The following is a 102,469-nucleotide window of genomic DNA, read 5'->3' as shown; positions in this document are numbered from 1 at the left end:
TCAGGAGACAATATTCTTCATTGACAGGTGCCGCGCATACCAAGGCCGTTGCGGCACCTTGCGCAACAGGTTTTCGATCTTGTCGTCGGCGCCGAAGGTGATGCGCAAGGCCAGCTTCATGGTCTCCACATCCATCTCCACCGACTTGCCCAGGCGCATGCCTGGCTGCGTGCTGCAACCATGGGTATCCGGGCCCAGCCACGGATCGTCGACCTCCACCCAGCGCCCCGGGGCGAACCACGGCACGCCATTGACTTCCAGACGTCGCACCTGACCGGGGTGGTGGCGCTCATGGGCGCGGAACCAGTCGTCGATGCGGTCGTCGATCCAACCATGGAAGCCCCAGAACACTGGGTGCACATGGGATGAGAACGGATCACCGAGGAAGTCGTTCTCAGGCTCGAACCAGCGCGCGGCGAAATCCGCCTGGTCGCGGGCGAACGGTACCGGTGCGCCATTGTTGGGGTCGCGCGGCACCGATGCCCAGCACATGTGCAGCCAGTCGTGCAGGTTCATCTCCAGTTCCGAGCCAAAGGCGCCCAGGGTCAGTTTCGACAGGTACACCGGGTCCTGGTACTGCGACTCCCATACCTGGAAATTGCTGCAATAGGTTTCTCCTGCCTTGATCGCCCCGACCCACTGCCCATAGGCGTCATCGCCCGGGGCCTGCCAGCCTGGCGGCACGCAGCAGCCGTCGTGGTTATCGAAGTAGCGGGCGAAACCTGCCCGATCGAACTCGACGCTCGGCTGCGGCAGCGGGAAGCGCTGCCAGGAAGGCAGGTCCTGCAAGGTGCGCGCATACATCAGCATGTGCCGGTGCATGAACAGGAAATCGATACCGGAGCCATTGCGGTGCTTGCGCGGGCCACGGGCGTCGCGCTCACGGTCCCGTGGCCCCGGCTGCCAGCCCAGTCCACGCAGGGCATCCTGCTTTTTCTCCGGCAGTTTGTGCCACTTGTCGCGGGTGGCGTGCCAGAGCTGGTGGAACAGGCGATGTTCAGCGCCGATCACCCACTCGCGCATTTCGGGGGTATACGGCAGACGCTCGCGGGCCTCGGGGAACAGACGCTTGACCGCGACAAAACGGCTATCGGGCAGCGGCAGGGTCAGTGGTCGATCCAGGCGCTGCACGCGGCCGCTCAACGTGCCGCTGCCGGCGTTGGCGAACTCGGCCCAGACCTCGTCGAGGCTGGCCACGCACTCATAACCCGGCCCGCCGTGCTGGTTGACCAGGCGCCAACGCACCTCGGCGCTGCTGGCACCGACCAGGTCACCGAGCACACGGTAGGCAGGCTCCGCGACGCCACGCAGCCCCTCGCCGGTATCGACATATCCGCGCAGGCCACGGCCCTTGGTGGCAACGTCGAGGAACATCTCGACCCCCTGCACGGGCAGGCCGTCCAGGCCACGCTCGGCACCGTCGAAGCGAATCTCCCAAACGCCGCGCAGCTGGTCCGCCAGGACCTGCCCGGCATAGTCGGCCAGCTCCACGCTGGCTTCGCCGGGCGTGACGATATCGTCTTCAGGGTCGTGGGTCAGTTGCTTGTGCGCGTAATAGGCCGCCGTGCCTGTGGCGCCCGCCACAGCCAGGCCAGCGATGAATCCTCGTCGGGAAATTGTCATTGCGCCTCAATCCGTCTTCGCGTGCCGCGACTTCTATCCAAGCTAGGACGTAGGCGGACCGGGGAAATTTAGCCTTCTAATTAACCAACCGGCGCGCTCGTCTGTTGGGTATCTCCCGCTGACAGAGGCATAGCCATGACCTCCCTGCTCGATCGCCTGACCCAACCGGTCAAGGCCACGCCCTACCGGGTCTTCGACCTCGACCTCAAGGCCATCGAACCCTTGAGTCCTTCGCTGAGCCGCTTCATCTTCACCGGCGAGGACGTGGCGCAGATGACCACCCTGGCCCCCGACCAACGCGTCAAGCTGCTATTCCCGACGCCCGCCGGAGCGCCGCCGAGCCTGCCCAAGCACGAGCAATGGCAACAGGCCCGGCGCGAGCTGGCAGCGCAGGACATGCCACCCATGCGCACCTACACCATTCGCGCCCTGCGCCGCGATGCCCTCGAGGTGGATGTGGACTTCGTCCTGCACGGCGTCAATGGCCCGGCCTCGGCCTGGGCCACCCACGCCCGCCCGGGTGACCGCCTGCAGATGGTCGCCCCCAACCTTGCCTATAGCGATGACCCCGGCGGCTACGAGTGGAAACCACCGCACAGTGCCCGGCGCATCCTGCTGATCGGTGATGAAACCGCCCTGCCGGCCATCGCCGGCATCCTCGAGCAGTTGGCCGCGAGCGCGCCGGAACTGCTGGTGGAGGCATTCATCGAAGTGCCGCTGGAGGCCGACTGCCTCGACCTGCGCCACAGCCCGGCCACCCGCCTGCACTGGCTGCCGCGCGACCTGCTGCGCAGCGAGCACGGCCAGGGCATGCAGCACGCCGTGCGCGAGCTGGCCAGCCTGCCGGCGGTGCGCGGTGCGTCGACGGTCGAGCTGGAGGACGTGGATATAGACGAGCGTATCCTGTGGGAACAGGCCAGCGGCGAGCATGGCGACTTCCATGCCTGGATCGCCGGGGAATCGGGGACCGTCATGGATATCCGCCGGCATCTGATCAAGGAACGCGGATTGCCGAGGGAAAGCCTGACGCTGATGGGCTACTGGCGTGCCGGACGCACCTTCGACTAGTACCTGCGTCCTGTAGGAGCGGCCTTGCGCCGCGAAAGGGCCGCGAAGCGGCCCCAGGATTTCAGCGTTAATGCAAAGATCGTCGGGGCCGCTCCTACACAGGGTTTGCGTCCGGCCTTGGAGTCTCAGCCAGCCGACACCGCCGCCGCGACGGCCTCGGCAAACCTTGCAGCCACTTCATCAACCTGCTCGGCGCTGATGATCAGCGGCGGCAGGAAGCGCACCACCGCTCCGTGACGACCGCCCAGCTCGAGGATCAGGCCACGACGCAGGCATTCACGCTGCACCTTCGGCGCCAGCTTGCGGCAGGCCGGCGGATGGCCCTGGACGTCGTGCTTGCCCGCCGGATCCACCAGCTCCACCCCCAGCATCAGGCCACGGCCACGGATGTCGCCGAGCTGCGGATAGTCCTGCTGCAACCGCTGAAGGTGCCCGCGCAGGCGCTGGCCCATGGCTTCGGCGTGCTCGCACAGGCGGTGCTCCACCAGGTACTTCATCACCGCGGAGCCTGCGGCCATGGCCATCTGGTTGCCACGGAAGGTGCCGGCATGGGCGCCCGGCGACCATTGGTCGAGCCAGTCGCGGTAGACCATCACCGCCAGTGGCAGGCTGCCGCCGATGGCCTTGGACAGGGTGACCACGTCGGGCACGATACCGGCGTGCTCGAAGGCGAACATCTTGCCGGTGCGGGCGAAGCCGCTCTGGATCTCGTCGACGATCAGCGCCACCCCGGCCTGCTCGGTGATCCGACGCAGCCCGCGCAGCCATTCGATATCGGCGGGAATCACGCCGCCTTCGCCCTGCACCACCTCGACGATCACCGCCGCCGGCAGCGCCACGCCGGCCTCCGGATCGCACAGCAGGTTTTCCAGGTAGTGCAGGTTGGCGCGCACGCCCGCCTCGCCGCCAAGGCCGAACGGGCAGCGGTAGTCATAGGGATACGGCAGGAACTGCACGCCATTGTTCAACAGTGCGCCGAGCGGTTTTTTCGGTCCCAGGCTGCCCATCAGGCTCAGCGCGCCCTGGGTCATGCCATGGTAGGCCCCCTGGAACGCCAGCACGGTGCTGCGCCCGGTGACCGTGCGCACCAGCTTGAGCGCCGCCTCGACCGCGTCGGTACCGGTCGGGCCGCAGAACTGGATCTTCGCCTCCCGGCGCAGGCCCTCGGGCAGCAGGGCGAACAGGTCCTGGACAAACTGGTCCTTGACCGGCGTGGTCAGGTCCAGGGTGTGCAGCGGCAGCTCGTCGACCAGCACGCGCTGGATCGCGTCGATCACCACCGGATGGTTGTGACCCAGGGCCAGGGTGCCGGCGCCTGCCAGGCAATCGATGAACTGGCGGCCCTCGACGTCCTCGACGTACAGGCCACGGGCGCGCTTGAGCGCCAGGGGGATGCGCCGCGGGTAGCTGCGGGCATTGGATTCCTGCTGTTGCTGGCGCAGCAGCAAGGGCGAATCCTCGAATTCGTAAAGGGGGCGCGGCGCAGTGGCCGGCAGCACCTGGGCAAGGCTGGAAGCGGTCGACATCGGAAAAACCCTCGCAAGCAAGCGAATGTGCCCGCCACGCGCCCTGTAACCGGATGTGTGTCGGGTTCTTATCGTTTGAAAAACGCTTCAGCGAGGTGCGGATTTAGCGGTTGCCGTGGGATTTGTTGTGAATGTACGACCTGCATCGCGGGGCAAGCCCGCTCCCACAGACTCATGCGCCAAGCTGCGTGGGAGCGGGCTTGCCCCGCGATGGGTACAACGCCGAACTCAACTCCCCGAACGTGCCGGCACCTGCAGGCTCACCCGCAAGCCATCGGCCCGGCTGTCGAATCGCAGGCTGCCAGCGCAGCGCTGGACGATGGCCTGGACGATCGCCAACCCCAGGCCGCAACCACCGCTCTGGCCGTTGCGCCAGAAACGTTCGGTCAGGTGCTCGAGATCTTCCTGGGCAATCCCCGGCCCATGATCGCGCACCAGGAAGTCCACCTGCCCGTCCTGCGCCTGTACCTCCAGCTCCACGGCGGCATCGCCACCATGGCGCAGGGCGTTGTCCAGCAGGTTGCGCAGCGCCGCCACCGCCAGCGGCGCCGGCATGCTCAGGTAGACCTTGGCCGCGGCCTCGGGCAAACGCAGGTGGATGCGCCGGTTGTCACCGCCGCCGGCGTCCTCGATGGCCTGCCGGGCGACCTGCTCGGCACTGCACTGCACGCCATCGTCGAACGACAGGCTGCCCTCGACCCGCGCCAGCATCAGCAACTGCTCCAGGGTGCGGTGCATGCGGTCGGTGCCCTGCTCGGCATGCTCGAGCGCTTGTTCGCGCACGGCGCCATCGGTCATCCGCGCCACTTGCAGGTGGGTCTTGATGGCCGTCAACGGGCTGCGCAGTTCGTGGGCAGCGTCGTCGGTCAGGCGGCGTTCGCGCTCGATGGTCTGGGCGATACGCAGGAACAGCTGGTTCTGGGTGTCGAGCAGCGGTTGCAGCTCGCTGGGCAAGCCGGCCACCTGCAAGGGCTCGACGCTGTCGGCGCGACGCCTGCGCAAGGCGTCACGCATGCGATTGAGTGGTTCCAGCCCCTTGCCCAGACCGATCCACAACAGCCCGAGGCTGCCCAGCAAGGCCATCAGCACCGGCGCCGAGGCCGCCAGCAGAATCGACTGATTGAGCGCCTCGCGTTCCTGGTGACGGTCAGCGGTGGTGATGCGCACATCGCCATGGTTGTAGGTGAAGGTACGCCAGGAAGCGCCGTCGATGGTCTGGTCTCGGAAGCCGCTGCGCTCGTCGTCCATGGTGCCATCGTGCTTGTGGTTGCTGGCGAGGATCTCGCCACGCAGCGAGCTGACCTGACAGGCCATGCCGTCCGGCACGCTGAACTGGTCGGCGGAAAAGTGCGCGTCCTGGCCCTTGGCGGTCAACGGTTGCGGCAACTGGTCGATCAGCCCCGCGACCATGCGCGCCGACGCCACCAGGCGCTGGTCGAGGGAAAACATCATCTGCTGGCGCAGGTCGCGCAGCATCCAGGCAGCCGCCAGCGCCCAGATGACGATGAACACACTGCCGAGGATCAGTGAAAGGCGAACCCGCAGGCTCATGACGCGCGCTCCTCCGGTGCCTGGGCCGGCCCCAGGCGGTAGCCAAGGCCGCGTACGGTCTCGACGATGCTGTTGCCCAGTTTGCGCCGCAGGTGGTGGATATGCACGTTCAACGCATTGCTTTCGACCTCGTCGCTGAAACCGTAGACGCAGTCCTTGAGCTGCTCGCTGGACAGCACACGCCCCGGGTTCTGCAGCAAGGCCTGAAGCAACGCCTGCTCACGGCGCGACAGGTCCACCGCCTGGCCGGCCAGGGTCGCCGCGCAACTGCTGGGGTCGTAGCGCAGCGGGCCGTGCTCGATGACGTTCACCGCCCGCCCGGCCACACGGCGCAGCAGGGTGTGCAGGCGGGCGGCCAGTTCGCGCAGGTCGAAGGGCTTGAGCAGGTAGTCGTCGGCGCCGGCCTGCAGGCCGTCGACCCGGTCGGTGACCGCGTCGCGGGCAGTGAGCACCAGCACCGGCAGGGTCTCGCCCTGCTGGCGCAGGCGGCGCAGCAGTTTGAGGCCGTCCTCGTCGGGCAGGCCCAGGTCGAGGATCATCACGTCGAACTTCGCGGTCCCGAGCATCTGCCGGGCCTGCGAGGCGCTGGCCACCCGGTCCACGGTCAGGCCCTGGGCCGAAAGGCCGGCGCAGATGCCGCTGGCGATCAGGTCGTCGTCCTCGCAGAGCAGAACGTGCATAAGGGATCTCCTGGGTGGGGAAGCTGGCATTGCACAGGGTGGCGATTAAGGGGGGATTATGAACGGGTTTGGAGATGTTCGTCGGGCTGATAGCATCGAGGCGAACAGGGGCCAGACGCAGCCCTTGCTACGCCTGTGAGACCGAGCGCCGCGCGGGCGGCGCTCGGTCTCACAGGCACTACAACGCTCATGGCGAACACCTTTAAAGGCCTGGTCCTAAGACCAACTTAACCTTCAGTTAATAAGCCAAGGCCAGCATGGCCCTCTTCAAAGCTCTGCCAAGGCGTCGACATGCGTGTTCTCCTGCTCTTCCTGACATTCCTGCTCGCCGGCCCTCTCCAGGCCAACCCCTTTGCGGTAAAGCCGGACTTCCTGCCGGTCAACGAGGCCTTCGTCCTGACCCACGACCGCCTGGAAAACGGCCAGATGCGCCTGCATTTCCAGATCAAGGACGGTTACTACCTCTACCAGAAGCGCCTGAAGTTCGACGGCCTGCCTCCCGAGCAGCACCCGTCGCTGCCCCAGGCCGAAAACCACCACGACGAATTCTTCGGCGACAGCGCGGTCTACCGCACCGAGCTTGAGCTATTGCTCCCGGCCAACGCCAGCGGTGAGCTGCGCCTGGGCTGGCAAGGCTGCGCCGACGCCGGCCTGTGCTACCCGCCGCAGACCACGCCAATCGCCCTGGGCGGCAGCGCTGCGCCACCCGCCGCTGCCGACCAGGCCAGCGACCAGGCCCTGGCCGGTACCCTGCAACAGGACAGCTTGGCCTGGAGCCTGCTGGCATTCTTCGGCCTGGGCCTGCTGCTGGCCTTCACCCCGTGCTCGCTGCCGATGCTGCCGATCCTCGCCGGATTGGTCATGGGCAATGGCGCCAGTGCCCGGCGCGGCTGGTGGCTGGCCGGCGTCTATGTGCTGAGCATGGCACTGGTCTACGCCGCCCTCGGCGTGATCGCCGCGCTGCTGGGGGCAAGCCTGCAGGCCTGGCTGCAACAGCCCTGGCTGCTGGGCAGCCTGGCCGGCCTGTTCGTGCTCCTGGCCCTGCCGATGTTCGGCGCCTTCGAACTGCAATTGCCGGCCGCCCTGCGCGACCGCCTGGACCGCGCCGGGCAAGGCACCCGTGGCGGCAACCTGTACGGTGCGGCACTGCTGGGCGCCCTGTCGGGCCTGCTGCTGGGCCCGTGCATGACCGCGCCGCTGGCCGGCGCCCTGCTGTTCATCGCCCAGAGCGGTGACGTGGTGCAAGGCGCGCTGGTGCTGTTCACCCTCGGGCTGGGCATGGGCGTGCCCCTGCTGTTGCTGGTGACCCTGGGCAACCGCTACCTGCCACGCCCGGGTGCCTGGATGAACCTGGTCAAGGGCTTGTTCGGCTTCGTGTTCCTGGCCATGGCCCTGTACACGGTGCGTGGCCTGCTGGCGCAAACCCTGGTGCTGGCCCTGGCCGGCGCCTGGCTGATCGCCCTGGGCTGGGCCGCCTGGCCGGCCCTGCAGCGCCTGCCCGCCTTGCGCGCCATTCCCCTGCTCGGTGCCCTGTGGGGTGGCCTGCTGCTGGTGGGCGCCGCGGCCGGGGGCAACGACCTGTGGCAACCCCTGCAGCCCTTCGCCGGCAAGGGCACTGCGGCAGCCCCGGCCAACGCCCACGACACCTTCGTCACCGTGAGCGCGCCGGCCGACCTGCAACGTGAACTCGACGCTGCCAAGGCCCGAGGCCAGTGGGTGCTGGTGGACTACTATGCCGACTGGTGCGTGTCGTGCAAGGTCATGGAAAAGCAGGTGTTCGGCCGTGGCGATGTCCAGGCCAGCCTGGCCGGCGTGCACCTGCTGCGCCTGGATGTGACCGCCGACTCCCCAGCCAGCCGCGAGCTGCTGCAGCACTATCAGGTGCCAGGCCCGCCCAGCCTGATCTGGATCGGCCCGGAAGGCGACGAGCGCCGCGCCCGCCGCATCACCGGCGAGATCGATGCCGCCGGCTTCCTGCAACACTGGGCCCAGACCAGGAGCCAAGGCTGATGCTGACCGTCACCCTCGGGCCGCTGACCATGGCCCTGAACCACCTGCTGCTGCTCGCGGCGCTGGGCATCGCCAGCCTGGTCGGCTGGCGAGTGGCCAGGCGCGGCGGCGAGAACCCGGAGTCGGCGCTGTTCAACCTGTTCTTGCTGGGATTGCTGTTCGCCCGCCTGGGCTTCGTCCTGGCCTACTGGCCGATGTACCGCGACGACCCGCTGCAGGTCATCGACATCCGCGACGGCGGCTTCCTGCTCTGGGGCGGCCTGCTGGGCCTCGTCCTCGGCACCCTGTGGCAGGGCTGGCGGCGACCCGGTCTGCGCCGCCCCCTGGGCTGGGCGTTGTTCAGCGGCGCGCTGTTCTGGGGCCTCGGCAGCCTGGCCAGCCACCTGTACAGCAAGGGCACCGAGCTGCCGGACATGAGCCTGCGCGACAACCGTGGCCAGGCGGTGGCCCTGCACAGCTACCGCGGACGGCCGCTGGTGATCAACATCTGGGCCACCTGGTGCCCGCCCTGCCGCCGCGAGATGCCGGTGCTGCAACAGGCCGAGGACGACTACCCCCACGTGACCTTCCTGTTCGTCAACCAGGGAGAAACCCCGGAGAACGTCAGCACATTCATGGCCACCACCGGCCTGACCCTGTCCCACGTGCTGTTCGACGGCACCGGCGAGCTGGCCCGCAAGGTCGGCTCCATGGCCCTGCCCACCACCCTGTTCTACAACGCCGAAGGGCGGCTGGTCGGCAGCCACCTGGGCGAACTGTCGCGCGCCAGCCTGCGCCACGCCCTGGAACCCTTCGAACGCGCCGATGCGCCCGCCCCACAAGGAAACTGACATGCGACTGAATGCACTGCTGCCCCTGACCCTCACCCTGCTCGCTGCGCCCCCGCTGCACGCCGAAGAGCTACCCAAGGCGATCCAGCAACTGCAGGCCAAGGGCGCCGTGATCAAGGGCAGCTTCGACGCTCCCAACGGCCTGCGTGGCTACGCCGCCGAGTACCACAACAACGGCATCGCCCTGTACCTGACGCCCGACGGCAAGCACGTGCTGGTGGGCAGCCTGTTCGACGAACAAGGCAAGGACCTCAGCGCCGAGCCGCTGGAAAAGCTGGTGTACGCACCGATGAGCAAGGCGGTCTGGGCGAAGATGGAAAACACTGCCTGGATCCAGGACGGCAAGGTGGACGCGCCACGCACTGTCTACCTGTTCAGCGACCCAAACTGCCCCTATTGCAACATGTTCTGGCAGCAGGCCCGGCCCTGGGTCGAGTCGGGCAAGGTCCAGCTGCGTCACATCATGGTCGGCATCATCCGCGAGGACAGCCCGGGCAAGTCCGCCGCGCTGCTCGCCGCCAAGGACCCGGCCAAGGCCTTGCAGGAACATGAGAAGGCCGGCAAGGCCAGCACGCTCAAGGCACTGGACAAGGTGCCGGAGGCGGTTCAGAAGAAGCTCGAGGCGAATCTGGCCCTGATGGAAGAACTGGGCCTGGCCGCCACCCCGGCGATCTTCTATCAGGATGAGCAGGGGCAGTTGCAGAGCCAGCAAGGGGCGCCGCGGCCGGAGATGCTGGGGAGGATACTCGGCAAGCGTTAAACCGCAGTCTATCTGAAGGTGCAACGATAGCCTCTGGCGAATACCCCGACATGGCTGTCGTAACCAACCAGCAGATAGCGCTTCAAGCCCAGCGATCCTGACGGGTCGCAGAGCGCTTTGCGTTCGCTTGGGCACTGTACGCAAAGTCATGTCGTAGACACCGCCGCCAGCAAGCCCGCATGACCATTGCAGCAGAGCTTTCCGCCAGCTTGCAGTAGCGTGTATCCAGGCGGCGGTTCTCCTTCAGCCAACCAAACAGTCGTGGACAAGGAGTTACGGTCGCCAGGCCGGAGCCGTCCTTTTCAGGCTCATTGATACGCCCGCTTCACCCTCGACCTTGATCGTGCCTCAATCCATCAAGGTCTCGGAAAACATAGTGTGTATACGCCGGCAGAAATCTGATTCATCGACACTGTCCGGCAACACCAATACATAGTAAAAAATTCGATTGAAGCGCAAATTGATATCGTACGGTTCGAAATCCGAATCACCTTCAAACTCGAATAGCGTAGCGATCCCGTTCAACGCTGCTGGCTTTGCCTCAACGCCAAAGCACCCCTCGCCCGTCGCCCCCAGATTGTAACCTTGCTCAAGGTGGGCCTTCAGCATCCCCTCATCTTTATAGAAAAGAATAAACTCCTCTCCCCGAATGCACTCCTGCTGTGACTGAAACCCCAGACGTGCTGCTTTTTCCATCAATGCCGCGAGCCCCAGTTCCAGCGACGTATCGGTATAGAAGCCATACATGACACCCGACCAATCTGCCATCCCACTGTCTCCTATAGCTTGCATCCGGAAGCGCCGTGACTGACATCAGCACGAAGTCTTCTATTAGCGTCCCGGAGCTGAATATCTTCTTGTATGTAGAGCCTTAGATAAGCATTCTGCCGATCCACTTTTTTAACTTTCCCGCTATCAACTTCAAATGAAACAAAATGGGTACTTTTCTCTTTGGTCAGCCCCATTTTACCTCTTACATTGGTGCTCTCCATTTCTTCTGGCGTTAGTGTCGTCACGTAGACACCTTTGGGCTTGCCTTGAATAGCACCTCGCCCCCTGGCGCCGGGGTCACTTTGATTAATCACGCCTGTCCCCATGATTCCCTTATAACCTTCCTTGCTCGTGTAATGATAAACACGCACCACCTCCAAGCCTAACGGATCGATCCATGACAGAGGATTAGGCGCATATTGATAGAGGTTGATCCCGCCCCTCAAGCCTATCGGGTCTTGCTGGGTAAATCGCCCGATATCCGGGTCATAAAATCTGAATGTGTTGTAGTGCAGCCCAGTTTCCCGATCCAGGTACTGCCCCTGAAAACGCACATTCTGCCGACTGACCTGCTCCGGCGCATGCCATTCCTCGCAGTTGTTGCCCCATACCTGGTGCTGCCCCTGCCAGGCAGTTATCCCGTGTTCGTCGGTCAGTTGCTCTACCAGGCCGACCAGATTCGTATGAAAGTGGAAAACCTGCTCATGCCCAGGCACCCCATCTACCCTGGCCAGCGGCTCATGGCCCGCCGCGTCTGCGTACAGATAAAGACTCGGTTTGCCGTCCTGAACTTCTCGCAACAGACGCAGGCCTTGCCACTGAAACTCGGTTCGACTGACCGGCGCGTCCAGGTCGTCACGGTAGACTCGTTTGTCGATGCGCCTGCCCAAGGGGTCGTAAGCAAACTCGATCCGTTCGCGAAGCGGCCCACGCCGCTGACGGATACAGACCAGCCGATGCTCTGCATCGTATTCAAAGCGCTGGAGCAGACGATTGCCGGAGCGCTTCTCCTCGAGCCGACCAAAGCGGTCGTAGCGATAGCGTCTATCTTGGAACACCTTGACCCGGTTGTGCCGTACCCGACCGTTGACCTGATATCCCTCCAGCAGGTTGCCGGCAAGGTCGTAGCCAAAGTGCTCGACCATCGGCTGTTGCTGAGGCAACTGGCGTGACGCGCCATGGATTCGCTCGGTGGGCCCGTAGTCATAACCAATGCGCCCCTGGTAGCTGCCACGCCCACCGGCACCGGCCTGGAAACGACCGACCAGATGCTCAAGCTCCACCCCCAGCCCGCTACCAGCGCGCTGGGTCTGGGTCAGTACCTCGCCGACAAGGTTGTCCGCCGCATCGTACTCATAGTCCTTCTGCAGCAAGGGCATGCGGGTGCGCTCGCCATCCTGATATTCCACAGCCTTGCGCAGCAGGCGCCGCGTACTGTCATAACGGGTTCTGGTAAGCAATGCACCCTGGCTGCGCAAGACCTCGTCGTGTAACGCATCGCGCTCGAAGTCGCTGATCACCCGCCCGTCGAGATTGATCTGGTGCAGATGTCCGCTGCCATAGCACAGGTAGTTGATCCGGCGGGAGTCAGGCAGCGTCAAGGTCTGCAGGTTACCGAGGGGATCATAGGTGTAACCGAGTTGCCCTGGACCCTGGCTTTCGCTCAGCAATCGCCCCATGGCGTCGTAGGTGAAGTCCAACTGCTGGACCTGCCCACTACGGTGAGTGAAATGGATCGCCAGCAGATTGTCAGCAGCATCGTAGCGGTAGGTCGTCTCGCCATCGTCGGTCCGCTTGCACAGCAGACGACCGACCGCATCGTGTTCATGGTGGTGAACCTGTGCAAACACTTCGGGCTCATCCGGGCTGCCCGGCAACACGGGCTCCGCTTCGCGGCATGGATGCACGGTGCGTTGGGTGATCGCATCCAGGGCATCATAAAGCAGACTGAAACCGCCACCATCGAGGTTACGCTGACCAACCAACCGGTCTAGCGCATCCCACTGGAAGCGATAGTGCTCGCCATTCTCGTTTTCCAACTGCTGCAAGCGGCCGTAGGCATCCCAGTGCAACCGCACAGTGTGCCCCAGTGCATCAGTACGCTGCAGCAGTCGACCGCTGCCGTCATATTGCCATTGGGTCATGCGCTGCGCTGGGTCGACATGGCGGGCCAACTGACCGGCGGCATCGATCTGATAGTGCTCGACCCGGCCATCGGCCAATTCGCGCTGCTGCAGATGGCCACGCACATTGAAACGATAGCGCGTGGCGCCGCCCTCGGCATTGTGCACCTCGCTCAGGTGCCCACGCAGGTCGTAACGATAGTGAGTCTGTTGCCCCGAGCAATCGCGTGAGGCAGTCAGCTGGCCACGCCCGTTCCACTTGAACGAACGTTCCTTGCCTATGGCATCGACACTACGCACCATACGTCCCTGACGATCGTGGTCGTAACGTGTCAGTTGCCCGAGTGGATCGACCTCGGACAACAGGTTGCCCCGAGCATCATAGGTATAACGACGCTCATGCCCTGCTCCGTCGACGATACGGGTGGGCAAGGCCCAATGTTCGGTGTAGCCGATGCTTTCACGACGCCCCAACGGGTCGGCAGTGGCAACCACGCGCCCGAGCGCATCGTAGCTATAGGACCACTCGCCACCTTGTGGATCGAGGGTGCGCCGCAACAGGCCATCGACATAGTCGTGCCGCCAGCAGTATCCCAGCGCATCGATGTAGGTGTGGACCTCGTTCAGCGCGCCCCAGTGATAGTGCTCCTCACGCCCCAGGCCATCGATGACCTGGGTATGGCCATGCTCCAGGTCATAGATGAAGCGATAGTCCTCGCCGTCGCTGCCCCAGTGCCGAACCACGCGCCATTCATGCTCAGGCTGTAGCTCCAACAGCGCGGGCATGGCGTAAGGCGTGCCATCCAGACTGCACGGTTGGCGCGCCGACGGTGGCGTGAAGCGGGCCCACTCGTAGTACCGCGTAGCCCCCATGGGCAGCGTATGGCTGGCCAGCAACCCTTGGTCGGTGTAGGTAAACTGCCTCAGCAATTGCCCTTCGGCATCGGCGACAACCTCCAATTGCCCTGCCGAGGTGTAGCGATACTGCACCAGGCATTCGCGCTGCTCGACGGCAAAGGCCCGACCGGCCCGCAAGTACAATCTGTGTATCTCGGCTACCCGGCGCGGTTGCCCGTCGGCAAAGCGCAGTTCGATGAAGATCCGGGCCGAGCTGTCGCCGAGGAACTGCAATCGGCCTTGTTCGTCGTAGAACAGCTCCAGGCAATTGAGGTTGCGATCACCGACCTTGACCAGGCGCGACCGCCGACTGTCCAATGGATCGGTATGGAACACCTGGTACAACCCGCTGTTGATGTCCTCGACGATGGTGAAGCCGTTGTCCTGATGAAAAAACGCCAGGCCATCGAGAATGCTGACGAAGGCACTGCCGACCTGCAGACGCCCGAGCTCCAGCCTGGCGCCCTCATCATCGACGTAGATCCACAACTCGCCCCCCTCAGGGTGCGCGACACGCTCCAGGCGCACTTCGTAGGGCACACTCCAACCTATGCCGAACAGGCCATCGCTACGTCGGTCGTTGCTGTCATAGCGCCGCGCCCAAGTGATCGGGACCAGCGCCGCGAGTTTGAAATCCACATCCTCGGGGCCATCCTGGAATTTGCTGCCCATGGCTGGAGCCACCGGGTTGCCCACCCCGCAGCGTCGACCCTTGAGCATGCCCCGGCGACTGATGAGCATCCCGGCAATCAGGCCAATGATCTTCGCCGCAGCGCTCTTGCCGTCGTGGATGTCGCGCACGGTGGTGGTGCCGCCACCGATGCGCACATTGGGCGAATAGGTCATGCCGATCGGCCCGTCGCAGGTGGTCTTGTCTCCGACCCGCGCTGCCGGCTGGCCATTGATGAACACCTTGTCCGAGCCCTGGGCAATGAACTGTTCGGGCATTGGAGGGTGCTTGCTGCAGACCGCCTTGTCCTCGGGCTTGGGAATCGATCCGGGCGCGGCTGGCGTGGTCACCGGCGGGTTGAAGATGCTGTTGATCTCCTGCGCCAAGCCGATCACCGGCAATACCATCGAGGCGCCAACCATGGCGTAGGCCCCGATGTTTTCGAGGATCGACGGTTCATCGGCTGGGCCCGGCGCCTCGACCGGGCCACCACTCACCCCGGCGGCGCGCGCCGCGAGGATGCCGTTGATGCGGGTATTGTGCGAGCCACTGCTGATCGAGCCGTACGGCTCGGGCGGAAACAGCGAATTGCCGACCCAGTTGCTGAAGTCGCTGATATGGTCGCCAATGCTCTTGTCTTCACCGGCCGGCAGCATGGCGGCGGCACTGACCATGACCCCGGCGATCAACGGCGTGAGCACGGCGGCGGCACCGCCGGTACCGACCACCGCGACCACCGCGCCACCAATGGCGGCACCGACCGCGGCGACCGCCGCCGCATAGACGGCGGCCTCGACCAGGCCACTGACCAGCTCGGCCATCAGCGGGGGATGAAGAATGAGATCGCCCATGCGGGCGGCATGCAGGCTATCGTCCATGAAACCCGTGAAATCCTTGCGCACTGTGTGCAGCGTAGCACCGGCAAGGGTGAGGATTACAGGGTGGCCATACGCCACATCGGCGCGTCAGCGCGGGGCCTGCCTGATCCTGTGGGAACAGGCACGCCCCGCGCTGAAGGCAATGCAGTTACAACGCCTCCAGCTCCGCCATCAGGTCGCTCAACCGATCGACCTTGGCGTCATCCAGCGCGCTGTCCTGCAGCCCGCGCACATAGTCCGCCAGCTCTTGCACCGTGCTGCACTCGAACATCGCCCGCAGCGGCACGTTCAACTGCAGGGCCTTCTGCACCCGCGAGGCGATCTGTGTCGCCAGCAGCGAATGCCCGCCCAGCTCGAAGAAGTTGTCGCGCACGCCCACCCGTTCGGCCTTGAGCACATCGGCCCAGATGCCGGCGAGGGTCTGCTCCAGCTCGTCGCGCGGCGCCAGGTAAGCCTGGCTGTACTGGCCACCGATCTCGATGGCCGGCAGCGCCTTGCGGTCGAGCTTGCCGTTGGCGTTGTGCGGCAGGCTGTCGAACCAGCCCCAGTGCAGCGGCACCATGTACTCCGGCAGTTCGGCGCGCAGGCGCTGCTTGAGCTGGTCGAGCAGCGCGGCGTCGGCGGCGACGCCCTGGTGCGCCACCAGGTAGCCGACCAGGTGCTTGCCGTTGACGCCTTCCTGCACGCCCACCGCGGCATCGCGCAGTTCGGTTTGCTCGTGCAGGCGTGCCTCGATCTCGCCCAGTTCGATGCGGTAGCCGCGGATCTTCACCTGATGGTCGATACGCCCGACGTACTCCAGCACGCCGTCCGGACGACGGCGAGCCAGGTCGCCGGTGCGGTACAGGCGTTCGCCCGGTGCACCGTACGGGTGCGGGATGAAGGCCTGCGCCGTGCGCAGCGGGTCGCCGACATAGCCACGGCCCACGCCGGTACCTGCGACGCACAGCTCGCCCACCGCGCCCAGCGGCACCAGGGTCTGGTCCTCGCCGAGCAGGTACAGGCGGTTGTTGTCGGTCGGCGTGCCGATCGGCAGGTAGCTGCCCTGGGTCGACGCGGCATCGACGCGGAAGAACGCCACGTCATCCGAGCACTCCGCCGGGCCATAGGCGTTGACCAGGCCGATGGCCGGGTAGCGCTGCAGCCACTGGGCGGCCAGCTCGGGCGGCATGGCCTCGCCGGTCGGCAGCATCCAGCGCAGGCCGTCGAGGGCCTGGTGGTCGTTGGCCAGCATGCCCTGGATCAGCGACGGCACGCTCTCCAGCACGGTGATGCCGGTGGCCTGCACATGGCTCAGCAGGCCTTGCGGGTCATGGGCGATGGCGTTCGGCACGATCTGCACCTTGGCCCCGAACAGCGGCGCGGCGAGGAACTGCCACACCGAGATGTCGAAGCTCTGCGAGGCGGTCTGGGCGATCACGTCCTGCTCGTCCAGGGCCAGGTACGGCACCTTGCTCAGCTGGTTGTTGAGCATGCCGCGCTGCTCGACCATCACGCCCTTGGGCAGGCCGGTGGACCCGGAGGTGTAGATCACGTAGGCGAGGTTGTCCGGCGCGCTGTGGATGCCGGGGTTGTGGCTGGCCACGTTGCTCGCCTGCAGCTCCTCCCAGACCAGCAGCTTCGGCCGCGCCGCGCCCGCCACTTCGTCGAGCAGCTGGCGCGCCTGCTCGGCGCAGGCCGCGCTGCACACCAGCACCGGCGTGCGGCTGAGCTCGACGATGCGTTGCAAGCGCGCGGACGGCAGGCCCGGATCCAGCGGCAGGTAGCCGGCGCCGGCCTTGAAGCTGCCGACGATCATGCCCAACAGCGCCAGGCCGCGCTCGGCCAGCAGCGCCACCGGCTGGTCGATGGCCACGCCGGCCGCGACCAGGGCATGGCCGAGGCGGTTGGCCGCCACGTTCAGGCCCGCATAGTCGTAAGCGGCCGCCTCGCAGCGGGCGACGGTGCGCTGCGGGTGCGCGGCGACCCGCGCCTCGAACAGCTCGACGTAGCTCTGCTCCAGGGCGTAGCTGTGCTCGGTGCGATTGCAGTCCTCGAGCAGGAAGCGCTGCTCGTCGGCACCCAGCAGCGCCAGCTCATCCACCTCGCCATTGAAGCCCTCGACCAGCGCCAGCAGCAGGCGCTTGAACTCGGCGAGCAGGCGCTCGACGGTCGAGTAGTCGAAGTAACGCTGGTCGAACGACAGGTGCAGGCCCAGGTCATCGCCCGGGTAGCACACCGCGGTCAGCGGGAAGTTGGTGTGGGTGCGGCCCGAGTCGGAGCTGGCGTCCAGGTGCTGGGCGTGGTCGAGCACGGCGGTTTCCACCGGGGCGTTCTCGAACACGAACAGGCTGTCGAACAGCGGCTGGCCCTTGGGCAGCTCGCTGCACTCCTGGATCGCCACCAACGGCAGGTACTCGTACTCGCGCAGCTGCATGTTACGGTCGAGCAGGCCTTGCAGCCAGTCACGCACGCTGCGTCGCTCGCCGGGCTGCGGCATCTGCACGCGCAGGGCGATGCTGTTGATGAACAGGCCGACCGTGCGCTGCATCTGTGGCAGGCTCACCGGACGCCCGGCCACGGTGACGCCGAACACCACGTCGCGGTCGCCGCTGTAACGGGCCAGGGTCAGCGCCCAGGCCGCCTGGGCGAAGGTATTGACCGTCAGCTGGTGGGCCTGGGCCAGTTCGCGCAGGCGCGCGCCCTCGCTCACCTCGAGGCGGGTGTAGCAATCACCCACTACCATGCCGTCACCGGCGTGATCGTGGCGCAGCGGTCGGTCGCTGGGGATCGCCGTGGCCCGTTCGAAGCCGGCCAGGTTGGCCTGCCACCACTGGCGCGCCTCGTCGAGGTCCTGGCGCTGCAGCCAGCCGATATAGTCACGGTAGCGCGGCGGCACCGGCAGCTGGGCCTGGCGCCCTTCGCCCAGGGCCTGGTAGATCTCGAAGAAGTCGTTCATCAGCAGCGAGCGGCACCAGGCATCGATGAGAATGTGGTGGTTGCTCATCATGAACCAGTAGCGTGCGTCGTCGACGCGCACCAGGCGCAGGTGGAACGGCGCTTCGCGCAGCAGTTCGAATCCGGCCTCGCGCTCCTGCTTGTGCAGGGCCTGCAGGCGCGCTTCCTGGGCGGTCTCGTCGAGGCCGCGCCAGTCCTGGTAGTCCACCGGGGTCTTGCCGGGCTTGTGGATGATCTGCAGCATCGCTTCGCCGGCGTTCCAGCTGAACGACGCACGCAACGCCTCGTGGCGCGCCACCACGGCCTGCCAGGCCTGGGCGAAGCGCTCGGGGTCGAGGGCACTGTTGATGCGGTAGCGGTCCTGCATGTAATAGATGCCGGTGCCCGGCTCGAGCAGGGTGTGTAGCAGCAGGCCTTCCTGCATCGGCGTCAGCGGGTAGACGTCCTCGATCTCGGCGACCGGGATCGGCAGCGCGTCGATCTGCTCCTGAGTCAGTTGCGCCAGCGGGAAGTCCGACGGCGTGAAGCTGCCGTTGCCGTCCACCAGGCAGTGGCCGACCAGGGCCAGCAGTTCCTGGCGGTAGGCTTCGGCCAGACGGGCAATGGTCGCTTCGTCGTAGCGCTCGGCGCTGAAGCTCCAGCGCAGTTGCAGCGCGCCGCCGTACACCTGGCCATCGACGCTCAGCCAGTTCGGCAGCGGCGCGTCGAGGTCATGGGCCAGGCCCGCGGGGGCATCCAGCGGCTGGAACAGCGCCGCCTGGTCGAACTGCTGGTCGAACTGGCCCAGGTAGTTGAAGGTGATGCGCGCCTGGGGCAGCGCGGCCATGCGTTCGCGCCCGGCCTCGTCGGCCAGGTAACGCAGCACGCCATAACCCAGCCCCTTGTGCGGCACCTGGCGCAGCTGCTCCTTGATGCGCTTGATCGAGCCGGCACGGGCCGATTCGCCCTCACCCATCTGCGGGCTCAAGCTCAGCGGGTAGGCATTGGTGAACCAGCCGACACTGCGGGTCAGGTCCATGTCCTCGAACAAGCCGTCGCGGCCATGGCCCTCCAGTTGCACCAACACCTGTTGGTCGCCGCTCCACTGGCACAGGGTGCGCGCCAGGGCGGTCAGCAGCAGGTCGTTGACCTGGGTGTGGTAGGCCGCCGGCGCCTGTTGCAGCAGCTGACGGGTCTGTTCGACGTCCAGTTCGATGGCGATGCTGCGGGCATGGCGGTGCAGGTTGCCACCCTGGGGATGATCGCAAGGCAGTTCGCGGCGGGCGCTACCCAGTTGGGCTTCCCACCAGCCCAGCTCGTCGCGCAGCGAATCGCTGCCGGCATAGCTGGCCAGGCGCGCCGCCCAGTCGCCCATGGCATGGGTCTTGGCAGCCAGCGTTTCACCGCGGTACAGCGCCTGCAGGTCTTCCAGCAGGACGCGCCAGGACACACCATCGACCACCAGGTGATGGATGGCCAGCAGCAGGCGCTGGGCACCCTGGCCGTCGCTGACCAGCAAGGCACGCAGCAGCGGCCCCTCGGCAAGGTCGAGGCTGCGCTGCACATCGGTATAGAGCGCCTGGCAGTCCTCGAAGTCGGTCACCGTCGCGGTCCACAGCAACGGCTGGGCGCTCTGCTGGGCGTACTCACCCCGCCAGCGGCCGTTGGCCTGGTCGAAGCGCAGCCGCAGGCTGTCGTGGTGCTCGACCAGCGCGGCCAGGGCCTGCTCCAGCGCCTCAGCCTGCAATGGCTGGCGCGCCTGCAGCAGCACCGCCTGGTTCCAGTGCTGCGGTTGCGGCACTTCGCTGTCGAAGAACCAGTGCTGGATCGGCGTCAGGCCGCTGTGGCCCTCGCGCGCGCCCTGCTCGATGCTGCTCGGCGCCTCGCTGCGGGTCACCACGGCCGCCAGGGTCTGGATGGTCTGGTGCTGGAACAGGTCGCGCGGGGTGAACTGCAACCCCAGCTGGCGGGCCCGGCTGACTACCTGGATCGACAGGATCGAGTCGCCGCCCAGTTCGAAGAAATTGTCCTGCACGCCGATGCGCGACTGGTTGAGCACTTCGCGCCAGACCTGCGCCAGCTGGCTTTCCAGCTCGTTGGCCGGGGCCTGGTAGTGCTGGCGCGCCTGCTCCAGGTCCGGCGCCGGCAGCGCGCGGCGGTCGAGCTTGCCGTTGCCCATCAGTGGCAAGCTGTCGAGCAGCACCAGGTGCGCCGGCACCATGTAGTCCGGCAGATGCTGGCGGGCATCGGCCTTGACCGCCTCGCGCAGCAGGGCCTGGGCCTCGGCGTCGGCGCCGGCCTGCGGGCACACCAGGTAGCCCACCAGCTGCTTGCCGCCCGGCAGGTCAAGGGCCAGGACCACCGCCTCCTCGACGTCGGCGTGCTCCTGCAGGCGGCTCTCGATCTCGCCCAGCTCGATACGGAAGCCGCGGATCTTCACCTGCTGGTCGGCACGCCCGACATATTCCACCAGGCCATCGGCGCGCAGGCGCACCAGGTCGCCGGTGCGATACAGGCGGCCACCGTCATGGCTGAACGGGTCGGCGACGAAGCGCTCGGCGCTCAGGCCTGGGCGGTCGTGATACCCCTGGGCCAGGCCCGCGCCGCCCACGTACAGCTCACCGATGCCACCCTGCGGCAACAGGGCCAGGTCGTCGTCGAGGATATAGGCGGTGCGGGCGCCGATCACCCGGCCGATCGGCACGCTGCCGGCATCGACGGGCAGCGTGTCCGGCGCCAGGCACGCCAGCGGCATGACCACGGTCTCGGTCGGGCCATAGGCGTTGAAGAACTGTTGCGGGGCAAAAGCCTGGCGGATGCGCAGCAGGTGTTCGCCGGTCAGCGCCTCGCCACCGGTGATCACCAGGCGCACCGGCAACTGCTCGCCCTGCCCGGCCAGGTACTGGGCCAGCTGGCTGCCGTAGCTCGGGGTGAAGCCGAGCACGCTGACCTGCTGTTCACGTACCAGCTGGCAGATTTCCTCGGCGCCCCATTGGCCCTGGGCGCGCAGCACCACGCGGGCGCCGCACAGCAGCGGTACCAGCAGGCGTTCGCTGGCGGCGTCGAAGTTGATCGAATAGAAATGCAGCTCGCAGTCGTCGCTGCGCATGCCGAACTCGGCGATCACCGCCTTGCAGTGCATGGCGATTTCACCGTGGCTGACCACCACGCCCTTGGGCTTGCCGGTGGAGCCGGAGGTGTAGATCAGATAAGCCTGGTGCTGCGTCAGGTTGAGGTTGTCCAGGGCGGCGTCGCTGTAGGCGGACAGGCTCGCGGCATCGTCCTCCAGGCTCCAGCGCGCGACACCTGGCGGCAGTTCGCCCAGGGTGTCGAGCAGCGCCCGCTGGCCGATCAGCAGGCCAAGGCGGCTGTCCTCGATCATGTAGCGCAGGCGGTCGAGCGGGTATTCCGGATCCAGCGGCACGTAGGCGCCACCGGCCTTGAGAATGGCCAGCAGGCCCACCACCATCTCCAGCGAGCGCTCCAGCGCCAGGCCTACCCGCACCTGCGGGCCTACGCCGCGCTCGCGCAGGGCGCGGGCCAGGCGATTGGCCTGCTGGTCGAGCTCGGCGTAGCTCAGGTGCTGGCCGGCAAAGGTCAGGGCCAGGGCATGCGGGGTACGCTCGGCCTGGGCGGCGAACAACCCGTGCAGCGTCTGGTTCAGCTCGAAGTCCTGCTCGCCCTGGAGCTGACCGATCAGCACCTGCTGTTCGGCCTCGGCCAGCATCGGCAGTTCGCACAGGCGCTGTTGCGGGTCGTCGATCAACGCCACCAGCAGTTGCTGCCAGTGCTCGGCCATGCGGGCGATACGCGGTTCGTCGAACAGGTCGCGGCTGTAGGTGAAGCAGCAGCCCAGGCGGCCATCGAGGTCGGTGACCTCCAGGTAGAGGTCGAACTTGGTGGCGCTGGCGTCGTTGACCAGGTAGTCCACCTGCATGCCCACCAGCTCACGGCTCTGCTGGAAGGCCCAGCGCTGCACGTTGCACATCACCTGGAACAGCGGGTTGTAGGCGCTCGAACGCGGCGGCTGCAGGGCCTCGACCAGTTGCTCGAACGGCAGGTCCTGATGCGACTGGCCGTCGATGATGGTCTGGCGCACCTGGTCGAGCAACGCGCCGGCGCTCATCTGCCCGTCCAGCTCGCAGCGCAGCACCTGGGTGTTGAGGAAGGCGCCGATCAGCCCTTCGCTTTCCGGACGGATGCGGTTGGCCACCGGCGCGCCGATGCGCAGGTCGCGCTGGCCGCTGTAGCGGTGCAGCAGCGTGGCCAGGGTGGCGGTCATGGTCATGAACAGGGTCAGGCCGCGCTGGCTGTTGAAGGCATGCACGCGCTTGACCAGCGCAGGATCCAGGTCGAAGCGGTAGAGCTCGCCGCGGTGGCTCTGCACTGCCGGGCGCGGACGGTCGGCCGGCAGCGCCAGCACCGGATGCTCCTCGCCCAGACGGTCTTTCCAGTAGGCCAGCTGACGGGCGCCCTCGCCGCCTTCCAGCCACTGGCGCTGCCAGACGCTGTAGTCGAGGTACTGCACCGGCAGCGGCGCCAGCGGCGACTCGCGCTCGTCGACGAAAGCCTCGTACAGCTCGCCCAGTTCACGGGCGAAGATGTCCATGGCCCAGCCTTCGGTGACGATGTGATGCAAGGTCAGGACGAAGTAGTGCTCGCGCTCGCCGGCCTTGACCAGGCAGGCGCGCAGCAGCGGGCCGCGCTCCAGGTCGAACGGCTGGTGCGCCTGGTCGTCGGCCAGTTGCTGCAGACGTTGCTGGCGGGCCTCGTCGGCCAGGGCGCTGAAGTCGTGCCAGTGCAGTTGCAGGTGGCTGTCATCGGCCACGCACTGGTACGGCTTGCCGTCGATGCTGGGGAAGGTGGTGCGCAGGGTTTCATGGCGCACGATCAGCGCCTGCAGGGCACGCTCGAAGGCGTCCACGTGCAGCGGTCCCTGGAAGCGGGCCATGCCGCCGACGTTGTAGGCGGGGCTGTGCGGGTCCATCTGCCAGAGGAACCACATGCGCTGCTGCGAGTACGACAGTGGCACGGCCTGGCGGCGGTCGACACGGGCGATGACGCCTTGCCGGTTACGCTCGCCGCTGCCTTGCAGGCGGGCGATCTCGGCGCAGAACGCGCCCAGTTCGCTGGCGTCGAACAGGGCCTTGAGCGGCAGCTCGACATCCAGCGCCTGGCGGGTACGCGAGACGATCTGGGTGGCCAGCAGCGAGTGGCCGCCGAGGGCGAAGAAATCGTCCTGCAGGCCAACCTGCGGAAGGTTCAGCACCTCGCGCCAGATCGCCGCGACCTGCTGCTGCAGCGCGCTTTGCGGCTCGACATGCTCACGTTGCTGCCAGACCGGCGCCGGCAGCGCCCTGCGGTCGACCTTGCCGCTCGGCCCCAGGGGCATCTGCGCCAGGTGGATGAGCTGGGCCGGCACCATGTAGGCCGGCAGGCACTCCGCCAGCGCGGCCAGCAGCGCGTCGCTCTGCTCGATGCCACTGTAGTAACCCACCAGTTGGGCGCCAACGGCGTCCTGGTGAATCAGCACCAGGGCCTGGGCAACACCCGGTTGGGCCAGCAGCACCGCCTGCACTTCCTCGGGCTCGACGCGGAAACCGCGCACCTTCACCTGCTGGTCGAGGCGGCCCAGGTACTCCAGGGCCTGGCTCTGCACATGCCAGCGGGCACGGTCGCCACTGCGGTACAGGCGCGCGCCGTCGCCATCGGGCTGGGGCACGAAACGCTCGGCGGTCAGCCCCGGGCGGCCGAGGTAGCCACGGGCCAGGCCCGCGCCCCCCAGGCACAGCTCGCCGGGCACGCCCGGCGCGCTCAACTCGAACTCGTCGTCCAGCACCCGGCACAGCACGTTGCCCAGCGGGCGGCCGATCGGCGAGCGTTCGCCATCACTCGCCTGGCAGTGCCAGTGGGTGACGTTGATGGCGGTTTCGGTCGGGCCGTAGCGGTTGTGCAGTTGCACTTGCGGCAGCAGTTGCAGCACGCGGTCACGCAAGGCCGCGGACAGCGCCTCGCCACCGGAGAACAGCCGGCGCAGGCTGGTGCAGCCAGCGGCCAGCGGCTCCTGGACAAACACCTGCAACAGCGGCGGCACGAAGTGCAGCGTGGTCACCCCGTGTTGCTGGATCAGCTGGGCGATGCGCTGCGGGTCACGGTGCTCGCCGGGGCCGGCCAGCACCAGCTGGCAACCGGTGACCAGCGGCCAGAAGCACTCCCACACCGACACGTCGAAGCTGATCGGTGCCTTCTGCATCAGCACGTCGCTGGCGTCCAGCGCGTAGGTTTGCTGCATCCACTGCAAGCGTTCGGCCAAGGCCGCGTGGGTGTTGCCCACGCCCTTGGGCTGGCCGGTGGAGCCGGAGGTGTAGATCACGTAGGCAAGGTTGTCGCCGTGCAGGTGCAAGCCCGGGGCCTGGCTCGGCCAGCTGTCCAGGTGCAGCTGATCAAGGGCGATGGCGCTGACGCCGTCCACCTGCGGCAGCTTGTCGAGCAGGCTGGCGTGGCTGAGCAGCAGGCCGGCCTTGCAGTCGGCCAGCATGTAGGCCAGGCGCTCGGCCGGGTAGTCGGTGTCCAGCGGCACATAGGCGGCGCCGGCCTTGAGAATGGCCAGCAGACCGACCAGCAACTGCGGCGAACGCTCGAGGGCAATGGCCACGCAGGTGTCCGGGCCGACGCCCTTGTCGCGCAGGTAATGGGCCAGGCGGTTGGCCTGCTGGTGCAACTCGGCATGGCTGAGCTGGCCGCCCTCCCACACCAGCGCGGTGTGCTCGGGGGTCAGGCGGGCCTGTTCATTGAGTTGCTCGACCAGCAGCCGCGGCGCGCTCGCCATCGGCGCCTGCCCCCAGCCGAGCAGTTGCGCGCGGCCCTGCTCGTCGAGCAGGCGCACCTCGCCGAGGGCCAGTTGCGGCTCGGCGCAGACCTGCTCGAGCAAGGCCAGCAGATGGCTGGCCAGGCGCTTGACGGTGGCCGCCTCGAACAACCCGGCGGCGTAGTCGAAGGCCAGCGTCAGGCGGCCCTGGTGGTCTTCCTCGCTGTGCAGCTGCAGGTCGAACTTGGCCTCGCGGCTGTGCCACGGCAACTCTTCGGCCAGCAGCCCGGGCAGGCGGCGCAGGGCCGACAGGTCGCGCTGCTGGTGGTTGAACATGACCTGGAACAGGCCCTGTTCACGGGCCTGCGGCAGCGCTTCGAGCAGTTGCTCGAACGGCAGGTCCTGATGGGCCTGGGCTTCCAGGGTAGCCTGGCGCGCCTGGGCCAGCAGCCCGGCGAACGGCAGGCGGCCGTCGAGTTCGGCGCGCAGCACCTGGGTGTTGATGAAAAAGCCCACCATGCCCTGGGTTTCCAGGCGCGGGCGGTTGGCGTTGGGCACGCCGACGCGGATGTCGCCCTGGCCGCTGTAGCGGTGCAGCAGGGCCTGCCAGCCGGCCAGCAGGACCATGAACAGGCTGGCCTGCTGGTCGCGGGCCAGGTCCTTGAGGGCGCTGGTCAGCGCCGCCGGCACCTTGAGGCTGTGGCGCGCGGCGCGGGTGTGCTGCTGGCTGGCGCGGGGCTGGTCGGTGCACAGGTCGAGCACCGGCAGTTCATCACCTAATGTGTTCTTCCAGTAGTCGAGCTGACGGGCGCTCTCGCCGTCGGCCAGCCACTGGCGCTGCCACTGGCCGTAGTCGGCGTAGCCCAGCGTCAGTTCGGGCAGTTGCACGGCCTGGCCTTGGGCGGCGTACAGGCGGGCGAACTCATCCAGCAGGATATTCAGCGACCAGCCGTCGGCGACGATGTGGTGCAGGGTCACCCACAGCTGGTGCTCTTCGTCGTCCAGACGCGCCAGGGTCACCCGCAGCAGCGGGCCCTGGCGCAGGTCGAACGGCTGCTGCGCCTCGTCCTCACGGCGCGCGGCCACTTCGGCGGGCGACAGCCCTTCGAGGTCCAGATGGCGCAGGGTGAACGACGGGTCCGGCAGGATGCGCTGCACGGCCTGGCCGTCGACCTCGTCGAACAGCGTGCGCAAGGATTCGTGGCGGGCGACCAGGGACTGGAAGCTCGCCAGCAGCGCCGCTTCGTCCAGCTCGCCGCGCAGGTGCAGGCCGGCGGGGATGTTGTAGGCGGCGGACTGCGGCTCCAGTTGCCACAACAGCCACAGGCGATTCTGCGCCAGGGACTGCGGCAATGCCTGGTCGCGGTCCTGGTTGTGGATGACGCCGGCGGCGCTGCCGCCTTCGGCGAGGATGGCCGCCACGGCGGCGCTGTACTCGGCCAGGGTCGGTGCTTCGAACAGGATGCGCAGGCTCAGTTGCAGGCCCAGCTCGTCGCCCAGGCGCGCGGTCACCTGGGTGGCGGCGATGGAGTTACCGCCCAGCAGCAGGAAGTGATCGTCCGCCGCCACCGATTCGACCTTGAGCAGCTCACGCCAGATGCCAGCGATCCGTGCCTGCAGGTCGTCCCCAGCCACGCCATTACCCTGCTCCGTTTGCGCCGTCGGGAACCGCGCATAGATATCCAGGCTGCCGTCGTTCATGCGCAGGCGGCAGGCCGAGCGCTGCAGCTTGCCGCTGGAGGTCTTGGGCAGCGCGCCGGGGTTGAGCAGCAGGACCACGGCCGGGGCCTGGCGGCAGGCGTCGGCGATGACCCGGCGCAGGGTGTTGATCAGCGCCTCGGGCGTGTGCGCCTTCTGCACATTGCGGCTGATCTCCACCGCCACGCCGATGCCCTCCTCGCCCTGGTCGTCGACGGCGAATACCGCCACCCGGCCCTTGCGCAGCACCTCGACCTCACGCTCCAGGGTCTTTTCCAGGTCCTGCGGGTAGATGTTCTGGCCACGGACGATGAGCATGTCCTTCAGGCGCCCGGTGACGAACACCTCGCCATCGCGCATGAAACCCAGGTCGCCGGTGCGCAGCCAGGTCTGGCCGTCCATCTCGACGAACGTACGGGCGCTGGCCTCGGGGTTGCGCCAGTAGCCCAGGGCGATGCTCGGGCCGCCGGCCCAGATCTCGCCCACCTGGTTGTCAGCCAGCACCTGCAGCTGCTGCGGCTCGACGATGCGCACCGCGTGGCCCGGCTGCGGATAGCCGCAACTCATCAGCACGCTGCCCTTGCCCGGCTCGGCACGGTTGGCGGCGAAGGCCTCGGCATCCAGTTCCAGGGCGCCGATGCCCTGGCCACGGCGGCTGCCGCTGACGAACAGGGTGGCTTCGGCCAGGCCGTAGCTGGCGAAGAAACTGCTGGCGTCGAAGCCACAGGCGGCAAATTTTTCGGCGAAGGTGTCGAGGCTGTCCTGGCGGATCGGCTCGGAACCGGAATAGGCCACGCGCCAGCGGCTCAGGTCCAGGCCGGCGATTGCGGCCTCGCTGACCCGCTCGCTGCACAGGCGGTAGGCGAAGTCCGGGCCGCCGCTGATGGTGCCGCCGTATTCGCTGATCGCCTGCAGCCAGCGCAGCGGCCGGGCGAGGAAGTAGCCCGGCGACATCAGCACGCAGGGCACGCCACTGAAGATCGGCTGCAACAGACCGCCGATCAGGCCCATGTCGTGGTACAGCGGCAGCCAGCTGACGATCACGTCGTCCGGGTTCAGGTCGATGCCGAAGCCCTGGCGGATCAGTTGCTCGTTGGCCACCAGGTTGCCATGGCTGACCTGCACGCCCTTGGGCAGCGCGGTGGAGCCGGAGGTGTACTGCAGGAAGGCGATGTCATTGCCTTTGAGCTCAGGCTCGCGCCACTGCCCGGCCAACTGCGGGTCCAGGCGATCCACTGCCAGCAGGCCCGGGGCGTTGGCCCCTGCCAGGGCTTCGAGGCCCTGCAAACTGTCACACAGCGCTTCTACCGTCAGCAGCAGGCGCGGCTCGGCGTCGTCGATGATCGACAGCAGGCGCTCCTGGTGATGCTGACGCGAAGACTCCGGCGGATACGCCGGCACGGCGATCACCCCGGCATACAGGCAGCCGAAGAAGGCCGCGACATAGTCCGGGCCGCTGGGGAACAGCAGCACGGCGCGCTCGCCGAACCCGGCCCGGGCCTGCAACGCCGCGGCGATGGTCCGCGCGCGCTGGTCGAGGTCCCGGTAGCTGAGCACCGCCTGCTCGCCGGGCGCGTCGGCCAGGAAGCGCAAGGCAATGCGCTCAGGGGTCTGGGCGGCGCGCTGCGCCAGGGCCTGGACCAGCGAGTGCGGGAGTTCGAAGGCGTCCGTCATGGAATGTTCCTGCCAGTGTCTGGGTGAGTCGCGCCTGACTGGCCCGCGCACGACAGGCGGGCAGTGTTCGGCAGCCGAGATGTACACAGGGGAACGGATGGGCCTGGGAAGAAATTAGGCCCGTCGGACGGCCCGGGAAGGCCGGGCGCAGAGGGATGGAGTGAAGCCGTTCACAGCCTGGAGCTTAGAACCAAAATGGATCAAAACTCATTAACTTTCGTATTTGACAATCATTATCATTACGAATAGTTTGTCGCACGTCGTAGGAAGCCTCCCTCAGGGGTGCGCTCCCACTCCTCTTCGAGACAAGGTGATTTCCATGGCGGAACAACTATCCACAAGTAAGTGCGATTCACCATTACTCCAGGCATTCGTCGACAACCGCAGCATCCTGGTGAAGATCGCGGCGCGCATCACCGGTTGCCGCTCCCGCGCCGAGGATGTGGTGCAGGACGCCTTCTTCAGGCTCAGCGCCGCCCCGCAGATCACCTCTTCATTCAAGGCCCAGCTCAGCTACCTGTTCCAGATCGTGCGCAACCTGGCCATCGATCACTACCGCAAGCAGGCCATGGAGCTGAAATACACCGGCAGCGAAGAGGAAGGGATGAACGTGGTCATCCAGAACGCCTCGCCTGAAGCCACCCACATCAATCTCGCCGCCCTGGAGCACATCGCCGACGCCCTCGACGAACTGCCCAAGCGCACCCGCTACGCCTTCGAGATGTACCGCCTGCATGGCGTGCCACAGAAGGACATCGCCAAGGAGCTGGGGGTGTCGCCGACGCTGGTCAACTTCATGATCCGCGATGCGCTGATCCATTGCCGCAAGAGCAGTCGCCTGGGCTGAGCTGTTCTCCATCGATTCTGCTGGACCCTGTGGGAGCGGGTTTACCCGCGAAGAATCCAACGCGGCGCCTGGCACCGGCTGCGCCGGTGTTCGCGGCTGAAGCCGCTCCCACAGGAGCACGCGTTTGCCTCGGGCACTGCAGAATTCTGCACGCTCATTACTGAATACGCGGCAACTTCGCCGAAATTTAGTCGTGCGGCGCTTCGACGGTGATCTTGTAGGGCTTGAAGATGCGCAGCAGTTCGCCATTTTCCCGCAGCTGGCGCAACAGGCTGGCGAAGGCCTCGGGGCTGATGGCCGCACCCGGGCGCAGCAGCGCGTAGTGATGGTAGACCTGATCGACCCGTTGCGACGCCAACAACTGGCCGGCGCTGTCCGGGTTGCGCTGGAGGAAGTCGCTCAGGTACGAGCGGGTGACCAGGGCGATGTCGGCACGCCCGCGCTCGACCATGTTCAGGTTGCTGTCGTGGGAATAGGTCAGCGTGGCGCGGTAGCGCTTCTTCAGCCAGGCCGGGTCCGCGTTGAAATCGGCGAAGGCGTAGTGGTAGCCATTGAACAGCGCCAGGCGCTTGCCCTCGAGGTCGTCGAAGTAATGCTGGTCACGCCCGGCCTGCTGGCGGCTGACGAAGATCTCGGCATCCTCCAGGCCCATGTCCACCGCCTTGTGCTCGATCTCCTGCCAACCCCACTGCGGATTCTCGAAGATCGCCATGTCGGTGCGACCCTGCTGGAAATCGCCGAAACGCCGGGGAATCGAGGTGGGCACCAGGACGAAACGATACAGGGACTGCGAGCGATTGAGCGATTCCACCAACTGCGGCAGCAGGCCGGTATCGGCACCCTGCTCCGGGCGCACGGTGTAGGGCGGGAAATGCGCCGCCCCGATCTTCACTTCCCGCACCACCTCGGCCTGCGCCGCAGCACTCAGCAAAACCGTCGCGAACAGCAACAGGGCGGACGACAGCTTGGCATTGGGCAGTGGAGTCAAGTCGGGACACTCATCACGGGTAAAGGCCTGAATGCGCCTAAGCTAGGCGTTTTCCCGCACAGGCACAACCGCCGAATATGCCAAAGTGCCAGGGGATGTCGTGGGCCTCGAGTTTGGCTACGCTCTACTGGCCTGCGCACGCGCCCCGGCGAGCGCGCAGGCTTTTCTGCATTGATAGGGAGCCTGGCATGGGCCATTGGTTGGTGATCGACCTGGAAGCCACCACCGACGACGGCGGCTGGCCGGTCACGGAGATGGAAATCATTGAAATCGGCGCAAGCCTGGTCACCCGCGATGGGCGCGAGGTCGACCACTTCCAGCGCTTCGTACGGCCCCGGCGGCGGCCGCAGCTGACCCCCTTCTGCTGCGAGCTGACCCACATCGGCCAGGCCGAGGTCGATGCGGCTGCGCCCTTCCCCGAGGTCTGGGCCGCGTTCGAACGCTGGCTGGGCCATCACCAGGCACAGTTGCAGGCCTGGGTCAGCTGGGGCGACTACGATCGCAAGCAGCTGCTGCAGGAATGGCAGGCGCACCATGTGCGCAGCCTGCTCGAGCAACTGCCGCACATCAACCTCAAGCAACGCTTCGCCAAGGCCCGCCACCTGCAGCGCCCGGCAGGCCTGAACAGCGCCCTGCAACTGGCCGGCCTGCAGTTTTCCGGGCAACAGCACCGGGCCCTGGAAGACGCCCGCAACACCGCACGCCTGCTGCCCCTGAGCCTGCCGCCGGGCAGCGCCTGAAACAGATGACGCAGGGGCGGGCCTTGGGCATACTGGCCAGCCCTTTTTTCAGTCCTTTTTCAGGAGTCGCCCGATGTTCAAGGTCAATGAGTACTTCGATGGCACCGTCAAGTCGATCGCCTTCGAAGGCAAGGAAGGTCCGGCCACCGTGGGCGTGATGGCCCCGGGCGAATACGAGTTCGGCACCGCCAAGCGCGAGATCATGCACGTGGTCTCCGGCGCCCTGAGCGTGAAGCTGCCGGGCAGCGACAACTGGGAAACCTTCAATGCTGGCGACAAGTTCAACGTGGCCGCCGACAGCAAGTTCCAGCTGAAGGTCGCCGTGGATACCGCTTACCTGTGCGAGTATCGCGACTAAGCGATAGCCTGCACCGGCCTCTTCGCGGGTAAACCCGCTCCCACAGGGTTCGAGCATTGCACCGTCCCTGTGGGAGCGGGTTTACCCGCGAAGAAGGCTGCATCAATCTTTCAGGAAAGCCGCCACCCGCTGCGCCGCCGCCTGCATGTGCTGCTCATGGCTGAACCCCGACGCCTTCAACGGCTTGAGGTCATGATCGGCCGCCACCAGCCAGCTCACCTCGATCGCCGGCGATAGCTCATATCCTTGCACCGCCTCACGATTGCCCAGGGCATCCCGCTCGCCCTGCACGATCAGCGTGCGCGTGCGTAGCCCGGCCAGGTGCTCCACCCGTGGCTTCTCAGGCTTGCCCACGGCATAGAACGGATACCCCAGGCAGACCAGCGCATCGGCGCCCAGTTCGTCTGCCAGCAAGCTGGCCATGCGCCCGCCCATGGACTTGCCGCCGACAGCCAACCGCCCTGCGACCAATGGTCGCAGCTGGTCGTATACAGTCCGCCAGCATTCGAGCAACACCTTCTGCGGATTGGGCGGTCGCTTGCCACCGTTCAGGCGCCGCTCGGCCATGTACGGAAACTCGAAGCGCACCACCCCTACCCCTTGCCCCGCCAGCCTTTGCGCCATGTCCTCCATGAACCCGCTGTCCATTGGCGCACCGGCGCCATGGGCCAGGATCAGGCAGCTGGAAATGCCGCGATCCTCCGCCATTTTCGGAGGATCGCAGCGCAAGCCTGGGACATTTCCGATCTTCGCCCATTGATCCCCGTCAATACCGGCACTTTGCCCATTAATCATGCTTGCCTCGCTGTTTAGCCTGCCTATAACCGTGGATGGGAACCCATACATGAACACAACCAGCAGTACCGCCTACAACTACCAGGTGGTCCGCCAATTCGCCATCATGACGGTGGTGTGGGGCATCGTCGGGATGGGGCTCGGCGTCTTCATTGCCGCCCAGCTCGCCTGGCCCGCCTTCAACCTCGACCTGCCGTGGACCAGCTTCGGCCGCCTGCGACCCTTGCACACCAACGCGGTGATCTTCGCCTTCGGCGGCTGTGCCCTGTTCGCCACCTCCTATTATTCGGTGCAACGCACCTGCCAGACCACCCTGTTCGCGCCACGCCTGGCCGCGTTTACCTTCTGGGGCTGGCAGCTGGTGATCCTGCTGGCGGCGATCAGCCTGCCGCTGGGCTACACCAGCACCAAGGAATACGCCGAACTGGAATGGCCGATCGACATCCTGATCACCATCGTCTGGGTGGCCTATGCCGTGGTGTTCTTCGGCACGCTGATGAAGCGCAACACCAAGCACATCTACGTGGGCAACTGGTTCTTCGGCGCCTTCATCCTCACCGTGGCGATCCTGCACATCGTCAACAACCTGGAAGTGCCGGTCAGCCTGACCAAGTCCTACTCGCTGTATGCCGGCGCCACCGATGCCATGGTGCAGTGGTGGTACGGCCATAACGCCGTGGGCTTCTTCCTGACCGCCGGCTTCCTGGGGATGATGTACTACTACGTGCCCAAGCAGGCCGAACGTCCGGTGTACTCGTATCGCCTGTCGATCGTGCACTTCTGGGCGCTGATCACCCTGTACATCTGGGCCGGTCCCCACCACCTGCACTACACCGCGCTGCCGGACTGGGCGCAGTCGCTGGGCATGATCATGTCGCTGATCCTGCTGGCCCCGAGCTGGGGCGGCATGATCAACGGCATGATGACCCTCTCGGGCGCCTGGCATAAGCTGCGCAGCGACCCGATCCTGCGCTTCCTGGTCGTCTCTCTGGCGTTCTACGGCATGTCCACCTTCGAAGGCCCGATGATGGCCATCAAGACGGTCAACGCCCTGTCCCACTACACCGACTGGACCATCGGCCACGTCCACGCCGGCGCCCTCGGCTGGGTGGCGATGATCTCGATCGGCGCGCTGTACCACACCATCCCGAAAGTGTTCGGCAAGGAGCGCATGTACAGCCTCGGGCTGATCAACGCGCACTTCTGGCTGGCCACCATCGGCACCGTGCTCTACATCGCCTCGATGTGGGTCAACGGCATCGCCCAGGGCCTGATGTGGCGCGCGGTCAACAGCGACGGCACGCTGACCTACTCGTTCGTCGAAACCCTGGTGGCCAGCCACCCAGGCTTCGTCGTGCGCTTCGTCGGCGGCGTGATCTTCCTCAGCGGCATGTTCCTGATGGCCTGGAACACCTGGCGCACCGTGCGCGCCCCGGCCGCCGAGCAAGCCACCGCCAACGCCCAGCTGGCTTGAGGAGTAGAGCCTGATGAACCATGAAGTCGTTGAGAAAAACATAGGCCTGATGGCCCTGCTGATGGTGTTCGCCGTCAGCATCGGCGGCCTGACCCAGATCGTCCCGCTGTTCTTCCAGGACGTCACCAACAAGCCGGTCGAGGGCATGAAGCCCTACACCGCCCTGCAGCTCGAAGGCCGCGACATCTACATCCGCGAAGGTTGCGTGGGCTGCCACTCGCAGATGGTCCGGCCGTTCCGCGCCGAGACCGAGCGCTACGGCCACTACTCGGTGGCCGGCGAGAGCGTGTGGGACCACCCGTTCCTGTGGGGCTCCAAGCGTACCGGCCCGGACCTGGCCCGGGTCGGCGGCCGCTACTCGGACGACTGGCACCGTGCGCACCTGTACAACCCGCGCAACGTGGTGCCGGAGTCGAAAATGCCGTCGTATCCGTGGCTGGTGGCCGCGCAGGTCGACAACAGCCACACCGACGTCAAGATGCGCGTCCTGCGCGGCCTCGGCGTGCCCTACAGCGACGACGACATCGCCGGTGCCAAGGACGCGGTCAAGGGCAAGACCGAGATGGACGCGCTGGTCGCCTACCTGCAGGTGCTCGGCACCGCGATCAAGAACAAGAGGTGAGTGCGATGGAAATGGACATCGGCATGATCCGCGGCCTGGGCACCCTGGTGGTGATGATCGCCTTCATCGGCCTGTCGCTCTGGGTGTTCAACCGTCGCCGCGACCGTGATTTCGCCGAAGCGCGCCTGCTGCCCTTCGTCGACGACCGCCTGCCCCCCGCCGGGCAGGAACCTGCTGCAATGAGGAGTACCCGGCAATGACCACCTTCTGGAGTACGTACATCAGCGTACTGACCATCGGCAGCCTGATCGGCCTGACCTGGCTGCTGCTCGCCACCCGCAAGGGCCAGAGCAGTGACACCACCGACCAGACCATGGGCCACAGCTTCGACGGCATCGAGGAGTACGACAACCCGCTGCCGAAATGGTGGTTCTGGCTGTTCGTCGGCACCCTGGTGTTCTCTGTCGGCTACCTGATCCTCTACCCGGGCCTGGGCAACTGGAAAGGCATCCTGCCCGGCTACGAGAATGGCTGGACCCAGGTGGACGAGTGGCAGAAAGAGATGGACAAGGCCGACGCCAAGTTCGGCCCGATCTTCGCCAAGTACGCCGCCATGCCGGTGGAGGAAGTGGCCAAGGATCCGCAAGCGCTGAAGATGGGCAGCCGGCTGTTCGCCTCCAACTGCTCGGTGTGCCACGGCTCCGACGCCAAGGGCTCCTACGGCTTCCCCAACCTGACCGACAGCGACTGGCGCTGGGGCGGCGAGCCGGAGACCATCAAGGCCTCGATCATGAACGGCCGCCACGGCATCATGCCGGGCTGGTCCACCGTGATCGGCGAGCAGGGCGTGGCCGATGTGGCGGCGTTCGTGCTGACCAATCTCGACGGTCGCACCCTGCCGGCTGATGCCAAGGCCGACCCGGCCAAGGGCAAGGAGCTGTTCGCCACCAACTGCGTGGCCTGCCACGGGCCAGAAGGCAAGGGCACCCCGGCCATGGGCGCGCCGAACCTGACCCACCCGCAGGCGTTCATCTACGGCTCGAGCTTCGCCCAGCTGCAGCAGACCATCCGTTATGGCCGTCAGGGCCAGATGCCGGCGCAGCATGACATCCAGGGCAACGACAAGGTCCACCTGCTGGCGGCCTATGTGTATAGCCTGTCGCAGGAGCAAGTGCCTGAAACCGTAACCGCCAAGTAATACCTCGTGGGGCAAGCCTCACTCGACTGCGCTAACTTCATGCGCGACCCCTGTAGGAGCGGCCTTGTGCCGCGAAAGGGCCGCAAAGCGGCCCCGGCGATCTTTGTTCAATACTGAAATCCCGGGGCTGCTACGCAGCCCTTTCGCGGCACAAGGCCGCTCCTACAGGCTCTAGCGCAAATCCCGCCTTCCCCCTGCAAGACAGTGCTCCCAGGCACTCCCCGCCTTGCACCCCCTCCGAACACAACTAAGCTTGTTGCCACAGTGGCTCAGCTCGCAGCGACCGGAACAGACGTGGTGCACAGCCTGACATCACGCCTCGACTCCACGCTCACGAGCCTGCGGCTTTGGGATGACGCCTTGCGTGCCCGTCCCCGATTAAAAAGCTTGACCAAACGATCAGAAAAACATGGAAAACGGTACACATTACAAATATTTATTTGTGTACAATCATCCAACCCAAAAGCCGCGGGACGGCGGTGAAAAGGGTCTGGACACGGGTCGGCGCAGGTTTCCTTGCGTTGCCATAACCCTGGTGGTTATCGATACTGGCGCCGATTTACCAACCAACAAGAACACCCAAACCGTGGAACCTTAGAATGAGCACTGCAATCAGTCCGACTGCTTATAACTATAAGGTCGTCCGCCAGTTCGCCATCATGACGGTGGTCTGGGGGATCCTTGGCATGGGGCTCGGCGTCTTCATCGCCTCGCAACTGGTATGGCCCCAGCTCAACCTGGACCTGCCATGGACGAGCTTCGGCCGCCTGCGCCCGCTGCACACCAACCTGGTGATCTTCGCCTTCGGTGGCTGTGCCCTGTTCGGCACCAGCTACTACGTGGTGCAGCGCACCTGCCAGACCCGCCTGATCTCCGACAGCATGGCCGCCTTCACCTTCTGGGGCTGGCAGGCGGTGATCGTCGGCGCGCTGATCACCCTGCCGATGGGCTTCACCACCACCAAGGAATACGCCGAGCTCGAGTGGCCGCTGGCGATCCTGCTGGCCATCGTCTGGGTCACCTACGCCCTGGTGTTCTTCGGCACCATCGTCAAGCGCAAGACCAAGCACATCTACGTCGGCAACTGGTTCTACGGCGCCTTCATCGTGGTCACCGCGATGCTGCACATCGTCAACCACATCTCGCTGCCGGTGAGCCTGTTCAAGTCCTACTCGGCCTACGCCGGCGCCACCGACGCGATGATCCAGTGGTGGTACGGGCACAACGCCGTGGGCTTCTTCCTCACCACCGGTTTCCTCGGGATGATGTACTACTTCGTGCCCAAGCAGGCCGAACGCCCGATCTACTCCTATCGCCTGTCGATCGTGCACTTCTGGGCGCTGATCACCCTGTACATCTGGGCAGGTCCCCACCACCTGCACTACACCGCGCTGCCGGACTGGGCGCAGTCGCTGGGCATGGTGATGTCGATCATCCTCCTGGCGCCGAGCTGGGGCGGCATGATCAACGGCATGATGACCCTGTCGGGCGCCTGGCATAAGCTGCGCACCGACCCGATCCTGCGCTTTTTGGTGGTGTCGCTGGCGTTCTACGGCATGTCCACCTTCGAAGGCCCGATGATGGCCATCAAGACGGTCAACTCGCTGTCGCACTACACCGACTGGACCATCGGCCACGTCCACGCCGGCGCCCTCGGCTGGGTGGCGATGATTTCCATCGGCGCGGTCTACCACATGATCCCGAAACTCTACGGCCGCGAGCAGATGCACAGCGTCGGCCTGATCAACGCGCACTTCTGGCTGGCCACCATCGGCACCGTGCTGTACATCGCCTCGATGTGGGTCAACGGCATCACCCAGGGCCTGATGTGGCGCGCCATCAACGACGACGGCACCCTCACCTACTCCTTCGTCGAAGCCCTGCAGGCCAGCCACCCGGGCTTCATCGTCCGTGCCCTGGGCGGTGCGTTCTTCGCCTCCGGCATGCTGCTGATGGCCTACAACGTGTTCCGTACCGTGCGCGCCGCCAACCCGGTTCAGGCTGAGGAAGCCGCCAAGATCGTCGTCGTGGGAGCCCACTGATGAAGCATGAAGCAGTCGAGAAGAATATCGGCCTGATGGCCTTCTTCATGGTCATCGCCGTCAGCGTCGGTGGCCTCACCCAGATCGTCCCGCTGTTCTTCCAGGACGTCACCAACAAGCCGGTCGAGGGCATGAAGCCGCGTACCGCGCTGGAGCTCGAAGGCCGCGACATCTACATCCGCGAAGGCTGCGTGGGCTGCCACTCGCAGATGATCCGGCCGTTCCGCGCCGAGACCGAACGCTATGGCCACTACTCGGTGGCCGGCGAAAGCGTGTGGGACCACCCGTTCCTGTGGGGCTCCAAGCGCACCGGCCCGGACCTGGCCCGTGTCGGCGGCCGCTACTCGGACGACTGGCACCGCGCCCACCTGTACAACCCGCGCAACGTGGTACCGGAATCGAAGATGCCGTCGTACCCGTGGCTGGTGGAGAACAAGCTCGACGGCAAGGACACCGCCAAGAAGATGGAAGTGCTGCGCACCCTGGGCACGCCGTATACCGACGAAGACATCGCCGGTGCCCGCGACGCGGTCAAGGGCAAGACCGAAATGGACGCCATCGTCGCGTACCTGCAAGGCCTTGGCACCCTCATCAAAAGCAAACGGTGACGCTGATGGATATCGGGATGATTCGCGGCCTGGGCACCGTCGTGGTGCTGGTGGCCTTCGTGGGCCTGGCGCTGTGGGTGTTCAGCCCGCGGCGCAAGCAGGAATTCGACGAAGCGACGCAATTGCCGTTCGCGGACGATCCAGACGCCACCCGGCACGTCGAGCAAGCAAAAGCTTCTAGGAGCAAACAACAATGACAACCTTCTGGAGTCTGTACGTCACCGTCCTGACCCTGGGCACCATCTTCGCCTTGACCTGGCTGCTGCTGTCGACCCGCAAGGGCCAGCGCGAAGAGATTACCGACGAAGTCGTCGGCCATGCCTTCGACGGCATCGAGGAGTACGACAACCCGCTGCCGAAATGGTGGTTCTGGCTGTTCGTCGGCACCGTCGTCTTCGCCCTCGGCTACCTGGTGCTGTACCCCGGCCTGGGCAACTGGAAAGGCATCCTGCCGGGCTACGCCTACGTCGACAACGACAAGAAGACCGAGTTCTCTAACGGCCAGGCCGGCTGGACCGGCGTGCACGAGTGGGAAAAGGAAATGGCCAAGGCCGACGCCCGTTTCGGGCCGATCTTCGCCAAGTTCGCCGCCATGCCGCTGGAGGATGTGGCCAAGGACCCGCAGGCCCTGAAGATGGGCGCGCGCCTGTTCGCCTCCAACTGCTCGGTATGCCACGGTTCCGACGCCCGCGGCGCCTACGGCTTCCCCAACCTGACCGACAGCGACTGGCGCTGGGGCGGTGAGCCGGAGACCATCAAGACCACCATCATGAACGGTCGCCACGGCGTGATGCCGGGCTGGGCCACGGTGATCGGCGAGCAGGGCGTGGCGGATGTGGCGGCCTTCGTGCTGACCAACCTTGACGGTCGCAAGCTGCCCGAGGACGCCAAGGCCGACCCGGCCAAGGGCCAGCAGATCTTCGCCACCAACTGCGTGGCCTGCCACGGGCCTGAAGGCAAGGGCACCCCGGCCATGGGCGCGCCGAACCTGACCCATCCGCAGGCGTTCATCTACGGCTCGAGCTTCGCCCAGTTGCAGCAGACCATCCGCTATGGCCGCCAGGGGCAGATGCCGGCCCAGGCGCAGATGCAGGGTAATGACAAGGTGCACTTGCTGGCCGCTTATGTGTACAGCTTGTCGCATCAGGCGGAAACGGCCAAGACCGAGTAAGGCAGGCCTGGCCTCTTCGCGGGTAAACCCGCTCCCACAGGTACTTCACTGAACCTGTGGGAGCGGGTTTACCCGCGAAGAGGCGGCACTGACAGCACAATTCCTGCAGGCCTCATGACCTGAATCAATTGACACCCGCCATAACACGATTCACACCATGAACCCAACGCGACTAAAGGTCGCAGCGCGCCCCGCACGCGCCATCTCAGGCGTATCATGGGCCGCAGAGCGCTAGCAGAACGCGCGAGACTGCGGCCGGCACGCACTGGCCGCGGCATTTCTCCACTGCCGTGGGACTTGATGATGAGCAAGCAAATTCCGGTACATGACGTCACCCCGCCTGCCAGCAAAGGGAAGGATTCCGTCGACCTCTACGCCTCGCGCGAAAAAATCTACACCCGCGCCTTCACCGGTATCTTCCGCAGGCTGCGGATGGCTGGTGGCGCAGTGCTGTTCCTGCTGTACTTCGGCACCGTCTGGCTGAACTGGGGCGGCCACCAGGCCGTCTGGTGGAACCTGCCCGAACGCAAGTTCTACATCTTCGGCGCCACCATCTGGCCCCAGGACTTCATCCTGCTCTCGGGCATCCTGATCGTCGCCGCCTTCGGCCTGTTCTTCATCACCGTATACGCCGGGCGGGTCTGGTGCGGCTATACCTGCCCGCAGAGCGTGTGGACCTGGGTGTTCATGTGGTGCGAGAAAGTCACCGAGGGTGATCGCAACCAACGCATGAAACTGGACAAGGCGCCCATGAGCGCCAACAAGTTCCTGCGCAAGCTGGCCAAGCACGGCCTGTGGCTGCTGATCGGCTTCGTCACCGGCATGACCTTCGTCGGCTACTTCTCGCCGATCCGCGAGCTGGCCATCGAGTTCTTTACCGGTCAAGCCGATGGCTGGGCCTACTTCTGGGTCGGCTTCTTCACCCTCGCTACCTACGGCAACGCCGGCTGGCTGCGCGAGCAGGTGTGCATCTACATGTGCCCGTACGCGCGCTTCCAAAGCGTGATGTTCGACAAGGACACCCTGATCGTCTCCTACGACCCGCGCCGCGGCGAGACCCGCGGCCCGCGCAAGAAAGACATCGACTACAAGGCCAAGGGCCTGGGCGACTGCATCGACTGCACCATGTGCGTACAGGTCTGCCCCACCGGCATCGACATCCGTGACGGCCTGCAGATCGAGTGCATCGGCTGCGCCGCCTGTATCGACGCCTGCGACAGCATCATGGACAAGATGAACTATCCCAAGGGCCTGATCAGCTACACCACCGAGCACAACCTGTCCGGGCAGAAGACCCACATGCTGCGCCCGCGCCTGATCGGCTATGCCCTGGTGCTGCTGGTGATGATCGGCGCCCTGGCCACCGCCTTCGCCACCCGTTCGCTGATCGGTTTCGACGTGGCCAAGGACCGCGTGCTGTACCGCGAGAACGCCCAGGGCCGGATCGAGAACGTCTACAGCCTGAAGGTGATGAACAAGGACCAGCGCGACCACGTCTACGTGCTTGACGCCGCCGGCCTGCCCGACCTCAAGCTCGAAGGCCAGCGTGAGATCCGCGTGAGCGCCGGCGACATCGTCAACCTGCCGGTGCAGTTGTCGGTCGCCCCGGAACAACTGCCCTCGACCACCAACGAAATCACCTTCATCCTCAAGGACGCCGACGACAGCGCCAGCCAGGTTGAAGCCAAGAGCCGCTTCATCGGCCCACAGATCCGCTGAGAGAGAACACCAACAATGCCTGCAGCCACCGCCGCCAGCCCCTGGTACAAGCACCTTTGGCCCTGGATCATCATCGGCATCCTGGCCACCTCGGTGTGCCTGAGCCTGACCATGGTCAGCATTGCCGTGCGCAACCCGGACAACCTGGTCAACGACAACTATTACGAGGCCGGCAAGGGCATCAACCGCTCGCTGGACCGCGAACTGCTGGCCCAGACCCTCAACCTCAAGGCCAGCGTGCACCTGGACGAGCTGACCGGCGAAGTGGAAGTACGCCTGACCGGCAACAGCGACCCGCAGACGCTGGAGCTGAACCTGATCTCGCCGACCCAGCCGGACAAGGACCGCAAGGTGCCGCTGATCCGCACCGAGCAGGGCCGCTATGTCGGCCAGCTCGACGACAAGGTCCAGGGGCGGCGCTTCGTCGAGCTGCTGGGCAGCCAGGATGAGCATGTGTGGCGGTTGTTCGAGGAGGAGAAGGTCGAGCATGGGGTGACCTTGCAGCTGGGGGATGAGGCGTTGCAAGGTGCCGAGCACCAGCAATGAAGCGCCGCACCGCCGGGGCTGCCTTGCAGCCCTTTCGCGGCACAAGGCCGCTCCTACAGGGGAACGCGTGCTTCTGTAGGAGCGGCCTTGTGCCGCGAAAGGGGCGCAAAGCGCCCCCGGCCATTCCAAGCCAAAAGACAGACCCAAGATGACCCAACCCACCCCCTGCTACCACTGCGCCCTGCCCGTCCCCGCCGGCAACCGCTTCACCGCCGTGGTCCTCGGCGAGCCGCGACAGTTCTGCTGCCCCGGCTGCCAGGCAGTGGCCGAGTCCATCGTCGCCGGCGGCCTGGAGCACTACTACCAGCACCGCAGCGACACCAGCGCCAACCCCGAAGCCCTACCCCGCCAGCTCCAGGATGAACTGGCGCTGTACGACCGCAGCGACGTGCAACAGACGTTCGTTCGCCATGAAGGCGAGCTGGCCGAAACCATCCTGATGGTCGAGGGCATCAGCTGCGCCGCCTGCGGCTGGCTGATCGAGAAGCACCTGCGCAACCTTCCCGGCGTCGACGACGCCCGCCTGAACCTGTCCAACCACCGCCTGCTGGTCAGCTGGGACGACCAGCAACTGCCGCTGTCCAGGCTGCTGGCCGAGCTGCGCCAGATCGGCTACGCCGCCCACCCCTACCAACCCGACCAGGCCGCCGAACAGCTGGCCCGGGAAAACCGCAGCGCCCTGCGCCGCCTGGGCGTGGCCGGGCTGCTGTGGTTCCAGGCGATGATGGCGACCATGGCCACCTGGCCGGAATTCAACATCGACCTGTCGCCCGAGCTGCACACCATCCTGCGCTGGGTCGCGCTGTTCCTCACCACCCCTATCGTGTTCTACAGCTGCGCGCCGTTCTTCAAGGGCGCGGCCCGCGACCTGCGTACCCGCCACCTGACCATGGACGTCTCGGTGTCGCTGGCCATCGCCCTGGCCTACTGCGCCGGGATCTGGACCGCGATCACCGGCAGCGGCGAGCTGTACTTCGACACCGTCGGCATGTTCGCCCTGTTCCTGCTCACCGGCCGCTATCTGGAGCGCCGGGCCCGCGAGCGCACTGCGGCGGCCACCGCGCAACTGGTCAACCTGTTGCCGGCCTCGTGCCTGCGCCTGGACGCCAACGGCCAGGGCGAGCGCATCCTGCTTGGCGAACTGCAGTGCGGCGACCGGGTGCAGGTGCTGCCCGGCGCGGTGATCCCGGCCGACGGGCTGATCGTCGACGGGCGCTCCAGCGTCGACGAGTCGCTGCTCACCGGCGAATACCTGCCCCTGGCCCGCCGCGCCGGCGACCGGGTGACCGGCGGCACCCTCAACGTCGAGAGTACCCTCACGGTCGAAGTCCAGGCCCTGGGCCAGGACTCGCGGCTGTCGGCCATCGTCCGTCTGCTGGAGCGTGCCCAGTCGGAAAAGCCGCGCCTGGCGGAAATCGCCGACCGCGCCTCGCAATGGTTCCTGCTGTTCACCCTGGTGGCGGCCGCCGTGATCGGTGTGGTCTGGTGGCAGCTTGATGCGCCCCGGGCGTTCTGGATCGTCCTGGCCATGCTGGTCGCCACCTGCCCCTGCGCCCTGTCGCTGGCCACGCCGACCGCCCTTACCGCCGCCACCGGCAGCCTGCACAAGCTCGGCCTGCTGGTCACCCGCGGGCATGTACTGGAGGGGCTGAACCAGATCGACACGGTGATCTTCGACAAGACCGGCACCCTCACCGAGGGCCGCCTGGCCTTGCGCAGCGTGCGCCCACTGGGCCGGCTGGACGGCGACCAGTGCCTGGCGCTGGCCGCCGCGCTGGAGAACCGCTCCGAGCACCCCATCGCCCGCGCCTTTGGCCGCGCCGCCGAGGCCGCCGAAAGCGTCAGCACCATGCCGGGGCTGGGCCTGGAAGGCGAGTTGGCCGGCCAGCGCCTGCGCATCGGCCAGCCCGCCTTCGTCTGCGTCCTCAGCGGCGCCGAGGTCCCCGCCGTGCCGGAGCCACGCGGGCAATGGCTGCTGCTGGGCGACCGGCAAGGGCCGCTGGCCTGGTTCGGACTGGACGACCGCCTGCGCGACGACGCCCAGGATCTGGTGGCCGCCTGCAAGGCCCGGGGCTGGCAAACGCTGCTGCTGTCCGGCGACAGCTCGCCAATGGTTGCTGAAGTGGCCACGCAACTGGGCATCGACCAGGCGATCGGCGGCCTGCGCCCGGACGACAAGCTGACCCGCCTCAAGGCCCTGCAAGGCGAAGGACGCAAGGTGCTGATGCTCGGCGACGGCGTCAACGACGTGCCGGTACTGGCCGCCGCCGACATCAGCATCGCCATGGGCAGCGCCACCGACCTTGCCAAGACCAGCGCCGACGCGGTGCTGCTGTCCAACCGCCTGCAGGCGCTGGTGCAGGCCTTCGACCTGGCTCGCCGGACCCGCCGCAACATTGTCGAGAACCTGCTCTGGGCGACGCTGTACAATGGCCTCATGCTGCCGTTCGCCGCGCTCGGCTGGATCACCCCGGTGTGGGCGGCGATCGGCATGTCGGTCAGTTCGCTGATCGTGGTGCTCAACGCCCTGCGCCTGACCCGGCTGCCCGCCGAGGCGGCGCCGGGCGCGCGCGAGCCGACGTCGCTCGAAAGGAAACCGCTATGCCCGCCCTCTACGTGATGATCCCCGCCGCCCTGCTGCTGGTCGGCGTCGCCGTGTACATCTTCTTCTGGGCGGTGGACAGCGGCCAGTACGACGACCTCGAAGGCCCGGCCCACAGCATCCTGTTCGATGACCAGGACCCGCGCCACCAGGCCGCCGTGAAGCCCGGGGACGAACAGCCCGACGACAAGGACCCCGCGCCACGTGCCTGAACTGATTCCACTGCTGGGCTCGGCGCTGGTCCTGGGCCTGCTTGGTGGCGGCCACTGCCTGGGCATGTGCGGCGGCCTGATGGGCGCCCTCACCCTGGCCATCCCTGCTGAACAGCGCGGCCGCCGCCTGCGCCTGCTGCTGGCCTACAACCTCGGGCGCATCCTCAGCTATGCCGCCGCCGGCCTGTTGCTGGGCCTTGCCGGCGTGGCGCTGGCCAGTAGCCCGCTGGCCATCGGCTTGCGCGTTGTCGCGGCACTGCTGCTGATCGCCATGGGCCTGTACCTGGCCGGCTGGTGGAGCGGCCTGACCCGAATCGAGGCGCTCGGCCGCGGCCTGTGGCGCCATGTGCAACCGATCGCCACCCGCCTGCTGCCGGTGTCCAGCCTGCCTCGCGCCCTGCTGCTGGGCGCCCTGTGGGGCTGGCTGCCGTGCGGGCTGGTGTACAGCACCCTGCTGTGGGCGGCGAGCCAGGGCGATGCGCTGCACAGCGCGGCGCTGATGCTGGCGTTCGGCGTCGGCACCTGGCCGGTGCTGCTGGCCACCGGGCTTGCCGCCGAGCGCGTGGGTCGCCTGCTGCGCAAGCGCGGGGTGCGCATGGCCGGCGGCGTGCTGGTGATCCTCTTTGGCCTGTGGACACTGCCCGGACCTCACCAGCATTGGTTGATGGGGCATTGATCGCGGGGCAAGCCCGCTCCCACGCCAGCCCCGCGACGGCGCCAACTCACCTTGATACAAATCAACACGACTTCTTACATCCGCCCCTAGACTCCGGACACTGCAGCTCTATCCGGGGACCACCCACATGCTCGACGACCTACGCTGGGACGCCGACCTGATTCGTCGCTACGATCTGGCCGGGCCACGCTACACCTCCTATCCGACCGCCGTGCAATTGCACGGCGAAGTGGGCTCGTTCGACCTGCTTCACGCCCTGCGCGAAAGCCGCCGCGCCACGCGCCCGCTGTCGCTGTACGTGCACGTGCCGTTCTGCGCCAACATCTGCTACTACTGCGCCTGCAACAAGGTCATCACCAAGGACCGTGGCCGCGCCGCGCCCTACCTGCAGCGCCTGGAGCAGGAGATCCAGCTGATCGCCTGCCACCTCGACCCGAAACAGGTGGTCGAGCAGCTGCACTTCGGCGGCGGCACGCCGACTTTTCTCAGCCATGTCGAACTGCGCCAGCTGATGGCCACCCTGCGCCAGCACTTCCACCTGCTGGACGACGACTCCGGCGACTACGGCATCGAGATCGACCCGCGCGAGGCCGACTGGTCGACCATGGGCCTGCTGCGCGAGCTGGGCTTCAACCGCGTCAGCCTCGGCGTGCAGGACCTCGACCCGGCCGTGCAGCGCGCGGTCAACCGCCTGCAGAGCCTGGAGCAGACCCGCACCCTGATCGAGGCGGCGCGCACCCTGCAATTTCGCTCGATCAACCTCGACCTGATCTACGGCCTGCCCAAGCAGACCCCGGAGGGCTTCGCCCGCACCGTCGACGAGGTGATCCGCCTGCAGCCCGACCGTCTGTCGGTTTTCAATTACGCGCACCTGCCCGAGCGTTTCATGCCCCAGCGGCGCATCGACAGCGCCGACCTGCCGGCGCCGGCGGCCAAGCTGGAAATGCTCCACGCCACCATCGACCAGCTGACCGCCGCCGGCTACCGCTACATCGGCATGGACCACTTCGCCCTGCCCGACGACGAGCTGGCCATTGCCCAGGAAGAAGGCACCCTGCAGCGCAACTTCCAGGGCTACACCACCCATGGCCACTGCGACCTGATCGGCCTGGGCGTGTCAGCGATCAGCCAGATCGGCGACCTGTACTGCCAGAACAGCAGCGACCTCAACACCTACCAGGACACCCTCTCCACCGCCCAGCTGGCGACCCAGCGCGGCCTTCTGTGCAACCAGGACGACCGTCTGCGCCGGGCGGTGATCCAGCAACTGATCTGCCACTTCGAACTGGATTTCGAGGCATTCGAGCAGGCCTTCACCATCGATTTTCGTGGCTACTTCAAGGAGCTGTGGCCACAGCTGCAAGCCATGCAGCGCGACGGCCTGATCAGCCTGGACAGCAAAGGCATCCGCATCCTGCCAGCCGGTCGCCTGCTGGCGCGCTCGGTATGCATGGTGTTCGACGCCTACCTCGCGCAGCAGAATCGCCAGCGTTTCTCCCGGGTGATCTGAGGCGATTGAGGCGTTTCACCGCATGGACAGCCCGCCTTTCGGGGCACACTATGGACAGTTGAACGGTAGCGGAACACCCCTTCCCCGCCGTCGCTAGCGTGCACCAAAAATGCGCACACTGGCCTACAGCCCATGCCGCAGGTTATCCTTACGGCTTATGTGTGCTTTCCCACAAGGATCGAAAGAAATGTCCGAGCCAGTAAAACTGCGCCCACACAACCAGGCCCACTGCAAGGATTGCAGCCTGGCCCCCCTGTGCCTGCCCCTGTCCCTGAACCTGGAAGACATGGATGCACTGGATGAAATCGTCAAACGCGGCCGCCCGTTGAAGAAAGGCGAGTTCCTGTTCCGCCAGGGTGACAATTTCGGCTCGGTCTACGCGGTCCGCTCTGGCGCCCTGAAAACCTTCAGCCTCAGCGATGCCGGCGAAGAGCAGATCACCGGCTTCCACCTGCCCAGCGAGCTGGTCGGCCTGTCCGGCATGGACACCGAGGCCTATCCGGTGTCGGCCCAGGCCCAGGAAACCACCTCGGTGTGCGAGATCCCCTTCGAGCGCCTCGACGAGCTGTCGGTGCAGCTGCCGCAGCTGCGCCGCCAGCTGATGCGGGTGATGAGCCGCGAGATCCGCGACGACCAGCAGATGATGCTGCTGCTGTCGAAAAAGACCGCAGACGAGCGCATCGCCACCTTCCTGGTCAATCTGTCGGCACGCTTCCGTGCCCGCGGCTACTCGGCCAACCAGTTCCGCCTGAGCATGTCGCGCAACGAGATCGGCAACTACCTGGGCCTGGCGGTGGAAACCGTGTCGCGGGTGTTCACCCGCTTCCAGCAGAACGGCCTGCTCAAGGCCGAGGGCAAGGAAGTGCACATCCTCGATCCGATCCAGCTGTGTGCGCTGGCCGGTGGTGCGCTGGACGCCTGATTGCCCTGCGGACGGGGTATACTGGCGCCGAGTTTTTCCAGGATACCCGCCCATGTACAGCGACACCTTCGACCTCAAAGCCCTGATCCGCCCGGTAGTGGACTTCCCCAAGCCGGGCGTGATCTTCCGCGACATCACCCCGCTGTTCCAGTCGCCGCGCGGGCTGCGCTATGTCGCCGACCAGTTCATCGAGCGCTATGTCGAAGCCGAGTTCAGCCATATCGGCGCCATGGACGCGCGGGGCTTCCTGATCGGCTCGATCATCGCCCACCAGCTGAACAAGCCGCTGATCCTGTTCCGCAAGCAGGGCAAGCTGCCGGCCGACGTGCTGTCGGAGGGTTACCAGACCGAATACGGCGAGGCCTTCCTGGAAGTGCACGCCGACAGCCTGTGCGATGGCGACTCGGTATTGATCTTCGATGACCTGATCGCCACCGGCGGCACCTTGCTGGCCGCGGCCAACCTGGTGCGCCGCACCGGCGCCCGGGTGTTCGAGGCGGCGGCGATCATCGACCTGCCGGAGCTGGAAGGCTCGCGCCGCCTGCAAGCGGCCGGGGTGCCGACCTTCTGCCTGACCGAGTTTTCCCTGAGCGAATACTGAGTTCGCGTTGGCGATGCTTTGCTAGGGCTTACAGCCAGCCTCCTTCAAGGTTTTGCGATTTTTTGGATATGACCGTTCCAACTCAGGATTGCCGGGGTCGCTTTGCGACCCTTTCGCGGCACAAGGCCGCTCCTACAGGGGGGCACAGTCGCCTGTAGGAGCGGCCTTGTGCCGCGAAAGGGCTGCAAGGCAGCCCCGGCACATCCAAGCCGAACGCCAAATATCGACACCTTGAAAGGGCTGGGTCTTACAGCGAAATCGGCCTGCGTCCGGCAAATGCATGGGCCAGCGTCCCGCCATCCACCAGCTCCAGCTCCCCGCCCAACGGCACGCCATGGGCAATACGCGTGGCAGCCAGGCCCTTCTCGGCCAGCAGCTGGGCGATGTAATGCGCCGTCGCCTCCCCTTCCACCGTAGGGTTGGTGGCCAGGATCACCTCGCTGAAGGTGCCCTGCTCCTCGATCCGCGCCATCAACTGCGGAATACCGATGGCCTCAGGCCCCAGGCCATCGAGCGGCGACAGGTGCCCCTTGAGCACGAAGTAGCGACCGCGATAGCCGGTCTGCTCCACCGCGTACACATCCATCGGCCCCTCCACCACACACAGCTGGCTGTCGTCGCGGCGCGGATCGGCGCACTGCGGGCACAGCTCCTGCTCGGTCAGGGTCCGGCACTGTCGACAGTGGCCAACGCCCTCCATGGCCTGGCTCAGGGCCTGGGCCAGGCGCGTGCCGCCGCTGCGGTCGCGTTCGAGCAGTTGCAGGGCCATGCGTTGGGCGGTTTTCTGACCGACGCCGGGCAGGATGCGCAGGGCGTCGATCAGTTGGCGGATCAGGGGGCTGAAGCTCATGTGTGCAGGCCTGCCAATTCAGGAAACAGAATGAACAAGGGAGCAACGACCGTCGGGTCGTTGCTCCCCATTTGAAGCCAGAAGCCGATCAGAACGGCATCTTGAAACCAGGCGGCAGCTGCATGCCAGCGGTCATGCCGCCCATCTTTTCCTGACTGCTCTGCTCGATCTTGCGCACGGCGTCGTTCAGCGCGGCGGCGATCAGGTCCTCGAGCACTTCCTTGTCGTCGGCGTCGGTCGACATCAGGCTCTGGTCGATGCTGACGCGCTTGACGTCGTGGCGACCGGTCATCACCACGCTGACCAGGCCGCCGCCGGACTGGCCGGTGACTTCCGCGTTGGCCAGCTCTTCCTGCATCTTCTGCATCTTTTCCTGCATCTGCTGGGCCTGCTTCATCAGGCCGGCCATGCCACCTTTCATCATGGGGTATACCTCGATTGGGTCATGTGATGCGGCCCGGCACAGGCGGGCCACATGGTTATCCGTTCATTGGCCCTGGCTGGCCAGGGCGTCTACAGGCTCAATAGTATCCTGCCTGACCGTCGCGCCGAACTGCCGGATCATCTGCTGGATGAGCGGATCCTGCTCGATCGACACAACCGCATCATGCTGACGCTCGGCACGCTTGCGCGAGGCGGCCTGGGCCGGGGTCTCCTGCTCGGGGCGGATCAACTCGATCTTCAGGCGGATCTCGCGACCCAACTGCTGGTTGAGCGCGTCGTTCAGGCGGCGCTGCTGCGTCGAGTTGAACAGCGCGCCCTGCCCCGGGTCCAGGTGCAACAGCCAGTCATCGCCATCGGCGGCGATCAGCGTACAGTTTGCGGCGATGTTGCCTGTCATACCGGAGACAGGCAACTGTGGGAATAATTCCAGCCATTGCAGGGCGAGGCCGCTCGCGGGCATGGCCGCCGGCAGCGGCTCCGGCGCCTGGGCGGGCGCCTCTTCCTGCACGTGCTCGGCCAACTCGTCCAGGTAGCTGAAGCCGGCCGGGTCGCTGTCGGGCGTGTAGTAGTCCTCGTCCGCCGGCGGCTCGTCGTCGCGCTCCATGCCCGCCGGGCTGTAGGCCGACGGATCGAATGGCGGCTCGTCGTAGTCCGACTGCGGGTTGGCGGCTTCGACCGCAGGTGCAGGCTCGGGCGGCAGCTCGGGCGCAACCGGCGCCGGCGCGGCAACGGGCTCCTCCCAAGGCAGGTCGATGACCTCCTCGACGGGCTGCGGCTCGGGCTCTGGTTCTGATTGCGGTTGCGGTGCCTCGATAACCTCGGCAACGGCCGGCACTTCGACGACTGGCGGCTCTGGCTGTACAGATGGCTCAGCCACGGGCTCCGGCGCGACCGTTTCAGCGACAGGGCTGGCGGCAACGGGCGGCGCCACGACCGCAGGCGCCGCTGCCACCGGTTGGGCCGGATCAGCTGTGGCTTGGCTGATCCCCACCGGCTTTAGTACCGGCTTCGGTGCATCGTCGGTGTCGGCCGGGCGGAAGGCCAGCATGCGCAGCAGGACCATTTCGAAGCCACCACGCGGGTCCGGCGCCAGCGGCAGGTCGCGTCGGCCGATCAGGCCCATCTGGTAGTAGAACTGCACATCCTCGGCCGGCAGGGCCTGGGCCAGCGCCAGCACGCGCTCACGGTCGCCCTGGCCGTTGTCGACCGCCTCGGGCAGGGCCTGGGCAATCGCCACCCGGTGCAGCACGTTGAGCATTTCCGACAGTACGCCGTTCCAGTCCGGACCTTGTTCGGCCAGATCGCGCACCGCCTCCAGCAATGCCCGGGCATCGCCCTCGAGCAACGCCTGCAGCACACCGTACACCTGGCCATGGTCGAGAGTGCCGAGCATCGCCCGCACATCGGCGGCCAGCACCTTGCCCTCGCCGAAGGCGATAGCCTGGTCGGTCAGGCTCATGGCGTCGCGCATCGAACCATCGGCGGCGCGACCGAGCAACCACAGGGCGTCGTCCTCGAACGGCACGTTCTCGGCGCCCAGCACATGGGTCAGGTGCTCGACCACCCGTTCCGGGCTCATGTTCTTTAGCGAGAACTGCAGGCAGCGCGACAGGATGGTCGCCGGCAGCTTCTGCGGGTCGGTGGTGGCGAGGATGAACTTGACGTAGGGCGGCGGCTCTTCCAGCGTCTTCAACAAGGCGTTGAACGAGTGGGTGGAGAGCATGTGCACTTCGTCGATCAGGTAGACCTTGAAGCGCCCGCGGCTTGGCGCGTACTGCACGTTGTCGAGCAGTTCGCGGGTGTCCTCGACCTTGGTGCGACTGGCGGCGTCGATCTCGATCAGGTCGACGAATCGGCCCTCGTCGATCTCCCGGCACACCGAACAGGTGCCGCACGGCGTGGAGGTGATGCCAGTCTCGCAGTTCAGGCACTTGGCGATGATCCGCGCAATGGTGGTCTTGCCCACGCCCCGGGTACCGGTGAACAGGTAGGCGTGGTGCAGGCGCTGGTTGTCCAGGGCGTTGATCAAAGCCTTGAGCACATGGGTCTGGCCGACCATTTCGCGGAACGAGCGCGGACGCCATTTACGTGCAAGAACCTGATAACTCATCAAAAAACCATCGTGACCGGAGCGGGCGGAAAGAGCGCTAATGCTAGCGGAGCGGGGCCGAAATTGCACCCTGCCGATCTCGACTAAGCTCAGTAGCGGGCACACGGACGGCGGATCAGGGAGGATGAGGCGTGCGGCGAGTCCTGGCTATCCTGTTGCTGTGGACCACCCAAAGCATGGCGCACCCGCCGGTGCTGCGCTTTTCCGTCGCCGAAAGCTGGAGCATGCCGTTGATGCGCACCGAGGACCAGCAACCGGTGGAAGGCATCCTTTTCGAGCTGATGCAGGCCATTGCCCGGGAGGTCGACGCCCGCCCGCAATACCACGTGATGGCCCGCCTGCGCCTGCAGGAGGCGATGCAGGCCGGCGAAATCGACGTGCGCTGCTACGTCTCCACCCAGTGGCTGACCGACCGGCCGGGCGACTTCCTGTGGAGCATCCCCGTCATCGAACAGCGTGACCTGCTGATCGGCCGCCCCGGCGACAGCGGCCCCACCCACCCGGAAGCACTGCCGCCGCAGGCTATCGGCACTGTACTCGGCTACACCTACCCCACCCTCGAACCCCTGTTCAGCCAGGGCCGCCTGCAACGCGAGGACAGCCGCAACCAGTTGCTGGCCCTGCAGAAGCTCCAGGCCGGACGCTTTCGCCACGCGATCAGCAACCAGTTGTCATTGCAATGGTACAACCGCTCCCTGCCGCCGGGGCAACGCCTGCAAGCCTTGGCCGTGCTGGAAGAGCAAGCGCTGGGCTGCATGGTGCGCAATGATCCCCAACTACCGACCCAAGGTGTGCTCAGGGCGCTGGTGCGGATCAAGGAGTCCGGGGAGATGAAGCGGATTGTCGAGCGGTATACCGACGGCCAGGTCTTTCAAGGTGCTCGACGTTAGTGTTGCAGCGCCTATCAGTTCGAGCGCCGCCCGCGCGGCGCATCGCGGCGCAAGGCCGCTCCTACATCTGTTTCGGGCCAGTCAATCCTGTGCCATTACCTGGTCCGCCTTGTTGGTCCGACACGGTTTCAGCGTGGGCACCACTGCCGCCTCATCTGTCTCAAGACATGCACCAAGGCGGGCAACCATGGCCTGACAGGTTCGGCACGTTGCAAAAAATGTAGGAGCGGGCTTGTCCCGCGATGCGCCGCGCGGGCGGCGCTCGATCTGATAGGCGCTGCAGGGGTTGCAGCGGACATCTGGAGGCCCTCACCCAAGGCAAGCATGACGCAGGCTCCATTGATCCAAACACACCTGTTTAGCCTGTCAGCCCTCCCCGAACCCCTGCCAGCACTACCGCACTCAGGAACAACCCAAAACCGAACACGCCATGCGTGGCCAAGCTACGCAGGCAACTCCTGAGCGGCGTCGGGGTACGGCTGGCAAAATACCCCGCCCCAAACGCGGGCTGCACCACACACAACGGCACCAGCACCGAGACCACCCCGAACAGCAACGCGGGCCACAGGAGCGGCCCCTGCAACCACCCCTCCCCTGCAATTGCCACCAGTAACGCCGCAAACACCAGCCCCGTGGCGTAATGGAGCAACCAGCCCCACGCCAGTTCCCCCCTGACCGGCGCAGCCTTGCCGATCGCCGCATGCCGCCAGCACCCCGCGAACAGGTGGCCCGCCCAGCGCCCGACCATCGCGTAGTTCAGGGTGGTAATGCCCAGGCGCCTGAGCAGCAGGGTCCACAGGTCCATGACCAGGGTGGCGCCGATGCCGATCAGCAGAATGGAAAATACGAGAGAAGAAACGCTCATGACAAAAGCCCTTGGCAGATTGACGGAAAGGTCGATGCCGAGCAGCATGCAAGTTGAAGTCAACTTCAAGTCAAGGGAGCCGCGATGGACATTGCCGATGTCGCCAGGCGCACCGGAGTGCCGGCGTCGACATTGCGTTACTACGCGAACAAGGGCTTGCTCACATCACTCGCTGGCCGCGGCCAGCGCCGGCAATTCCCGGCGGATACGCCCGAACGCCTGGCCCTGATCGCCCTGGGCCAGGCGGCGGGATTTTCGCTGGACGAAGTGGCGGCGATGCTGGACGAGCAACGGGTCGACCGAGCGCTGCTGCTGGCCAAGGCCGATGAGATCGAGCAGAAGATCAAGCGCCTGCAGGCGATGAGCAAAGGGCTGCGGCATGCGGCGGTGTGCCCCGAGGAGAACCACCTGCAGTGCCCGACCTTCCAGCGATTGATGCAAGTGTCGGCCAGCAGGGGCAAGCGTGGGAGTCGCCTGGCCCCGCGATGAGGCCCACCAGACCAGAGCACGGCGGCGGGTTCAGTAGCCGTGCAACTCGCGGAACGGCTGGCCCTTGTGGTAATTGATCCACTCTTCCACATCATAGGGCAGGTACAACTGCCGCCGCGCCCGCGACAGGGCAATGTACACCGCGCAGATCCGCGCATCGAAGGCGTAGGCGTCCTTGAAGCGCTGAGTGGTCATCAGCTCCGGCGTCAACAGCACCTTATCGAACTCCAGGCCACCGGCCTCCTCGGCCATCAACAGCGTGAGGCTGGCAGGCTGCGCGGCGACGCGCGCATCCAGACCGGTCAGGTCGGCAAGCTTGAAACCCGCCTCCAGCCGCGCCTCGACCCATTGGAACGCGGCATCGAAACGCTCGGACTCGCGCACCTGCTGCCAGTCGAGCAGGTGCGCGAAGTACCCATGCGGCCCTTCGGCGTCCTGCCCCGGCGCATAGAACGCCGACCTGAACAGGCCAATCGCGGTGACCATGAAACGGCGCATGTCCGGCCAGTCGGGGAAGTTCAGCAGGCAGTTGGACTCGGCCATCTCCATGGCCCAGCGCATCGTGTCCCAGCGCGAGGCAGTCAGTACCACGCAGCCCTCGGGCGGGACAAAACCTTCGGGGAAGTGCTCGATGCCGACATCGACATGCCGCGCCGCCTCGAACGCGACCTTGGATTTTTTCGAGTGCACACCGATCAACGGGTTGATCAGGCGCTCCACCTTGGGCCCGGAGCGCACGGCGAAGGCCATGTCCTTCTGCCGTACCTGACGCTCGCGCCTGACCACCTCGCCGCTGGCCTTCTGGTATTCGTCGCCCAGGGTGATCAGCACCTGGCGGCCACGCTCGATGACCTGCAGCAGCGAGGCCGGCACATCCTGGCTCTCGTCGATGATCACATGGCTGAAGCGCCCGGGCACGCTGCAGCCACCCAGGCTGGCGCGCTTGAGCAGCAGCAACGCCTCGAACCCGGTCTGCGTACCCCAGCTCGGCTGCGCCTCCAGGTAACGCCACAGGCGGCTGGCGTACTCGAGCAGCACCTGGGCATCGAGGCTGGACAGCGCCTGGCGAAAGTGCGGCAGGTGGTGGTTGGACAGGCTGTAGTCCCGCGACTCGCAATAGTTGCGCAGCACTTCCAGGCAGATATCCAGGGCGTGCTCGGCGTCGTACTGGCGCAGCCCGACGATCCCCAGCTCTTCGGCCAGCCGGCGCTTGCCGGGGCCGCGCGGCGCCGTCCGGGCGGAAACCGGCCGGTTATCCTTGAGCAGGGCCCGGGCGAACTGGCCGAAGGTCATGCCGACCTTGGCCTGGGCATCCAGCCCCATGCGCCGACGCAGGGTACCGAGCTTGGCCGGTGTGCGCGCCAGGGCCAGCACCCGGCCACGCGGCAGGCATTCCATCAGGGCGCCGAGCAGGTAGCTCTTGCCGATCCCGGCATAGCCCTGCACGTGGATATCCTCGTCGAGGTTGGCCTGGATGACCTTGAGCAGCTTGTCCTGCTCGACGGTCAGCCAGCGCTCGCTGTCGAAGCCGGTGGTCACCCGCTGGCTGAACGGGTTGTCACTGTGATGCAGGCGGATGCGGTAGTCGAAATCCCATTTGCCATCCGCCAGCAGGTACTCCCGCGCCTGCACCTGTTCGGCATCGAGCAGGCGCAGTTTCGAGCCCTTGATCACCTCGAGGCCGAAATAGAGCTTGCGCGCATCGAACAGCCGACGGGCCTCGGACAGCAAGCCCACGCCAGGCGAGTGCGCGCCATCGACCGCCCACGCCAGCAGCTTGCCCAGGACCTTTTCCGCCGCCCGCGCATCGACCTGGCCCGGTGCCTGGGCCAGGTTCTGGATCACCAGTATTGCTGCCAGCTCCGGCTCGCCCAAGGCGTCGAGCGCAGGCGCGCCCTCGGCCTGCAGCAAGGCCTGGCATACCTCTGCGCTGACCGGCAGGTACACCGGATGGGAAAAGTCGAAGTGCTCGGGCTGCATATCGGTACGGGTCCGGGGATCACTCAAGGGTTGTCGGATTCAGCGGCCTGCCCCACCACCAGTTCGAAGCGGTAGGCTCCCAACGACCCCGCCATGTCGCCGGGATAGCTGATACCCGCCTGCGGCGCATCAAGTACGCCATCGAGCTCATGCAGGGCCAGTTCCAGCAACTTGCGCAAGTCACGCACCGAGTGCGCCGACACCTGCACCTGCAACGCGAAGGCCGCCGCGTCAGCCGTCACTGCCACAGGGGCAGCCGCTTCCTCGAGGATGCGCTCATGCTCTTCTTCCATCTGGTCGAGCACCTGCGACAGCTCCAGCACACGCTCGGGGCTGGCGGCCATCTGGTCCTTGATTTCCAGGCGGCGCATCTGCCACTCACGGATTTTCTGGCGGGTGAGGTCGTCGACATGTTCCACGGTCGCTATCTCCTGGCCGAATGGGCTGACACGATGGGATGCATGATAAGGCGCTGCGCGGGATCGTGCAGGCGGAAAACGGTGCGAGGGTGTAAAGAAAAGCGTCTGATGGGCGACGCCTGGCGGGTACGCCGGAAAATTCCTGCGCCCAAAATGGAGGCGGCCCCACCAGCCACACCCCGGCACTCGATGTTCCCGCTATGGCTGCTCCCTTCCGGGCCTGACCAGGTTAACGGGTAATCAATGCGGGGGGACCGATGGGGCCACCACGACGGCTCGTCAGCTGACGAGCCGCGCCATTGTACAGCGCCGGGGCGAAGTTACAACCTTTGATCGTGAAAAAACCATCATTTCTCAAGGACTTGTGGCAAATCTATCGCGGGGCAAGCCCGCTCCCACGCATCATCACCCGTGGGAGCGGGCTTGCCCCGCGATAAGGCCTGCGGGTTCAGACGCTGATGCCGCGCTCCGTCAGGAAGCCCACGAACGCCTCCTCGTCCATCACCGCCACGCCCAGCTCGCCGGCCTTGGCCAGCTTGGAGCCGGCGCCGGGGCCGGCGACCACACAGTGGGTCTTGCCCGACACGGAACCCGCGACCTTGGCCCCCAGGCTTTCCAGCTTCTCCTTGGCGATATCGCGGCTCATGCGTTCCAGGGTGCCGGTCAGCACCCAGGTCTGGCCGGCCAGCGGCAAGCCCTCGGCGGACTTCTTCTCGCACGACCAGTGCATGCCGAATTCCAGCAACTGGGCCTCGATGGCACGGGCCAGCTGCTGGTTGGCCTCGACCTTGAAGAACTCGCGCACCCCGTCGGCGGCCTTGGTATTCAGGGCCTGGCGCAAGTCGATGCCATCGGCGGCGATGATCTTGTCCAGCGTACCCAGCTTGTCCACCAGCTTCTCGGCGCCGGTCGGGCCGACCGAGGGGATGTCGAGCTTGGCCAGCATCCCGGCCAGCGTGGTGCTGGCGGCGAACTCGGCGGCAAGCTCGCCCTCGTCCTGCAACTGCATGCCACTGGCCAGCAACTGCGCGATGACCTCGCGATTGTGCGCGTCCTCGAAGAAATTGTGGATCTCGTGGGCAACCTCTAGGCCTATGTCCGGCAGATAGGTCAGCACCTGCGGCAACGCCACCTGCACCCGCGCCAGGCTGCCCAGGGAGCGGGCCAGGACCTTGGCGGTCTCCTCGCCGACATCGGGGATGCCCAGCGCATAGATGAAGCGCGCCAGGCTCGGGCGCTTGCTCGCCTCGATGGCGGCCAGCAGCTTGTTGCTCGATACCTCGGCAAAGCCTTCCAGCGCCACCACCTGGTCGAAGGTCAGGTGATAGAGATCGGCCGGTGAGCGGATCAGGTTCTCGTCGACCAGCTGCTCGACGCTCTTCTCGCCCAGGCCGTCGATGTCCATGGCCCGGCGCGATACGTAGTGGATGATCGCCTGCTTGAGCTGGGCAGCGCAGCTCAGGCGCCCCACGCAACGGTACACCGCGCCTTCGCTGGTGGTTTCCTTGCCCTTGCTGCGCTTGACCAGCTGGGTGCGCTCGACCTGCGAGCCGCACACCGGGCACTGCGTGGGCACCTCGACCGGCCGGGCGTCCTGCGGACGGCGGTCGAGCACCACCTGCATCACCTGCGGGATCACATCGCCGGCGCGGCGGATAATCACCGTGTCGCCGATGCGCAGGCCCAGGCGGGCGATCTCGTCCATGTTGTGCAAGGTGGCGTTGGACACGGTCACGCCGGCCACCTTGACCGGCTTGAGCCGCGCCACCGGGGTCACCGCGCCGGTGCGGCCAACCTGGAACTCGACGTCGAGTACCTCGGTGAGCTCTTCCATGGCCGGGAACTTGTGGGCGATCGCCCAGCGTGGCTCGCGGGCGCGGAAGCCCAGCTCACGCTGGGAGGCCAGGCTGTTGACCTTGAACACCACACCGTCGATCTCGTAGGGCAGGCCATTGCGACGGGCACCGATATCGCGGTAGTAGGCCAGGCACTCCTCGATGCCGGCGGCATGGCGCAGCTCGCGGCTGATCGGCAACCCCCAGGTCTTGAGCTTTTCGAGGATGCCGATATGGCTGTCGCCAAAAGGCTCGGATACCTGGCCGACGCCATAGCAGCAGAATTCCAGCGGGCGGCTGGCGGTGATCTTCGAGTCCAGCTGGCGCAGGCTGCCGGCCGCAGCGTTGCGCGGGTTGGCGAAGGTCTTGCCGCCGGCGTCGGCCTGGGCGGCGTTAAGCCGGTCGAAACCGGCCTTGCTCATGTACACCTCGCCGCGCACTTCCAGCACCGCCGGCCAGCCCTCGCCCTGCAGCTTGAGCGGGATGTTGCGCACGGTGCGCACGTTGGTGCTGATGTCCTCGCCGGTGGTGCCGTCGCCGCGGGTGGCGCCCTGCACCAGCTGGCCATCGCGGTACAGCAGGCTCACCGCCAGGCCGTCGAGTTTCGGCTCGCAGCTGTAGTCCACCGCGGCCTGATCACCGCCCGGCAGGTCCAGGCCCTCCACGACGCGGCGACCGAAATCGCGCAGGTCATCCTCCTCGAAGGCGTTGCCCAGGCTGAGCATCGGCACCTCGTGGCGGACCTGGCTGAAAGCCGCCAGCGCCGCACCACCGACGCGCTGGGTCGGCGAGTCCGGGGTCACCAGGTGCGGATGCTCGGCCTCCAGCGCCTTGAGCTCGTTGAACAGTCGGTCGTATTCGGCATCGGGCACGCTGGGTTCGTCGAGCACGTAATAGCGGTAGTTGTGCTGGTCGAGTTCGGCGCGCAGGGCATGGATTCGGGATTCGGCGTTCATGGTTGGTCTTCTCTTGCAAAGCAAAAGAGCAGCCCCTGGCTGCTCTTTTACTTGAATCATCGCGGCGCGGATCGAGGCAGGATCCGCCCGCTCGTAAACATCAGCGTTTCTGGGTCAGGGCGCGGCGCTCGAATTCGACGATGCGCTGACGGTAATGCTCGATGGTCTGGGCGGTCAGCACGCTGCGCTGGTCATCCTTGAGCTCACCATTGAGCTCGTGGGCCAGCTTGCGGGCGGCAGCCACCATCACGTCGAAGGCCTGCTTGGGATGACGCGGGCCAGGCAGACCGAGGAAGAAGCTCACCGCACGGGTGCTGAAGTGGTCGATGTCGTCCAGGTCGAACACGCCGGGCTTGACCGCGTTGGCCATGGAGAACAGCACTTCGCCGTGGCCGGCCATGCTCTCGTGGCGGTGGAAGATGTCCATTTCGCCGAAGCGCAGGCCGCTTTCGAGGATGTTCTGCAGCAGCGCCGGGCCCTTGAAGCCACCTTCGTCACGGGAGATGACGCTGATTACCAGCACTTCCTCGGCCGGCGGCAGCTCCTTGGCCGGCGTGCTCGGCGCGGTGAAGCCGTTGGCGCGGGTGTTGTCGGCGGCGAAATCGTCGTCGCCACCCTCGAACAGGTCGGGCTCGCGGGGCTCGGCGGCCAGGTTCAGGTCACCCTGCTGCGGCTCGCTGTGGTTGCGCTTGCCGCGCTTGGCCTTGGCCGGCTTGGGTTCGCGCTCGCGCTCCCGTTCACGCGCAGGGACGCTCACCGACGGCAGGTCGGACTCGTCCAGCTCGGGCTCTTTATGGGTATCCAGCACACGCGCAGGGCCGAGCACCTCGGCGCTGCCGCTGTCGTCGTCCGGGGCGTTGGCGTAGCTACGGTCCAGACGGAACTTCAACTTGCCCTTGCCGCCGCGCATGCGGCGCCAGCCGTCGAAAAGAATACCGGCGATGACAATGATGCCGATGACGATCAGCCACTCGCGCAGACCGATTTCCATGTAATCCCGTGCCTCTATAAAAAATATGCTTGAAAACAAAGGCTTCAAAGGCCTTTAACACGTGGCGCCAACTCTATGTTCTGACAGGCGTTTTACCCACGCAAAAAACAAGTGACATTAAGCTAGCACGACCAAAGGCAACTTTACACCGTCTGTCGCATCTGCTGAGGCTTTTGCCTACATGTTCACACCCATTCTTTACCCCTTACGCATCGACCATGGCCATTGCCTCTTCCACATCAACTGCAACAAGACGTGAACAACCCGGCTCGTGCATGGTCACCCCCATCAGCTGGTCGGCCATTTCCATGGCGATCTTGTTGTGGGTGATGTAGATGAACTGCACGGTCTCGCTCATTTCCTTGACCAGGCGGGCATAGCGCCCGACGTTGGCGTCGTCCAGCGGCGCGTCGACCTCGTCGAGCATGCAGAACGGCGCCGGGTTCAGCTTGAAGATGGCGAACACCAGGGCCAGGGCCGTCAGTGCCTTCTCGCCGCCGGACAACAGATGGATGGTGCTGTTCTTCTTGCCCGGTGGACGCGCCATGATCGTCACCCCTGTATCGAGTAGATCTTCGCCCGTCAGTTCCAGATAAGCGCTGCCGCCACCGAAAACTTTTGGGAAAAGTGCCTGTAATCCGGCATTTATCTGATCAAAGGTATCCTTGAAGCGGTTGCGGGTTTCCTTGTCGATCTTGCGGATGACGTTTTCCAGGGTCTCCAGCGCCTCGACCAGGTCGGCGTCCTGGGCGTCCAGGTAACGCTTGCGTTCGGACTGCTGTTCGTATTCCTCGATGGCCGCCAGGTTGATCGCGCCCAGGCGCTGGATGCGCGCCTCGATCTGCTCCAGTGCCTGTTCGGTACCCTGCTCGCTGGCATCGGCCTCGAGCGTGGCGAGCACGCCCTGAAGATCGTAGCCGTCGGCGAGCAGTTGTTCCTGCAAGGTCTTGCGTCGCACGTCCAGGCCCTGGGACTCCAGGCGCTGCTGCTCCAGCTGGCCGCGCAACAGTTGCGACTGCTGCTCGGCCTGGGTGCGGCGCCGTTCGGCATCGCGCAGCTCACGGTCGGCCTCGTCCATGTGCAGGCGCGCCTGGCGCATTTCCTCGTCGACGCTCATGCGTCGCTCCAGCAGCTCTTCGAGCTTGAGGCGCAATTCTTCCAGCGGCGCCTCGCCCTCCTCCAGGTTCAGGTTCAACTGCTCCTGGCGCTCGCCCAGGCGTGCGGCCTGCTGTTCCAGGCGTTCGAGGGCCTGACGGGTCGAGTCATGCTGGGCGCGCAGCGAGCCCAGGCGCACGGCCAGCTGGTGACCGTGGTCCTTGTGCTGGCGGGCCTCCTGGCGGATGCGGTCGAGACCTTCGCGCAGGGTGTCACGGCGCGCCATCAACAGCTCGCGCTGCTCGGTGTCCTGGGCCATCAGTTCCAGGGCTTCCTGCAGCAGCAGGCGCGCCTCGCCCAGCTGCTCGTGCTCCAGGGCGCGCTGCTCCTGCAGCTCGGTCAGTTCTTCCTGCAGGCGCCGGCGGCGCAGCTCCAGCTGCTCGGCACGGGCACGGCCGGCGGACAGGCGCGCCTTGAGCTCGCCGTGCTGACGGCCTTCGTCCTGACTGCGACGACGCAGCTGCTCGCGTTGCTCCTCCAGGTCGAGCTGCTGCTCGCGCAGGCGTTGCAACTGTTCGTCGAGCTGTTCGAGCAAGGCCTCCTGTTCCAACTGTTCCTGCCCCAGGCGCTCGATCTCCTGGCCACGGGCCAGCACGCCACCCTGGGCCTCGCTTCCTCGGCTGACCCGCAGGAAGTATCGCCCGACCCAATAGCCGTCACGGCTGACCAGGCTCTGCCCATCGTTCAGCGACGCCCGCCGGGCCAGGGCCTGCTCCAGGGTGTCCACCGGCATGACCTGGCCCAGCCAGGGCGACAGGTCGACGCGCCCTTCGACCTTGTCGAGCAGGCTGCCGGGGACGGTCACGCCCCCTCCCCCCGCCATCAGCAGGCGCAGTTCGCCCTGCTCCAGCGCGGCGAACTCCAGGCCGGCGAAATCATCCAGCAGCACTGCCTGCAGATCGGCGCCCAGCACCGTTTCCACCGCCAGCTCCCAGCCGGGCTCGACCCGCAGCCCCTCGGCCAGCCGTGGGCGCTGTTCCAGGCCCTGGGCGCGCAGCCAGTCGGCGGCCCCGACACCCGGTTCCAGCGCGGCCTGCTGCAAGGCTTCGAGGGACGCCAGGCGCCCGCCCAGGCGCTGCAGGTCACCCTGCTGTTGCTGCTGCGCCTGGCTGGCCTGCTGCATCTGCTCGCGCAACGCATCCAGCTGCTCGACCACCTGCCGCTCCTGCAGCTGGAGTTCCTCGAGCAGCAACTCACTGCCGGCCACCTGCTCGCCCAGGTCGCTGGTCTCGGAATCCTGCGTATCCTCACCGAGCTGGTCACGCTCTTCGCCCAGCTTGCGCTGGCGCTCGGCCAGACGCTCCAGGCTGGCCTCCAGCTGCGCCAGGCGCGCCTGCTGCACTTCGGCCTGGCGGCGCGGTTCGGCGGAGCGGGTGTTGAAGCTGTCCCACTGCTCCTGCCAGCCGTGCATGCCCAGCTCGGCCTCCTCCAGGGTCGCGGCGGCCTCCTCGGCCGCTGCCAGGGTCAGTTCCTGCTCGGGTTCGAGCATGGCCAACTCTTCACCGAGGGTCGCCAGCAAGGTGCGGTCGTGCCCCAGATGCGATTCGGTTTCCAGGCGGCTGCGCTCGGCTTCCTTGAGGTCGTCCTGCAACTGGCGCAGGCGCTGCTGGCCATGCTGGATGCTCTGCTCGACCCGGGCGATATCGCCGGCCACTGAATAGAAGCGGCCCTGCACCTGGTTGAAGCGTTCGGACAGCTCATGATGGCCGTCGCGCAGGCGCTCGATGCTGGCATCGGCGTTGCGCTGCTCGGCCACCAGCGCCTCGAAGGCGATTTCCTGGTCGCCGATGACCGTCTCGCGCTGGCGCACCCGCTGGTCCAGGTCGCGCCAGCGCAGGGCCGCCAGGCGCGCCTTGAGCTGGCGCTCCTCGGCCTTGTACTCGCGGTACTTCTCGGCGGCCTGGGCCTGTCGGTGCAGGCGCTCGAGCTGGCGCTCCAGCTCTTCGCGCAGGTCGGTCAGGCGCGCCAGGTTCTCCTGGGTGCGGCGGATACGGTTCTCGGTCTCGCGGCGGCGCTCCTTGTACTTGGAGATGCCGGCCGCCTCCTCGATGAAATTGCGCAGCTCCTCGGGCTTGGCCTCGATCAGCTTGGAGATCATGCCCTGCTCGATGATCGAGTAGCTACGCGGCCCCAGGCCAGTGCCGAGGAAGATATCGGTGATATCACGGCGCCGGCACTTGGTGCCGTTGAGGTAATAGGTGTTCTGCCCGTCGCGGGTGACCTTGCGGCGGATCGAGATCTCGGCGTAGGCGGCGTACTCGCCGACCAGGGTGTTGTCGCTGTTGTCGAACACCAGTTCGATGCTGGCCTGGCTGACCGGTTTGCGGCTGGTGGAGCCGTTGAAGATGACATCGGTCATCGACTCGCCGCGCAGGTTTTTGGCCGAGCTTTCGCCCATCACCCAGCGCACCGCGTCGATGATGTTGGACTTGCCGCAGCCATTGGGACCGACCACGGCAGCCATGTTGCTGGGAAAATTGACCGTGGTCGGGTCGACGAAGGACTTGAATCCGGCCAGGCGGATGCACTTCAGGCGCATCGGTCAGACCCGCGCCAGCGCCGCCAGCACCAGTTCGCAACTGCGCTGGCAATAGGCGGTGAGCACCTCGCGGATGCGCGGCAGGTCGCGGGCGACCACGGCTTCGAGCAGGCGGGCGAACAGCTCGAGGTAATCGACCATGTTGGCCTGGCGCTGGTCCAGGGCCAGGTAGTAGGCGCGGCTCATGGCCGGCTGCAGGTTCTCGACGGTTTCCTGCAGGTACGGGTTGTTGGCGAACGGGTAGGCGGCGCGCATCACCGCGAAGCTGTCGCCGACGAAGGCCTTGATGTCCTTGGCGGCATGGGCCTGCTTGAGGCGCTGCTGGATGTCCAGGAATGGGCGCAGGTCGCTGTCGCTGCGCCAATGCTGGGCAACAGCGTTGCCCAGCAGGATGTAGAACTCGCCCATCAGGGTGCACAGGCTGCGCACACTGTTCTCGTCCAGCTCGGTCACATGGGCGCCACGGCGCGGCAGGATCGCCACCAGGTGACGGCGTTCGAGAATGAGCAGCGCCTCGCGCACCGAGCCGCGGCTGACGTTGAGGGCCTGGGTGACCTTCTGCTCCTGGATGCGCTCGCCGGGTGCGAGTTCGCCGCGGATGATCCGCTCGGCCAGGTAGTGGGCAATTTGCTCGGAGAGGCTGTCCGGCGCCTTGAACGTCATGGTTTTCCTTCGCGATCTGGGTAGCTGTGCACAAGGGCGCGATTGTAGCGCACTTGTCCCGTGCCCGCGCAGCGGCGCGACGCGCTTTGTGCGACTGGCGGGTCAACTTTCCCACTCGGCGCGAACTATGCTTGGAGAAAGGCTCGATGAAGCGGTTCGGAAGGCCTCTGGACGAAATCTTGACCTTTGAGTCAGAAAATTATTGACCTCAGGGTCAAGCGTTGCTTAGAGTCCGCCCGAACAACAATAAAACCATTGCGAGGCCCTCCCCCGTGATCCAGTTTCTCGTCAACCAGGAGCTGCGCAACGAGCACGCCCTGGACCCGAACATGACGGTGCTGCAATACCTGCGCGAGCACCTGGGCAAACCCGGCACCAAGGAAGGTTGCGCCAGCGGCGACTGCGGCGCCTGCACCGTGGTCGTCGGCGAACTCGTCCAGAACGACCAGGGCGGCGACGCCATCCGCTACCGCAGCCTCAACTCGTGCCTGACGTTCGTGTCCTCCCTGCACGGCAAGCAGCTGATCAGCGTCGAGGGCCTCAAGCACCAGGGCGAACTGCACAGCGTGCAGAAAGCCATGGCCGACTGCCATGGTTCGCAGTGCGGCTTCTGCACCCCCGGTTTCGTCATGTCGCTGTTCGCCCTGCAGAAGAACAGCGAGGGCCACGACCTGCACCAGGCCCAGGAGGCCCTGGCCGGCAACCTGTGCCGCTGCACCGGCTACCGGCCGATCCTCGAAGCCGCCGAGCAGAGCTGCGCCCGCCCCTGCCGCGACCAGTTCGACGCCCAGCAGGCGCAGACCATCGCCCGCCTCAAGGCCATCGCCCCGCAACAGACCGGCGAGCTCAACAGCGGCGACAAGCGCTGCCTGGTGCCGCTGACCGTGGCCGACCTGGCCGACCTGTACAGCTCGCACCCCGAGGCGCGCCTGCTGGCCGGCGGCACCGACCTGGCGCTGGAGGTCACCCAGTTCCACCGCACCCTGCCGGTGATGATCTACGTCGGCCATGTCGCCGAGCTCAAGCGCATCGACAAGACCGCCACCCACCTGGAGATCGGCGCCGCCACCCCGCTGACCGACTGCTACACCGCGCTCAACGAGGAATACCCCGACTTCGGCGACCTGCTGCACCGCTTCGCCTCGCTGCAGATCCGCAACCAGGGCACCCTGGGCGGCAACATCGGCAACGCCTCGCCGATCGGCGACTCGCCGCCCCTGCTGATCGCCCTCGACGCGCAGATCGTCCTGCGTCAGGGCGAGCGCCAGCGCACCCTGGCCCTGGAAGACTACTTCATCGACTACCGCATCACCGCGCGCCAGGACAGCGAGTTCATCGAGAAGATCATCGTGCCGCGCGCCAGCAATGACTGGGCGTTCCGCGCCTACAAGGTGTCCAAGCGCCTGGACGACGACATCTCCGCCGTGTGCGCGGCGTTCAACCTGAGCATCGAGAACGGCGTGGTCAGCGGCGTGCGCATCGCCTTCGGCGGCATGGCGGCGATTCCGAAACGCGCCCGCGCCTGCGAAGCCGCGTTGCGCGGCAAGCCGTGGAACCAGGCCAACATCGAGCGTGCCTGCCAGGCCCTGGCCGAGGACTTCACCCCGCTCAGCGACTTCCGCGCCAGCCGCGAGTACCGCCTGCTGACCGCGCAGAACCTGCTGCGCAAGTACTTCATCGAACTGCAAACGCCGCACATCGAAACCCGGGTGACCGCCTATGTCTAATCATCACGCCGTCAAGAGCCAGGCCGAGATGGCCGCATTGTTCAGCCAGGACCTGACCACCGGGGTCGGCCGCAGCCTCAAGCACGACAGCGCCGACAAGCACGTGGCGGGCGAGGCGGTGTACATCGACGACCGCCTGGAATTCCCCAACCAGCTGCACGTCTATGCGCGCACCGCGGACCGCGCCCATGCGCGCATCCTGCGCATCGACACCACGCCCTGCTATCAGTTCGAAGGCGTGCGCATCGCCATCACCCACGAGGACATCCCGGGGCTCAAGGACATCGGTCCGGTGGTGGCCGGCGACCCGCTGCTGGCCATCGACAAGGTCGAGTTCTTCGGCCAGCCGGTGCTCGCCGTGGCCGCCCGCGACCTGGACACCGCGCGCCGCGCGGCGATGGCGGCGATCGTCGAGTACGAAGACCTGGAACCGGTGCTCGACGTGGTCGAGGCGCTGCGCAAGAAGCACTTCGTGCTCGACAGCCACACCCACAAGCGCGGTGATTCGGACACGGCCCTGGCCAGCGCCCCGCACCGCATCCAGGGCAGCCTGCACATCGGCGGCCAGGAGCATTTCTACCTGGAGACCCAGATCAGCTCGGTGATGCCCAGCGAAGACGGCGGCATGATCGTCTACTGCTCCACGCAGAACCCCACCGAGGTGCAGAAGCTGGTCGCCGAGGTGCTCGACGTGCCGATGCACAAGATCGTCGTCGACATGCGCCGCATGGGTGGTGGCTTCGGCGGCAAGGAAACCCAGGCCGCAAGCCCCGCCTGCCTGTGCGCGGTGATCGCGCGCCTGACCGGCCAGCCGACCAAGATGCGCCTGCCCCGCGTCGAAGACATGATGATGACCGGCAAGCGCCATCCGTTCTACGTCGAGTACGACGTCGGCTTCGACGACAGCGGCCGCCTGCACGGTATCAACTTCGACCTGGCCGGCAACTGCGGCTACTCGCCCGACCTTTCCGGCTCGATCGTCGACCGCGCCATGTTCCACTCCGACAACGCCTACTACCTGGGCGACGCCACGGTGCACGGCCACCGCTGCAAGACCAACACCGCCTCCAACACCGCCTACCGCGGCTTCGGTGGCCCGCAAGGCATGGTCGCCATCGAGCAGGTGATGGACCATATCGCCCGCCACCTGGCGCTGGACCCGCTGGCGGTGCGCAAGGCCAATTACTACGGCAAGACCGAGCGCAACGTCACCCACTACTACCAGACCGTCGAGCACAACATGCTCGAGGAGATGACCGCCGAGATCGAGGCGAGCAGCGATTACCATGAGCGCCGCGAATCGATCCGCCGCTTCAACGCCAACAGTCCGGTACTGAAAAAGGGCCTGGCGCTGACCCCGGTGAAGTTCGGTATCTCGTTCACCGCCACCTTCCTCAACCAGGCAGGTGCCTTGATCCACATCTACACCGACGGCAGCATCCACCTCAACCACGGCGGCACCGAGATGGGCCAGGGCCTGAACACCAAGGTTGCGCAGGTGGTGGCCCAGGTGTTCCAGGTCGACTTCGACCGCATCCAGATCACCGCCACCAACACCGACAAGGTGCCCAACACTTCGCCGACCGCGGCCTCCAGCGGCGCCGACCTGAATGGCAAGGCGGCGCAGAACGCCGCCGAGATCCTCAAGAAGCGCCTGACCGAGTTCGCCGCCCGGCACTACAACGTCACCGAGGAGGACGTCGAGTTCCGCAACGGCCATGTGCGCGTGCGCGACCAGATCGTCAGCTTCGAGCAACTGGTGCAGCAGGCCTACTTCGCCCAGGTGTCGCTGTCGACCACAGGTTTCTACCGCACGCCGAAGATCTTCTACGACCGCTCCCAGGCCCGTGGCCGGCCGTTCTACTACTTCGCCTTCGGCGCGGCGTGCGTGGAGGTGATCGTCGACACCCTGACCGGCGAGTACAAGATGCTGCGCGCCGACATCCTGCACGACGTCGGCGACTCGCTGAACCCGGCCATCGACATTGGCCAGGTCGAGGGCGGCTTCGTCCAGGGCATGGGCTGGCTGACCACCGAGGAGCTGGTGTGGAATGCCAAGGGCAAGCTGATGACCAACGGCCCGGCCAGCTACAAGATCCCGGCGGTGGCCGACATGCCGATCGACATGCGTGTGAAGCTGGTCGAAAACCGCAAGAACCCCGAGGACACGGTGTTCCATTCCAAGGCCGTGGGCGAGCCGCCGTTCATGCTCGGTATCGCCGCCTGGTGCGCGATCAAGGACGCAGTGGCGAGCATCGCCGACTACCGTGTGCAGCCCGAGATCGACGCGCCGTCGACGCCGGAGCGGGTGTTGTGGGGGTGCGAGCAGATGCGCAAGGCGGTGGCTGCGCAGCAGCCTGTGGAACAGGAACTGGAACCGGTGACGCACTGACAGCGCGCCCCTCTGTAGGAGCGGCCTTGCGCCGCGAAAGGGTCGCGCAGCGGCCCCTGGATCTGTGCCGCAATGAAGATTTGTGGGCTGCTGCGCAGCCCTTTCGCGGCACAAGGCCGCTCCTACACAAGGGATCGAGGAGGATTGAAGACATGCACCAATGGATCAACGCCCTCGCCGACCATCAAGCCCGCGGCGAACCCTGCGTCCTGGTGACCATCATCGAGGAACGCGGCTCCACGCCGCGCAACGCCGGCTCGAAAATGGTGGTCAGCGCCAGTGCGCTGTACGACACCATCGGCGGCGGCCACCTGGAGTTCAAGGCCCTGCACATCGCCCGGCAGATGCTCGAGGAACACCGCAGCACTCCGCACCTGGAGCGCTTCAGCCTCGGCGCCAGCCTCGGCCAGTGCTGCGGCGGCGCCACCGTGCTGCTGTTCGAGCCGATGACCGGCGTGCAGGCCGAGATCGCCGTGTTCGGCGCGGGCCATGTCGGCCGCGCTCTGGTACCCTTGCTCGCCGCGCTGCCCTGCCGGGTGCGCTGGATCGACTCGCGCGAGCAGGAGTTCCCCGACGCCATCCCCAACGGGGTGAGCAAGATCGTCAGCGAAGAGCCGGTCGACGAAGTCGCCGACCTGCCCGCCGGCAGCTACTGCATCGTCATGACCCACAACCATCAGCTGGACCTGGAGCTGACCGCCGCGATCCTCAAGCGCAACGATTTCACCTGGTTCGGCCTGATCGGCTCGAAGACCAAGCGCGTCAAGTTCGAGCACCGCCTGCGCGAGCGCGGTTTCGACGACGCGCTGATGGCGCGGATGCGCTGCCCGATGGGCCTGGCCGAGGTCAAGGGCAAGCTGCCGATCGAGATCGCCGTGTCCATCGCCGCCGAGATCATTGCCACCTACAACGCCTGCTTCGGCCAGCACGACGCTGCCGCCAATTCAGGCCCCATCGCCCAGTTGCTGCCGTCCTCGCGACGCAGCCAGACCCTTTGACGAGAGCCCCATGAGCGCAACCCGCAAAGCCTACCGAGCCGCCATCCTGCACAGCATCGCCGACCCCGCCGAGGTCGGCCTTGAGGCGTCCTGCGAATACTATGAAGACGGCCTGCTGGTGGTCGACAACGGCCGCATCAGCGCCCTGGGCCATGCCAGCGAGCTGCTGCCGACCCTTGACGCCGACATCCCGGTGCAGCATTACCAGGACGCCCTGATCACCCCGGGCTTCATCGACACCCACATCCACTTCCCGCAGACCGGCATGATCGGCTCCTACGGCGAGCAACTGCTGGACTGGCTGAACACCTACACCTTCCCCTGTGAGAAGCAGTTTGCCGACAAGGGCCACGCCGACCAGGTGGCGAAGATCTTCCTCAAGGAACTGCTGCGCAACGGCACCACCACTGCCCTGGTGTTCGGCAGCGTGCACCCCGAGTCGGTCAACGCCCTGTTCGAGGAGGCCGAGCGCCTCGACCTGCGCATGATCGCCGGCAAGGTGATGATGGACCGCAACGCCCCCGACTACCTGACCGACACCGCCGAATCCAGCTACCGCGACAGCAAGGCGCTGATCGAGCGCTGGCACGGCAAGGGCCGCCTGCACTACGCGGTCACCCCGCGCTTCGCGCCGACCAGCACGCCGGAGCAATTGAGCGTGGCCGGCCAGTTGCTCAAGGAGCACCCGGGCGTGTACATGCATACCCACCTGTCGGAGAACCTCAAGGAAATCGACTGGGTCAAGTCGCTGTTCCCCGAGCAGAAAGGCTACCTGGACGTCTACGACCACTTCGAGCTGCTCGGCGAGCGCTCGGTGTTCGCCCACGGCGTGCACCTGTGCGACGACGAATGCCAGCGCCTGGCCGAGACCGGCTCGGCCATCGCCTTCTGCCCGACCTCCAACCTGTTCCTCGGCAGCGGCCTGTTCAACCTGCCTCAGGCCGAGCGCTTCAAGGTCAATGTGGGCCTGGGCACCGACGTCGGCGCGGGCACCAGCTTCTCGCTGCTCAACACCCTGAACGAGGCGTACAAGGTGATGCAGCTGCAAGGCGCACGCCTGCACCCTTACAAGTCGCTGTACCTGGCCACCCTCGGCGGCGCCCGCGCCCTGCGCCTGGACGACCGCATCGGCAGCCTGCGCCCGGGCAATGACGCCGACTTCGTGGTGCTCGACTACAAGGCCACCCCGCTGCTGGATTACCGCCTGCAGCAGTCGAAGAACATCGAGGAGACCCTGTTCGTGCTCACCACCCTGGGCGACGACCGCACCGTGCGCGAAACCTACGCCGCCGGGCGCTGCGTGCACCAGCGCTGACAAGATCGCGGGGCTCCGTGGGAGCGGGCTTGCCCCGCGATAGGCAGCTAGGGCTGCTTCGCCAACCCGCGGTACAAAGCCCCGCCGATCGCCGCGCCGATCAGCGGTGCCAGCCAGAACAGCCACAGCTGCTGCACGGCCCAGCCACCGACGAACAACGCCGGCCCCGTGCTGCGCGCCGGGTTCACCGAGGTGTTGGTCACCGGGATCGAGATCAGGTGGATCAGGGTCAGCGCCAGGCCGATGGCGATCGGCGCGAACCCCGCCGGCGCCCGGGCATCCGTGGCGCCCATGATGATCACCAGGAACATCGCGGTCATCACCACTTCGCTGGTGAAGCCTGCCGCCAAGCTGTAGCCACCGGGCGAGTGCTCGCCGTAGCCGTTCGAGGCCAAGCCGTTGGCCAGCTCGAAACCGGCCTTGCCGCTGGCGATGAAGTAGATCACCGCCGCGGCGAGGATCGCGCCGATCACCTGGGCGATCACATAGGGCAGCAATTCCTTGGCCGGGAAGCGCCCGCCCACCACCAAGCCGAACGACACGGCGGGGTTGAGGTGACAACCGGAGATATGACCGATGGCGAAGGCCATGGTCAGGACCGTCAGGCCAAAGGCGAAGGCGACACCGAGGACCCCGATGCCGACCGGGGAGCTGGCCGCCAGCACCGCGCTGCCACACCCGCCAAGGACCAACCAGAACGTGCCGACCAACTCGGCACCCATGCGTACACCCAGGGACGAACTCATGGAGCATTCCTCAAGTAATTGGACGCAACGACTGCGCAAGCCCAACTGCTTGATGAAGGTTTGCTGAGGAGAAATCTAGCAGAGCTTTGACAAGTGGCCAGAAACGACCAAGGCCCTTTTCGCGGGTAGACCCGCTCCCACAGGGACAATGCCCTGCTTGATGGCAACGCATTTCCTGTGGGAGCGGGTTTGCCCGCGAAAGGGCCCTGAGTCAGGCAGGCAAACGTTCAACCCTTGGCGGTGGCCTTGGGCTTTTTCAGCAGGTGCGAGAACACCGCGTGCAGATCGTCCGAGGCGCTCTCCTCATCGAGGTTGAGCTTGCTGTCGATATGGTCCATGTGGTGCATCATCAGGCTCACCGCCTGTTCGGCGTCACGCGCCTCGATGGCGTCGATCAGTTGCATGTGCTCGTCGTACGAGCAGTGCGAGCGGTTGCCGCTCTCGTACTGGGCAATGATCAGCGAGGTCTGCGACACCAGGCTGCGCTGGAAGCTCACCAGCGGCGCGTTGCCCGCCGCCTCGGCCAGCTTGAGGTGGAACTCGCCGGACAGGCGGATGCCGGCGCCACGGTCACCACGGGAGAAGCTGTCGCGCTCCTCGCGGACCATCTGGCGCAGTTCGTTGAGCTGCTCGACGGTGGCGTGCTGCACGGCCAGTTCGGTGATGGCGCGCTCGACCATGCGCCGGGAGAAGAACACCTGGCGCGCCTCTTCCACCGTCGGGCTGGCCACCACTGCGCCGCGGTTGGGCCGCAGCAGCACCACGCTTTCGTGGGCCAGGCGCGACAGCGCGCGGCGGATGATGGTGCGGCTGACGCCGAAGATCTCGCCCAGTGCTTCCTCGCTCAACTTGGTCCCCGGAGCCAGGCGCTGCTCGAGGATCGCCTCGAAGATGTGCGCGTAGACGATGTCGTCCTGGGTACCGCTGCGGCCGGCCTTGCCAGTGCGCACAGGTTTTTTCAGAGGTTGCAGCTGTTCGTTCATGGGCGCTCGAGCACAGGGGATCTGCCAGTCGGACCGTGACTGTACTGCCTGTCGACGGGGGGATGGCAAGTCCGGAAATGGAGATGAAGGGCCAAGGTATGGCGCCATTGTACACAGGCTGACCCGATTCTGCAGGTGGCCTTTTACCTATATAGCCGTTGTACGACCGTTTGTACGCACAAAAGATAAAACATTATTTGCTTTATTTGTACACAAAAGCATAATCCTGCGAGCAACTTCCTGACCCAGAAGTCAACAAAATGGTCGGACGTCTGCCACACCCTCCCTCGCGAAGCCCCCAAGTGCATCAGCTCAGGACCAGGCTTCGAACAACAAGAAAGACTTGAGGAGTACTCGCTGTGGAAAGCCGCAAATCCGAAGCACCTACGCTGGATCTCGCCCCACCGCTCGAAACGGGCTGGCTGGAGCGGATTTTCAAACTCAAGCGACATGGCACTACCGTCAGGACCGAACTGATCGCCGGGGTGACCACCTTCATCACCATGGCCTACATCATCTTCGTCAACCCCAACATCATGGCCGACGCCGGCATCGACCACGGTGCGGCATTCGTCGCCACATGCATCGCCGCCGCCCTCGGCTGCCTGCTGATGGGCCTGTACGCCAACTGGCCGGTGGGCCTGGCGCCGGGCATGGGCCTCAATGCCTTCTTCACCTACACCGTGGTCGGCACCATGGGCTACAACTGGGAAACGGCGCTGGGGGCGGTATTCGTCTCGGGCGTGCTGTTCATGTTCCTGACCGTTTCGCGGGTGCGCGAGTGGCTGCTCAACAGCATCCCGGTAAGCCTGCGCCATGCCATGGGGGCCGGCGTCGGATTGTTTCTCGGGCTGATCGGCCTGAAGACCGCCGGCATCATCGTCGACAGCCCGGCCACCCTGGTCAAGCTGGGCTCGCTGCATGAGCCCGGCCCACTGCTGGCGGCCGTGTGCTTCCTGTCGATCGCTATCCTCAGCTACAAGCGGGTGTTCGGCGCGATCCTGATCAGCATCATCGGCGTCACCCTGGCCGGCTGGGGCCTGGGCCTGGTCAAGTTCGGCGGGGTGATGTCGATGCCGCCGAGCCTGGCGCCGACCTGGATGGCCATGGACGTGGCCGGGGTGTTCAACGTCAGCATGATCAGCGTGGTGCTGGCGTTCCTGTTCGTGCACATGTTCGACACCGCCGGCACGCTGATGGGCGTGGCCCAGCGCGCCAACCTGGTGGCGCCTGACGGACGCATCGAGAACCTGTCGCGGGCGCTGAAGGCCGACAGTACCTCCAGCGTGTTCGGCGCGGTGGTCGGCGTGCCGCCAGTGACCAGCTATGTGGAAAGTGCCGCGGGTGTGGCGGCAGGTGGGCGTACCGGCCTGACGGCCGTGGTGGTGGGCGTGCTGTTCATTGCCGCGATGTTCTTCGCCCCGCTGGCCGGGATGATCCCGGCCTATGCCACCGCCGGTGCACTCATCTATGTGGCGATGCTGATGATGGGCAGCATGGCGCATATCGAGTGGGACGAAGCCACCGACAGCATTCCGGCGATCGTCACGGTGATCATGATGCCGCTGACCTTCTCGGTGGCCGATGGCATTGCCCTGGGCTTCATCAGCTATGTGGCACTCAAGGCCGGGACCGGCAAGTACAAGGAAATCTCGGCGAGCCTGTGGGTGCTGTGCCTGATCTTCATTGCCAAGTTTGTATTCCTCTGACCCGGCTGCAACAACCAAGGGCGCCTCGGCGCCCTTTCTTTTTGCCTGCTCATGACGATCCCCCTGTAGGAGCGGCCTCGCGCCGCGAATGGGCCGCGCAGCGGCCCCGGCAATCCATGCGTAGACGCTGAGATCCAGGGGCTGCTACGCAGCCCATTCGCGGCGCAAGGCCGCTCCTACAGGGCAGGTCGCGCCCGAAGTGTAAAAACAACAGACGAAAAAAAGCCCGCCAGTGTGAGAGCGGGCCAAGGACCTACGAAGATTCTTCTAGCGACCAACTAGCTTCCACGATAGGTCGAATAGCTGTACGGCGAGATCAGCAGCGGCACGTGGTAGTGCTCCTGCTGCTCGTCGATACCAAAGCGCAACACGACCACGTCGAGAAACGCGGTGTCCGGCAGCTTCACGCCCTTGGCGCGGTAGTAGTCACCGGCGCTGAACTGCAATTGATAGACGCCGGTGCGGTAGTCGTCGCCCTGCAGCAGCGGCGCATCGACGCGGCCGTCGCTGTTGGTCAGTGCGGTGTTCACCAGCTCCAACTGCTGGCCTTCGACGCGGTACAGCTCGACCTTGATCGAGCTGCCCGGGCAGCCATGCGCGGCGTCCAGTACATGTGTGGTCAAACGTCCCATTTGCTTGTCGCCTCTTGTCGTATGCGTGGGCAAAAAATACACGGCAATCACCGGGCACGAGGCCTGCGGCGTGCGGGAATGAAGCCATTAAGACAGTTTACCGATAAATTGTACACAATTTTTTATCCCCTCCCGCGCAACCTCTACAGAACAGGTCGCCAGTCGCAAAGACACGCGCCATGCAGCCATCCTTGGCATTACCTGACCAATCAGGCAGGTTTCTTGCAAGTCATTCTCACGCGACAAATGGGAAGAAATGCGGAAAAACAGGCTTACAAAAGATTTAAGAAGTTGTATACAATCAGCCCATCCGGTGGTGCGACATCCCGACGCGGCGCGCCCACCACCCGCATTAACGTACAAGAAGGAAGACTGCAGTGAGCGCTGACTACCCACGCGACCTGATCGGTTACGGCAACAACCCACCTCATCCGCAATGGCCGGGGAATGCCCGCATTGCGCTGTCCTTCGTGCTCAACTACGAAGAAGGTGGCGAGCGCAACATCCTGCACGGCGACAAGGAGTCCGAAGCGTTCCTTTCCGAAATGGTCGCCGCCCAGCCGTTGCAGGGCGTGCGCAACATGAGCATGGAGTCGCTCTACGAATACGGCAGCCGCGCCGGCGTCTGGCGCCTGCTCAAGCTGTTCAAGGACAGCGGCGTGCCGCTGACCATCTTCGCCGTGGCCATGGCCGCCCAGCGCCACCCCGACGTGATCCGTGCCATGGCCGAGGCCGGCCACGAGATCTGCAGCCACGGCTACCGCTGGATCGACTACCAGTACATGGATGAAGCGCAAGAGCGCGAGCACATGCTCGAGGCCATCCGCATCCTCACCGAGATTACCGGCGAGCGCCCCGTGGGCTGGTACACCGGCCGCACCGGCCCGAACACCCGGCGCCTGGTGATGGAGGAAGGCGGTTTCCTCTACGACAGCGACACCTACGACGACGACCTGCCCTACTGGGAGCCGAACAACCCCACCGACAAGCCGCACCTGGTGATCCCCTACACCCTGGACACCAACGACATGCGCTTCACCCAGGTGCAGGGCTTCAACTGCGGCGAGCAGTTCTTCCAGTACCTGAAGGACGCCTTCGACGTGCTCTACGCCGAGGGTGCCGAGGCACCGAAGATGCTCTCGATCGGCCTGCACTGCCGCCTGGTCGGCCGCCCGGCACGCCTGGCCGCGCTCAAGCGCTTCGTCGACTACGCCAAGAGCCACGAGCAGGTCTGGTTCGCCCGTCGCGTGGACATCGCCCGCCACTGGCACGCCACCCACCCGTACAAGAAAGAGAACGCCTGATGACCGCCTTCAAGACCCTCAAGCCTTCCACCCTCGAGCGCGCCGCCTTCGTCGCCGCCTTCGCCGACATCTACGAGCACTCGCCGTGGGTCGCCGAGAAAGCCTACGACCTGGGCCAGCTGGCCGAGCTGGACGAGATCGAGGCGCTGCATCAGCGCATGAGCGACATCCTGCTCAGCGCCAGCCACGCAGAGCAACTGGCCCTGATCAACGCTCACCCGGACTTGGCCGGCAAGGCCGCCATCCAGGGCGAGCTGACCGAATCGAGCACCAATGAACAGGCCGGCGCCGGCATCCACCAGTGCACCGCCGAGGAGTTCGCCCGGTTCACCGAGCTGAACGACGCCTACAAGGCCAAGTTCCAGTTCCCGTTCATCATGGCGGTCAAGGGCAGCAACCGGCACCAGATCCTCGCCGCCTTCGAAAAACGCATCCACAACGACCAGGATGCCGAGTTCAAGGAAGCCCTGGCGCAGATCAACCTGATCGCCCTGTTCCGCCTGCTGCAGCTGTAAGCGACAGCCGAACTTTTCAGTACAACGAACATATAAGAGAGACCCGCATGCGCACCCTGATGATCGAGCCCCTGAGCAAAGAAGCCTTCGCCCCCTTCGGTGACGTGATCGAAACCGACGGCAGCGACCACTTCATGATCAACAATGGCTCGACCATGCGCTTCCACAAGCTCGCCACGGTCGAGACCGCCGAGCCCGAGGACAAGGCGATCATCAGCATCTTCCGCGCCGACGCGCTGGACATGCCGCTGACCGTCCGCATGCTGGAGCGCCATCCGCTGGGCAGCCAGGCTTTCATCCCGCTGCTCGGCAACCCCTTTCTGATCGTGGTCGCGCCGGTTGGCGATGCACCTGTATCAGGCTTGGTCCGTGCCTTCCGCAGTAATGGCAGGCAGGGCGTCAATTACCATCGCGGCGTCTGGCACCACCCGGTGCTGACGATCGAAAAGCGGGATGACTTCCTGGTGGTTGATCGCAGTGGTTCCGGCAACAACTGCGATGAGCATTACTTCCCCGAGGAACAGATGTTGATCCTCAATCCCCACCAATAAGAAAGGGTCGGTCATCGATAGGGTGACTGGCGAGAGGTACATACTGTGGAAGCACACCTTCACGAATGGCTGAACCTGAGCATTCGCTGGGTTCACATGATCACCGGCGTGGCCTGGATCGGTGCATCGTTCTACTTTGTCTGGCTGGAGAACCACCTGAATCGAAGCAACCCGCGCGATGGGTTGTCGGGTGACCTCTGGGCCATTCACGGTGGTGGTATCTACCACCTGGAGAAATACAAGCTCGCGCCGCCGAAAATGCCCGAGAACCTGCACTGGTTCAAATGGGAAGCCTACTTCACCTGGATGTCCGGGATCGCCTTGCTGTGCGTGGTGTTCTACTGGAACCCGAGCCTCTACCTGCTGGCGCCCGGCAGCACCCTGAGCGGTGCCGAAGGCGTGGCCATCGGGATCGGTTCGCTGGTTGCCGGCTGGTTCATCTACGACTTCCTGTGCGACTCGCCCCTGGGCAAGCAACCGGCCCTGCTGGGCGGCGTGCTGTTCGTGCTGATCATCGCCGCCTGCTGGGGCTTCAGCCTGGTGTTCAGCGGCCGTGGCGCCTACCTGCACACCGGTGCGATCATCGGCACCATCATGGTCGGCAACGTGTTCCGCATCATCATGCCGGCCCAGCGCCAGCTGGTGGCGGCGATCGAGAACAACCAGACCCCCGACCCGGTACTGCCGGCCAAGGGCCTGCTGCGCTCGCGTCACAACAACTACTTCACCCTGCCGGTGCTGTTCATCATGATCAGCAACCACTTCCCGAGCACCTACGGCAGCCAGTACAACTGGCTGATCCTGGCCGGGATCGCGGTGGCCGCGGTACTGATCCGTCACTACTTCAACACCCGCCACGACAGCAACAAGTACGCCTGGACCCTGCCCGTCGGCGCCCTGGCGATGATCTGCCTGGCCTACGTGACCGGTCCCAAGCCGCTGCCGACCGCCCCGGAACAAGCCGCCGCCAAGGTCGAGTACCAGCCGTTGCCGGCCACTGCCGTGGGTGGCAAGACCGCCGCCGAGCTGCGCGCCGAGGAGGCCGCCAAGCCTGCCCAGGCACCGGCCGCAGAGCCTGCCCAGGCCACGGCCCAGGCGGCCACCGGCAGCTTCGACAAGATCCACACCGTCATCCAGGAACGCTGCACTGTGTGCCACTCGGCCAAGCCGACCAGCCCGCTGTTCAGCGCCGCCCCTGGCGGCGTGATGTTCGACACCCCGCAGCAGATCCAGGCCCAGGCCGCGCGCATCCAGGCGCAGGCCGTCGCCAGCCAGATCATGCCGCTGGGCAACATCACCCAGATGACCGTTGAAGAACGCAAGCTGGTCGGCGACTGGATCGCCAAAGGCGCGCAGGTCAACTGACCGACACGGCGTGCAAAGACTGTAGGAGCGGCCTTGCGCCGCGAAGAGGCCGGCAGACCCGGCCTCTGTTTCAAGGTTTACGCAACAAGCAAGCATCGAGCGTTCGACTTCAGGCGGGAATCTTCCGCCTGAAGCCGCCCGCTTGGATCCGAGAATAAAAACAAAACTCGAGGTGCTGCATGTCCGAGTCACCCAAGGCGTACATCCCTGTTGCGCCGCCACGACAGCCCCTGCCCTTGTTCCAGCTGATCCTGGTGGGTCTGCAACACGTTCTGCTGATGTACGGGGGCGCCATCGCGGTGCCGCTGATCATCGGCCAGGCGGCGGGCCTGTCCCGCGAAGAAGTCGCCTTCCTGATCAACGCCGACCTGCTGGTCGCCGGCGTTGCCACCATCATCCAATCCTTCGGTATCGGCCCCGTGGGCATCCGCATGCCTGTCATGATGGGCGCCAGCTTCGCCGCGGTCGGCAGCATGGTGGCCATGGCCGGCATGCCTGGCGTCGGCCTGCAGGGGATCTTCGGCGCGACCATCGCCGCCGGCTTCTTCGGCATGCTGATCGCGCCGTTCATGTCCAAGGTCGTGCGTTTCTTCCCGCCGCTGGTGACCGGCACGGTCATCACCTCCATCGGCCTGTCGCTGTTCCCGGTGGCGGTCAACTGGGCCGGCGGCGGCCATGAGGCGCAAGCCTTCGGCGCGCCGATCTACCTGATGGTCGCCGGCCTGGTGCTGGCGGTGATCCTGCTGATCAACCGCTTCATGCGCGGTTTCTGGGTCAATGTGTCGGTACTGGTGGGCATGGGCCTGGGCTACGTGCTCGCCGGCTCCATCGGCATGGTCGACCTGTCGGGCCTGAGCGAGGCGCCCTGGCTGCAGGTGGTCACCCCCCTGCACTTCGGCATGCCGACCTTCAGCCTGGCGCCGATCCTGTCGATGTGCCTGGTGGTGGTGATCATCTTCGTCGAGTCCACGGGGATGTTCCTCGCCCTGGGCAAGGTGACCGACCGCGAAGTCACGCCCGGCATGCTGCGTCGCGGCCTGCTGTGCGATGCCGGCGCGTCGTTCATCGCCGGTTTCTTCAACACCTTCACCCACTCCTCGTTCGCCCAGAACATCGGCCTGGTGCAGATGACCGGGGTTCGCTGCCGCTACGTCACGGTGATGGCCGGCGCGCTGCTGATCCTGCTCAGCCTGCTGCCCAAGGCGGCCTTCCTGATCGCCTCGATCCCGCCCGCGGTACTGGGCGGCGCGTCCATCGCCATGTTCGGCATGGTCACCGCCACCGGGATCAAGATCCTCCAGGAAGCGGACATCGCCGACCGGCGCAACCAGCTGCTGGTCGCGGTCAGCGTCGGCTTCGGCCTGATCCCGGTGGTGCGGCCGGAGTTCTTCGCACAGATGCCACAGTGGATGGAACCCATCACCCACAGTGGCATCGCCATGGCCACCCTCAGCGCCCTGGTGCTGAACCTGCTGTTCAACATCCTCGGCGGCGCCGACCGCGCCGCGCATAACGACGCCTGTCATCAGCACTGAAGTCCCCTATCGCGGGGCAAGCCCGCTCCCACGCTGGATACACGCCCGCACGTGGGAGCGGGCTTGCCCCGCGAGAAGGCAACACCCACATAAAAACAATAAGTCCGGGAATCACAACATGAAGCGCATCACCACGTCCGTCCTGCTGGGCAGCAGCCTGCTGGCCACCCTCCCCGCCCACGCCGGCGAATGGCTGCAATGGCACGGCGAAAGCCTGTCCTACCTGTACGGCAAGGACTTCAAGGTCAACCCCGACATCCAGCAGACCATCACCTTCGAACATGCCAACAAGTGGAAGTACGGCGACACCTTCCTGTTCGTCGACAAGATCTTCTACAACGGCAAGGCCGACCCCGGCAAAGGCGTGACCACCTACTACGGCGAGTTCAGCCCGCGCCTGTCATTCGGCAAGATCTTCGAGCGCAACCTGGCCTTCGGGCCGATCAAGGACGTGCTGCTGGCCATGACCTACGAACGTGGCGAGGGCGACAACGAGGCCTACCTGATCGGCCCCGGCTTCGACCTGAACGTGCCCGGCTTCAACTACTTCACCCTGAACTTCTACCTGCGCAACACCGAAGGCAGCCGCCCCGGCGACAACGTCTGGCAGATCACCCCGGCCTGGTCGTACACCATCCCGGTGGGTAAGTCCGACATCCTGATCGACGGCTACATCGACTGGGTGGTCGACAACGACCAGACCCGTCGCGGCACCTACCACGCCAACCTGCAGTTCAACCCGCAGGTCAAGTACGACCTGGGCAAGGCCCTGAACCTGGGCGCCAAGCAGCTCTATGTCGGCTTCGAATACAGCTACTGGAAGGACAAGTACGGCATCGACAGCCGCGGCAACGTCGACAGCAACCAGAGCGTGGCCAGCGCCCTGGTGAAGGTGCATTTCTGAAAAACTGACCGAACGCCCAAATTTGCACCACTGTGCTCCAGGACGGAGCACTTGAGGCCCGGCGCGCAAGTGAGTAATCTGCGCGCCCCCTCGATCGGGGCGGGAAGGATCCCGCCCGCGTTTGCTGACCGCTCAGTCAATGTTTCCGGGCGGTTGGCCAACGTGTTGCCAGCGTGAAATACCCATTTCATCCGTTCAGAAAGACGTCGAGCAGGATGGTTGTGCCCAACGTGGAAAAGTTGGCGCAGCTCTTGCCAAACAGCTGTGGCCAATTGAAAAAAGCTGACCCAAAAGACAAGAACAGCGCCCGAGCGCTGACAACAGATCCAATCAAGGGAGCGACACTCGCAATGCGTACCATCAATAGCCTGATCCTCGCCGGTGGCCTGCTGGCCTGCGGCGCCAGCCAAGCCGGCGACCTGCTGCAATGGCAGAACAACAGCCTGACCTACCTGTGGGGCAAGAACTTCAAGGTCAACCCCGAGATCCAGCAGACCGTGACCTTCGAGCACGCCGATGCGTGGAAGTACGGCGACAACTTCTTCTTCTTCGACAAGATCTTCTACCAGGGCAAGAAGGACGCCAGCAACGGCCCCAACACCTACTACGGCGAGTTCAGCCCGCGCCTGTCGTTCGGCAAGATCTTCGACCAGAAGCTCGAGTTCGGCCCGGTGAAAGACGTGCTCCTGGCCATGACCTACGAGTTCGGCGAGGGTGACACCGAGTCCTACCTGATCGGCCCCGGCTTCGACCTGGCCATCCCCGGCTTCGACTACTTCCAGCTGAACTTCTACCAGCGCACCACCGACGGCAGCCGTCCGGGCGACAATGTCTGGCAGATCACCCCGGTCTGGTCGTACACCATCCCTGTGGGCTCGTCCGACATCCTGATCGACGGTTTCATGGATTGGGTGGTCGACAACGACGAGAACCGTCGCGGCACCTACCAGGCGAACCTGCACTTCAACCCGCAGGTCAAGTACGACCTGGGCAAGGCGCTGCACCTGGGCGAGAAGCAGTTGTACGTGGGTATCGAGTACGACTACTGGAAGAACAAGTACGGTATCAAGGACAGCGATGCCTTTACCACCGATCAGAACACCATGAGTTTCCTGGTGAAAGTGCACTTCTGATCTGAGGCCAGTGCATAACCTGTAGGAGCGGCCTTGTGCCGCGAAAGGGCTGCGCAGCGGCCCCGGCGATTTTGCATGATGCCGAGAACCTGGGGCCGCTTCGCGGCCCTTTCGCGGCACAAGGCCGCTCCTACAGGTAAGCGCCTCAGTTTGCCGGTTTTACCGCCTGCCACAGCTTGCCAACGACGCTCACCACCAGCAGCACCACCGCCCCCGCAATCACCCCCGCCACACCATTGAGCAATGCCCCGGTCAACGCCCCGCCCCGCCCTTCGCTGAACGCCTCGATAGCGTGATGCAGCGGCGCGATGCCGTGCACCAGGATGCCGCCGCCGACCAGGAACATCGCCGCGGTGCCGATCACCGACAGGCTCTTCATCATGTACGGTGCGGCGCGCAGGATGCCGTTGCCCACCGCCTGGCTCAGCGCCGAGGCTTTCTTGGTCATCCACAGCCCCAGGTCATCGAGCTTGACGATGCCTGCCACCAGGCCATAGACGCCAATGGTCATGACCAGCGCGATGCCCGACAGCACGATGATCTGCTGGCTCAGCGGCGCATCGGCCACGGTGCCCAGGGTGATGGCGATGATCTCGGCAGACAGGATGAAATCGGTGCGCACCGCGCCCTTGATCTTGCTCTTCTCGAACGCCACCAGGTCGACCTGCTCGTCGGCAACGGCCGCCTTGCGCGCCTCGTGCTGCGCGTCGTCCTCGGACTTGCTGTGCAGGAACTTGTGCGCCAGCTTCTCGAAGCCCTCGAAGCACAGGTATGCGCCGCCGACCATCAGCAGCGGAATCACCGCCCAGGGAATGAAGGCACTGATCAACAGCGCCGCCGGCACCAGGATCGCCTTGTTCACCAGCGAGCCCTTGGCCACCGCCCACACCACCGGGATCTCGCGCTCGGCGCGTACCCCGGTGACCTGCTGGGCGTTGAGCGCCAGGTCGTCGCCCAGCACCCCCGCAGTCTTCTTTGCCGCGACCTTGGTCATCACCGAGACATCGTCGAGCACCGTGGCGATGTCGTCGATCAGTACCAGTAGACTGCTTCCTGCCATGTTCTTTATCCAGAGGGGTTCAAAGGCTGCGATTCTAGCCGAAAGCGGCTGCCTTGAGCGCTCATCTGCGCCGGTGCTACCATGCCCGATCCCTCTTTGAGGCGGCCAGACACGAGGACGATCCCCGACAATGAGCACCATTCGCGAGCGCAACAAGGAACTGATCCTGCGCGCGGCCAGTGAAGAATTCGCCGACAAGGGCTTCGCCGCCACCAAGACCAGCGATATCGCGGCCAAGGCCGGCCTGCCCAAGCCGAACGTGTATTACTACTTCAAGTCGAAGGAAAACCTCTACCGCGAGGTGCTCGAGAGCATCATCGCGCCAATCATGCAGGCCTCGACGCCGTTCAACGCCGACGGTGATCCGAAAGAGGTGCTCAGTTCGTACATCCGCTCGAAGATCCGCATCTCCCGCGACCTGCCCCACGCCTCCAAGGTGTTCGCCAGCGAGATCATGCATGGCGCGCCGCACCTGTCGCCGCGCCAGGTCGAGCAGCTCAACGAGCAGGCCCGGCACAATATCGAGTGCATCCAGCGCTGGATCGAGCGCGGCCAGATCGCCCACGTCGATCCGCACCACCTGATGTTCAGCATCTGGGCGGCGACGCAGACCTACGCGGATTTCGACTGGCAGATCGCCGTGGTCACCGGCAAGGCCAAGCTGGCCGACAGCGATTACGACGCGGCGGCGGAGACCATCATCCGCCTGGTATTGAAGGGCTGCGAGCCCGAGGCGGCCTGACCGAGCCAACGGGGCTGCTACGCAGCCCATCGCGGCACAAGGCCGCTCCTACAGGAGACCGCTATCCCTTGTAGGAGCGGCCTTGTGCCGCGAATGGGCCGCAAGGCGGCCCCGACACCTTGAGCCTTAAGCTGCCACTCCAGCATCCGCCGTCAGCCCCACCTCTTCGATCGCACTGATCGCGCACTGCTCGTCGATATCCGACGTATCCCCGCTGATCCCGACAGCCCCCAGCACCTTGCCGTCCCGATCACGGATCAGCACCCCGCCCGGTACCGGCACCACCGGCCGCTCGCCCAGCCCGTTCAGCGCGGCATAGAACGCCGGCCGCTGCTGCGAATCCAGCGCCAGCAGGCGCGAGCCCTTGCCCAGGGCCACCGCACCCCAGGCCTTGCCGATGGCCACCTGCGGACGCAGCAGGGTGGCGCCATCCTCGCGCTGCAGCGCCAGCAGGTGCCCGCCGGCATCCAGCACCGCCACGGTCAGCGGCGCGGCGTTGATCTTGCGGCCCGCGGCCAGCGCGGCGTTCACCACGCCGACAGCATCTTTGAGGGTCAATGCGTTCATGAAAAGGTCCTCTTCTTGTTGTGAGAAGCCCTGAGGGCAGTTGAAAACCAGTAGACAGAATAGAACACAACGAAGACACGCTTTGTATACAATTATTTGAATCAATCTTGCCAAGTGCGACGAAATGCCGCCTCATCGCCCAATGACCGCTCAGTCAACGCCGCCGACGAAAATGGATTGACCTTTTGCGCCGAGCATGAATACACTCTGCCGCAACACAAGTTGTATACAATTACAAAATCGATGAGGCACAAACCATGAGCAAAATGAGAGCAATCGATGCAGCCGTTCTGGTCATGCGCCGTGAAGGTGTAGATACCGCGTTCGGCATTCCGGGGGCTGCCATCAACCCGCTGTATTCGGCCCTGAAGAAAGTCGGTGGCATCGATCACGTCCTCGCTCGCCACGTCGAAGGTGCCTCGCACATGGCCGAGGGCTACACCCGCGCCAACCCGGGCAACATCGGTGTATGCATCGGCACCTCCGGCCCTGCCGGCACCGACATGGTCACCGGCCTGTACAGCGCCTCGGCCGACTCCATCCCGATCCTCTGCATCACCGGCCAAGCCCCGCGCGCGCGCCTGCACAAGGAAGACTTCCAGGCCGTCGACATCACCAGTATCGTCAAGCCGGTGACCAAGTGGGCGACCACCGTCCTGGAGCCGGGCCAGGTGCCCTACGCCTTCCAGAAGGCCTTCTACGAAATGCGTACCGGCCGCCCAGGCCCGGTGCTGATCGACCTGCCGTTCGACGTGCAGATGGCCGAGATCGAGTTCGACATCGACGCCTACGAGCCACTGGCGATCAACAAGCCAGCCGCCACCCGCGTCCAGGCCGAGAAAGCCCTCGCCCTGCTCAATGACGCCGAGCGCCCGCTGCTAGTAGCCGGCGGTGGCATCATCAACGCCGACGCCAGCGACAAACTGGTCGAGTTCGCCGAACTGACCGGCGTGCCGGTAGTGCCAACCCTGATGGGCTGGGGCACCATTCCGGACGATCACGAATTGATGGTCGGCATGGTCGGCCTGCAGACCTCGCACCGCTACGGCAACGCGACCATGCTCAAGTCCGACCTGGTGTTCGGTATCGGCAACCGCTGGGCCAACCGCCACACCGGCTCCGTCGACGTCTACACCGAAGGCCGCAAGTTCGTGCACGTGGACATCGAGCCAACCCAGATCGGCCGCGTGTTCACCCCTGACCTGGGTATCGTTTCCGATGCCGGCAAGGCGCTGGATGTGTTCCTGGAAGTGGCCCGCGAGTGGAAAGCCGCCGGCAAACTCAAGTGCCGCAAAGCCTGGCTGGAAGACTGCCAGCAGCGCAAGGCCACCCTGCAGCGCAAGACCCACTTCGACAATGTGCCGGTCAAGCCGCAGCGCGTGTACGAAGAGATGAACCAGGTATTCGGCAAGGACACCTGCTACGTCAGCACCATTGGTCTTTCGCAGATCGCCGGCGCACAGTTCCTGCACGTGTACAAGCCACGCCACTGGATCAACTGCGGCCAGGCCGGCCCGCTGGGCTGGACCATCCCTGCCGCCCTCGGCGTGGTCAAGGCCGACCCGAAGCGCAAGGTCGTCGCGCTGTCCGGTGACTACGACTTCCAGTTCATGATCGAAGAGCTGGCGGTAGGCGCGCAGTTCAACCTGCCGTACGTCCACGTGCTGGTGAACAACGCCTACCTCGGCCTGATCCGCCAGGCCCAGCGTGGCTTCGACATGGATTACTGTGTACAACTGGCCTTCGAGAACATCAATTCCACCGACGCCGCCACCTATGGTGTCGATCACGTCGCCGTGGTCGAAGGCCTGGGCTGCAAGGCCCTGCGCGTGTTCGAACCGGCCGACATCGCCCCTGCCCTGCTCAAGGCGCAGAAGATGGCCGAAGAGTTCCGCGTGCCGGTGGTGGTCGAAGTGATTCTCGAGCGCGTGACCAACATTTCCATGGGCACCGAGATCAACGCGGTCAACGAATTCGAAGACCTCGCCCTGGTCGGCAACGACGCGCCAACCGCCATCTCGCTGCTGGACTGATCGCCTGACGCCCCCGCGCATTGCGCGGGGGTCTTCAACGCAAGGAGACGACTTATGCCTCGCTTCGCCGCCAACCTGTCCATGCTGTTCACCGAACAGGACTTCCTGGCCCGCTTCAAGGCCGCCGCCGACGCTGGTTTCAGCGGCGTCGAATACCTCTTCCCGTACGATTTCAGCGCCGCCGAGATCAAGCAGCAGCTTGACGCCCACGGCCTGACCCAGGTGCTGTTCAACCTTCCTGCGGGCGATTGGTCGAAAGGTGAGCGCGGCATCACCTGCCACCCCGACCGCGTCGAAGAATTCCGCGCTGGCGTCGACAAGGCCATCGAGTACGCCAAGGTGCTGGGCAACACCCAGGTCAATGCCTTGGCCGGCATTCGCCCCGAAGGCCTGGACTGCGCCACCGTGCGCAAAACCTTCGTCGACAACCTGCGCTACGCCGCCGACAAGCTCAAGGGCGCCGGGATCCGCCTGGTCATGGAAATGATCAACACCCGCGATATCCCGGGCTTCTACCTGAACACCACGAAGCAGGCCCTGGAAATCCAGGCCGAGGTGGGCAGCGACAACCTGTTCCTGCAGTACGACATCTATCACATGCAGATCATGGAAGGTGACCTGGCCCGCACCCTGGAAACCAACCTGAAGCTGATCAACCACGTGCAGCTGGCCGACAACCCGGGCCGCCACGAGCCGGGCACCGGCGAGATCAACTACCGCTTCCTGTTCGAGCACCTGGACCGCATCGGCTACCAGGGCTGGGTGGGCGCGGAGTACAAGCCCAAGACCACCACCGAGGCGGGCCTGGGCTGGCTCAAGACCCACAACGCAATTTGAGACACACGCCGGCCCCTTGTAGGAGCGGCCTTGTGCCGCGAAAGGGCTGCGCAGCAGCCCCGGCAATCTACCGGCATGATTGAGATCGTGGGGCCGCTACGCACCCCTTTCGCGGCACAAGACCGCTCCTACAGGGGCCTGGTCGCCTGTTCATACAAATACAAAGAGGCAGAACTCTCATGGCTAAAATCGGTTTCCTCGGCACCGGCATCATGGGCAAGCCCATGGCCCAGAACCTGCAAAAGGCAGGTCACAGCATCTTCGTTTCCACCCACCACGACGCAGCACCGGCCGACCTGATCGCCGCCGGCGCCGTGGCCCTGGCCAACCCGAAGGAAGTGGCCCAGGAAGCCGAGTTCATCATCGTCATGGTCCCGGACACCCCGCAGGTCGAAAGCGTCCTGTTCGGTGAGAACGGCGTCGCCGAAGGCGTCGGCCCGAACAAGGTGGTGATCGACATGAGCTCGATCTCCCCCACCGCCACCAAGGCCTTCGCCGAGAAGATCAAGGCCACTGGCGCCGCCTACCTGGACGCCCCAGTGTCCGGCGGCGAAGTCGGCGCCAAGGCCGCGACCCTGAGCATCATGGTCGGCGGCTGCCCGAAAGCATTCGAGCGCGCCCTGCCGCTGTTCGAAGCCATGGGCAAGAACATCACCCGCGTCGGCGGCAACGGCGACGGCCAGACCGCCAAGGTGGCCAACCAGATCATCGTCGCCCTGAACATCCAGGCCGTTGGCGAAGCGCTGCTGTTCGCCGCCAAGAACGGCGCCGACCCGGCCAAGGTGCGTGAAGCGCTGATGGGCGGCTTCGCCTCGTCGAAGATCCTTGAAGTACACGCCGAGCGCATGATCAAGGGCACCTTCGATCCGGGCTTCCGCATCAACCTGCACCAGAAGGACCTGAACCTGGCCCTGCAAGGCGCCAAGGAGCTGGGCATCAACCTGCCCAACACCTCCAACGCCCAGCAAGTGTTCAGCACCTGCGTGGCGCTGGGCGGCGGCAACTGGGACCACTCGGCGCTGATCAAGGGCCTGGAGCACATGGCCAACTTCTCGATCCGCGACGACAAGTAAGCCTGTACCGGCCTCTTCGCGGGGCAAGCCCGCTCCTACAGAAATGCGTGGTCCGTGTAGGAGCGGGCTTGCCCCGCGAAGAAGCCAACACCGATGAACCTGCAACCCCAGGCCCATCAGGTGAAACCGAGCAACACCCGCCCCTGGTTCGGCCTGCACGGAGGCAGTTCCAGGGGCGTTTTCGATTTTGCAGAACAACAAGAATCTGGGAGCCTGCCATGTCGGTCGATCCACAAAAACTCCTGCGCGAACTGTTCGACACAGCCATCGCCGCCGCCCACCCCCGCCAGGTCCTCGAACCCCACCTGCCCGCCGACCGCAGCGGCCGGGTCATCGTCATCGGCGCCGGCAAGGCCGCCGCGGCCATGGCCGAAGTGGTCGAGAAAAGCTGGCACGGCGAAGTCTCCGGCCTGGTGGTCACCCGCTATGGCCATGGCGCCAGCTGCCAGAAAATCGAGGTGGTCGAAGCCGCCCACCCGGTCCCCGATGCCGCCGGCCTGGCCGTGGCCAAGCGGGTGCTCGACCTGGTCAGCAACCTGAGCGAAGACGACCGCGTCATCTTCCTGCTCTCCGGCGGTGGCTCGGCCCTGCTGGCCCTGCCCGCCGAAGGCCTGACCCTGGCCGACAAGCAGCAGATCAACAAGGCCCTGCTGAAATCCGGCGCCACCATCGGCGAGATGAACTGCGTGCGCAAGCACCTCTCGGCGATCAAGGGCGGCCGCCTGGCCAAGGCCTGCTGGCCGGCCACCGTCTACACCTACGCGATTTCCGATGTGCCCGGCGACCTCGCCACGGTCATCGCCTCCGGCCCCACCGTGGCCGATCCGAGCACCTCGGCCGACGCCCTGGCGATCATCAAGCGCTACAACATCGACGCGCCCAAGGCCGTCATCGACTGGCTCAACAACCCGGCCTCCGAGACCGTCAAGGCCGATGACCCGGCCCTGGCCCGCAGCCACTTCCAGCTGATCGCCAGGCCCCAGCAGTCGCTGGAGGCCGCCGCGGTGAAAGCCCGCCAGGCCGGATTCAGCCCGTTGATCCTCGGCGACCTGGAGGGCGAGTCGCGCGAAGTGGCCAAGGTGCATGCCGGCATCGCCCGGCAGATCGTCCTGCACGGCCAACCGCTCAAGGCACCCTGCGTGATCCTCTCCGGTGGCGAGACCACCGTCACCGTGCGCGGCAACGGCCGTGGCGGGCGCAACGCCGAGTTCCTGCTCAGCCTCACCGAAAGCCTCAAGGGCCTGCCCGGCGTGTATGCCCTGGCCGGCGACACCGACGGCATCGATGGCTCGGAGGACAACGCCGGCGCCTTCATGACCCCGGACAGCTTCGCTCGCGCCGAGGCCCTGGGCCTGTCGGCCAGCGATGAGCTGGACAACAACAACGGCTATGGCTACTTCGCCGCCCTCGACGCGCTGATCGTCACCGAGCCGACCCGCACCAATGTCAACGACTTCCGTGCCATCCTGATCCTCGAGACTCCGCAATCATGACGCCTGATAAAAAAGTCAAAATCCTCGCCACCCTCGGGCCTGCGATCAAAGGCATCGATGACATCCGCCAGCTGGTCGAGGCCGGGGTGAACATCTTCCGCCTCAACTTCAGCCACGGCGAACACGCCGACCACGCCCTGCGCTACCAGTGGATCCGCGAAGTCGAGCAGCAGCTCAACTATCCGCTGGGCATCCTCATGGACCTGCAGGGGCCAAAGCTGCGCGTCGGCCGTTTCGCCGACGGCAAGGTCCAGCTGCAACGCGGCCAGGCCCTGCGCCTGGACCTGGACAAGACCCCGGGCGACAGCCGCCGGGTCAACCTGCCGCACCCGGAAATCATCGCCGCGCTGGAGCCGGGCATGGACCTGCTGCTGGACGACGGCAAGCTGCGCCTGCGCGTCACCGCCAAGCACGGCGACGCCATCGACACCGAAGTGCTGGCCGGTGGCGAGTTGTCCGACCGCAAGGGCGTCAACGTGCCCCAGGCGGTGCTTGACCTCTCCCCGCTGACCGAGAAGGACCGCCGCGACCTGGCCTTCGGCCTGGAGCTTGGCGTGGACTGGGTGGCGCTGTCGTTCGTCCAGCGCCCCGAAGACATCGTCGAGGCGCGCCAGCTGATCGGTGACCGCGCCTACCTGATGGCCAAGATCGAGAAGCCCTCGGCGGTCGAGCAGTTGCAGGCCATCGCCGAGCTGTCCGACGCGATCATGGTCGCCCGTGGCGACCTGGGCGTGGAAGTGCCGGCCGAGAGCGTGCCGCAGATCCAGAAAGGCATCATCGGCACCTGCCGCCAGCTGGGCAAGCCAGTGGTGGTGGCAACCCAGATGCTCGAATCGATGCGCTTCTCCCCGGCCCCGACCCGCGCCGAAGTCACCGACGTGGCCAACGCCGTGGCCGAAGGCGCGGATGCTGTGATGCTGTCGGCCGAGACCGCCTCGGGCGACTACCCGCTGGAAGCGGTGCAGATGATGAGCAAGATCATCCGCCAGGTGGAAAACGGCCCGGACTACCAGGCCCAGCTCGACGTCGGCCGGCCCAAGGCCGAAGCCACGGTGTCCGATGCCATCAGCTGCGCGATCCGTCGTATCAGCGGCATCCTGCCGGTGGCGGTGCTGGTCAACTACAGCGAGTCGGGGGCCTCGACCCTGCGCGCCGCCCGCGAGCGGCCACGGGCACCGATCCTCAACCTGACGCCGAACCTCAACACCGCACGCCGCCTGAGCGTGGCCTGGGGCGTGCATTCGGTGGTCAACGACCGCCTGCGCCAGGTCGACGAGGTGGTCTCCACGGCGCTGGAAATCGCCCAGGCGCAAGGCATGGCCAGCCGTGGCGACACGCTGCTGATCACCGCCGGTGTGCCTTTCGGCAAGCCGGGTTCGACTAACACCTTGCGGATCGAGACCTTGGTTTGAGATCGCCTGGGGCGCCCTGCGCCCCTTTCGCGGCACAAGGCCGCTCCTACAGGAGACCGCAATCCCTTGTAGGAGCGGCCTTGTGCCGCGAAAGGAGGGCAAAGCCCTCCCGATGCACCGAACCCGCGGAAAACCGAGGCCCAAAGAGGCCCACCGCTCCCCCACCCACCTTACCGACTGCCCATGTACACCAAGAATTTCGTCAACCCGTGCCCCGACTGGGCCACGGCCTTGCTCAACGGCTTCAGCCAGGTGCTGCTGCTGCGCAATCCCCTGTGCGGCCTGTGTTGCCTGCTGGCCATCCTGCTGACCGCGCCGGACCTGGTCGGCGGCGCCCTGCTCGGCGCCCTGGCCGGCCTGCTCACCGCCCAGCGCCGCGGCTACGACCGCGCCGATCGCCAGGCCGGGCTGTACTGCTACAACGGCGTGCTGATCGGCATCCTGATCAGCGCCGTGCTGCCTTGGTCGGCGATCCTACCGCCACTGATCATTGCCGCCGGCGGCCTGTCGAGCATGCTCACCCACCAGTGGCGCAAGCGTGGCGGCAAGCTGCTGGTCGCCTATACCGCGCCCTTCGTGCTGCTGGGTTGGGCCACCCTGCTGCTGGCCGAGCCCTCGATCAGCAGCTTTGTCGAGGCAGACCCTGTATATGCCCTGCTGCGCGGCGTGGGGCAGATCTTCCTGCTCGACAAGCCCATGGCCGGCCTGCTGATCGTCATCGGCATGTACTTCGCCAACCCCTATGCCGCCACCTGGGCGCTGATCGGCTCGGCCATCGGTGGCGGTGTCGCGCTGCTGGCGGGCGAGGCACAAGGGGCCTGGCTGGGGCTGTACGGTTTCAATGCGGCACTGGCCGCGCTGGCCTTCAGCCGCCAGGGTGAGAAGCCTTGGGTGACCTTGCTCGCCATCGCCTGCGCCCTGGTGCTGCAACCTCTGTTCAACCTGCTGCCGATCGCCGGGCTGACCGCGCCGTTCGTCACCGCCTGCTGGCTGATGCACCTGGGCAACCACCTGGCCCAGGTCAACCAGCGCCGTAACGCGCCTCGCTTGCACAGCTGAAACACAGCCCCTAGGCTCTGCCCATTCGCACAATGGAACGCGCCCATGGACAACCCTTCGAGCCTGCGCGAGCGGCTCTACGTCATCGTCTTCCAGACCGACACGGTCGCTGGAAGACGCTTCGACAAGATCCTCCTGCTGATCATCCTCGCCAGCCTGGTCACGGTGATCCTCGACAGCATCGACGATGTTCACCAGAACTACGCCGGGCTGCTGGCCGGTATCGAGTGGGGCTTCACGGCGATCTTCCTCGCCGAATACATCACCCGCCTGTACTGCTCGCCCAAGCCGCTGCGCTATGCCTTCAGCTTCTACGGGCTGGTCGACCTGCTGGCGATCGTGCCCGGGATCATCGCCCTGTACTACAGCGACGCCCAGTACCTGCTGATGATCCGGGTGATCCGCATGCTGCGGATCTTCCGCGTGCTCAAGCTCAGCCCCTACCTGAAGCAGGCCCACTACCTGCTGGCGGCGCTGCAGGGCAGCAAGCAGAAGATCATCGTGTTCCTGGTCAGCGTGTCGACCCTGGTCACGGTGTTCGGCACATTGATGTACGTGATCGAAGGGCCGGAGCACGGCTTCACCAGCATTCCCAAGGGCATCTACTGGGCCATCGTCACCCTGACCACGGTAGGCTTCGGCGATATCGTGCCGAAGACGCCGCTGGGGCAGGTGCTGTCGTCGCTGGTGATGATCACCGGTTACTCGATCATTGCCGTGCCCACCGGCATCTTCACCGCCGAATTGGCCAATGCCCTGCGCGGCGAGCAGTTGCAGCATGACTGCCCGACCTGCGCCAAGCATCACCACGAGCATGGCGCGGCGTTCTGTTCGCGGTGTGGCAATGCGTTGTTTCCCAAGCAGTGAGGCTGACTGTGCTGGCCCTTTCGCGGGTAATCCCGCTCCCACAGGGATTTCGCAGTGTTCAAGGGCTGCTGAGTACCTGTGGGAGCGGGTTTACCCGCGAAGAGGCCGGCACTGACAACGACATAACCAAAGACCGTTTTGTTCTTTAACCCACGCAAAGCCACCCGCTATAGTCGCTGGCAAATCGCCAACCCTTTGAACCAGAACAAGGAATGCCCCAGTGAAAAAACTCTTCAGCGCCTCGCTGCTCGCCGCGGGCCTGGCCCTGGGCAACCTCGCCCAGGCCGCCCCGACCCTGCTCAACGTCTCCTACGACGTGATGCGCGACTTCTACAAGGACTACAACCCGGCGTTCCAGAAGCACTGGGAGGCCGAGCACAAGGAGAAGGTCAATGTGCAGATGTCCTTCGGCGGCTCGAGCAAGCAGGCGCGCGCGGTGATCGATGGCCTGCCGGCCGACGTGATCACCATGAACATGGCCACCGACATCAACGCCCTGGCCGACAACGGCAAGCTGGTGCCGGACAACTGGGTGAGCCGCCTGCCGAACAACAGCGCGCCGTTCACCTCGGCCACCGTGTTCATCGTGCGCAAGGGCAACCCCAAGGCGCTGAAGGACTGGCCGGACCTGCTCAAGGATGGCGTGCAGGTGATCGTGCCCAACCCCAAGACCTCGGGTAACGGCCGCTACACCTATCTCTCGGCCTGGGGCTACGTGCTCAAGCAGGGCGGTGATGAAACCAAGGCCCGCGACTTCGTCGGCAAGCTGTTCAAGCAGGCGCCGGTGCTGGACACCGGGGGCCGCGCCGCCACCACCACCTTCATGACCAACCAGATCGGCGATGTGCTGGTGACCTTCGAGAACGAGGCCGAGATGATCGCCCGCGAGTTCGGTCGCGACCAGTTCGAGGTGATCTACCCGAGCGTGTCGGCCGAGGCCGAGCCGCCGGTGAGCGTGGTGGACAAGGTGGTGGCCAAGAAAGGCACCCAGGCCGTGGCCGAGGAATACCTGAAGTACCTGTGGTCGCCAGAGGCTCAGGAGATCGCCGCGAACAACTACCTGCGCCCGCGTGACGCCACCGTACTGGCCAAGTACACCGACCGCTTCCCGAAAGTCGACTTCCTGTCGGTGGAGAAGACCTTCGGCGACTGGCGCACCGTGCAGAAGACCCACTTCAATGATGGTGGCGTGTTCGACCAGATCTATACCAACAAGTAACCAACGCCCCCTGTAGGAGCGGGCTTGTCCCGCGATGGCGTCAGCCCAAGCAATGATGTTGCCTGGTCTGACGCCATCGCGGGACAAGCCCGCTCCTACAGGAGTCCTGCCTCAGGCCTGCTGGCAGAACACCAGGGCTTTGAGGCCACCCTCCGGATCCGCATCCGGAAACTCCGGCGGATTCTCCAGCCGCTCGACGAACGCCAGCCCCGGCGCCTGCTCGGCCATCCCCTCGATGAGAAACTGCGGTCCGATCCCCGGGTCGTTGACGCAGGCCAGCACCGTGCCGCCTTCAGTCAACAACTCCGGCAAACGCCGAAGGATCTTGGCGTAGTCCTGAGTCAGCACGAAGCTGCCACGCTGGAAGGTCGGCGGGTCGATGATGATCAGGTCGTACGGCCCGTACTTGCGCACCTTGCCCCACGACTTGAACAGCTCATGCCCCAGGTACGCGACGCGCGAAGCGTCATGGCCGTTGAGCCGGTGGTTATCGCGGCCCCGGGACAGCGCCGACTTGGCCATGTCCAGGTTGACCACCTGCTCGGCGCCGCCGGCGATCGCCGCCACCGAAAAACCGCAGGTGTAGGCGAACAGGTTGAGCACGCGCTTGCCGGCCGCCTGCTCGCGCACCCAGCGTCGGCCATAGCGCATGTCGAGAAACAGGCCGTTGTTCTGGCGCACGCCCAGGTCGAGCAGGTACTTCAGGCCATCCTCGACCACCTCGCGCTGCTGGCACGGCGCGCCCCACAACCACTGGCCGGGGCTGTCCGGCAGGTAGCGGTGCTGCAGCAGGATGGCCTGGCCGGTCCACTGCGGGCGTTCGGCCAGCGCCATCAGCATGGCTTCAAGCTCTGCCAGCTGGCCCTCGGGCGGCTCGCGGAACAGCGCCACCAGCAGCACGCCATCGAGCCAGTCGACGGTGATCTGCTCGAGCCCCGGCCAGCAGCGGCCACGACCATGGAACAGGCGGCGGGTCTCCTGGGGGGCGGGATCGAGGGCGGCGAGCAGGTGCTGCTCAAGGGTGGCGATGGCTGGGCTCATGTCGGCTACGGTCAGGCAAAAGCGCCATTCTACCTGCTCGCGGCCGGGCCGGGCGGCCATCGATGAAGGGGATGAGAGGGTTTGCGGCACTTTTGTCGCTTTTTTCTTGCCGGGGCGCTGTGGATAGTGCGGCCATCCCTCCCTGAAACCGGATCACTGCCATGTCACCCCTGAAAGTCGAATTCTTCCACGATGTCGTCTGCGGCTGGTGCTTCGTCCTCGCCCCGCGCCTCAAGCAGCTGCAGGACGAACTCAACCTGGACATCCAGCACCGCAGCTTCATCCTGCAGACCAGCCGCGAGGCGATGGTCGAGCGCTTCGGCTCGATGCCCAAGGCCAAGGAAACCATCCTCAGCCACTGGCTGTCGTGCTCGCGCGCCGAGGACGTCAAGCGCATCAACATCGAAGCCATGCGCCAGCAGGACTTCGAATACCCCACCGGCCTGCTCGCCGGCCTCGCCTGCCAGACCGCCAAGGCGCTGGGCGGCAACGAAGGCCACGAGCGTATGTTCGACCGCCTGCAGGAAGCCCACCTGGTGCAGGCCCGCAACATTGGCGACCGCGCCACCGTGCTGGCGGTCGCCACCGAGGCCGGCTTCGACCCGCAGGCCTTCGCCACGGCATTCGACCAACAGGCCCCGCAAATGCTCGACGAAGAGCTGGCCCTGGGCCGCCGCCTGGGCATCAGCTCGGTACCCAGCCTGGTGATCGATGGCCGCTACCTGGTCCCCGGCGCCCTGAGCCTCGAGCAACTGCGCCAGACCTTCATCCAGGTCCGTGCCAACCAGAACCAGGCACAAGGAGCCGCACAATGAACAATCGCTACTGGATCGCCGCCGGCACCTCGCTGTCGCTACTGGCCATGGCCCTGCTGCCCGCCCCGGCGGTGATGGCCAACGACGCCCCCGCCGCCCAGGCCAACGCCACCCCGGTGGCGGTCGCCCGGGTGCAGTCCGGCCCCATGCCGCAGGTGCTCAGCGCCGTCGGCACCCTGGAGGCGGTGCACCAGGTCAATGTCTCGCCGGAAGTCGGCGGGCGCATCACCGCGCTGGAGTTCACCGCCGGCAAGGCCGTGGCCGCCGGCCAAGTGCTGGTCAAGCTCAACGACGCGCCCGAGCGCGGCGAGCTGGCCAAGCTGCAGGCCCAGGCCAAGAACGCCAAGCTGGCCCTGGAGCGCACGCGCAAGGTGCTGCCGCTGGCCTCCACCCAGGCCCAGCTCGACCAGGCCCAGGCCAACTACGACCAGTTGCTTGGCGAGATCGCCCAGGTCCAGGCGCAGATCGCGCAGAAGACCATCCGCGCCCCGTTCGCCGGCGTGCTGGGCATTCGCAAGGTCAACCTCGGCCAGTACGTCAGCCCCGGCGACAGCCTGGTGACCCTCACCGAGCTGTCGCGCCTGCATGTCAACTTCCCGCTGCCCGAGCAGTCCGCCGCCGCCCTGCAAGCGGGCCAGGCCATCACCCTCAAGGTCGACGCCTGGCCGCAGCAGCGCTTTGTCGCCGCGGTCACCACCCTGGAGCCGCAGATCGATCCGGGTGCCCGCTCCATGCAGGTGCAAGCGACCCTCGACAACCCCGGCCAGCAACTCAAGCCGGGCATGTTCGCCAACGTCAGCATCGAGCTGCCGAGCCACGCCGACGTGCTCAGCGTGCCGGAAACGGCGATCAGCTACAGCGCCTACGGCAACTCGCTGTACGTGCTGCGCGAGAAGGACGGCGCGCTGCGCGTGGAGCAGGTGTTCGTCAAGCTCGGCGCCCGCCGCGACGACCGTGTAGTGGTGCTCGACGCGCTGACACCGGGCGACCGCGTGGTGGTGTCCGGGCAGATCCGCCTGAGCAATGGCATGCCGGTGCGGGTCACCGACGACACCCTGGCCGCCAGCACCACGCGCAAGCCGGACCTGGCCCAGCAGTAATGGGTTTGCGTGCCACTGAAAAGGACCTGTAGCACCATGAAATTCACCGACCTGTTCATCCGCCGCCCGGTACTGACCCTGGTGGTCTGCGCGATGATCGTCATGCTTGGCCTGCTGGCGCTGCTGAACCTGCCGATCCGCCAGTACCCGCAGCTGGAAAGCGCGACCATCACCATCACCACCGAATACCCCGGCGCCCGCTCGCAGCTGATGCAGGGCTTCGTCACCCAACCCATCTCGCAAGCCGTGGCCTCGGTCGACGGCGTCGACTACCTGAGCTCGACCTCGACCCAGGGCAAGAGCGTCATCAGCGTGCGCCTGAAGCTCAACGCCGACTCCAACAAGGCCCTCACCGAGATCATGGCCGCCGTCAACCAGGTCAAGTACCGCCTGCCCGAAGGCGCCTACGACTCGGTGGTGGCCAAGTCCTCCGGTGAAGGCACGGCGGTGATCTACATCGGCTTCTCGAGCAAGGACATCGGCCTGCCGGCGATCACCGACTACATCTCGCGGGTGGTGCAGCCACGCGTGGCGGCCATCGACGGCGTCGCCGAGGCGCAGATCCTCGGCGGCCAGAAACTGGCCATGCGCCTGTGGCTGGACCCGGCGCGCATGGCCGCGCGCAACCTGTCGGCCAGCGACGTGGCCGAGGCCATACGCCAGAACAACTTCCAGGCCGCCCCCGGGCAGACCAAGGGCCAGTACGTCTCGGCCAACATCAACATCAACACCGACCTGACCAGCGTCGACCAGTTCCGCCAGATGGTGGTGCGCCGCGACGGCGACACGCTGATCCGCCTGAGCGACATCGGCACCGCCGAGCTCGGCGCCACCTCCTACGACACCAGCGGCATCATGGACGGCGAGCCGGCGGTGTTCATCGGCCTGCACGCCACCCCCGCCGGCAATCCGCTGACCATCGTCGGCGCGGTGCAGGAGATGATGCCGCAGATCCGCGAGACCATGCCGCCGGGCATGACCGCCAACATCGTGTTCGAAGTGGCGCGCTTCATCCAGGCGTCCATCGACGAGGTGGTCAAGACCCTGGTCGAGGCCGTGGTGATCGTCGCCGTGGTGATCTTCCTGTTCCTCGGCTCGCTGCGCAGCGTGCTGATCCCGCTGGTGACCATCCCGCTGTCGCTGATCGGCGCGGCGGCGATCATGAGTCTGTTCGGTTTCAGTATCAACCTGCTGACCTTGCTGTCGATGGTCCTGGCCATCGGCCTGGTGGTGGACGACGCCATCGTCGTGGTGGAGAACGTCCACCGCCATATCGAGGAAGGCAAGTCGCCCTTGCAGGCGGCGCTGGTCGGCGCCCGCGAGATCGCCGGCCCGGTGATCGCCATGACCCTGACCCTGGCCGCGGTGTACGCACCCATCGGCCTGATGGGCGGGCTCACCGGCGCGCTGTTCAAGGAGTTCGCCTTCACCCTCGCCGGCGCCGTGGTGGTGTCCGGCGTGGTGGCGCTGACCCTGTCGCCGGTGATGAGCGCCTTCCTGCTCAACCGCCAGGCCAGCGAAGGGCCGATGGCCCGTGGCGCCGAGCGCTTCTTCCAGTGGCTGGGCAAGGGTTACGGGCGTGTGCTGGACGTGTCCCTGCACCACCGCTGGCTGACCCTGGCGATTGCCGCGGCGGTGTTCGTCAGCCTGCCGATCCTCTACCTCGGCGCCCAGCGCGAACTGGCGCCGGTCGAGGACCAGGCCCAGGTGCTGGCAGTGGCCAAGGCGCCGCAGTACGCCAACATCGACTACACCGAGATGTACGCGCACCGCATGGACCGCCTGTTCGCCACCTTCCCGGAAACCGACATCACCTGGGTGGTCAACGGCAACGACGGCCCGCGCACCGCGTTCGGCGGCGCCAACCTGAGCACCTGGGAAAAGCGCCAGCGCAGCGCCGACCAACTGCAGGCCGAGATCCAGAAAGCCGTCGGCGAGATCGAGGGCGTGGCCATCTTCGCCTTCCAGCTGCCGCCGCTGCCCGGCTCCACCGGCGGCCTGCCGGTGCAGATGGTGATCCAGAGCTCCCAGGACCACCGCGTGGTGTTCGATTCCATGGACAAGATCAAGCAAGCGGCCATGGCCAGCGGCCTGTTCGCCGTGGTCGACTCCGACCTGGACTTCAACAGCCCGCTGGTCAACATCAACATCGACCGCAGCAAGGCCAACGACCTGGGCATCAGCATGCAGGCCATCGGCGACGCCCTGGCGGTGCTGGTAGGCGAGAACTACGTCAACCGCTTCGCCCTCGACGGCCGTTCCTACGATGTGATCCCGCAGGTGGCACGGGCCCAGCGCCTGTCGGCGGAAATGTTGGTCGGCCAGTACGTCAAGGCCGCCAACGGCGCCCAGGTGCCGCTGTCGACCCTGGTCAGCTTCGACATGTCGATCGAGCCCAACAAGCTGACCCAGTTCAACCAGCTCAACTCCGCCACCCTGCAGGCGGTGCCGGCACCGGGCGTGAGCATCGGCGACGCGGTGCAGTTCCTCGCCGCCCAGGCCAATGCCCTGCCCACCGGCTTCAGCCATGACTGGCTGTCCGATGCGCGCCAGTTCGTCCAGGAAGGCAGCGCCCTGGTGGTGACGTTCATCTTCGCCATCCTGGTCATCTACCTGGTGCTGGCGGCGCAGTTCGAAAGCCTGCGCGACCCGCTGGTGATCCTGGTCAGCGTGCCGATGTCGGTGTGCGGCGCGCTGATCCCGCTGTACCTGGGCTACGCCACGGTGAACATCTACACGCAGATCGGCCTGGTGACCCTGGTCGGCCTGATCAGCAAGCACGGCATCCTCATGGTCGAGTTCGCCAACGAACTGCAGCAGGCCGACCAGCTCGACCGCCGCACGGCCATCGAACGCGCCGCGCAGATTCGCCTGCGGCCGATCCTGATGACCACCGCGGCCATGGTGGTGGGCCTGGTCCCGCTGCTGCTGGCCAGCGGCGCCGGTGCCCACAGCCGCTTCAGCCTGGGCCTGGTGATCGTCATCGGCATGCTGGTCGGCACGCTGTTCACCCTGTTCATCCTGCCCACCGTGTACTCGCTGCTGGCCAAGGACCACCGCGCCAGCGAAGACCCACGCCTGCAGGAACTGGCCGCCTACACCCAGCCGGCCTGACCCCTTCGCCCGCCCTCCCCTGTGGCAGCCGTGATCGGCTGCCCCTGGGAGCGGCCGGCCCGAATTAAGAGAAACGACATGCTACGTAAGACCCTTCTGCCCCTGCTGCTCCTGGCGCCCCTGGCCCAGGCCGTTGCCGCCGAGCGTGCGACGCTGATGTCGGTGTACGCCCAGGTGGTCGAGCACAACAGCGACATGGCCGCCGCCCGCGAGAACTACCTGGCCCGCCGCGAGGCCGTGCCCCTGGCCCGCGCCCGCCTGCTGCCGCAGGTGGCCCTGGATGCCGAGGCCGGCGACGTGCGCAGCGACCGCCGCCAGGTCGAGCAGCGCAGCGGCAGCCTGTACCGCCTGAGCCTCGACCAGCCGTTGTTCGACCTCAGCCGCTGGTTCGACTTCAAGGCCGCGCAGTCCGAGAACGAACAGGCCGAACTGGACTTCTCGGCGTTCCAGCAACAGCTGATCCTCGACACCGCCAGCAGCTACTTCGACACCCTGCTGGCCGAGGACAACCTGGCCACCGCCAAGGCCGAGCTGCGCGCCTTCGACCGCCAGTTGCAGCAGACCCGGCTGAGCTATGACGCCGGCCTGTCCGACCAGAACGACATGCTCTCGGCCCAGGCCAGCTTCGACCGCGCCAGCGCCAACCTGATCGACAGCCAGCGCCGCAGCGAAGACGCCTACCAGGCGCTGATGCGCCTGACCGGCCAGGCGCAACCGGCATTGGCCGGGATCCGCCACAGCCTGCCGGTGCAGGCGCCGGTGCCCGAGCGCGCCGACGCCTGGGTCGAGCAGGCCATGGCGCAGAACCTGCGCCTGCGCGCCAGCCAGGCCGCCGTCAGCCAGGCCGGCCAGACCCTGCGCAGCAGCAAGGCCGATCACCTGCCGACCTTCAACCTGGCCATGGGCTACGCCGAGGGCGACAGCGACCTGATGGACTCCAGCGCGCACTTCGGCCAGCGCCCCGGCAACCAGCGCGACAGCTCGGTGATGGTGCAGATGAAGCTGCCGCTGTTCAGCGGCGGTGGCACCAGCGCGCGGGTGCGCCAGGCCACCCATGAGCTGGCGCGCACCGAGTACGGCCGCACCAGCCTCGAGCGCGAGGTGCTGGAAGGTTCGCGCAACGCCTTCCGCGCGGTGGTCAGCGATGTCGAGCAGGTGCGGGCGCGACGCCAGAGCATTGTCTCCAGCCAGGGCTCGTTGCGGGCCACCGAGGCGGGGTATGAGGTGGGCAGCCGCAACATCGTCGATATCCTCGATGCGCAGCGCGACCTGTACAACGCGGTGCGCGACTACAACGTCTCGCGCTATGCGTACATCGTCGACAGCCTGCGGCTCAAGCAGCAGGCCGGCAGCCTGAGCCCGGATGACCTGCGCGAGCTGGCGGGGTATCTGAAGCTGGATTACGAGCCGGAGCGGGACTTCCTGCCGAGTGATCTGCGGGGTTGACTGGGAGCACTGCCCAGTTCGATCTTTCACACGAAGTAGGTGGCCGCCGTACGCGGGGTGAGAAACCGACGCACTGAAGCCGGCCAGACCAAAGTCTGCCCGCGTACGGCAACCATGAAACATTGACCTGGCAGCGCCCGAATCGCGGGGCAAGCCCGCTCCCACGACAGCACTTTGGAGCGAGAAACAAATGGTGGCAGCCGTGCACGGGGTGAGAAACCGAGGCGCAAGAAAAACTCGGCCAGACCGAAGTCTGCCCGGGCACGGCTGCCATAACTGGATTGCCGATACTTTACGCCTCGGGTTCTCACGCCCGGTCACCTGGTGTGGCGACCCAGTGAAGTTATCCGTGGGGTATTTCCCCGACAACGCGGCGGCTTCCGGCAAGCGCGTAGGGTAGATCCCAAGCTTTGCTGGCTGAAGCATTTGGTTTCAGGTTCGGAAAGATCTGACAGTCTTCGAGATGGCTGGGGGGCTGCCGCTTAGGGCGCAAAGTACCAGCGTGGGGGGGGGGGGGGGGGGGGGGGGGGGGGGGGGGGGGG

General features: G+C 65.7%; 75 protein-coding genes, 1 other RNA gene and 1 pseudogene. 50 read left to right on the top strand and 27 right to left on the bottom strand.

Going from position 1 to position 102,469, the window contains the following annotated elements:
- Positions 1–1,623: a pyoverdine maturation tyrosinase PvdP gene (gene pvdP / locus POF53_RS11625; protein WP_232856750.1), complete on the bottom strand. Its 1,623-nt coding sequence runs from the start codon at positions 1,621–1,623 to the stop codon at positions 1–3.
- Between the two features lie 135 nt (positions 1,624–1,758).
- On the opposite strand from pvdP, the gene POF53_RS11620 reads away from it, so the two are divergent.
- Positions 1,759–2,691, top strand: a complete 933-nt coding sequence (locus POF53_RS11620) for a siderophore-interacting protein (RefSeq protein ID WP_234561765.1) — start codon at positions 1,759–1,761, stop codon at positions 2,689–2,691.
- Between the two features lie 125 nt (positions 2,692–2,816).
- Here the strand turns inward: POF53_RS11620 and POF53_RS11615 are convergent, their stop codons facing one another.
- The 3 genes from POF53_RS11615 to POF53_RS11605 all read right to left on the bottom strand — a co-directional run bounded on the left by POF53_RS11615 (position 2,817) and on the right by POF53_RS11605 (position 6,448).
- Positions 2,817–4,217 carry an aspartate aminotransferase family protein gene (locus tag POF53_RS11615; RefSeq protein WP_498967781.1) on the bottom strand — a complete coding sequence of 467 codons (1,401 nt, stop codon included), beginning with the start codon at positions 4,215–4,217 and terminating at the stop codon, positions 2,817–2,819.
- Between the two features lie 228 nt (positions 4,218–4,445).
- On the bottom strand, positions 4,446–5,768 hold the full coding sequence (locus POF53_RS11610; RefSeq protein WP_203651789.1) for an ATP-binding protein: 1,323 nt from the start codon (positions 5,766–5,768) through the stop codon (positions 4,446–4,448).
- A complete protein-coding gene (locus tag POF53_RS11605; RefSeq protein WP_254463787.1) occupies positions 5,765–6,448 on the bottom strand; it encodes a response regulator in 684 nt (227 codons plus the stop codon). Before POF53_RS11605 ends, POF53_RS11610 begins: the two co-directional genes overlap by 4 nt.
- 291 nt (positions 6,449–6,739) lie before the next feature.
- Here POF53_RS11605 and dsbD point away from each other — a divergent pair, with 291 nt between their 5' ends.
- Genes dsbD through dsbG form a run of 3 tightly spaced genes read left to right on the top strand, consistent with a single transcriptional unit; the run spans position 6,740 to position 10,048 of the window.
- Positions 6,740–8,458: a protein-disulfide reductase DsbD gene (dsbD, locus tag POF53_RS11600; protein ID WP_498967778.1), complete on the top strand. Its 1,719-nt coding sequence runs from the start codon at positions 6,740–6,742 to the stop codon at positions 8,456–8,458.
- Positions 8,458–9,288, top strand: coding sequence for a TlpA family protein disulfide reductase (locus tag POF53_RS11595; RefSeq protein ID WP_198742788.1), 831 nt, complete (start codon positions 8,458–8,460; stop codon positions 9,286–9,288). Before dsbD ends, POF53_RS11595 begins: the two co-directional genes overlap by 1 nt.
- Before the next feature lies 1 nt (position 9,289).
- Positions 9,290–10,048, top strand: coding sequence for a thiol:disulfide interchange protein DsbG (gene dsbG / locus POF53_RS11590; protein ID WP_232856755.1), 759 nt, complete (start codon positions 9,290–9,292; stop codon positions 10,046–10,048).
- Between the two features lie 82 nt (positions 10,049–10,130).
- Here the strand turns inward: dsbG and POF53_RS11585 are convergent.
- From POF53_RS11585 to POF53_RS11570, 4 genes and pseudogenes are all read right to left on the bottom strand, one after another.
- Positions 10,131–10,310 (bottom strand): annotated as a pseudogene (locus tag POF53_RS11585) (hypothetical protein); the annotation flags it as partial.
- A gap of 86 nt (positions 10,311–10,396) precedes the next feature.
- The gene (locus POF53_RS11580) at positions 10,397–10,816 is read right to left on the bottom strand and encodes a hypothetical protein (protein WP_498967775.1); all 420 of its coding nucleotides are present in this window, start codon (positions 10,814–10,816) and stop codon (positions 10,397–10,399) included.
- Positions 10,817–10,827: 11 nt separating this feature from the next.
- Positions 10,828–15,387 carry an RHS repeat-associated core domain-containing protein gene (locus POF53_RS11575; RefSeq protein ID WP_498967774.1) on the bottom strand — a complete coding sequence of 1,520 codons (4,560 nt, stop codon included), beginning with the start codon at positions 15,385–15,387 and terminating at the stop codon, positions 10,828–10,830.
- Positions 15,388–15,535: 148 nt separating this feature from the next.
- Positions 15,536–28,483 carry a non-ribosomal peptide synthetase gene (locus POF53_RS11570; RefSeq protein ID WP_498967772.1) on the bottom strand — a complete coding sequence of 4,316 codons (12,948 nt, stop codon included), beginning with the start codon at positions 28,481–28,483 and terminating at the stop codon, positions 15,536–15,538.
- A gap of 319 nt (positions 28,484–28,802) precedes the next feature.
- Between POF53_RS11570 and POF53_RS11565 the strand changes: the two genes are divergently transcribed.
- Positions 28,803–29,330 (top strand): RNA polymerase factor sigma-70, encoded by a 528-nt coding sequence (locus tag POF53_RS11565; RefSeq protein WP_203651777.1) that lies wholly within the window; start codon positions 28,803–28,805, stop codon positions 29,328–29,330.
- 187 nt (positions 29,331–29,517) lie between these two features.
- Here POF53_RS11565 and POF53_RS11560 read toward each other — a convergent pair whose 3' ends face one another.
- The gene (locus POF53_RS11560; RefSeq protein ID WP_203651775.1) at positions 29,518–30,318 is read right to left on the bottom strand and encodes a substrate-binding periplasmic protein; all 801 of its coding nucleotides are present in this window, start codon (positions 30,316–30,318) and stop codon (positions 29,518–29,520) included.
- A gap of 188 nt (positions 30,319–30,506) precedes the next feature.
- Between POF53_RS11560 and POF53_RS11555 the strand changes: the two genes are divergently transcribed.
- Positions 30,507–31,058 (top strand): 3'-5' exonuclease, encoded by a 552-nt coding sequence (locus tag POF53_RS11555; RefSeq protein WP_203651773.1) that lies wholly within the window; start codon positions 30,507–30,509, stop codon positions 31,056–31,058.
- A 73-nt stretch (positions 31,059–31,131) separates the two neighbouring features.
- A complete protein-coding gene (gene ppnP / locus POF53_RS11550; RefSeq protein ID WP_038705716.1) occupies positions 31,132–31,416 on the top strand; it encodes a pyrimidine/purine nucleoside phosphorylase in 285 nt (94 codons plus the stop codon).
- A gap of 102 nt (positions 31,417–31,518) precedes the next feature.
- On the opposite strand, the gene POF53_RS11545 is transcribed toward ppnP, so the two are convergent.
- Positions 31,519–32,124, bottom strand: coding sequence for an alpha/beta family hydrolase (locus tag POF53_RS11545; protein WP_498967769.1), 606 nt, complete (start codon positions 32,122–32,124; stop codon positions 31,519–31,521).
- A 136-nt stretch (positions 32,125–32,260) separates the two neighbouring features.
- Here POF53_RS11545 and ccoN (POF53_RS11540) point away from each other — a divergent pair, with 136 nt between their 5' ends.
- From ccoN (POF53_RS11540) to POF53_RS11465, 16 genes are all read left to right on the top strand, one after another.
- Positions 32,261–33,685 (top strand): cytochrome-c oxidase, cbb3-type subunit I, encoded by a 1,425-nt coding sequence (gene ccoN, locus POF53_RS11540; RefSeq protein WP_050706570.1) that lies wholly within the window; start codon positions 32,261–32,263, stop codon positions 33,683–33,685.
- Between the two features lie 13 nt (positions 33,686–33,698).
- A complete protein-coding gene (gene ccoO, locus POF53_RS11535; protein WP_028692880.1) occupies positions 33,699–34,307 on the top strand; it encodes a cytochrome-c oxidase, cbb3-type subunit II in 609 nt (202 codons plus the stop codon).
- Positions 34,304–34,507, top strand: coding sequence for a cbb3-type cytochrome oxidase subunit 3 (locus POF53_RS11530; protein WP_498967766.1), 204 nt, complete (start codon positions 34,304–34,306; stop codon positions 34,505–34,507). The genes ccoO (POF53_RS11535) and POF53_RS11530 overlap by 4 nt, the downstream gene beginning before the upstream one ends.
- Positions 34,504–35,445 carry a cytochrome-c oxidase, cbb3-type subunit III gene (ccoP, locus tag POF53_RS11525; protein WP_203651769.1) on the top strand — a complete coding sequence of 314 codons (942 nt, stop codon included), beginning with the start codon at positions 34,504–34,506 and terminating at the stop codon, positions 35,443–35,445. The genes POF53_RS11530 and ccoP (POF53_RS11525) overlap by 4 nt, the downstream gene beginning before the upstream one ends.
- 599 nt (positions 35,446–36,044) lie before the next feature.
- Complete coding sequence (gene ccoN, locus POF53_RS11520) at positions 36,045–37,487, top strand: cytochrome-c oxidase, cbb3-type subunit I (protein WP_011533054.1); 1,443 nt, start codon at positions 36,045–36,047, stop codon at positions 37,485–37,487.
- Positions 37,487–38,095: a cytochrome-c oxidase, cbb3-type subunit II gene (gene ccoO / locus POF53_RS11515; RefSeq protein WP_186715631.1), complete on the top strand. Its 609-nt coding sequence runs from the start codon at positions 37,487–37,489 to the stop codon at positions 38,093–38,095. Before ccoN (POF53_RS11520) ends, ccoO (POF53_RS11515) begins: the two co-directional genes overlap by 1 nt.
- Positions 38,096–38,100: 5 nt before the next feature.
- Positions 38,101–38,292 carry a cbb3-type cytochrome oxidase subunit 3 gene (locus POF53_RS11510; protein ID WP_186715629.1) on the top strand — a complete coding sequence of 64 codons (192 nt, stop codon included), beginning with the start codon at positions 38,101–38,103 and terminating at the stop codon, positions 38,290–38,292.
- A complete protein-coding gene (gene ccoP, locus POF53_RS11505) occupies positions 38,289–39,266 on the top strand; it encodes a cytochrome-c oxidase, cbb3-type subunit III (RefSeq protein WP_498967763.1) in 978 nt (325 codons plus the stop codon). Before POF53_RS11510 ends, ccoP (POF53_RS11505) begins: the two co-directional genes overlap by 4 nt.
- Positions 39,267–39,569: 303 nt before the next feature.
- The gene (ccoG, locus tag POF53_RS11500) at positions 39,570–40,985 is read left to right on the top strand and encodes a cytochrome c oxidase accessory protein CcoG (RefSeq protein ID WP_498967761.1); all 1,416 of its coding nucleotides are present in this window, start codon (positions 39,570–39,572) and stop codon (positions 40,983–40,985) included.
- Positions 40,986–41,000: 15 nt separating this feature from the next.
- On the top strand, positions 41,001–41,531 hold the full coding sequence (locus tag POF53_RS11495) for a FixH family protein (protein WP_232856760.1): 531 nt from the start codon (positions 41,001–41,003) through the stop codon (positions 41,529–41,531).
- A 148-nt stretch (positions 41,532–41,679) separates the two neighbouring features.
- Positions 41,680–44,151: a heavy metal translocating P-type ATPase gene (locus POF53_RS11490; protein ID WP_498967759.1), complete on the top strand. Its 2,472-nt coding sequence runs from the start codon at positions 41,680–41,682 to the stop codon at positions 44,149–44,151.
- A complete protein-coding gene (ccoS, locus tag POF53_RS11485; protein ID WP_050706577.1) occupies positions 44,133–44,345 on the top strand; it encodes a cbb3-type cytochrome oxidase assembly protein CcoS in 213 nt (70 codons plus the stop codon). Before POF53_RS11490 ends, ccoS begins: the two co-directional genes overlap by 19 nt.
- Positions 44,338–45,021 (top strand): sulfite exporter TauE/SafE family protein, encoded by a 684-nt coding sequence (locus tag POF53_RS11480; protein ID WP_203651764.1) that lies wholly within the window; start codon positions 44,338–44,340, stop codon positions 45,019–45,021. The genes ccoS and POF53_RS11480 overlap by 8 nt, the downstream gene beginning before the upstream one ends.
- Before the next feature lie 127 nt (positions 45,022–45,148).
- Entirely contained in the window at positions 45,149–46,531 is a 1,383-nt protein-coding gene (gene hemN, locus POF53_RS11475) for an oxygen-independent coproporphyrinogen III oxidase (RefSeq protein ID WP_498967756.1), read from the top strand.
- A 187-nt stretch (positions 46,532–46,718) separates the two neighbouring features.
- The gene (fnrA, locus tag POF53_RS11470) at positions 46,719–47,453 is read left to right on the top strand and encodes a Crp/Fnr family transcriptional regulator FnrA (protein WP_110739928.1); all 735 of its coding nucleotides are present in this window, start codon (positions 46,719–46,721) and stop codon (positions 47,451–47,453) included.
- A gap of 52 nt (positions 47,454–47,505) precedes the next feature.
- On the top strand, positions 47,506–48,054 hold the full coding sequence (locus POF53_RS11465) for an adenine phosphoribosyltransferase (RefSeq protein ID WP_232856763.1): 549 nt from the start codon (positions 47,506–47,508) through the stop codon (positions 48,052–48,054).
- Between the two features lie 247 nt (positions 48,055–48,301).
- On the opposite strand, the gene recR is transcribed toward POF53_RS11465, so the two are convergent.
- The 3 genes from recR to dnaX form a co-directional block, all read right to left on the bottom strand.
- On the bottom strand, positions 48,302–48,904 hold the full coding sequence (gene recR / locus POF53_RS11460; RefSeq protein WP_028692866.1) for a recombination mediator RecR: 603 nt from the start codon (positions 48,902–48,904) through the stop codon (positions 48,302–48,304).
- Between the two features lie 88 nt (positions 48,905–48,992).
- On the bottom strand, positions 48,993–49,328 hold the full coding sequence (locus POF53_RS11455) for a YbaB/EbfC family nucleoid-associated protein (RefSeq protein WP_023632783.1): 336 nt from the start codon (positions 49,326–49,328) through the stop codon (positions 48,993–48,995).
- 63 nt (positions 49,329–49,391) lie between these two features.
- Positions 49,392–51,458, bottom strand: a complete 2,067-nt coding sequence (dnaX, locus tag POF53_RS11450) for a DNA polymerase III subunit gamma/tau (protein ID WP_498967752.1) — start codon at positions 51,456–51,458, stop codon at positions 49,392–49,394.
- Between the two features lie 131 nt (positions 51,459–51,589).
- Here dnaX and POF53_RS11445 point away from each other — a divergent pair, with 131 nt between their 5' ends.
- Positions 51,590–52,348, top strand: coding sequence for a substrate-binding periplasmic protein (locus POF53_RS11445; RefSeq protein WP_498967750.1), 759 nt, complete (start codon positions 51,590–51,592; stop codon positions 52,346–52,348).
- Positions 52,349–52,706: 358 nt separating this feature from the next.
- Here POF53_RS11445 and POF53_RS11440 read toward each other — a convergent pair whose 3' ends face one another.
- On the bottom strand, positions 52,707–53,213 hold the full coding sequence (locus POF53_RS11440; RefSeq protein ID WP_232856784.1) for a DUF2938 domain-containing protein: 507 nt from the start codon (positions 53,211–53,213) through the stop codon (positions 52,707–52,709).
- An 84-nt stretch (positions 53,214–53,297) separates the two neighbouring features.
- On the opposite strand from POF53_RS11440, the gene POF53_RS11435 reads away from it, so the two are divergent.
- Positions 53,298–53,702 carry a helix-turn-helix domain-containing protein gene (locus POF53_RS11435; protein WP_232856767.1) on the top strand — a complete coding sequence of 135 codons (405 nt, stop codon included), beginning with the start codon at positions 53,298–53,300 and terminating at the stop codon, positions 53,700–53,702.
- 30 nt (positions 53,703–53,732) lie between these two features.
- Here POF53_RS11435 and POF53_RS11430 read toward each other — a convergent pair whose 3' ends face one another.
- From POF53_RS11430 to POF53_RS11400, 7 genes are all read right to left on the bottom strand, one after another.
- Positions 53,733–55,709, bottom strand: coding sequence for a hypothetical protein (locus POF53_RS11430; protein WP_498967748.1), 1,977 nt, complete (start codon positions 55,707–55,709; stop codon positions 53,733–53,735).
- Positions 55,706–56,101 (bottom strand): hypothetical protein, encoded by a 396-nt coding sequence (locus tag POF53_RS11425; protein ID WP_203651755.1) that lies wholly within the window; start codon positions 56,099–56,101, stop codon positions 55,706–55,708. Before POF53_RS11425 ends, POF53_RS11430 begins: the two co-directional genes overlap by 4 nt.
- Positions 56,102–56,264: 163 nt before the next feature.
- Positions 56,265–56,361, bottom strand: an RNA gene (gene ffs / locus POF53_RS11420) — signal recognition particle sRNA small type.
- A 188-nt stretch (positions 56,362–56,549) separates the two neighbouring features.
- Positions 56,550–58,892 (bottom strand): NAD-dependent DNA ligase LigA, encoded by a 2,343-nt coding sequence (gene ligA / locus POF53_RS11415; protein ID WP_498967746.1) that lies wholly within the window; start codon positions 58,890–58,892, stop codon positions 56,550–56,552.
- A gap of 100 nt (positions 58,893–58,992) precedes the next feature.
- Positions 58,993–59,883, bottom strand: a complete 891-nt coding sequence (zipA, locus tag POF53_RS11410) for a cell division protein ZipA (protein ID WP_203651753.1) — start codon at positions 59,881–59,883, stop codon at positions 58,993–58,995.
- 205 nt (positions 59,884–60,088) lie between these two features.
- Positions 60,089–63,577: a chromosome segregation protein SMC gene (smc, locus tag POF53_RS11405; RefSeq protein ID WP_498967744.1), complete on the bottom strand. Its 3,489-nt coding sequence runs from the start codon at positions 63,575–63,577 to the stop codon at positions 60,089–60,091.
- Between the two features lie 3 nt (positions 63,578–63,580).
- Entirely contained in the window at positions 63,581–64,240 is a 660-nt protein-coding gene (locus tag POF53_RS11400; protein WP_050706590.1) for a GntR family transcriptional regulator, read from the bottom strand.
- A 272-nt stretch (positions 64,241–64,512) separates the two neighbouring features.
- Here POF53_RS11400 and xdhA point away from each other — a divergent pair, with 272 nt between their 5' ends.
- The 4 genes from xdhA to guaD all read left to right on the top strand — a co-directional run bounded on the left by xdhA (position 64,513) and on the right by guaD (position 70,672).
- Positions 64,513–65,967 carry a xanthine dehydrogenase small subunit gene (gene xdhA / locus POF53_RS11395; RefSeq protein ID WP_203651749.1) on the top strand — a complete coding sequence of 485 codons (1,455 nt, stop codon included), beginning with the start codon at positions 64,513–64,515 and terminating at the stop codon, positions 65,965–65,967.
- Positions 65,960–68,359 carry a xanthine dehydrogenase molybdopterin binding subunit gene (gene xdhB, locus POF53_RS11390; RefSeq protein WP_254463803.1) on the top strand — a complete coding sequence of 800 codons (2,400 nt, stop codon included), beginning with the start codon at positions 65,960–65,962 and terminating at the stop codon, positions 68,357–68,359. Before xdhA ends, xdhB begins: the two co-directional genes overlap by 8 nt.
- A 152-nt stretch (positions 68,360–68,511) precedes the next feature.
- Positions 68,512–69,357, top strand: a complete 846-nt coding sequence (gene xdhC, locus POF53_RS11385; protein WP_498967741.1) for a xanthine dehydrogenase accessory protein XdhC — start codon at positions 68,512–68,514, stop codon at positions 69,355–69,357.
- 10 nt (positions 69,358–69,367) lie between these two features.
- The gene (gene guaD, locus POF53_RS11380) at positions 69,368–70,672 is read left to right on the top strand and encodes a guanine deaminase (protein WP_203651744.1); all 1,305 of its coding nucleotides are present in this window, start codon (positions 69,368–69,370) and stop codon (positions 70,670–70,672) included.
- A 47-nt stretch (positions 70,673–70,719) separates the two neighbouring features.
- On the opposite strand, the gene aqpZ is transcribed toward guaD, so the two are convergent.
- Together aqpZ and POF53_RS11370 are read right to left on the bottom strand one after the other, a co-directional pair.
- Positions 70,720–71,418 (bottom strand): aquaporin Z, encoded by a 699-nt coding sequence (aqpZ, locus tag POF53_RS11375; protein WP_203651742.1) that lies wholly within the window; start codon positions 71,416–71,418, stop codon positions 70,720–70,722.
- 227 nt (positions 71,419–71,645) lie between these two features.
- Positions 71,646–72,401, bottom strand: coding sequence for a GntR family transcriptional regulator (locus tag POF53_RS11370; protein ID WP_203651740.1), 756 nt, complete (start codon positions 72,399–72,401; stop codon positions 71,646–71,648).
- A gap of 422 nt (positions 72,402–72,823) precedes the next feature.
- Between POF53_RS11370 and POF53_RS11365 the strand changes: the two genes are divergently transcribed.
- On the top strand, positions 72,824–74,110 hold the full coding sequence (locus POF53_RS11365; protein WP_498967785.1) for an NCS2 family permease: 1,287 nt from the start codon (positions 72,824–72,826) through the stop codon (positions 74,108–74,110).
- Positions 74,111–74,388: 278 nt separating this feature from the next.
- Here POF53_RS11365 and uraH read toward each other — a convergent pair whose 3' ends face one another.
- Entirely contained in the window at positions 74,389–74,742 is a 354-nt protein-coding gene (gene uraH, locus POF53_RS11360) for a hydroxyisourate hydrolase (protein WP_028692847.1), read from the bottom strand.
- A 377-nt stretch (positions 74,743–75,119) separates the two neighbouring features.
- On the opposite strand from uraH, the gene puuE reads away from it, so the two are divergent.
- The 7 genes from puuE to POF53_RS11325 all read left to right on the top strand — a co-directional run bounded on the left by puuE (position 75,120) and on the right by POF53_RS11325 (position 82,049).
- Positions 75,120–76,046 carry an allantoinase PuuE gene (gene puuE / locus POF53_RS11355; protein WP_232856778.1) on the top strand — a complete coding sequence of 309 codons (927 nt, stop codon included), beginning with the start codon at positions 75,120–75,122 and terminating at the stop codon, positions 76,044–76,046.
- Positions 76,046–76,561: a 2-oxo-4-hydroxy-4-carboxy-5-ureidoimidazoline decarboxylase gene (uraD, locus tag POF53_RS11350; RefSeq protein WP_028692845.1), complete on the top strand. Its 516-nt coding sequence runs from the start codon at positions 76,046–76,048 to the stop codon at positions 76,559–76,561. The genes puuE and uraD overlap by 1 nt, the downstream gene beginning before the upstream one ends.
- A 47-nt stretch (positions 76,562–76,608) precedes the next feature.
- Positions 76,609–77,112, top strand: coding sequence for an ureidoglycolate lyase (locus POF53_RS11345; protein ID WP_050706598.1), 504 nt, complete (start codon positions 76,609–76,611; stop codon positions 77,110–77,112).
- Between the two features lie 45 nt (positions 77,113–77,157).
- Positions 77,158–78,477, top strand: a complete 1,320-nt coding sequence (locus POF53_RS11340) for a urate hydroxylase PuuD (RefSeq protein WP_186715589.1) — start codon at positions 77,158–77,160, stop codon at positions 78,475–78,477.
- A 179-nt stretch (positions 78,478–78,656) separates the two neighbouring features.
- A complete protein-coding gene (locus POF53_RS11335) occupies positions 78,657–80,012 on the top strand; it encodes a nucleobase:cation symporter-2 family protein (protein ID WP_028692843.1) in 1,356 nt (451 codons plus the stop codon).
- Positions 80,013–80,130: 118 nt separating this feature from the next.
- Complete coding sequence (locus POF53_RS11330; protein ID WP_186715585.1) at positions 80,131–80,916, top strand: outer membrane protein OmpK; 786 nt, start codon at positions 80,131–80,133, stop codon at positions 80,914–80,916.
- Between the two features lie 350 nt (positions 80,917–81,266).
- Positions 81,267–82,049, top strand: a complete 783-nt coding sequence (locus POF53_RS11325) for an outer membrane protein OmpK (RefSeq protein ID WP_046856491.1) — start codon at positions 81,267–81,269, stop codon at positions 82,047–82,049.
- Between the two features lie 145 nt (positions 82,050–82,194).
- Here POF53_RS11325 and POF53_RS11320 read toward each other — a convergent pair whose 3' ends face one another.
- Positions 82,195–83,109: a DUF808 domain-containing protein gene (locus POF53_RS11320; RefSeq protein WP_203651736.1), complete on the bottom strand. Its 915-nt coding sequence runs from the start codon at positions 83,107–83,109 to the stop codon at positions 82,195–82,197.
- A gap of 130 nt (positions 83,110–83,239) precedes the next feature.
- Between POF53_RS11320 and POF53_RS11315 the strand changes: the two genes are divergently transcribed.
- Entirely contained in the window at positions 83,240–83,851 is a 612-nt protein-coding gene (locus tag POF53_RS11315; RefSeq protein ID WP_102684647.1) for a TetR/AcrR family transcriptional regulator, read from the top strand.
- Positions 83,852–83,977: 126 nt separating this feature from the next.
- Here POF53_RS11315 and POF53_RS11310 read toward each other — a convergent pair whose 3' ends face one another.
- Positions 83,978–84,418: a GlcG/HbpS family heme-binding protein gene (locus POF53_RS11310; protein WP_028692837.1), complete on the bottom strand. Its 441-nt coding sequence runs from the start codon at positions 84,416–84,418 to the stop codon at positions 83,978–83,980.
- 257 nt (positions 84,419–84,675) lie between these two features.
- Between POF53_RS11310 and gcl the strand changes: the two genes are divergently transcribed.
- From gcl to POF53_RS11270, 8 genes are all read left to right on the top strand, one after another.
- Positions 84,676–86,451, top strand: coding sequence for a glyoxylate carboligase (gene gcl, locus POF53_RS11305; protein ID WP_254463807.1), 1,776 nt, complete (start codon positions 84,676–84,678; stop codon positions 86,449–86,451).
- A 54-nt stretch (positions 86,452–86,505) separates the two neighbouring features.
- Positions 86,506–87,288, top strand: coding sequence for a hydroxypyruvate isomerase (gene hyi / locus POF53_RS11300; RefSeq protein WP_186715579.1), 783 nt, complete (start codon positions 86,506–86,508; stop codon positions 87,286–87,288).
- Positions 87,289–87,467: 179 nt separating this feature from the next.
- The gene (locus tag POF53_RS11295) at positions 87,468–88,361 is read left to right on the top strand and encodes a 2-hydroxy-3-oxopropionate reductase (protein ID WP_232856780.1); all 894 of its coding nucleotides are present in this window, start codon (positions 87,468–87,470) and stop codon (positions 88,359–88,361) included.
- Between the two features lie 218 nt (positions 88,362–88,579).
- Positions 88,580–89,854 carry a glycerate kinase type-2 family protein gene (locus POF53_RS11290; RefSeq protein WP_234560297.1) on the top strand — a complete coding sequence of 425 codons (1,275 nt, stop codon included), beginning with the start codon at positions 88,580–88,582 and terminating at the stop codon, positions 89,852–89,854.
- Complete coding sequence (pyk, locus tag POF53_RS11285) at positions 89,851–91,266, top strand: pyruvate kinase (protein ID WP_232856782.1); 1,416 nt, start codon at positions 89,851–89,853, stop codon at positions 91,264–91,266. The genes POF53_RS11290 and pyk overlap by 4 nt, the downstream gene beginning before the upstream one ends.
- Positions 91,267–91,449: 183 nt before the next feature.
- Positions 91,450–92,325: an urea transporter gene (locus tag POF53_RS11280; protein WP_203651731.1), complete on the top strand. Its 876-nt coding sequence runs from the start codon at positions 91,450–91,452 to the stop codon at positions 92,323–92,325.
- Between the two features lie 45 nt (positions 92,326–92,370).
- Positions 92,371–93,192, top strand: coding sequence for an ion transporter (locus POF53_RS11275; RefSeq protein WP_203651729.1), 822 nt, complete (start codon positions 92,371–92,373; stop codon positions 93,190–93,192).
- Between the two features lie 220 nt (positions 93,193–93,412).
- Positions 93,413–94,411, top strand: coding sequence for a sulfate ABC transporter substrate-binding protein (locus POF53_RS11270; protein WP_028692830.1), 999 nt, complete (start codon positions 93,413–93,415; stop codon positions 94,409–94,411).
- A gap of 111 nt (positions 94,412–94,522) precedes the next feature.
- On the opposite strand, the gene POF53_RS11265 is transcribed toward POF53_RS11270, so the two are convergent.
- On the bottom strand, positions 94,523–95,452 hold the full coding sequence (locus POF53_RS11265) for a class I SAM-dependent methyltransferase (protein WP_254463810.1): 930 nt from the start codon (positions 95,450–95,452) through the stop codon (positions 94,523–94,525).
- Positions 95,453–95,613: 161 nt separating this feature from the next.
- Between POF53_RS11265 and POF53_RS11260 the strand changes: the two genes are divergently transcribed.
- From POF53_RS11260 to POF53_RS11245, 4 genes are all read left to right on the top strand, one after another.
- Entirely contained in the window at positions 95,614–96,267 is a 654-nt protein-coding gene (locus POF53_RS11260; protein WP_203651723.1) for a DsbA family oxidoreductase, read from the top strand.
- Complete coding sequence (locus tag POF53_RS11255; RefSeq protein WP_232856566.1) at positions 96,264–97,367, top strand: efflux RND transporter periplasmic adaptor subunit; 1,104 nt, start codon at positions 96,264–96,266, stop codon at positions 97,365–97,367. Before POF53_RS11260 ends, POF53_RS11255 begins: the two co-directional genes overlap by 4 nt.
- A 36-nt stretch (positions 97,368–97,403) precedes the next feature.
- Positions 97,404–100,481 (top strand): MexW/MexI family multidrug efflux RND transporter permease subunit, encoded by a 3,078-nt coding sequence (locus POF53_RS11250; protein ID WP_498967730.1) that lies wholly within the window; start codon positions 97,404–97,406, stop codon positions 100,479–100,481.
- A gap of 78 nt (positions 100,482–100,559) precedes the next feature.
- Positions 100,560–101,927 (top strand): TolC family outer membrane protein, encoded by a 1,368-nt coding sequence (locus POF53_RS11245; RefSeq protein WP_254463811.1) that lies wholly within the window; start codon positions 100,560–100,562, stop codon positions 101,925–101,927.
- Positions 101,928–102,469: the final 542 nt, after the last annotated feature.

It is taken from the genome of Mitsuaria sp. RG (assembly GCF_028369275.1).
In the GTDB taxonomy this organism is placed as follows: Bacteria; Pseudomonadota; Gammaproteobacteria; order Pseudomonadales; family Pseudomonadaceae; genus Aquipseudomonas; species Aquipseudomonas peradeniyensis.
This window is presented reverse-complemented; position numbering and strand designations above follow the sequence as displayed.

What these genes read in the sequence shown, in the direction of transcription:
- pvdP (WP_232856750.1), bottom strand. Translation starts at nt 1,623, where the DNA reads ATGACAATTTCCCGACGAGGATTCATCGCTGGCCTGGCTGTGGCGGGC.
- POF53_RS11620 (WP_234561765.1), top strand. Translation starts at nt 1,759, where the DNA reads ATGACCTCCCTGCTCGATCGCCTGACCCAACCGGTCAAGGCCACGCCC.
- POF53_RS11615 (WP_498967781.1), bottom strand. Translation starts at nt 4,217, where the DNA reads ATGTCGACCGCTTCCAGCCTTGCCCAGGTGCTGCCGGCCACTGCGCCG.
- POF53_RS11610 (WP_203651789.1), bottom strand. Translation starts at nt 5,768, where the DNA reads ATGAGCCTGCGGGTTCGCCTTTCACTGATCCTCGGCAGTGTGTTCATC.
- POF53_RS11605 (WP_254463787.1), bottom strand. Translation starts at nt 6,448, where the DNA reads ATGCACGTTCTGCTCTGCGAGGACGACGACCTGATCGCCAGCGGCATC.
- dsbD (WP_498967778.1), top strand. Translation starts at nt 6,740, where the DNA reads ATGCGTGTTCTCCTGCTCTTCCTGACATTCCTGCTCGCCGGCCCTCTC.
- POF53_RS11595 (WP_198742788.1), top strand. Translation starts at nt 8,458, where the DNA reads ATGCTGACCGTCACCCTCGGGCCGCTGACCATGGCCCTGAACCACCTG.
- dsbG (WP_232856755.1), top strand. Translation starts at nt 9,290, where the DNA reads ATGCGACTGAATGCACTGCTGCCCCTGACCCTCACCCTGCTCGCTGCG.
- POF53_RS11580 (WP_498967775.1), bottom strand. Translation starts at nt 10,816, where the DNA reads ATGGCAGATTGGTCGGGTGTCATGTATGGCTTCTATACCGATACGTCG.
- POF53_RS11575 (WP_498967774.1), bottom strand. Translation starts at nt 15,387, where the DNA reads ATGGACGATAGCCTGCATGCCGCCCGCATGGGCGATCTCATTCTTCAT.
- POF53_RS11570 (WP_498967772.1), bottom strand. Translation starts at nt 28,483, where the DNA reads ATGACGGACGCCTTCGAACTCCCGCACTCGCTGGTCCAGGCCCTGGCG.
- POF53_RS11565 (WP_203651777.1), top strand. Translation starts at nt 28,803, where the DNA reads ATGGCGGAACAACTATCCACAAGTAAGTGCGATTCACCATTACTCCAG.
- POF53_RS11555 (WP_203651773.1), top strand. Translation starts at nt 30,507, where the DNA reads ATGGGCCATTGGTTGGTGATCGACCTGGAAGCCACCACCGACGACGGC.
- ppnP (WP_038705716.1), top strand. Translation starts at nt 31,132, where the DNA reads ATGTTCAAGGTCAATGAGTACTTCGATGGCACCGTCAAGTCGATCGCC.
- POF53_RS11545 (WP_498967769.1), bottom strand. Translation starts at nt 32,124, where the DNA reads ATGGCGGAGGATCGCGGCATTTCCAGCTGCCTGATCCTGGCCCATGGC.
- ccoN (WP_050706570.1), top strand. Translation starts at nt 32,261, where the DNA reads ATGAACACAACCAGCAGTACCGCCTACAACTACCAGGTGGTCCGCCAA.
- ccoO (WP_028692880.1), top strand. Translation starts at nt 33,699, where the DNA reads ATGAACCATGAAGTCGTTGAGAAAAACATAGGCCTGATGGCCCTGCTG.
- ccoP (WP_203651769.1), top strand. Translation starts at nt 34,504, where the DNA reads ATGACCACCTTCTGGAGTACGTACATCAGCGTACTGACCATCGGCAGC.
- ccoN (WP_011533054.1), top strand. Translation starts at nt 36,045, where the DNA reads ATGAGCACTGCAATCAGTCCGACTGCTTATAACTATAAGGTCGTCCGC.
- ccoO (WP_186715631.1), top strand. Translation starts at nt 37,487, where the DNA reads ATGAAGCATGAAGCAGTCGAGAAGAATATCGGCCTGATGGCCTTCTTC.
- POF53_RS11510 (WP_186715629.1), top strand. Translation starts at nt 38,101, where the DNA reads ATGGATATCGGGATGATTCGCGGCCTGGGCACCGTCGTGGTGCTGGTG.
- ccoP (WP_498967763.1), top strand. Translation starts at nt 38,289, where the DNA reads ATGACAACCTTCTGGAGTCTGTACGTCACCGTCCTGACCCTGGGCACC.
- ccoG (WP_498967761.1), top strand. Translation starts at nt 39,570, where the DNA reads ATGAGCAAGCAAATTCCGGTACATGACGTCACCCCGCCTGCCAGCAAA.
- POF53_RS11495 (WP_232856760.1), top strand. Translation starts at nt 41,001, where the DNA reads ATGCCTGCAGCCACCGCCGCCAGCCCCTGGTACAAGCACCTTTGGCCC.
- POF53_RS11490 (WP_498967759.1), top strand. Translation starts at nt 41,680, where the DNA reads ATGACCCAACCCACCCCCTGCTACCACTGCGCCCTGCCCGTCCCCGCC.
- ccoS (WP_050706577.1), top strand. Translation starts at nt 44,133, where the DNA reads ATGCCCGCCCTCTACGTGATGATCCCCGCCGCCCTGCTGCTGGTCGGC.
- hemN (WP_498967756.1), top strand. Translation starts at nt 45,149, where the DNA reads ATGCTCGACGACCTACGCTGGGACGCCGACCTGATTCGTCGCTACGAT.
- fnrA (WP_110739928.1), top strand. Translation starts at nt 46,719, where the DNA reads ATGTCCGAGCCAGTAAAACTGCGCCCACACAACCAGGCCCACTGCAAG.
- POF53_RS11465 (WP_232856763.1), top strand. Translation starts at nt 47,506, where the DNA reads ATGTACAGCGACACCTTCGACCTCAAAGCCCTGATCCGCCCGGTAGTG.
- recR (WP_028692866.1), bottom strand. Translation starts at nt 48,904, where the DNA reads ATGAGCTTCAGCCCCCTGATCCGCCAACTGATCGACGCCCTGCGCATC.
- POF53_RS11455 (WP_023632783.1), bottom strand. Translation starts at nt 49,328, where the DNA reads ATGATGAAAGGTGGCATGGCCGGCCTGATGAAGCAGGCCCAGCAGATG.
- dnaX (WP_498967752.1), bottom strand. Translation starts at nt 51,458, where the DNA reads ATGAGTTATCAGGTTCTTGCACGTAAATGGCGTCCGCGCTCGTTCCGC.
- POF53_RS11440 (WP_232856784.1), bottom strand. Translation starts at nt 53,213, where the DNA reads ATGAGCGTTTCTTCTCTCGTATTTTCCATTCTGCTGATCGGCATCGGC.
- POF53_RS11435 (WP_232856767.1), top strand. Translation starts at nt 53,298, where the DNA reads ATGGACATTGCCGATGTCGCCAGGCGCACCGGAGTGCCGGCGTCGACA.
- ligA (WP_498967746.1), bottom strand. Translation starts at nt 58,892, where the DNA reads ATGAACGCCGAATCCCGAATCCATGCCCTGCGCGCCGAACTCGACCAG.
- zipA (WP_203651753.1), bottom strand. Translation starts at nt 59,883, where the DNA reads ATGGAAATCGGTCTGCGCGAGTGGCTGATCGTCATCGGCATCATTGTC.
- smc (WP_498967744.1), bottom strand. Translation starts at nt 63,577, where the DNA reads ATGCGCCTGAAGTGCATCCGCCTGGCCGGATTCAAGTCCTTCGTCGAC.
- POF53_RS11400 (WP_050706590.1), bottom strand. Translation starts at nt 64,240, where the DNA reads ATGACGTTCAAGGCGCCGGACAGCCTCTCCGAGCAAATTGCCCACTAC.
- xdhB (WP_254463803.1), top strand. Translation starts at nt 65,960, where the DNA reads ATGTCTAATCATCACGCCGTCAAGAGCCAGGCCGAGATGGCCGCATTG.
- xdhC (WP_498967741.1), top strand. Translation starts at nt 68,512, where the DNA reads ATGCACCAATGGATCAACGCCCTCGCCGACCATCAAGCCCGCGGCGAA.
- guaD (WP_203651744.1), top strand. Translation starts at nt 69,368, where the DNA reads ATGAGCGCAACCCGCAAAGCCTACCGAGCCGCCATCCTGCACAGCATC.
- aqpZ (WP_203651742.1), bottom strand. Translation starts at nt 71,418, where the DNA reads ATGAGTTCGTCCCTGGGTGTACGCATGGGTGCCGAGTTGGTCGGCACG.
- POF53_RS11370 (WP_203651740.1), bottom strand. Translation starts at nt 72,401, where the DNA reads ATGAACGAACAGCTGCAACCTCTGAAAAAACCTGTGCGCACTGGCAAG.
- uraH (WP_028692847.1), bottom strand. Translation starts at nt 74,742, where the DNA reads ATGGGACGTTTGACCACACATGTACTGGACGCCGCGCATGGCTGCCCG.
- uraD (WP_028692845.1), top strand. Translation starts at nt 76,046, where the DNA reads ATGACCGCCTTCAAGACCCTCAAGCCTTCCACCCTCGAGCGCGCCGCC.
- POF53_RS11345 (WP_050706598.1), top strand. Translation starts at nt 76,609, where the DNA reads ATGCGCACCCTGATGATCGAGCCCCTGAGCAAAGAAGCCTTCGCCCCC.
- POF53_RS11335 (WP_028692843.1), top strand. Translation starts at nt 78,657, where the DNA reads ATGTCCGAGTCACCCAAGGCGTACATCCCTGTTGCGCCGCCACGACAG.
- POF53_RS11330 (WP_186715585.1), top strand. Translation starts at nt 80,131, where the DNA reads ATGAAGCGCATCACCACGTCCGTCCTGCTGGGCAGCAGCCTGCTGGCC.
- POF53_RS11325 (WP_046856491.1), top strand. Translation starts at nt 81,267, where the DNA reads ATGCGTACCATCAATAGCCTGATCCTCGCCGGTGGCCTGCTGGCCTGC.
- POF53_RS11320 (WP_203651736.1), bottom strand. Translation starts at nt 83,109, where the DNA reads ATGGCAGGAAGCAGTCTACTGGTACTGATCGACGACATCGCCACGGTG.
- POF53_RS11315 (WP_102684647.1), top strand. Translation starts at nt 83,240, where the DNA reads ATGAGCACCATTCGCGAGCGCAACAAGGAACTGATCCTGCGCGCGGCC.
- POF53_RS11310 (WP_028692837.1), bottom strand. Translation starts at nt 84,418, where the DNA reads ATGAACGCATTGACCCTCAAAGATGCTGTCGGCGTGGTGAACGCCGCG.
- gcl (WP_254463807.1), top strand. Translation starts at nt 84,676, where the DNA reads ATGAGCAAAATGAGAGCAATCGATGCAGCCGTTCTGGTCATGCGCCGT.
- hyi (WP_186715579.1), top strand. Translation starts at nt 86,506, where the DNA reads ATGCCTCGCTTCGCCGCCAACCTGTCCATGCTGTTCACCGAACAGGAC.
- POF53_RS11295 (WP_232856780.1), top strand. Translation starts at nt 87,468, where the DNA reads ATGGCTAAAATCGGTTTCCTCGGCACCGGCATCATGGGCAAGCCCATG.
- POF53_RS11290 (WP_234560297.1), top strand. Translation starts at nt 88,580, where the DNA reads ATGTCGGTCGATCCACAAAAACTCCTGCGCGAACTGTTCGACACAGCC.
- pyk (WP_232856782.1), top strand. Translation starts at nt 89,851, where the DNA reads ATGACGCCTGATAAAAAAGTCAAAATCCTCGCCACCCTCGGGCCTGCG.
- POF53_RS11280 (WP_203651731.1), top strand. Translation starts at nt 91,450, where the DNA reads ATGTACACCAAGAATTTCGTCAACCCGTGCCCCGACTGGGCCACGGCC.
- POF53_RS11275 (WP_203651729.1), top strand. Translation starts at nt 92,371, where the DNA reads ATGGACAACCCTTCGAGCCTGCGCGAGCGGCTCTACGTCATCGTCTTC.
- POF53_RS11265 (WP_254463810.1), bottom strand. Translation starts at nt 95,452, where the DNA reads ATGAGCCCAGCCATCGCCACCCTTGAGCAGCACCTGCTCGCCGCCCTC.
- POF53_RS11260 (WP_203651723.1), top strand. Translation starts at nt 95,614, where the DNA reads ATGTCACCCCTGAAAGTCGAATTCTTCCACGATGTCGTCTGCGGCTGG.
- POF53_RS11255 (WP_232856566.1), top strand. Translation starts at nt 96,264, where the DNA reads ATGAACAATCGCTACTGGATCGCCGCCGGCACCTCGCTGTCGCTACTG.
- POF53_RS11250 (WP_498967730.1), top strand. Translation starts at nt 97,404, where the DNA reads ATGAAATTCACCGACCTGTTCATCCGCCGCCCGGTACTGACCCTGGTG.
- POF53_RS11245 (WP_254463811.1), top strand. Translation starts at nt 100,560, where the DNA reads ATGCTACGTAAGACCCTTCTGCCCCTGCTGCTCCTGGCGCCCCTGGCC.